This window comes from Actinoplanes sandaracinus (assembly GCF_030009775.1).
GTDB classification, from domain to species: domain Bacteria; phylum Actinomycetota; class Actinomycetes; order Mycobacteriales; family Micromonosporaceae; genus Actinoplanes; species Actinoplanes sandaracinus.
The window spans coordinates 1-115,343 of the sequence record NZ_JASCTH010000030.1 but is presented as its reverse complement, the minus strand read 5'-3'; the positions used below and the strand labels follow the sequence as shown (position 1 = coordinate 115,343).

General features: G+C 70.1%; 89 protein-coding genes and 1 pseudogene (1 of these 90 running past the window's edge). 31 read left to right on the top strand and 59 right to left on the bottom strand.

Features of this window, described 5'->3' with window-relative positions; all coding sequences use genetic code 11:
• On the top strand, positions 1-4,231 hold the 3' portion of the coding sequence (locus QLQ12_RS36740) for an SbcC/MukB-like Walker B domain-containing protein (RefSeq protein WP_282765468.1). The gene continues 152 nt to the left of window position 1, outside the view; only the last 4,231 of its 4,383 coding nucleotides appear in the window; the start codon falls outside the window, past its left edge; its stop codon occupies positions 4,229-4,231.
• On the top strand, positions 4,228-5,397 hold the full coding sequence (locus tag QLQ12_RS36735) for a TIGR02679 domain-containing protein (RefSeq protein WP_282765467.1): 1,170 nt from the start codon (positions 4,228-4,230) through the stop codon (positions 5,395-5,397). Before QLQ12_RS36740 ends, QLQ12_RS36735 begins: the two co-directional genes overlap by 4 nt.
• Before the next feature lie 13 nt (positions 5,398-5,410).
• On the opposite strand, the gene QLQ12_RS36730 is transcribed toward QLQ12_RS36735, so the two are convergent.
• Entirely contained in the window at positions 5,411-5,947 is a 537-nt protein-coding gene (locus QLQ12_RS36730; protein ID WP_282765466.1) for a hypothetical protein, read from the bottom strand.
• A 475-nt stretch (positions 5,948-6,422) separates the two neighbouring features.
• Between QLQ12_RS36730 and QLQ12_RS36725 the strand changes: the two genes are divergently transcribed.
• A complete protein-coding gene (locus QLQ12_RS36725; protein ID WP_282765465.1) occupies positions 6,423-8,081 on the top strand; it encodes a sensor histidine kinase in 1,659 nt (552 codons plus the stop codon).
• A gap of 448 nt (positions 8,082-8,529) precedes the next feature.
• Here QLQ12_RS36725 and QLQ12_RS36720 read toward each other — a convergent pair whose 3' ends face one another.
• Together QLQ12_RS36720 and QLQ12_RS36715 are read right to left on the bottom strand one after the other, a co-directional pair.
• Positions 8,530-8,979: a GNAT family N-acetyltransferase gene (locus tag QLQ12_RS36720; RefSeq protein ID WP_282765463.1), complete on the bottom strand. Its 450-nt coding sequence runs from the start codon at positions 8,977-8,979 to the stop codon at positions 8,530-8,532.
• Positions 8,980-9,153: 174 nt separating this feature from the next.
• A complete protein-coding gene (locus QLQ12_RS36715; protein ID WP_282765461.1) occupies positions 9,154-11,265 on the bottom strand; it encodes an MMPL family transporter in 2,112 nt (703 codons plus the stop codon).
• A 532-nt stretch (positions 11,266-11,797) separates the two neighbouring features.
• Between QLQ12_RS36715 and QLQ12_RS36710 the strand changes: the two genes are divergently transcribed.
• Positions 11,798-12,694 carry a LysR family transcriptional regulator gene (locus tag QLQ12_RS36710; RefSeq protein WP_282765460.1) on the top strand — a complete coding sequence of 299 codons (897 nt, stop codon included), beginning with the start codon at positions 11,798-11,800 and terminating at the stop codon, positions 12,692-12,694.
• 41 nt (positions 12,695-12,735) lie between these two features.
• Here the strand turns inward: QLQ12_RS36710 and QLQ12_RS36705 are convergent.
• Positions 12,736-13,026: pseudogene (locus QLQ12_RS36705) on the bottom strand (sigma factor-like helix-turn-helix DNA-binding protein); the annotation flags it as partial.
• Positions 13,027-13,103: 77 nt separating this feature from the next.
• Between QLQ12_RS36705 and QLQ12_RS36700 the strand changes: the two are divergent.
• Positions 13,104-15,032, top strand: coding sequence for a methyl-accepting chemotaxis protein (locus tag QLQ12_RS36700; protein ID WP_282765458.1), 1,929 nt, complete (start codon positions 13,104-13,106; stop codon positions 15,030-15,032).
• A gap of 49 nt (positions 15,033-15,081) precedes the next feature.
• Here QLQ12_RS36700 and QLQ12_RS36695 read toward each other — a convergent pair whose 3' ends face one another.
• Genes QLQ12_RS36695 through QLQ12_RS36685 form a run of 3 tightly spaced genes read right to left on the bottom strand, consistent with a single transcriptional unit; the run spans position 15,082 to position 16,843 of the window.
• Positions 15,082-16,014 (bottom strand): alpha/beta hydrolase, encoded by a 933-nt coding sequence (locus QLQ12_RS36695; RefSeq protein ID WP_282765455.1) that lies wholly within the window; start codon positions 16,012-16,014, stop codon positions 15,082-15,084.
• Positions 15,936-16,544 (bottom strand): hypothetical protein, encoded by a 609-nt coding sequence (locus tag QLQ12_RS36690; protein WP_282765453.1) that lies wholly within the window; start codon positions 16,542-16,544, stop codon positions 15,936-15,938. The genes QLQ12_RS36695 and QLQ12_RS36690 overlap by 79 nt, the downstream gene beginning before the upstream one ends.
• Entirely contained in the window at positions 16,544-16,843 is a 300-nt protein-coding gene (locus tag QLQ12_RS36685) for a hypothetical protein (RefSeq protein ID WP_282765452.1), read from the bottom strand. Before QLQ12_RS36685 ends, QLQ12_RS36690 begins: the two co-directional genes overlap by 1 nt.
• Positions 16,844-17,162: 319 nt before the next feature.
• Between QLQ12_RS36685 and QLQ12_RS36680 the strand changes: the two genes are divergently transcribed.
• Positions 17,163-17,564: a hypothetical protein gene (locus tag QLQ12_RS36680; RefSeq protein WP_282765450.1), complete on the top strand. Its 402-nt coding sequence runs from the start codon at positions 17,163-17,165 to the stop codon at positions 17,562-17,564.
• A gap of 378 nt (positions 17,565-17,942) precedes the next feature.
• The gene (locus QLQ12_RS36675) at positions 17,943-18,962 is read left to right on the top strand and encodes an Acg family FMN-binding oxidoreductase (protein ID WP_282765448.1); all 1,020 of its coding nucleotides are present in this window, start codon (positions 17,943-17,945) and stop codon (positions 18,960-18,962) included.
• 21 nt (positions 18,963-18,983) lie between these two features.
• Here the strand turns inward: QLQ12_RS36675 and QLQ12_RS36670 are convergent, their stop codons facing one another.
• Complete coding sequence (locus QLQ12_RS36670; protein WP_282765447.1) at positions 18,984-19,262, bottom strand: ATP-binding protein; 279 nt, start codon at positions 19,260-19,262, stop codon at positions 18,984-18,986.
• A 2-nt stretch (positions 19,263-19,264) separates the two neighbouring features.
• Positions 19,265-19,438 (bottom strand): hypothetical protein, encoded by a 174-nt coding sequence (locus tag QLQ12_RS36665; protein ID WP_282765445.1) that lies wholly within the window; start codon positions 19,436-19,438, stop codon positions 19,265-19,267.
• Between the two features lie 657 nt (positions 19,439-20,095).
• Here QLQ12_RS36665 and QLQ12_RS36660 point away from each other — a divergent pair.
• Positions 20,096-20,875: a GAF and ANTAR domain-containing protein gene (locus QLQ12_RS36660; protein WP_282765443.1), complete on the top strand. Its 780-nt coding sequence runs from the start codon at positions 20,096-20,098 to the stop codon at positions 20,873-20,875.
• Entirely contained in the window at positions 20,802-21,644 is an 843-nt protein-coding gene (locus QLQ12_RS36655; protein WP_282765441.1) for a GAF and ANTAR domain-containing protein, read from the top strand. Before QLQ12_RS36660 ends, QLQ12_RS36655 begins: the two co-directional genes overlap by 74 nt.
• 36 nt (positions 21,645-21,680) lie before the next feature.
• Here QLQ12_RS36655 and QLQ12_RS36650 read toward each other — a convergent pair whose 3' ends face one another.
• The 3 genes from QLQ12_RS36650 to QLQ12_RS36640 all read right to left on the bottom strand — a co-directional run bounded on the left by QLQ12_RS36650 (position 21,681) and on the right by QLQ12_RS36640 (position 25,500).
• Complete coding sequence (locus QLQ12_RS36650) at positions 21,681-22,172, bottom strand: ATP-binding protein (protein WP_282765439.1); 492 nt, start codon at positions 22,170-22,172, stop codon at positions 21,681-21,683.
• A gap of 71 nt (positions 22,173-22,243) precedes the next feature.
• Positions 22,244-24,346, bottom strand: a complete 2,103-nt coding sequence (locus QLQ12_RS36645; protein WP_282765437.1) for a sensor histidine kinase — start codon at positions 24,344-24,346, stop codon at positions 22,244-22,246.
• Positions 24,347-24,513: 167 nt separating this feature from the next.
• Positions 24,514-25,500: an Acg family FMN-binding oxidoreductase gene (locus tag QLQ12_RS36640; RefSeq protein WP_282765435.1), complete on the bottom strand. Its 987-nt coding sequence runs from the start codon at positions 25,498-25,500 to the stop codon at positions 24,514-24,516.
• A 332-nt stretch (positions 25,501-25,832) separates the two neighbouring features.
• Between QLQ12_RS36640 and QLQ12_RS36635 the strand changes: the two genes are divergently transcribed.
• Both QLQ12_RS36635 and QLQ12_RS36630 read left to right on the top strand, forming a co-directional pair.
• Complete coding sequence (locus tag QLQ12_RS36635; protein ID WP_282765433.1) at positions 25,833-26,393, top strand: RNA polymerase sigma factor; 561 nt, start codon at positions 25,833-25,835, stop codon at positions 26,391-26,393.
• Positions 26,394-26,481: 88 nt separating this feature from the next.
• On the top strand, positions 26,482-27,036 hold the full coding sequence (locus QLQ12_RS36630) for a hypothetical protein (protein ID WP_282765431.1): 555 nt from the start codon (positions 26,482-26,484) through the stop codon (positions 27,034-27,036).
• Here QLQ12_RS36630 and QLQ12_RS36625 read toward each other — a convergent pair.
• From QLQ12_RS36625 to QLQ12_RS36520, 22 genes are all read right to left on the bottom strand, one after another.
• Positions 27,033-28,412, bottom strand: a complete 1,380-nt coding sequence (locus tag QLQ12_RS36625; RefSeq protein WP_282765429.1) for a serine/threonine-protein kinase — start codon at positions 28,410-28,412, stop codon at positions 27,033-27,035. The genes QLQ12_RS36630 and QLQ12_RS36625 overlap by 4 nt on opposite strands.
• Positions 28,413-28,509: 97 nt before the next feature.
• On the bottom strand, positions 28,510-30,723 hold the full coding sequence (locus QLQ12_RS36620; RefSeq protein ID WP_282765427.1) for a hypothetical protein: 2,214 nt from the start codon (positions 30,721-30,723) through the stop codon (positions 28,510-28,512).
• Positions 30,720-31,097, bottom strand: a complete 378-nt coding sequence (locus QLQ12_RS36615; RefSeq protein ID WP_282765425.1) for a hypothetical protein — start codon at positions 31,095-31,097, stop codon at positions 30,720-30,722. The genes QLQ12_RS36620 and QLQ12_RS36615 overlap by 4 nt, the downstream gene beginning before the upstream one ends.
• A 435-nt stretch (positions 31,098-31,532) precedes the next feature.
• Positions 31,533-34,391 (bottom strand): DUF6519 domain-containing protein, encoded by a 2,859-nt coding sequence (locus tag QLQ12_RS36610; RefSeq protein ID WP_282765423.1) that lies wholly within the window; start codon positions 34,389-34,391, stop codon positions 31,533-31,535.
• Between the two features lie 3 nt (positions 34,392-34,394).
• Positions 34,395-36,653, bottom strand: a complete 2,259-nt coding sequence (locus tag QLQ12_RS36605) for a hypothetical protein (RefSeq protein WP_282765421.1) — start codon at positions 36,651-36,653, stop codon at positions 34,395-34,397.
• Entirely contained in the window at positions 36,646-38,979 is a 2,334-nt protein-coding gene (locus QLQ12_RS36600) for a baseplate J/gp47 family protein (RefSeq protein WP_282765420.1), read from the bottom strand. Before QLQ12_RS36600 ends, QLQ12_RS36605 begins: the two co-directional genes overlap by 8 nt.
• Positions 38,976-41,483, bottom strand: a complete 2,508-nt coding sequence (locus QLQ12_RS36595; protein WP_282765418.1) for a baseplate J/gp47 family protein — start codon at positions 41,481-41,483, stop codon at positions 38,976-38,978. Before QLQ12_RS36595 ends, QLQ12_RS36600 begins: the two co-directional genes overlap by 4 nt.
• Positions 41,480-41,860 (bottom strand): GPW/gp25 family protein, encoded by a 381-nt coding sequence (locus QLQ12_RS36590; protein WP_282765416.1) that lies wholly within the window; start codon positions 41,858-41,860, stop codon positions 41,480-41,482. The genes QLQ12_RS36595 and QLQ12_RS36590 overlap by 4 nt, the downstream gene beginning before the upstream one ends.
• Positions 41,857-42,186 carry a hypothetical protein gene (locus QLQ12_RS36585; protein WP_282765414.1) on the bottom strand — a complete coding sequence of 110 codons (330 nt, stop codon included), beginning with the start codon at positions 42,184-42,186 and terminating at the stop codon, positions 41,857-41,859. Before QLQ12_RS36585 ends, QLQ12_RS36590 begins: the two co-directional genes overlap by 4 nt.
• Positions 42,186-42,743 carry a phage baseplate assembly protein V gene (locus QLQ12_RS36580; RefSeq protein WP_282765412.1) on the bottom strand — a complete coding sequence of 186 codons (558 nt, stop codon included), beginning with the start codon at positions 42,741-42,743 and terminating at the stop codon, positions 42,186-42,188. Before QLQ12_RS36580 ends, QLQ12_RS36585 begins: the two co-directional genes overlap by 1 nt.
• A gap of 1 nt (position 42,744) precedes the next feature.
• Positions 42,745-43,803: a phage late control D family protein gene (locus QLQ12_RS36575; protein ID WP_282765410.1), complete on the bottom strand. Its 1,059-nt coding sequence runs from the start codon at positions 43,801-43,803 to the stop codon at positions 42,745-42,747.
• Complete coding sequence (locus tag QLQ12_RS36570; RefSeq protein ID WP_282765408.1) at positions 43,803-44,084, bottom strand: hypothetical protein; 282 nt, start codon at positions 44,082-44,084, stop codon at positions 43,803-43,805. The genes QLQ12_RS36575 and QLQ12_RS36570 overlap by 1 nt, the downstream gene beginning before the upstream one ends.
• Before the next feature lie 18 nt (positions 44,085-44,102).
• Positions 44,103-44,834, bottom strand: a complete 732-nt coding sequence (locus QLQ12_RS36565) for a hypothetical protein (protein ID WP_282765406.1) — start codon at positions 44,832-44,834, stop codon at positions 44,103-44,105.
• Positions 44,831-46,141 carry a leucine-rich repeat domain-containing protein gene (locus tag QLQ12_RS36560; RefSeq protein ID WP_282765404.1) on the bottom strand — a complete coding sequence of 437 codons (1,311 nt, stop codon included), beginning with the start codon at positions 46,139-46,141 and terminating at the stop codon, positions 44,831-44,833. Before QLQ12_RS36560 ends, QLQ12_RS36565 begins: the two co-directional genes overlap by 4 nt.
• Entirely contained in the window at positions 46,138-51,000 is a 4,863-nt protein-coding gene (locus QLQ12_RS36555; protein WP_282765403.1) for an eCIS core domain-containing protein, read from the bottom strand. Before QLQ12_RS36555 ends, QLQ12_RS36560 begins: the two co-directional genes overlap by 4 nt.
• Positions 50,997-51,236 carry a hypothetical protein gene (locus QLQ12_RS36550; protein WP_282765401.1) on the bottom strand — a complete coding sequence of 80 codons (240 nt, stop codon included), beginning with the start codon at positions 51,234-51,236 and terminating at the stop codon, positions 50,997-50,999. The genes QLQ12_RS36555 and QLQ12_RS36550 overlap by 4 nt, the downstream gene beginning before the upstream one ends.
• Entirely contained in the window at positions 51,226-53,277 is a 2,052-nt protein-coding gene (locus QLQ12_RS36545; protein ID WP_282765399.1) for an AAA family ATPase, read from the bottom strand. Before QLQ12_RS36545 ends, QLQ12_RS36550 begins: the two co-directional genes overlap by 11 nt.
• On the bottom strand, positions 53,274-54,575 hold the full coding sequence (locus QLQ12_RS36540; protein WP_282765397.1) for a DUF4255 domain-containing protein: 1,302 nt from the start codon (positions 54,573-54,575) through the stop codon (positions 53,274-53,276). Before QLQ12_RS36540 ends, QLQ12_RS36545 begins: the two co-directional genes overlap by 4 nt.
• A complete protein-coding gene (locus QLQ12_RS36535) occupies positions 54,575-55,405 on the bottom strand; it encodes a hypothetical protein (protein WP_282765395.1) in 831 nt (276 codons plus the stop codon). The genes QLQ12_RS36540 and QLQ12_RS36535 overlap by 1 nt, the downstream gene beginning before the upstream one ends.
• Positions 55,402-56,217, bottom strand: a complete 816-nt coding sequence (locus tag QLQ12_RS36530; RefSeq protein WP_282765394.1) for a hypothetical protein — start codon at positions 56,215-56,217, stop codon at positions 55,402-55,404. Before QLQ12_RS36530 ends, QLQ12_RS36535 begins: the two co-directional genes overlap by 4 nt.
• Complete coding sequence (locus QLQ12_RS36525; protein WP_282765392.1) at positions 56,217-56,717, bottom strand: phage tail protein; 501 nt, start codon at positions 56,715-56,717, stop codon at positions 56,217-56,219. Before QLQ12_RS36525 ends, QLQ12_RS36530 begins: the two co-directional genes overlap by 1 nt.
• Before the next feature lie 19 nt (positions 56,718-56,736).
• Entirely contained in the window at positions 56,737-59,100 is a 2,364-nt protein-coding gene (locus QLQ12_RS36520; RefSeq protein ID WP_282765390.1) for a phage tail sheath family protein, read from the bottom strand.
• 257 nt (positions 59,101-59,357) lie between these two features.
• Here QLQ12_RS36520 and QLQ12_RS36515 point away from each other — a divergent pair, with 257 nt between their 5' ends.
• On the top strand, positions 59,358-60,101 hold the full coding sequence (locus QLQ12_RS36515; protein WP_282765388.1) for a response regulator transcription factor: 744 nt from the start codon (positions 59,358-59,360) through the stop codon (positions 60,099-60,101).
• Here QLQ12_RS36515 and QLQ12_RS36510 read toward each other — a convergent pair.
• The gene (locus QLQ12_RS36510) at positions 60,035-60,331 is read right to left on the bottom strand and encodes a hypothetical protein (RefSeq protein WP_282765386.1); all 297 of its coding nucleotides are present in this window, start codon (positions 60,329-60,331) and stop codon (positions 60,035-60,037) included. The genes QLQ12_RS36515 and QLQ12_RS36510 overlap by 67 nt on opposite strands.
• 261 nt (positions 60,332-60,592) lie before the next feature.
• The gene (locus QLQ12_RS36505; RefSeq protein WP_282765384.1) at positions 60,593-61,993 is read right to left on the bottom strand and encodes a hypothetical protein; all 1,401 of its coding nucleotides are present in this window, start codon (positions 61,991-61,993) and stop codon (positions 60,593-60,595) included.
• A gap of 52 nt (positions 61,994-62,045) precedes the next feature.
• Between QLQ12_RS36505 and QLQ12_RS36500 the strand changes: the two genes are divergently transcribed.
• Positions 62,046-64,904: an ATP-binding protein gene (locus tag QLQ12_RS36500; RefSeq protein ID WP_282765382.1), complete on the top strand. Its 2,859-nt coding sequence runs from the start codon at positions 62,046-62,048 to the stop codon at positions 64,902-64,904.
• A gap of 78 nt (positions 64,905-64,982) precedes the next feature.
• On the opposite strand, the gene QLQ12_RS36495 is transcribed toward QLQ12_RS36500, so the two are convergent.
• Entirely contained in the window at positions 64,983-65,969 is a 987-nt protein-coding gene (locus QLQ12_RS36495) for a phosphatidylinositol mannoside acyltransferase (RefSeq protein WP_282765381.1), read from the bottom strand.
• Positions 65,970-66,726: 757 nt separating this feature from the next.
• Entirely contained in the window at positions 66,727-67,389 is a 663-nt protein-coding gene (locus tag QLQ12_RS36490; protein ID WP_282765379.1) for a TetR/AcrR family transcriptional regulator, read from the bottom strand.
• A 103-nt stretch (positions 67,390-67,492) separates the two neighbouring features.
• On the opposite strand from QLQ12_RS36490, the gene QLQ12_RS36485 reads away from it, so the two are divergent.
• Complete coding sequence (locus QLQ12_RS36485; protein ID WP_282765377.1) at positions 67,493-68,440, top strand: SDR family NAD(P)-dependent oxidoreductase; 948 nt, start codon at positions 67,493-67,495, stop codon at positions 68,438-68,440.
• Between the two features lie 106 nt (positions 68,441-68,546).
• Here the strand turns inward: QLQ12_RS36485 and QLQ12_RS36480 are convergent, their stop codons facing one another.
• The 3 genes from QLQ12_RS36480 to QLQ12_RS36470 form a co-directional block, all read right to left on the bottom strand.
• The gene (locus QLQ12_RS36480) at positions 68,547-69,071 is read right to left on the bottom strand and encodes a MauE/DoxX family redox-associated membrane protein (protein WP_282765375.1); all 525 of its coding nucleotides are present in this window, start codon (positions 69,069-69,071) and stop codon (positions 68,547-68,549) included.
• An 842-nt stretch (positions 69,072-69,913) separates the two neighbouring features.
• Positions 69,914-70,300, bottom strand: a complete 387-nt coding sequence (locus QLQ12_RS36475; protein ID WP_282765374.1) for a hypothetical protein — start codon at positions 70,298-70,300, stop codon at positions 69,914-69,916.
• A gap of 315 nt (positions 70,301-70,615) precedes the next feature.
• The gene (locus QLQ12_RS36470; protein WP_407651673.1) at positions 70,616-71,263 is read right to left on the bottom strand and encodes a DUF4360 domain-containing protein; all 648 of its coding nucleotides are present in this window, start codon (positions 71,261-71,263) and stop codon (positions 70,616-70,618) included.
• A gap of 470 nt (positions 71,264-71,733) precedes the next feature.
• Here QLQ12_RS36470 and QLQ12_RS36465 point away from each other — a divergent pair, with 470 nt between their 5' ends.
• On the top strand, positions 71,734-72,372 hold the full coding sequence (locus tag QLQ12_RS36465; protein WP_282765370.1) for a DUF4360 domain-containing protein: 639 nt from the start codon (positions 71,734-71,736) through the stop codon (positions 72,370-72,372).
• Between the two features lie 101 nt (positions 72,373-72,473).
• Complete coding sequence (locus tag QLQ12_RS36460) at positions 72,474-73,172, top strand: hypothetical protein (protein WP_282765368.1); 699 nt, start codon at positions 72,474-72,476, stop codon at positions 73,170-73,172.
• 220 nt (positions 73,173-73,392) lie between these two features.
• Here the strand turns inward: QLQ12_RS36460 and QLQ12_RS36455 are convergent, their stop codons facing one another.
• Positions 73,393-73,860, bottom strand: a complete 468-nt coding sequence (locus tag QLQ12_RS36455; protein WP_282765366.1) for a hypothetical protein — start codon at positions 73,858-73,860, stop codon at positions 73,393-73,395.
• 188 nt (positions 73,861-74,048) lie between these two features.
• The gene (locus QLQ12_RS36450; RefSeq protein ID WP_282765365.1) at positions 74,049-74,969 is read right to left on the bottom strand and encodes an alpha/beta fold hydrolase; all 921 of its coding nucleotides are present in this window, start codon (positions 74,967-74,969) and stop codon (positions 74,049-74,051) included.
• Between the two features lie 6 nt (positions 74,970-74,975).
• Between QLQ12_RS36450 and QLQ12_RS36445 the strand changes: the two genes are divergently transcribed.
• Positions 74,976-75,644, top strand: a complete 669-nt coding sequence (locus tag QLQ12_RS36445; protein WP_282765363.1) for a TetR/AcrR family transcriptional regulator — start codon at positions 74,976-74,978, stop codon at positions 75,642-75,644.
• Positions 75,645-75,840: 196 nt separating this feature from the next.
• On the opposite strand, the gene QLQ12_RS36440 is transcribed toward QLQ12_RS36445, so the two are convergent.
• The 3 genes from QLQ12_RS36440 to QLQ12_RS36430 form a co-directional block, all read right to left on the bottom strand.
• Positions 75,841-76,665, bottom strand: a complete 825-nt coding sequence (locus QLQ12_RS36440; RefSeq protein WP_282765361.1) for a MerR family transcriptional regulator — start codon at positions 76,663-76,665, stop codon at positions 75,841-75,843.
• Between the two features lie 13 nt (positions 76,666-76,678).
• The gene (locus tag QLQ12_RS36435) at positions 76,679-78,001 is read right to left on the bottom strand and encodes a serine hydrolase domain-containing protein (protein ID WP_282765359.1); all 1,323 of its coding nucleotides are present in this window, start codon (positions 77,999-78,001) and stop codon (positions 76,679-76,681) included.
• Positions 78,002-78,064: 63 nt separating this feature from the next.
• Positions 78,065-79,732, bottom strand: a complete 1,668-nt coding sequence (locus QLQ12_RS36430) for a hypothetical protein (RefSeq protein WP_282765357.1) — start codon at positions 79,730-79,732, stop codon at positions 78,065-78,067.
• Between the two features lie 1,354 nt (positions 79,733-81,086).
• Between QLQ12_RS36430 and QLQ12_RS36425 the strand changes: the two genes are divergently transcribed.
• Genes QLQ12_RS36425 through QLQ12_RS36415 form a run of 3 tightly spaced genes read left to right on the top strand, consistent with a single transcriptional unit; the run spans position 81,087 to position 83,280 of the window.
• Complete coding sequence (locus QLQ12_RS36425) at positions 81,087-81,509, top strand: hypothetical protein (protein WP_282765355.1); 423 nt, start codon at positions 81,087-81,089, stop codon at positions 81,507-81,509.
• Positions 81,509-81,736, top strand: coding sequence for a helix-turn-helix transcriptional regulator (locus QLQ12_RS36420; protein ID WP_282765353.1), 228 nt, complete (start codon positions 81,509-81,511; stop codon positions 81,734-81,736). Before QLQ12_RS36425 ends, QLQ12_RS36420 begins: the two co-directional genes overlap by 1 nt.
• A gap of 38 nt (positions 81,737-81,774) precedes the next feature.
• On the top strand, positions 81,775-83,280 hold the full coding sequence (locus QLQ12_RS36415) for an alpha/beta fold hydrolase (RefSeq protein WP_282765352.1): 1,506 nt from the start codon (positions 81,775-81,777) through the stop codon (positions 83,278-83,280).
• Positions 83,281-83,364: 84 nt separating this feature from the next.
• Here QLQ12_RS36415 and secD read toward each other — a convergent pair whose 3' ends face one another.
• The 4 genes from secD to QLQ12_RS36395 form a co-directional block, all read right to left on the bottom strand.
• On the bottom strand, positions 83,365-85,671 hold the full coding sequence (gene secD / locus QLQ12_RS36410) for a protein translocase subunit SecD (protein ID WP_282765350.1): 2,307 nt from the start codon (positions 85,669-85,671) through the stop codon (positions 83,365-83,367).
• A gap of 76 nt (positions 85,672-85,747) precedes the next feature.
• Positions 85,748-86,119 carry a hypothetical protein gene (locus QLQ12_RS36405; RefSeq protein WP_282765349.1) on the bottom strand — a complete coding sequence of 124 codons (372 nt, stop codon included), beginning with the start codon at positions 86,117-86,119 and terminating at the stop codon, positions 85,748-85,750.
• Between the two features lie 90 nt (positions 86,120-86,209).
• Complete coding sequence (locus QLQ12_RS36400) at positions 86,210-87,337, bottom strand: tetratricopeptide repeat protein (RefSeq protein WP_282765348.1); 1,128 nt, start codon at positions 87,335-87,337, stop codon at positions 86,210-86,212.
• A gap of 53 nt (positions 87,338-87,390) precedes the next feature.
• Entirely contained in the window at positions 87,391-90,255 is a 2,865-nt protein-coding gene (locus QLQ12_RS36395; RefSeq protein ID WP_282765347.1) for a CHAT domain-containing tetratricopeptide repeat protein, read from the bottom strand.
• 41 nt (positions 90,256-90,296) lie between these two features.
• Here QLQ12_RS36395 and QLQ12_RS36390 point away from each other — a divergent pair, with 41 nt between their 5' ends.
• The gene (locus QLQ12_RS36390; RefSeq protein ID WP_282765346.1) at positions 90,297-90,653 is read left to right on the top strand and encodes a hypothetical protein; all 357 of its coding nucleotides are present in this window, start codon (positions 90,297-90,299) and stop codon (positions 90,651-90,653) included.
• Positions 90,650-91,627, top strand: coding sequence for a hypothetical protein (locus QLQ12_RS36385; RefSeq protein WP_282765345.1), 978 nt, complete (start codon positions 90,650-90,652; stop codon positions 91,625-91,627). The genes QLQ12_RS36390 and QLQ12_RS36385 overlap by 4 nt, the downstream gene beginning before the upstream one ends.
• On the opposite strand, the gene QLQ12_RS36380 is transcribed toward QLQ12_RS36385, so the two are convergent.
• A complete protein-coding gene (locus tag QLQ12_RS36380; RefSeq protein WP_282765344.1) occupies positions 91,574-94,762 on the bottom strand; it encodes an RNA 2'-phosphotransferase in 3,189 nt (1,062 codons plus the stop codon). The genes QLQ12_RS36385 and QLQ12_RS36380 overlap by 54 nt on opposite strands.
• 157 nt (positions 94,763-94,919) lie before the next feature.
• Positions 94,920-95,456 (bottom strand): DUF3592 domain-containing protein, encoded by a 537-nt coding sequence (locus tag QLQ12_RS36375; protein WP_282765343.1) that lies wholly within the window; start codon positions 95,454-95,456, stop codon positions 94,920-94,922.
• A gap of 1,008 nt (positions 95,457-96,464) precedes the next feature.
• On the opposite strand from QLQ12_RS36375, the gene QLQ12_RS36370 reads away from it, so the two are divergent.
• Positions 96,465-97,265, top strand: coding sequence for an alpha/beta fold hydrolase (locus QLQ12_RS36370; protein WP_282765342.1), 801 nt, complete (start codon positions 96,465-96,467; stop codon positions 97,263-97,265).
• A gap of 86 nt (positions 97,266-97,351) precedes the next feature.
• Here QLQ12_RS36370 and QLQ12_RS36365 read toward each other — a convergent pair whose 3' ends face one another.
• From QLQ12_RS36365 to QLQ12_RS36335, 7 genes are all read right to left on the bottom strand, one after another.
• Entirely contained in the window at positions 97,352-99,370 is a 2,019-nt protein-coding gene (locus QLQ12_RS36365; protein WP_282765341.1) for an APC family permease, read from the bottom strand.
• An 88-nt stretch (positions 99,371-99,458) separates the two neighbouring features.
• Positions 99,459-100,127 (bottom strand): potassium channel family protein, encoded by a 669-nt coding sequence (locus tag QLQ12_RS36360; RefSeq protein ID WP_282765340.1) that lies wholly within the window; start codon positions 100,125-100,127, stop codon positions 99,459-99,461.
• Complete coding sequence (locus tag QLQ12_RS36355) at positions 100,120-101,688, bottom strand: TrkH family potassium uptake protein (protein WP_282765339.1); 1,569 nt, start codon at positions 101,686-101,688, stop codon at positions 100,120-100,122. Before QLQ12_RS36355 ends, QLQ12_RS36360 begins: the two co-directional genes overlap by 8 nt.
• Before the next feature lie 255 nt (positions 101,689-101,943).
• Positions 101,944-102,813, bottom strand: coding sequence for a macro domain-containing protein (locus QLQ12_RS36350; protein WP_282765338.1), 870 nt, complete (start codon positions 102,811-102,813; stop codon positions 101,944-101,946).
• A complete protein-coding gene (locus tag QLQ12_RS36345; RefSeq protein WP_282765337.1) occupies positions 102,810-103,688 on the bottom strand; it encodes a hypothetical protein in 879 nt (292 codons plus the stop codon). Before QLQ12_RS36345 ends, QLQ12_RS36350 begins: the two co-directional genes overlap by 4 nt.
• Complete coding sequence (locus QLQ12_RS36340; protein ID WP_282765336.1) at positions 103,685-104,263, bottom strand: hypothetical protein; 579 nt, start codon at positions 104,261-104,263, stop codon at positions 103,685-103,687. Before QLQ12_RS36340 ends, QLQ12_RS36345 begins: the two co-directional genes overlap by 4 nt.
• 363 nt (positions 104,264-104,626) lie before the next feature.
• Positions 104,627-104,920: a hypothetical protein gene (locus tag QLQ12_RS36335; RefSeq protein WP_282765335.1), complete on the bottom strand. Its 294-nt coding sequence runs from the start codon at positions 104,918-104,920 to the stop codon at positions 104,627-104,629.
• An 863-nt stretch (positions 104,921-105,783) separates the two neighbouring features.
• Between QLQ12_RS36335 and QLQ12_RS36330 the strand changes: the two genes are divergently transcribed.
• From QLQ12_RS36330 to QLQ12_RS36295, 8 genes are all read left to right on the top strand, one after another.
• Positions 105,784-107,304, top strand: a complete 1,521-nt coding sequence (locus tag QLQ12_RS36330) for an amino acid adenylation domain-containing protein (RefSeq protein WP_282765334.1) — start codon at positions 105,784-105,786, stop codon at positions 107,302-107,304.
• A gap of 3 nt (positions 107,305-107,307) precedes the next feature.
• Complete coding sequence (locus tag QLQ12_RS36325; protein ID WP_282765333.1) at positions 107,308-108,393, top strand: class I SAM-dependent methyltransferase; 1,086 nt, start codon at positions 107,308-107,310, stop codon at positions 108,391-108,393.
• Positions 108,390-109,736, top strand: a complete 1,347-nt coding sequence (locus QLQ12_RS36320; protein WP_282765332.1) for a condensation domain-containing protein — start codon at positions 108,390-108,392, stop codon at positions 109,734-109,736. The genes QLQ12_RS36325 and QLQ12_RS36320 overlap by 4 nt, the downstream gene beginning before the upstream one ends.
• The gene (locus tag QLQ12_RS36315; RefSeq protein ID WP_282765331.1) at positions 109,726-111,129 is read left to right on the top strand and encodes an MFS transporter; all 1,404 of its coding nucleotides are present in this window, start codon (positions 109,726-109,728) and stop codon (positions 111,127-111,129) included. The genes QLQ12_RS36320 and QLQ12_RS36315 overlap by 11 nt, the downstream gene beginning before the upstream one ends.
• A complete protein-coding gene (locus QLQ12_RS36310) occupies positions 111,110-112,864 on the top strand; it encodes an amino acid adenylation domain-containing protein (RefSeq protein WP_282765330.1) in 1,755 nt (584 codons plus the stop codon). Before QLQ12_RS36315 ends, QLQ12_RS36310 begins: the two co-directional genes overlap by 20 nt.
• A 12-nt stretch (positions 112,865-112,876) precedes the next feature.
• Positions 112,877-114,127 carry a phenylacetate--CoA ligase family protein gene (locus tag QLQ12_RS36305; protein ID WP_282765328.1) on the top strand — a complete coding sequence of 417 codons (1,251 nt, stop codon included), beginning with the start codon at positions 112,877-112,879 and terminating at the stop codon, positions 114,125-114,127.
• On the top strand, positions 114,124-115,080 hold the full coding sequence (locus tag QLQ12_RS36300; RefSeq protein ID WP_282765327.1) for a TauD/TfdA family dioxygenase: 957 nt from the start codon (positions 114,124-114,126) through the stop codon (positions 115,078-115,080). The genes QLQ12_RS36305 and QLQ12_RS36300 overlap by 4 nt, the downstream gene beginning before the upstream one ends.
• A gap of 65 nt (positions 115,081-115,145) precedes the next feature.
• Positions 115,146-115,343: transposase (locus QLQ12_RS36295; protein ID WP_282765326.1), on the top strand; the 198-nt coding region annotated here is incomplete at its 3' end.

Sequence of the window (115,343 nt, the reverse complement as noted above, 5' to 3'; positions counted from 1 at the left end):
CGACGTCGCCGAGTACTGGTTCGCCGACGGCCGTGCCCAGTTCGTCGGCCAGAACCAGTCCGGCAAGTCGACCATGATGGCCTTGACCACGCTGCTCATGCTCGCCGGCAGCCTTGACCGCAAGTACGTCGACACGTTCGGCGACTCGGAGAAGGAGTACCGGTACTACGTCGAACCTGTCGCCGACGACCGGGACCGGCGTGACGCGTCAACCTCGACCAACCGTGGCTGGGCCTGGGTCGAATACGGCCGCATCGGCCCGCTCGGCGCCCCCGAGTTCTTCACCACGATGCTGTACACGCAGACCAAACGCGGTGTGAAGCAGATGACCCGCGTCTGGGTCGTCTGCCACGGCACGGCTCGCGTGCGCGACGGCCTGGACCTGGCCGCCGGGCAGGCCGTCACCGAGCCCAAGGATCTCGAGCCCGTCGACGGCGTCACCCTCTACCCCAAGGGTTCGGACTACACCGAGCGGCTCGCCACCGACCTGTTCGGCTTCGACGACACCGAACGCTACGCGACCGTGATCGAGATGCTGAAGGTGCTGCGCACCCCGCACCTCGGGCAGAAGCTCGACCCGGCCTGGTTCACCTCCCAGATCCGCTCCGCGCTGCCGCCGATCGCGAAAAGCGAGGTGACCGAACTCGCCAACGGCTGGCAGGAGTTGGAGCAGCTGGCGCGCGACCGCGACCACGCCGACGAGGCACGCAAAGCGATCACCGTCTACCTCAACCGGGCCTGGCGCCCCTGGGCCGATGCCGTTCTGCGGCTGCACGCCGACACGCTGATCGCCGCCGACACCGCCGTCGTCAAGGCCGCCGAGAACGCCACCGCGGCGGAAACGAGACTCGGCCAGGCCCGCGGCCGCCTCGACGACGAAACCCAGAACACCACCAGCCTCGAGAAAGCGCTCGAACGGACCCGCGCCGAACTGATGCAGCTGCTGCGCTCCTCGGCGTACACGACCGCAGTCGAGCGCGCCAACGACGCCAAACGGCTGCGCGCCGACGCCAACGCCGCCCGAGAACGTGCCCGCAAAGCCGCCGCTCAGCTGGTCGGCACCCGCGATGACCTCGACACGGCCACCGCCCGCCGCGACAAGACCGCCGAAGAACTCGGCACGGCCCACCACGAGGTCGAGGCCGCCGCCGGTCACGCCGTCGACACGGCCACCGCCGCTGGTCTCGGCGAGCACGCGCCCGCGTGGGCGGCAGCCGGCGACGTCGACCGGTTCGACGTGGCGGTCACCAACCGCCGCGGACAAGTCACCGCACTACGCAAACTCATCCGTACCGCCGCCCGGGCAGCCGCGACCTGGAACACCCTCGACGACCTGGCGCAGAAGGCACAAACCGAACTCAACGACCGTACGGCTGCCGCCACCGCCACCGAAAGCTCACTGCACCAGGCCGTGCAGACCCTGTCCGACCACCTGGAACGCTGGGCCGTCGCTCTCGGCGAATGGTCCCCACCGACCGGCACCCGCACCCAGTGGATCACCGCGGTCACCGACCAAACCCATGCCGAGCGGCCACGAGAACTACTCACCGCCCTGCTGACCCGCCAGTGGCTGGAGCCCGTCACCGCCCCGCTGATCACCCGTGCCGCCGACCTGCGCGCCGCCGCAAGAACCGCCACCAAACAGGCAGCCGACACCGACGCCGAAGCCGACAGGCTCGCCGCCGCCGACGACCCCATCCCCGAGCCGCCGGCACGCTGGACCCGCCGGGACCGCCCCGCCTTCCCCACCACGGCAGGCGCACCGCTGTGGCGACTTCTCGACCCGGTCGACGGTCTCGACCCCGCCATCCTCGACCACGTCGAGGCTGCCCTGGCCGCCGCCGGGCTCCTCGACACGTGGGTCACCCCCCACGGCGCCTGGAACCCCGAGCATGACGGCGACGACGCCGTCATCATCACCGGCGCCCTCCCGGCCGCGACAACCCCACTCGCGCGCATACTGCAGCCCGCCGAAGACGCCGCAACCCTCACCGACGTCACCACGAAGATCCTCAACGGCATCGGATACACCACCGGCGGCCCCCTCACCGCGCCGGTCTGCCTCGCCGCAGACGGGCGATGGCGAACCCCTGCCGCAACCGGCCGGGCAGCCCCTGCCGAACATGGCGCCGAACTGATCGGCACCGCCGCTCGCACCGCCACCCGACGCCGCAAGATCGCTGACCTGCGCGCGCAAGCCACCGCGTTCCGTGACGAGGCTGAGCGCCTCACCAGCGAAGCCGACCGCACCACCACCCAGGTCACGAACCTGCGCGATGCCGCCGGGCGAGCACCCACCGACGCCGACGTCGTGGCCGCCGCCGCCGCGTACACCTCCGCGATCCGCGAAGCCGACAAAGCCGACTCTGCCTACCGCGAGGCCCGCAGTCGCGAACGAGACGCCCGCACCCTGTCCGAAACGGCGGCAGCAGACGTCACCCGCTATGCCACCGACTACCAGCTGCCGATCGGCGACGAGAATCTCGACATCCTCGCCGCGGCGCTCGACACCACCGCCGCGGCCGCCGGCTCCCTGCGGCTCGCTCTGCGCGGGCTCGGAGCCGCCACATCCGCGGCCACCGACGCCGCCGAGCGGTTCACCGCCGAAGAGCGCCGGGTCAACGACGCCACCACACTGGCCAACGACGAGGCGGCAGCCGCTGAGCGGGCCGACACGAACGCGACACTGGCCGAACAGTCCGTCGATGCCGACGCGCAACAACTGTTCGCCCAGGCCGAACACCTCGAACGCAAAGTCGAGGAGTACGGCCCGTCGATCTCGGCAAGCCGGCGCGAAGGACTCGCCCGCTCGAAAGAAGCAGGCGAAGCCGAAAACGCCTGGAAGCAACGCTGCAACGACCTCACCGCGGCTCGCGAGCACCGCGACATCGCAGCGGCCGCCTGGTGGACGCCCGTCGACGCCGGCCTCACGGCCGCCCGCCACCTGCCCACCCCGGAAAGCCGCGACCTGCCCGCCGCACTCGCCCACGCCCGCACCGCGGCCGAGCAACTACGACCACCGATGTGGCCCGACCGGCTCGACGACAAAGCCAAACGCGCCGAAGCCGCACTCTCACGCATGCTCGGCAGCTCACTGATCGACCTGCGCACCGTCCTCGAGACCCACGGCGGCCGCTCCGTGATCACCACCGAGGCCGACGAGCAACATCCCCTGCCGTCGGTCACTCTGATCGTCGACGCCTCCGGCACCTCACTCGATCCGGCAGAAGCCATCCTGCATCTGCAGAAGCTGGTCGACGACCTGTCCCGCACACATGACGAGAAGCTCCACCAGATGTACACCGAACTGCTCTCGTCCACGTTCATCGATCACCTCGCCGACCGGATGAAAAAGGTCATCACCCTGCTCAAGGTCGTCAACGACGTCCTTGAGAAGCACCCGACCGGCGCCAACAAGACCACCCTGCGACTGCGCCGCGTCGCCGCCGAAGGACAGGCCCCCGGCTTCAGAATCCTCACGGCACTGCTCGACGGCACTATCGAGTCCGAGGCCGCACAGCAACAGATTCAACTGTTCCTCGGCGCCCGCCTGCGCGAGGCCCAGGACGCCGGCCTCGTCGGCACCGAAGACTGGACGGACCGCCTCGCCGAACTTCTGGACTACCGCGCCTGGTTCGACGTCGTCGCCCAATACCGAGTCGGCGACGGCGACGAGAACCGGTGGAAGGATCTCACCAGAAAAGTCCACGGCGTCGACTCCGGCGGCGGCAAAGTCGTCACCCTTCTGCAACCACTGCTGGCAACCTTGGTCGCCCTGTACTCCGAATCCCCGGACGCACCACGGCCGCTATGGCTCGACGAGGCGTTCGAAGGCGTCGACCCCGGCAACCGCGCCACGATGATGCGGATGCTCACCGACTTCGACCTCGACTTCCTGCTCGCCGGCCCGGCGCCACTGGTCGCCGTCGCGCAAGTACCCGCCGCCGCCGTATGGGTCATCACCCGCGCACCCGCACCGGTCCCCGGCGTCGACCTGTCCTTGATGCTGTGGGCGGGCCGAACCCTCGAACAGATCCCCGTCGGTGACTACGCGACTCGGCTGCTCACCCCACGCCGAACCGCCGACGACCCCGGACCCGACCTGTTCGCCACCATGCTCGCCGACCCCGTGTCGGCCGAGCCGCGGCACACCAACGGATCACACCACGCCGACAGCGTCACCGAGGAGGCATCGGATACGGCCGTGATCGCCGCGAGCGAGCCCGCATGAGCGCGGCAACCGACCGGTGGGCCGCACAGCCCGGCCCTCACAAGGTCCTCACCGTGGTCCGGGAACTGCTGCAGGAACGCCGCACCGGCAACGGTGTCACCGTCCGCGTCGATCTGACCGCGGCCGAGCGAACCCAACTGGCCCGTTATCTCGGCCTGACCTGGGACACCTCGGGCCAACCCGTGACCCTCGGCAGACTGCGGGCCGCGCTCACCCGCGCCGGCGACGACCTGCTCGACCTGCTGACGCGCACCGGCGGCCCCATCGAGGACGTCCGCGGCCGCCGCGAACAAGCCGTCGCCCACACCGCGGCCACCATCGACGCCGCCTACACCGACCTCGGCACCGCCGGCCTGCCCGACCACGCGGTACAACTGGCCCGGACACGCCGCTGGCTCGGCACCGACCCCGGCACCGCCACCCGCCGATCCGACGACCTGCAACGCCTGTGGCACGTCCTTCCCGGCACCGGCCGCCCACTCGCCGAGATCGCCAACACCCTCTACGCCGACCCGCACCGCCTCGACCGCGACACCGACCTCGGCCGTATCGCCGCCCGCCTGCTCGCGGCCACGACCGCCACCGCCGACAACGCCGTCTCCGCCGCGGACACCGCACTGATCGCCACCCGATGGCGACACGTGTGGGCGGCACACGGCATCAGCTGCGACGAGGTCTCCGCCACCGTCCTGGTCCTGAACCTTCCACTGACCGGGAAAGCACCGGCGGCACCGATCGCGGGCGCCGCCGCCGCGCACGGCGAACCGGTGTGGCTGACCAGCCGCAGCCTGCGCGGTGACTGGCGACCCGCGCCCGAACTGACCGTCGTCCGCGTCTGCGAGAACCCCGCCGTCGCGGAGGCCGCCGCCGAACAACTCGGCACAACCTGCCTTCCGCTGGTGTGCATCTACGGCCGGCCCTCCTCAGCAGCTTGGACACTGCTACGCGGCCTCGCTGCCGCCGGTGTCCACCTGCGGGTCACCGCCGACCGCGACGCCGCCGGACGCGGCTTCCTCGCCGAGATGCTCGCACTGCCCGGCGCCACCGAATGGCTTCCCGAGGCCGACGGCCTGTACGAGGAAGCCCGGCTCCAAGCCCTCATCACCGACCTCACTCCGGCCCGCCACGCGGGGTTCGGAGAACCCGCCAGTCCCCACCATCAGTAATCGAACATGTGGATCAGACGTCCGAGACCGTCATGCTGTAGTCGTAACCGCATTGCATGGAGAAGTTCCACAGCCCCTGCCACAGCTCCTTACCGGTGTCGGGATCTTGGACCAGGATGCCCACCACCCCTGGCTGGTAAGTGAGAATCGATGAGTCCGACGGGGCCTGGAAATAGCCTTCGGCATTCCGTTTGCTGGAGGTGAGGGCGCCGGAGTAGAAAGACGAACTCTCCCGGAGTGCGTAATAGTCGTCATAGTGTTTGGTCTGACCGCCGCCCAGCCGGACGAATATCTTGTTGTACCCGGAGTAGGAGACCTTGAAGTAGGATTCGTTCTTGCGGCATCGTGCCGAGGAATTGCCGTTCTCCTGCTCCCAGGCGTCCCAATCCACTTCGCCGGGTTCCGAAGCAATCACCACGGACGTCGGCCGGGCCGGCGCATCGGCGGCCGCAGCCACCGGCGCCATTCCGGGGGACAGGAGAGAAAAACCGGCAAAAATGCTTACCGCGGCCGCCCGGCCGGACCATCGCTTCGTTGTTGACGAAGACATCACCGCACCCCTTTGCTGCTGATCGCAGAGAACCGAACGCGCCGATTCAAGCACCGTTTTTCAGGCGTCTTTTTCGATTCTGCGGACGGTCGGCCTTCCGGCTCCTCGGCGATGACTGGTCAGCCACATCAGCATCCCCCGAACAGGCAGCTTCGAGCGGCGAGCCGCACGGTGGGTGTCGCGGGGACGAGGCCCCGATCCGCGCGTTCCGCGGACAGGAGCCTCCGACTCGGGTGGGCGCGATAGGTTTCGACCCTACGACACCTCGCTGGTAAGGCCCCGGCTCATTCGTCAGCCGGCGGATCGTCGTCCGGCGACGCCGTGCCGACCGCCCCGTCCCTGGCCTGGTCAGCCCCCGGATCGTGCAGCGAACCCCGGAATCCGGCAGGTACGCTGTCCCGGCATCCTCGGTCCCTCTTCCCGGGGGTGGCCCACACGAATGCGGCGGTGAAGAGAGACAGCCATGGATACGGACGTGACGCCGGTCGTTTGTGACCACCGTGTGCTGCACGACCCGCAGGCGGTACTCGAGGCCGCGCTGGAGGCGTACGTCGCGATCGACTCAGCGGATCGGGTGCTCGGCTGGAACACCGCCGCCGAGGCCTTGTTCGGCTACTCGCACGCTCAGGCGTGCGGGCGAGCCGTCGCTGATCTGATCATTCCGGAGCGGTACCGGGAGCAGCACCGCGCCGGCCTCGCCCGGACGGCCGCCGGCGAGCCGGGGCGGGTGCTCGGGAATCGCCTGCAACTGGCCGCGGTGCACCGCGACGGCCACGAATTCCCGATCGAGATGACGCTGACCATCACCACCACCCCGGACGGGCCGGTGTTCCACGCCTTCGCCTACGACGTGAGCGCCAGGGTGCGTGCCGCCCGGTTCACCGGGGTGGAGGCCGCGGTCTCGCGAGGGCTGGCCGAGGCGTCATCCAGCGACGCCGCATCGGCCCGGGTGACCGAGGCGCTCGGGAGGCACATGGGCTGGCCGGTGGTGGAGCTGTGGTTGACCGATCTGGACCGCCAACTGCTGGTCTGCACCGCACGCTACGCCGAGCCCGGCCGTCTTCTGGCCGGGTTCGCCGTCGACGAACTCGACTACGGCATCGGACTGCCCGGCCGCGTCTACCTGCAGCGGCGGTCGGCCTGGGTGCCGGATCTGGCCGCCGACGCCACGTTGGTGCGCAGCCGTGCCGCCGCCGCCATCGGCCTGCACGTCGCGGTCGGGGTGCCGGTCTGGGCCGGCGGGCGGATCCTCGGCGCCCTCTGCGTCTTCGGTGACCGCGCCGAGGAGCCTGAGGACACCCTTCTCGGGCTGTTGTCCGGTGTGGCCGCGCATGTCGGGCAGTACCTGGAACGCCGCCGCACCGAAGAACTCGCCATCGAACTCGCCCGCACCAAGGACGAGTTCCTCGCCATGGTCACCCACGAGCTGCGCAACCCGCTGACAGCGATCACCGCCACCGCCACGGTGCTCAGCGACGAAGCCGACGCGCTCACCCCGCCCGATCTGCGCCACTACCTGGGCATCATCAATCGCAACGCGCTACGGCTCACCGTGATGGCCGAAGACCTCCTCGACCTCTCCCGCCTCGAATCCGGTCATATGGCCATCCATCCCACCGACTGTGATCTGACCGAAGTCGTCAACGCCGCGATACAAGACCTCACCGAGGCGGCCGTGGACAAGAATCTGACCGTCACGGTGACGATCCCTCCCCGGCTGCCTCTGCATGCCGATCCGGACCGGTTGCGGCAAGTCGCCGACAACCTGCTGTCCAACGCGATCAAATACACTCCGGCCGGCGGTACGATCACCGTCACCGCCGACACCCGCAGCGAACCCGACAGCAACGGTAAACAGATCGTCTGGTCGATCGCCGATACCGGCATCGGCATCCCGGCCGCCGACCGGCCGAGACTGTTCCGTCGGTTCTACCGCGCCTCCTCCGCCCTCGACCGGCGCATCCCCGGCACCGGTCTCGGCCTGGTCATCGTCCGCACCATCCTCGAACGCCACCACGGCACCATCACCCTGGCCGACCACCAGGGCCCGGGCACCACGTTCGTCATCGAGCTACCCACCGAGCCCCTGGAACAGAGCACGCCCCCGAGACACCCCCAGGATCCGTACCCGTAAGAGCGGTGAACACCCAGGGGCGGGCTTTTCGGAAGGGCGCGGGGTCTGCCCGCCTGGAGACCAAAGACCGTCAAGAGCTTCTTCAGTACGGCCGGACGAGGCGCTGTCCAAGAGGGAGACAGCCGTGGCCCGAATCGTGCGCGATCGCGGTCACAGGCCTTTGGCCATGTTGCGGCCGGTCTCGCTGAAACCCAGCCGCTCGTAGAGGGCTCGGGCGCCGGTGTGGTGAGCGAAGACGTGGAGACCGATTCTGGTCAGCGCGTTGCGAGCCGCGTCTACAGCTACCGGCCCGACGCGGCGACGCTCTGCGCGTAGTGCGCCTCGGCCTCGGCCCGCCACGGCTTGTACTGATCCTCGGTCGTCGGCTCCAGCCGCACGCCCGTCATGATTACAACCTCCCGAGTCATAACCGCCCAGGGCGCGCTCTCCATGGGGAATCCGCAACTGATCAGAGGGCCTGGTCAAAGACCATCATGTCCTTGCCGGGCCCGTCATAGCCCACGACCGGCCCCGTCACCGTGAAGCCCATGCTCTGGTGAAAAGCGATCGACCCTGTGTTGACCGGCGCGGTGATCGCACCGACCCTGCTGCATCCGCCAGCCCGCGCGAGTGCGAAGAACGCCTCGTAGAGGCGGCGGCCGAGCCCGGAACCGCGAGCGGCGGGCGCGACGCCGACGAAGTGGATGTATGCCCGGCCGGGTTGAGAGGGCGAGAGGACACCGATGATGAATCCGGTGAGTACGCCGTCGTGATCGCGTGCGATCAGGCTGGTGCGGTGGAAATGGTCGAGAAAGAGGCGCGGCAGCGAACCGGCGATCTCGCGTCCCCACCAGTCGTCGACTACGGCGATGATGTCGTCGTAGTCCGCGGGCCGCGCGGGGCGCAGCTCCCACTCCATAATCTTGATCATGGTGCGGACGATGCCGATGACGCCGGGGTCCGCAACGCCGGCATACGGACAGATGTCTTCGAAAGTTCTCGCACGCCTACTCCTTGTCAGGCTGGTCGGTTCCCCGGACCTCGCCGATGCCGGGATCATGCCGGCGCCGCGAGGCCCGGGCATGGAGGTTTGTCAGGTGCCCGCGAGCGCGGGTTCCGCGTCGGGTTCACCCGCTGAGAGCGCGGCGTCGTCGTGGTGCTTGAACAGTTCGCTGGGCCACCACATCCATCGGCCCACGTCCAGGGTCAGGGCGGTGACCAGGACCGAGCGGACGATCATCGTGTCCAGCAGCACACCGAAGGCCACCGCGAATCCGAGTTGCGCCGCGAACACCAGTGGCAGCGCGCCCAATGCCGCGAAGGTCCCGGCCAGCACCAGACCCGCCGAGGTGATCACGCCGCCGGTGGCGGACAGACCGGTCAGCGCGCCGCGCCGGGTGCCGTGCAGCATTGCCTCCTCACGTACCCGGGTGACCAGGAAGATGTTGTAGTCGATGCCCAGGGCGACCAGGAACACGAACACCAGGAGCGGGAAGTTCGCGTCCGCCCCGGCGAAGTCGAACACGTGGTTGAACACCACCGCGCTCACGCCGAGGGCCGCTCCGAGCGACAGCACCACGGTGGCCATGAGCAGCAGTGGCGCGACGATCGCCCGTAGCAGCAGGGCGAGGATGCCGAAGACCACGACGAGCACGATGGGGATGATCACCTCGGCGTCGCGGGTGGCCGCCTGCTGGATGTCGAGTGCTACCGCCGTGTTGCCGCCGAGCAGGGCCTCCGCACCCTCGATCTGGTGGATCGCGGCTCTGGCCTCTTCGACGGTGCGCATCGCGGCGCTGCTGCCGGGAGGGTCGTCGAGAGTTCCGAGTACGAGGGCCTCACCATCCCTGATCATCGGCGCCGCGACGCCGGCGACCCCAGGCACCCCGGACAGTACGGTTCTGACCCGCTCCGCCGAGGCGGCCTCGGCCACCGCATGAATGGGGTCACCGGATCCGGCCGGGAAGTGCCTGGACTGGATCTGTTCGCCGGCGACCGCCTGCGTCTCGGTGGTGAACCGGCCATTGCTGGGGATCCCGTCGGCCTTGAGTCCCGTCATCCCGATCGTCATGACGCCGAGGACGAGCGCGGTACCGATCCACACGATCCGCGGCCGGCGGGAGACAACGGCGCCGATGCGGGTCCAGATGCTCGGCCTGGTTGCCCCGGCGAAGCCGTACGACGGCTTCGCCGGCCAGAAGATCCAGCGGCCGCAGATGACCAGCAGGGCCGGCGTCAGCGTGACCATGGCCAGCAGGCCGACGAGGATGCCGATGGCGCTGGCCGGCCCGAGCCCCTTCGTGGAGTTGAGTGTGGCGAGCATCAGTACCAGCAGGCTGACCGCGACGGTCGCGGCGCTGGCGATGATGGCGGGGCCGGAGCGGCGCAGGGCCTGCGCCATGGCTTCGTGCCGGTCCTGGTGCCGCCGCAGTTCCTCCCGGTAGCGGGAGATGAGCAACAGCGCGTAGTCGGTGGCGGCGCCGAACACCAGGACGGTCAGAATGAAACTTGTCTGCGTGTTGACGGTCAGGCCCGCGTGCTTCGCCAGCAGGTAGATCACCGCTTCGGCCGTGACCAGAGCGCCACCCGCGGCCAGCAGCGGCACCAGTGGCAGCAGTGGGCTGCGGTAGGTCAGTAGCAGGATGGCGACAACCACCAAGGCGGTGATCGTCTCCACGAGGCCTCCGCCGCCGAAGGATTTCACCGAGTCGGACGCGTAACCGGCCGGCCCGGTGACGTGGAACCCGAGACCGTCGGCGTTTTGCTCGCCGACCCTGGTCATCGCGTCGACGACCTTGCGGGCTCCGTCCCACCCTTCCCTACCGTCGTGAACGTGGACCACGGTCTGCATCGCCTTGCCGTCGGCGGACCTCGATGGGCCCTGTGGCCGCCCCACGACGTTCTCGATGCCCTGGAAAGCCTCGGCGTCGGCCAGGGCTTTGGTCATGTCGGCGGGGGTGATGCCCTCGGGCCGGCTGTAGATCACGATGGCGGGGAGGGTCTCGGCGGGCTGGAACCTCGCGGCCCGCTCGGCGACCTTGGTCGACTCCGCACCGCCGGGCAGCCAGGCCGCATTGTCGTTCTTCTCGACGTCACCCAGCTTGCCGGCCAGCGTCAGCGCCGGAACCAGCAGGGCGACCCAGAGGGCCACGATGACCCATTTCGCTACCCTCCCGGCGGGTAACGACGTCACTTTTCGCATCATCGGGGTTCCTTTACTGTCCAAACGGCATGGCAAAGATCGGCGTGGGAGAACTGGGGGAGTCGGCAATGGCGCAGGTGGACCGGAAGGCCGTGGACCAGCACGGCGCCTGCGCGGGCGATCGTGCCCAGCGCCACCGACGTGGTCAGCCCGGGTTATCGCATCGCCGGGCGGATGGGGAGCCGCCCTTGCGGGCGGTTCAGGTACTGCTCGGCCGGAGCCGGGCGAGGGGCCCGCGCCACCGTGCCGAAGGATCCGCGGCGCCAGATCGCCGTTCGAACCGGTAGCGTGGATCGAACAGTCGCACGAGCCCCGCACGCGGGACTCCTCGCACGCCGTAGATAATCGTGATGTGCGGACCGGGCCGGCCCGCAGCGTCGCGTAGTGCCCGCCTCGGGGACGCGCGCCGAGCGACGCACTCGACGGTCGCCCTGATCATCAGGCGGTCCAGTGTGGGCCGGTCGAAGTCATGTGAACGACGCTAAGGGCTCAGTGAGTTAACCTCAAATGCAACTTTCGCACCTGAAGGATGCATGTGGCGCAACCACCGATGGATCTGAACCTTCTTATCGCGCTCGACGCGCTGCTCGGCGAGCGCAGCGTGGGTGGCGCCGCGCGGCGGATGCACCTCTCCTCGCCGGCCATGAGCCGTACGCTCGCCCGTATCCGCAAGGCCACCGGTGACGCGATCCTGGTGCGTACCGGCCGCACCATGACGCCGACGCCACGGGCGCTGGAGATTCAGATCGCCACCCGCGAACTCCTCGAGCGCGCTGAGGCGATCTTCACGCCGCCGGGTATGCCGGACCTGCCCCGGCTGACCCGTACCTTCTCGATCGTGGCCGCCGACCTGGCCGCCGTGGTCGGCGCGCGGTTGCTGGACCGCATTCGCCGCGAGGCGCCCGGTGTGACGCTGCGGCTTCTCGGCGAGGGCGCCACCGATTCCGGCCGGCTGCGGGACCGCGACGTCGACCTGGAGATCGGCGTCATCCACGGCGCGCCGCCGGATGTCCAGGTAGAGCCACTGGCGCAGTACGAGATGGCGCTGGCGGTGCGGGAAGGGCATCCCCTCGCCCGCGGCCGCCTCACCGCGGCCCGGCTGGCCGCCGCCGGCCACGTCAGCGCCTCCCGCCTGGGCCTCGCCACCGGCCCGCTGGACACCGCCCTAGCCGCGCATGGCCTGCGCCGCGCGGTGGTCGCGGTCGTGCCGTCGCACACCGAGGCGCTGATGATGGTCGCGCGCAGCGACCTGGTCGGCCTGTTGCCGGTACGACGAGGCGAACACGCGTCCTGGGTACCCGGCGTACAGGTGCTCGCCTCGCCCGTCGCACTGCCCATCATGGAGGTCTCCCTGGCGTGGCACCGCCGGCACGACACCGACGGCGCCCACGAGTGGCTCCGCCGCTGCGTGACTGAGGTCATCACCTCCTGATCCGTGATGCGGAAGTCGTCGCCGAGGAGGGCGCGCAGCCGGGCCAGCGCCCGCGCGTCGCGCATCTTCACGACCGACATCGAGACGTTGAGGATCATGGCGACGGTGTCGATGCCGTGGTCCTCGGCGTGCCGGAGCACCAGCACCGCCTGGTCCTCGACGCTGAGCTGGGCCAGCGTCTCGATCAGCGCGAGGCGCAGCTCCGGCGTGCCGTTCGCCCGGCCGGACCGCTGTTCCGGAGATCGGCCTCGCGCTCGACGCGTGTGTGCCCGAGCCTGCGCCCCGGCCCTGGGACGGTGCTTGGAACGGCCGAGGCGGGAGTTCGCGCGCACATCTGACGGCTGCTCAGTTGCCGCCGGGTGCTGCCGATCGGGGAGTAGGTATCCGACATTCGAACCAGGCGGACAGAATGTTCACACCAGCGCGTGTACTGCTCGGGCGGTTACGGTACGCGTACAAGATTGTTGTCGTCACGGTGGTGCTGCTGTTGCCGCTGGGCTTCGTGACATGGGGTTACGTCGGAATTCAGACCGGTCAGGTCGCTTTCAGCGCCAGCGAACGTGTCGGTGTCGCCTACCTGCAACCGCTGCTGGGGCTGACCTCGGCCACGGTGCGGGCCCGGCATCTGGCGGTTTCGGGCGGTGATCCGGAGGAAGCCGGCACCAGAGCGGCGATGACCGAGATGGAAGCGGCCAACGAGGCGAACGGAGCGGAACTCGGCGTCGGCGACACGTGGGCGGCGGCCAAGGCGGAGGTGGAGTCCGCCACTGACTCAGATGCCGGCGCACCCGCCTTCGAGGCGTACAACAAGGCCTTGGACGCTCTGCTCGGCCTGGTGGTCGCCGTCTCCGACGCGTCGAATCTCACCCTCGATCCCGACCTCGACTCCTATTACGTCATGGACACGTTGGTCTTCCGGCTGCCGCAACTGCTGGACCAGGCTGGTCGGACCGTCGACGAGACGATACTGGCGACCGGCCAGTCCGCGGCCGTGGCCCGGACCACCCAGCTCCACCTGGCGCGTGCGGCCGGCGCGCTGGCGAGTACGCAGGCGGCGGTCGACGCGGGAATGGCCACCGCCCTGGCCAAGACGGCCCGCCCCCAGTTGGCTGACGCCGAAGGGTCGATCACCGCCGAGCGTGAATCCGTGGAAGCCCTGCTCGCACAGGTCGACGAAGCGGTGGCCTCGGGCCGGCTCTCGCTGGTCACCCCCGCTGCCGGGGACGAGGCGTGGACCGCTCTGGTGCGGCTCGTGGACGAACTCGCGCCACAACTCGACGCGCTGCTCGCGACGAGGATCAGTGGTTTCCAGGCGAAGGCGTACGTCGTCGAGGCCGCGGCGGCCGTGGCCCTCCTTCTGGTCGGCTATCTCCTGGTCGGCTTCTACCTGTCCGCCACAGTGCCGCTACGGCGGATCGTCACCGCGTTGCGCGCCTTGGCCGACGGTGACCTCACCCAGCAGGTGCCGGTGGACACGCGCGACGAGGTCGGCCAGATGGGCGCCGCCTTCAACGACGCGCTGACCAGAATCCGGAAGGCGGTGCACGGCCTGCGTGCTGACGCGGACGAGGTCGCCGCGAACTCCGCCAGGCTGTCCCAGGTCGGTGGGGACATGCGCGCGACCGCGGAGTCGACGGCCACCCAGGCACAGCATGTCGGCACGATCGCTGACAGCGTCTCCGGTCACGTGTCGGCGATCGCGGCCGGCGCCGAGGAGATGTCCGCGTCGATCAACGAGATCGCGTCCGGGGCGAGTCAGGCCGCCGCCGTGGCCACCTCGGCGGTCGACGCGGCCCGCGACGCCAAACAGACCGTCGGCCGTCTCGGCACCAGCTCCGCGCAGATCAACGACGTACTGAAAGTCATCACCGCGATCGCGACACAGACGAACCTGCTCGCCCTCAACGCGACGATCGAGGCGGCACGGGCGGGGTCGGCCGGCAAGGGATTCGCCGTGGTCGCCGGTGAGGTCAAGGAGTTGGCGCAGGAGACGAGCCGGGCCACCCAGGACATCGCGACCCGCATCGACGCGATTCAGGGTGACGCCCTCGCCGCGGTCGACGCGATCGAGCAGATCGGTGAGGTGATCGCCCGAGTGAACGAGATCCAGTCCACCATCGCCGCCGCAGTCGAGGAACAGTCGGCCACCACGGCGGAGATGGGACACGGCATCAGCGACCTGGCGGGCGGCGCCGCGCAGATCGCCGCGGGGGTCGGTTCCGTCATCGCCGAAGCGAACCGGACGACCGACGGTACGGACGCGACAGCCCGCGCGTCACAGGAACTCGCGCAGACCGCCGAGCGGCTGCGCGAGATCGTCACGCGATTCACCACGTGACTGCCGACGCCGCGGGGGATGCGGTCGGCGCGTGCTTGCCGGCCGTACGTCAGTCGTTGGCCGGGTCTTCTCCGGGCGCGGGCCGGTAGCAGGGGCTGGCCAGAACGACGGCGACGCGGGCGAGGTCCTTCGTGGTTGTCACGGTGATGGTGGCGCCGGTGCTGTGGTCGCGCGCCGACAGGGTCGTGCGGGTGCCGTCGCCGAACGTCTGTTCGCCGGTGATCTCGTAGCCTCCCTGCCGCCAGGTGCTCTTGAGCCGGTCGAACGCGGCGCGTTGGTCGCCGCCGGTGACGGGGACGTTCGCGGCGCCCTGGAGCTGCCAGAGTCTGTCAGCCGCGGCTGCTCCGGAGCGGCTGGTGCAGGGCACGGTCGTCGCGTCCCAGCCTTCCGGGCGGCCGCCGATCGCCTCGGCCACCGCGTTGACAGCGGCTTCGGCCTGGCTCGTGGCCTGCGCCACGGTCTGGGTCCGCACGGGAACTTGGCTCCTTGTCGGGTCGCCGGGTTGACGGTCGTCGTTCTGGCCGGTGCCGGTGCAGCCGGCGAGTGACGCTACGACGGCGAGAGCGAGTACGGCATGTGCGGCGCGGAGTTGAAGGTGGGACACGCTACGGGGCCTTTCCGAAGATGCGGGCGGCGTCGTAGTCGCCGGCGATAGAAGAAAGTCGCCGAAGGTGGAGTTCTCCGGGCGGGCGACGTAGTTGTCGGCGGCGGCGCCGGCCCACATGTGGTCCGTCGGGATGTTGAACTCGGCGGCGTTGTCCACCCGCATGCCGGGACTGCCGACGGCGACCATGTCGGTGACGGCGAGGCCGTCGCCGTTACTGGCGGCCTCACCGAGGACGGTGCTGCCGTAGCTGTGTCCCATTGCGGTGAGGTGGGAGCCGCCGGCGGTGTGGGCGGTGTTCAAGCCGTCGAGTTCGGTACCGACCCCGGGAACGAGCAGGGCGGTGTGGGCCGCGGTGTCCGGGTTGCCGATCGCCACGGCCGCTGTGCCGTCGCCGAGCGGTTGGAAGCCGAGCAGGTACAGCCGCTTCTGCTCCGGCTGCTCTTCACTGGCTTCAGCTTGTCGAGCAGGTTCACGGCGCGGTCGTGCTGGCTGTTGTCCTGGTCGTCACGGCGGTTGACGCTGTCGCCGATGTAGTTGCGCAGGGCCAGCTGGTTGGCCTGGTCACGGTCGGTGGCCGGCAGCCCGTCGAGGGCCCCGACCCGGTCTGGCCAGGCGGTCGCGTACAGGTGCCGCTCTTCCGGGCTGCGCCCCGCCCACCAGTCGTGTGCGGCGCGGTGGTCGCCGCCCGCGGCGGGAATGCCGGCCTCGGTCAGATTCAGGGCGGCCGCGGCGGTCCGGGCGGCGGCGGCGTCGCCGTCCCATCCGGAGCCGCGTAACGGCCGGGCCAGTTCGGTGACGGCGTCGCTGGCCAGGTCCTCGGCCAGCCGGGCCAAGGCGGTCCACGCGTCGGCGGCGGTGTCGAGGGCGTCCACGCGGGCGTCGCGGAGTTCGGTGAGGGTGAGCATCAACGTTCCTTGAGGTACCAGAACCGGTTGCCGCCGGTCGCGTCGCTGGTGCGGTAGTCGGTCGCGGTCGCGGACAAGGCATCACCGAATTCCTGCAGGTACCGTGCGTACATCGTCACCTCGGCGGTGTGCGCGGACAGCACGTTCTCCACCTCGGCCCGCAGCGAGAAGCCGGTGCCGAGCGCACCGATCGCGGACCGGGTCTCGGGCTCCACGTCGGCGGCCGCGGTCGTCCACCGGCGGCTGAGGTCATGCGCTTGTTGCGCCGCCGCGTCGAGCGCGGCCGGATCCGCCTTCATATGGTCTGTTGCCCCCGTTTTCGCATGAGCAGCGACGCCGCATCCCAGCGGCTGCCCGATGCAGATATATCAGATCAGGTCAATGCGGGCAGCGGTGGTCGAGGGCCTGCTCGGCTTCCGCCGGCCGGTTGGTCGACGATGCCCCGGCAGGTACCGGGCACCGCTGCGAAGTTCCTGGAGCGTTCCGCCATTCGGCGGCCAGAACGACCCGGACGGTACTAGCAATAGTTAACGATAAATGGTAAGATAGCCCACTTCTATGCCTAATGTTGTCCTGCCGCGTGACCCCTCGCGGGTCCCTCACAGAGGACGACACCCCATGGACAACATCGAAGCGCGCATTGACCAGTTCCTCGCCACGTTCTCCTCTGCGAGTGAGACGTCGCGCCCAGATCTGCTCGGCGACTGCTTTGCCGACTCATTCCTGTCGGCAAACAACAGCGGCGCCCGGCCAACGACTCGAGATGCGCTTCTACGCACCCTGTCCCACCGAACCGACATGTTCAAGAACGCGGGAATCGGCACCCCTGAACTCATCGAACGCTCGTGGCGCCAACTCGACGGGCATTACCTCTTGGTCAGTACCAACTGGCACGCCCCACGGACATCCGGCGGACAATCTATCGCCCTGGCCTCCTCGTTCCTCTTGTACGACGATGGGCGGCGTCTACGAATCGTTGTCTACCTCAACCACGAGGGCCTGCCACAGCCGATCGTCTGAACCGCGCGGCACGCTGATGCCCCCGCGGGAGACGCCCGGCTCGGTCCAGGAGAACCGGCTCGTGAACAAGTCCATCGCCGAGCCCGCCGACGGGCGCCCTGCCGGGTGCGGCGAACAGGCGTAGGGTCAAGGTGTCGCCCTGGACCCGGTGGACTGGTATTTGGCCGCTGTGAGCGTCTCGGCGTTTCTTCGCCCGCCGCAGCGATCAGGTGCGTTTCGCACGCAGACTGTTTCTCGGGCACGAATATCCGGCTGCGGCCGAAGTCAGGATCTCCTCATGTGGTCCTGTGGATCGCACGGCCTGCCGGACCCCGAGCTGGACCTGGCCGCGCATGCCCTGACCAACCCGACGTTCGGCACGCCAGGAAGGAACCCGGCATGAGCACCGACACTCCCATGGGAGCCGCCGACACCCGCGCCCAGGCCCGGGCACTGTCCGCGGCCGCTGCCATGGCAGGGCACGCCCCGTCGATTCACAACACCCAGCCATGGCGCTGGCGTCTCACCGGCAACGAACTGAACCTGCGCCTCGACCACAGCCGGGCACTCGACGTCACCGACCGCGACTCCCGGCTGGCCATCCTGAGCTGCGGCGCCGCCCTGCACCACGCCCTGGTCGGCCTCGCCGCCGATGGCTGGCACACCGACGTCGCGCGCATGCCGGACCCCGCGTACCCCGATCACCTCGCGCGGTTGAGTCTCGACCGGCGGATCCCGGTCAGTCTCGAGGCGCGGCGCCACCGGCAGACCATTGGGCTGCGCCACACCGACCGTCGGCCCACCGCGGCCGCTCCGGTGGACGCCGACAACCTGTACGCCGTCGTCGCGGCCGCCGAGTCCGCGGGCACAGGCCTGCACCTGCTGCACCCTGACCAGGTGTACGGTCTGGCCAGAGACGCTGACCAGGCCCAGCGCGCCGAGAACGAGGACATCGCCTGGCAGGCCGAACTCGCCTACTGGACCGGTGGCTCCCGGCCGCTGGGCAGCGGCATCCCGGACGCCGCCATCCCGGACCACACCACTCGGGCCACCGTGCCGGACCGCGACTTCGGCCATCACGGCGACCTACCCGTCACCGGCGCACCCGGGAACGCCGCCACGTTCGCGATCCTCTACGGCCCCGCCGACGACGAGGCCAACTGGCTCCGCACCGGCGAAGCACTGTCCGCGGCCTGGCTCACCGCCACCGAACTGGGCCTGTCGGTCCTGCCGCTGAGCGCCACCATCGAAGTGACTGTGACCCGGGAACGCATCCGGCTCCTGCTCGCCGGCCTCGGGCACCCGCACCTCGTGCTGCGCATCAGCGCCGGAGACCCGGCCGGCAGCGCCGCCGCGCGCGCTCCGCGACTCGCCGCCGCACAGGTCATCGAACGGGGATGGAACGGCCGCCACACGTGACCCCGGGCACGCCCGGCACCTTTACGCGCACGGTGAGGCGGGGGACACGGTCGCCCACACGACCTTGCCGCCGCGGGCCGGTATGGCGCCCCAGGCAGCGGCCACGGCATGGACCAGCCGGAGGCCTCGTCCCTGCTCGTCGAGCGGAATTCCGTCGCGGACGGAGACCGGCGCGGTGAGACGGGGATACCGGGTGTCGCCGTCACGAACGGCCAGGTGCAGCCGGGTGCCGTCCCCGGCAACGGTGGCCATGGCGTCGGTGCGAGCGTGTTCCACGGCGTTGGTGGCGAGTTCCGACATGATCAGTAGGGCGCCACGCGGCCCGCCCTTACCGCCGCCATCCAGAACGGCAAGCTCACCCCGTGCAGATCCCCCACGTCGTGCAGATCGATGATGATGGCAGTAGCCGGTCCGGCGAGACAGAGCCGCAGAGTGGTGGCCACCTGACCGCGGAGGGGGCTGTGACCAGCGGCCATGCACCGTCACTTCGACCACGGTGGCGCTCACGTCAGCCATGACGCCTACCGAGACACCACGACGATCGGTTCCGGCGGCGACCAGGTACGGAGGCTGGGCCGTACCTGTTCGAGGGTGGTCATCCTTTTGAAGACTTCACGGCAGCTCCAGGGCGCCCGGGGAGAACGGTGCGCTACCAAGGTCCGGAGCAGCGGACGGCGATGAAGTGACATCGCCGCTGGTTCAACGGTATATGAATGGGGCACACAGTGCCGGGCGCCGAGAATACAGGTGAGACCGCGCAGTTCGCGGATGCGATCCGGTGGCGGCGGACAGCTGCCTCGCCTCAGGGCATCGAAGCGTGGATCGTTGCTTGCCGCTACGAAGAACAGGAGGCCGAGGCATGGCGATGAGCCGGATCGTCCCCGGCCTCGGCAACTCGTCGCTACGGGCATCAACATCCGGGCGTACGGTGCTGACGGCTGCGATGGCGAACGCCCGTGCCCAGTCGACGTGCATGCCGGGTCCGGCGGGTCCGACCTGCTGTGCGCCGCCGATGGCGGGGTGCTGGAACCTCGGCCGGAGGGATGCGTAGGCTGTATAGATTCGTCCTTACTGCCCGGCCCGGCCAAGGGGCCCTGGCGTGGAGGTTACCGCCGTGTCGCATGGTGAGCCGCGTGGTCGGGCTGGCTTGGCGGGGTGTCGCCGGGTCGGTGGGCGCCGGGCGTCGGGTGGCCGCCGTGGGTGATCGCGTCGACATGATCCGCAACCTGATCGAGGATCAGCCGTTCCCGCCGGGCGGCGGGGTCGGGTTGCTGTTCCGGGTGTGTACCGCCGCCACGCACACGTTGGCGGCGTCGGGCGCCGGGATCAGCATGATGACCGAGACGGGAGCCCGGGGGGTCTACGCCGCGTCGGACCCGCTGACCGAGCGCATCGAGGAGCTGCAGTTCGTGCTCGGTGAGGGGCCGTGCTGGGATGCGTTCTCGTTGCGGCGCCCGGTGCTGGTGCCGGACCTCGGCGGTGTGTCGCCGGCGCGCTGGCCGATGTACATCCCGGCTGTCCAGGACAGCGGGATCCGGGCGGTCTTCTCGTTCCCGCTGCAGTTGGGTGCTGTGCGCCTCGGTGTGCTCGACGTCTTCCGCCGCCGGGCCGGGTCGCTGACCGGTGACGAACTCGCCGACGCGCTCGTCTTCGCGGAGGTGACCATGACGGCGTTGCTCGACCATCACGAGCAAGCAACGACGACGGGTTTCGGCGACGGTCTCGCCGACGCGGGGGAGCACCGTGCCGAGTTGTTCCAGGCCCAGGGGATGGTCATGGTGCAGCTGGGGGTTTCCATCGGTGAGGCCATGGCCCGGATGCGGGCGTACGCGTTCGCACATGGCCGCCACCTCGACGACGTGGCCCGCGACGTGGTCGCCCGCCGGCTGCATTTCGACCGGGACCGTCCATGACCGCATACGTGAACGCCGGCCAGGCCGGGAGGCAGGCATGATTACCGTATCCGTGCAGAAACTGGCGACGATCTTCGTCGAGATCGCCGACACGCTGGTCGACGAGTTCGACATGCTCGAGTACATGCACATGATCACCGAGCGGGTCGCCGACTTGACCGAAACGCCGGCCGTCGGCATGCTGCTCGCCGGCCACCGTGGGCGGCTGGAGTTCGTCGCCGGGTCGACCGAGAACGTCACTCTGGTGGAACTGTTCGTGGTGCAGAACGAGGAAGGCCCCTGTTTGGAGGCGTTCCACACCGGTGAGCCCGTCGTGAATGTGGATCTGGGCCACGCGGCCGGCCGGTGGCCCCGCTTCGCGCCGCTTGCCGTCGAGGCGGGGTTTCAGTCGGTGCACGCCTTTCCGATGCGGTTGCGCCGGGAGGTGATCGGGACGTTGAACGTCTTCGGTGACACCCCCGGCCGGGACTTCGGGGGCGATGACGTCACGGTCATGCAGGCCCTGGCCGACGCGGCCACCATCGGTCTGTTGCAGGAACGCGCCATCAGTCACGGTGAAACGCTCACCGAGCAACTGCAGGGGGCTTTGAACAGCCGGGTCATCATCGAACAGGCCAAGGGCGCGGTCGCACAGGCGCGTGGCATCAGCGTCGACGAGGCGTTCACCGTCATCCGCGGTTACGCCCGGAACCACAACCGCCGGCTGACCGAGGTCGCCAATGCCGTCGTCACGGACCCGCACAGCCTGCAACAACTCCTCGACACGTAACGGCCGGCATCGAGACGCCCGGCGAGGGCGCCGGTGTCAGCCGCCGGGGCGGGCGCGGACGGCGGCCCAGACGATCTTGCCGCCGCGGGTGGGTATGGCGCCCCAGGCGTCGGCGTCGGCGTGAACGACCCTGAGTCCCGTCCCGCGCCGGGTCACAAGGTCTGTCCTGGTCGAGGGCTGCGAGTGACGTGGCTGGGAAAGCCGGCTGACGCCGTCGTGTACCGCGAGGTGCATACCTCCACCGCGGTGGGACACGGTGACGCGGATGTCGGTGCCGGCGTGCTCGACGGCGTTGACGACGAGTTCGGATGCGGTGGGCAGGCATACCGCGAATGGCACCGGTGGTCGCAGGACGCTCGCGGCTCGGTGAGCGGCCAGCCACAGCGGCATGCTGGCAGCGTCGGGATCGCCGAGGTCGTACAGGTCGGCGATGACAGCCACCGGCGGCTCGGCCAGACATTTGGCGATCGCCGCGGACACGGTGGCGCCGAGGCGCCGCGACCAGCGGCCGTGCACGCCGATCTTCACCAGCGCGGTGTCGGGGTTCGAGCGTCACTATCGCCGGATACGGCCCGGCGAGCAGGGGACCGACCGGCGCCTCACCCGGCTGCGCCGGGCGCGGCGTCGGCTGTTGTCGCCCGAATCCCGTCGGGTGGGGGTGCGGGCCGGTCGGTGGGTAGCCGGACGGTGATGGTGGTGCCGGGTGGGTCGTCGTCGCTGGTGGCGGTGATCGTTCCGCCGTGCTGTTCGATGATGGTACGGGCCAGTGACAGCCCCAGCCCGGTGCCGGGGACGGCGTTCGTGAGGGCGCCCTGGGTGCGGAAGAATCGCTGGAAGAGCTGCTCGCGTTCGGCGGCGGGAATGACCTGGCCGGTGTTGGACACGGTGAGCTGGGTGGCGGGTCCGTCGGTGGTGACGGTGGCGATGATGCGGCTGCCGTCGTCGGCCCAGTCGACAGCGTTGGTGAGCAGTTCGTCGACGACTTGAGTGAGCCGGCGCGGGTCGCCCCACAGGATCGCCTCGTCGGGTCCGTCGATGTCGAAGGTGACGTCCTTGCCGGTGAAACGGGTGCGGAAAGCGGCGGCGGCGGCCCGCACGGTCGCGCTCAGGTCCATGCGCTGGGAGTCGATGGCGATGTCCCCGGACTGCATGCCGGCGATGTCGAGGAGCTTGTCGATGATCACCTGCAGGCGGCCGGTGTTGCGCCGTACCACCTGCAGCATCTCGACCCGATCGCCGGTGGGCAGGTCGGGATCGTCGACCATCATGGCGGCGTACGACAGAATGCTGGTCAGTGGCGTGCGAATCTCGTGCCCGACCAGGGCGATGTATTCGTCGCGACTGTGCTCGAGTTCGTCGCTCAGAGCGCTGCCACGGCGGCGTTCGAGGAACTGCCCGATGTGGGCGGCGATGCCGGCCATGACGGCGGTGCGGACATCGTCAGGGTGTTCGGTGTAGGTGCTGTAACAGGCCAGAACGCCCCGCGTGACCGATCCGATGGGCACCGGCACGGCCACCGCCGAGCGCAGCGGGCCCCAGCCGACGGCCTGTACGCGCGCGGCGGTGTCGGTGCTGAGGTCCGTGGCCCAGACCGTCTCGGAGGTCTGCCACGCGCGCCCGGGCATGCCCTGGCCATGGCCGAGCCGCTCGGGCAGGCCGGGCGGCAACAGTTTCCGTTCATCGGTCCACTGAAACCGCCGGAGCAGGACGGTGCCGACCTCGTCGATGGTCCAGAACTCGGTGGCCGCCCAGTCGAGCATGCGCCCGATCGTGCCGATGGTCTCCTGAAGGAGTTCGTCGGCAGGGCGGATCTCGGAGTCGGACAGCAGGCGCCGGATCGTCAGCTCGCAGTCCTTCAACACGGCGGCACTGTGCCGGTGGGTCACGTCCTGGAACGTGACCACGGCTCCCAGCGACCCGCCGTCGGCGTCGGTGACTGGCTCCGCGTCGGCGAGCAGCATCGAAGGCCGCTGCTGCGGCCGTTCCACCATGATCTCGGTGCCGTGCAGACGCTCGCCGGCCAAGGCCCGCATGAGGGGTCCCACCGCCGGGGGCAGCATGCCGGCGGGGGGCTGGACCAGTTTTTGCCGGGCCCACGCCCGCAGGTCGATGCCTTCGGGCAACTCGCCGTTGAGGTTCTGATTCGCCTGGTTGGAGAAGACCAACCGCCCCGCGGCGTCACAGGCGGCCACACCGATCTGCAAGCTGTGGAGCAGCGCTGCCAGCAGCCTCTGCGCCTCATCGGTCCGGGCGGCCGAGCATGGCCCGGCCACGAACGCCGTGCATGCCTGCGCCCCTTGATCCACCGCGGTGAGATGGTCGGGCCGCCACAGCCGTGGCCGATAGTCCAGCACCGCGCACACCCCGGCGACCGCGCCGTCGACGTCGCGGACCGGATAGCCCAGGTAAGCACGTTCACCCATCGCACGTGCCGACGCCTCCGTGGGCACCCGGGCATCAGCGGTGATGTCGCCGATCACCATGGGCCGCCCCTGCGCGATCACGAGCCCGGCCAGCGCCGACGACACGGGCACCGAGAGTGCGCTCGCCCACTGCGGCGGCAGGCCGTACGCGCCGACCAGCCGTAACTGCTCACCGTCCAGCAGGTGAACCATCGCGACGGGCGCCTGCGCGGACTGCGCCATCAACGTCATCAGATGATCGGCGGCGGCCTGCGGCGAACCCCCATGCCGCGAATCCATCCGGCCCGGCGCCGGGTGAACGTTGCCACCCGTACGACGTCGGCCCGGCTCATTCCTTCGTATCTCTGCAAAAGCCATGAGAGACCTCATCGATATCAGGGACAGCAAGCAGGGAGTCGCTGCCCGGGCGGCCAGACCGTGGTCGGTATCAGCCGGGCCGCACGTTGTCAGGCACGATCGATGATCTGTTCGACGGGCAGTCGGGGCGCGTGCGGTGCCAGGTCGGCAGCCGTGTCGGTGCGGCCGAGGCGCAGCAACAGATACGGGTGCCCGACGCTGGCGATCATCGCCCGCATCGCCTGACGGCTGGCGACAACCTCGATCGGTGCGCTGTACGGCAGAACGGTGGCACCGCGAGCAGTGGCGGTGAGCCAGCCGGCGGACAGCGCCTCACCGGCACGCAACCAGTCGATCGGGTCGTCGCCGCGGCCGTAGAGCATGACGAACACCGCCGCGGTGTCGTGTGCGGCGCCCACCGGCAGGTCACCGTGATGACCGAAATCGCGGCCCGGCACCGTGGTCTGTGTGACCCGGTCGGGGATCGCCGCGTCGGGAACCCCCGACCCGGACGGCCGGGTCCCGCCTGCCCACGCAGCGAGTTCCGCCCGCCAGGCGGGATCTTTGGCCTCGCTGCACTGCGCGTGGTCGACGGCGGCGGCCAGCTCGAGAATCTGATCGGGCCGCAGCGTGTGCGACTCCGTGTCCTGGGCTTGCACCGCTGCGACGACGGCGGTGATGTCCGCCGCGTCGAGCGGTGATCCGGCGACCGGACGCCGGTCGGTGTGCCGCAACGGAATGGTCCGGAGGTACTCCACCGACGCCGGGTCGGTAGGCGCCCGGCCGGTGACCCGGAGCCGGGCGAGCACGTCCGGGTCGCCGTCGCGCGGCATCCGGGTCACGATGGCGTCCCAGCCCTGCCCCCGCAACGCCACGTGCGCGTGGTGGAGGGCCGCGCCGCAGCTCAATGTCGCCAGGCGCGCTTCCGGGTCGGTGACCCGCATGATCCGCTCGGAGGCGAGGCGCAGTTCGAGCGTGTCGGCGGTGAGCCGCCACCGCCACGGCTGGGTGTTGCAGATCGACGGGGCGTACCCGCCGATGGCGGCCGCCTCCTCGAGGGCGTGAGCGCCGACCTGGGTGTCGGTCGGATGGGTCATGGCGTCACTGAACATCATGGAAGTCCTTCGTGAGCAGGTTCGACTCACCAGACGTCGCCCCGGCCGCGCCGCAGGACACTGACGGCCGTTCACGGCCGAAGTTCGTGGATCATCGCCTTCGCGTGGCACCACAGGTGAGTACGGGACGCCACCTCGGTTGAGGTGTCGGATGTCCGGTCGTACCCGCGGGGTCCAGGCGGCAGAGTCGCGTCAGCGGATGGCTCCGGCCGACGCTGTCACTCGTATGCGAATGTCACCGCAAGCTTACGCCGATTCGGAACGTGGCATACCGCGAAATCTCGGGCGGTGATAAATGAGCGCATGCTCAGTGAATGACGAATCCCATGGTTGTCGAACTCGGCCGAGCCGACATCGAGACGCTGGCGCGAGAGGCGTCGGCGGGTGACCAGGCAGCGCTGAACTCGCTTCTGATCGCGGTGGGGCCGGAGACGCTCCGGTTGTGCGGGCGATTCCTTCCGAACCGTGAGGACGCCGAGGAAGCGTGCCAGGACACGCTGTGGGCGGTGGCTTGTGGAATCGGGAAATTCCACGGCCGGTCCACCTTCCGCACCTGGTGGCACAGTCTCGCGGCCAATCGGGCCCGGTCGACCTACCAGGTGATCCGCCGTCGGCGCGGCGGCGAGGCGTCCGGCGCCCCGCTGCCGGACCAGGCCGACCCGCGGCGCACCAGCGTCGTGGCCGCCACTCGCGTCGACTTGCTCGAGGCCCTCGACGGACTGCCGCCGGACTATGCGGAGGCGGCCGCCCTGCGGGACGTGCTCGGTTTGAGCTACGGCGACATCGCCGAACTCCTCGACATCCCGGAGGGAACCGTGAAGTCCCGCATCCATGAGGCCCGCCGCCGGCTGCGCCTCAGCCTGAACCACCAATGAGGAAGACCTTGACAAAGCTGCGAACAAAAGGCGGTGCCGACGTGACTAACAGGGTGACAGTCCAAAAAATCGACGAAAGAGAGCCGACATGCGTCATCTCCAGTTCCGTCATATCGCGGCCGCCGGGGCGATCGCCGTGATGGCGACCGTGCCACTCGCCGCCTGCGGCGACCCGTCGGTGTCGCCACGGCCCCCGCAAGCCGCTGACAACGCGACGTCTGCCGCGCCGGGCCGGGTCCCGTCGGCCACGCCCAGCGCGCCGGCTCGGGCCCAGAACCCCGAGCCCGCTGCCGCGAGACAGCCGGCCGCGCCGGGGCCGGTGCGGACCAAGACCGTCAAACCGACCTCGACCAAGCCGACCTCGACCAAGCCGACCGGCACCTGCTACGGCGCCGTGCGGCACGACCTGGACCTGCGCAACACCGTGCTGGACCTGGTCAAGTCGATGTGCTTCCACACCGGTGGAGTCCTGCGGCTGCAGGGAATCGGGCCTGGTCTCGTCACCGCGACGCCCGGGTCCCTGGTCTCACAGAACTACGCGGGCGGCGTGGTCGACCTGCGGTTCGTCAGGCCGGGCACGGTCACCGTGACCATCCCGCAGGACGAGCGGACCTACACCATCACGGTCGTGGTCGTCCGCTAACCGGCGCGCACCCGTACTCCCGCGAGCAACGTGTCGACGAAGACCGACGCGTTGCCCGCAGGCGGTGCGACCTGGACGTACACCAATCCGGTTCCGCCCGGTGCGGTGCCCGCCGCCTCCACCAACCGGCCTCGCCGGTCGGCGCAGTCGAACCCGGCGATGACCCAGTCGATGCCGGCCTGCCGGCTGCGGCGCACCGGAGCCGGCGCGCAGCCGGCATGCGGAAGCTGAGCGATGACCGCGGCCGGCGTACGGTCGGCCGTGCCGTCGCGTGCCAGCCAGATGAACGCGCCCCGCACCGCCTCGTCGGTGCGCCACCGGGCCGGGTCAGGCGACACCAGCAGTGCCGGGTATCGCGGACCACCCGGTTGCCCGGGCCAGGCCCACCGGCCCGTCGTGGCCCGCCACCCGTCCGGGAGCCGGACGGCGATCCGGCCGGTCGCGTCCACCGCCACCCCCGGCTGCCGCGAGAAACGACCGCCCACCGCGTCGGACGTCAGCCCGGCAACCAGGGCAGCCGCCGCGAACCACATCGTCACCCGTGATGCGGCGCGGACCAGCGGCCTCGTCCGCGTCGCGGTCGTGGCCCGGTCCAGCGCCGCCGCCAGCGCCGCGGCGTCGGAGTATCGGTCGGCCGGTCGCGGTGCCGTCGCCGTCCGCAGCACGTCGGCAACCTTGCCCGGCACGCCTTCGCGAAGCCGCACCGGCTCACCCGGACGGCGGCGCACCGGTGCGCCCAAGAGCCGAACACCCAACTGCCCCAGACCGAAGACGTCGGTACGCCGATCGACGACCGCCAGCGGATCGTCCTGCTCCGGCGCCATGTAGCCGGGCGTCCCCGCCCGGGCGGTCAGGCCGGAGGCCGTCGCGAGCGCCTTGGCCAGCCCCAGATCGGCGATGACGACATGCTCGGCGTGTGGTCCCTGCCCGGTCCCGGCCGGCCGGGACCGGAACAGTACATTGCCGGGCGCCAGATCACGATGGACGATGCCGTGATCGTGCAGCACCGCGACACCCTCGCAGATCGCCCGCAGCAGCGGTCCGGCCTGCCGGACCGGAATCGGTCCCCGGGCCAGCCGATCGCGCAGACTACCGCCGTCGGCCCAGCCCATCACCGAGTACGGCCGGCCGTCGGGCAACTCCCCGAGCGCGTACACCGACACGATGCGATCGTCGTCCAGCCGCCAGAGCAACCGTGCCTCATCCAGGAACCGCTCCCGGATGCGCAGATCATGGCTCCAGTTCTCGGCCAGCACTTTGATGGCGACGTGGGCGTCGAGTGACGGGTCGTATCCCAGCCAGACGGTTGCGAAGGAACCGACACCGAGCAACCGTTCGATGCGGTACGACCCGATCCGGACCGGAGGGGTCACCACTGCCCGAGCATAGCCTCGCCGTCACGGCACCCGCGGTGAGCGTTCTCGATCCGCACCGCGCGGCTGTTCTCCGGACCGGACCACGACGCCACACAGATCAAGGTCCGGACCGGCGATGGCGTACCGCTGTCCCGGGTGTCTCACCCGGCGCCTGACGATGGTGCGGCCCACGCGGGGTTGGTGGAACGGTGATCCGCCGGGTCTGCTCGGCCGATGGCATGGACCGGCGGCGGGCGAGACGGCGATAGGTCCGGCCGAGTTCCAGCGCGATCCACTCCTTGCCCTCGCCGGCAACCGCCTCCAGGACTCGCAGTGCGCCGGAGACTCCGGAGCTCTCGCGGGCGAGGCCAGCCAGATCCTCCGGGGACTCCCGGAGCCGGTCGATCGTCTCCGCGCCGAAGTGGTCGACCAGCACACGAATCTTCGAGCCGTCGAACAGGGCCAGCTCAAGTGCCTCCCGCCGAACCACCTTGTCCCGCTGCACCGCTTCGGCGTCGTCGCTGAGCACCCGCGGCTGCCCGTCGTCGAAACGTACGCTGACCTCTTTCACCTTGGCGGTGACGATCGACCGGTACTGGAAGTTCTCGCGCTGCTCGCCGACGAACTTGCCGGAGGCGAACTCGAGCCGGGCCTGCACCTTGCGTACCCCGCCGCCGGTGAGCAGGAAGAGCAGCACCGTGTAGGCCGAGTGCCGGAACGGCCCACCGACGAAGCGGGCCCGGACGGTGCCCGGCGCCGCCTCGGTGAGTATGACGTGCGTGAAGACCTCCTGGCTGGTGAGCCGGCTCTCCACCATGGCGCCCCGTTTGAAGTACGCGAGATCGAGAGCGAGCCACTGTCCCATCTCGACGTCGGTGGGCCGGTCGGCGAGCCAGGCCACCCGGCGCTGGTGGGCGGTCTGCTCGGCTTCCCACCGGCGGTCGAACTCGGCGGTGTCGAGGGCGATCCGCCGGCGTTCGCCGTACAGCACCATGGCGCCGTGGCGGCCGACCCGGGCGGCGGCGTACAGCATGCCGGCGGTGAGCAGCAGCGCGAAGAACTGGCTGCCCAGCAGCGTCAGCACGGAGATCACGGCAGCTCCGACGAGCGCGGTGAGGCCGCCGAGGAAGGCCGGCGGAGCCATCGGGGCGGTCGCCCGGTCGTGGCGGAAATCGTCGAGGCCTCCTGCCTTCCAGCGCCGGGCGATGTCGTCGGCATGGTGGTTGACCAGCCAGGCGACGCTCGCGGCGGGCAGCCCGGAGAAGGCGTAGAGATCCACGAGGTCGCCGTGCAGCGCCGCCCGCAGACCCCACGTCTCGCGCCAGAACGCGTCCCGGCGATGGTCGGCGGGCTGCCGCTGGGAGAAGGCGGCGTCGATCATGGCGGTGACCGTCTCGGTGAAGCCCTCCTCCGGTGCGGAGTTCCCGGGACGTTCGATCGCGGAGCGTTCGCCACGAACCAGCTCGGCCTCCTTGGCGTCGCGGCGGCTGCGCAGGTAGGCGCGTTCCATCAGGTGCCGGCCCGCGTACCAGCCGCCGGTGCCGAGCAGCACCGGAACCAGGAGGACGGCAAGGACGCTCACCTCGGCCAGCGCGGCGAGCAACACCCAGAGGGCGAACAGCGCGATGCCCGCGGCTGCGGCGAGCGGTCGCCACGCGGTGCCGGGCGGAGTGGGCACGGGCACCTTGCGGACCGGTGGGGCCGGGTCCGGTTCGAAGAACTTCGGCACCCGGGTACGGCGATCGCCCGCCATCCGTGCGGCCCGGACGCGTTCGCTGTTGTGCTGCTCGGCGTCGTCCTCGAGGATGTGCGCCAGGAACTGATCGAGATGGCGTTCGATCTCCACTCGATCGTTCTCGGGAAGCTCCGCGTGACAGCGCATCGCCTCCGCACAGGACAGCGGGTTCGGTCGCCCGTCCGGCCCGATGTCGCTCAGCGCCCCGACGAAGCGCTGGATCACGGCAGTGCACCGCCAGAAGCGCCCGCTGGGTTGGTCCTCGGCCATCGCGAACGCGTGGTCCAGCGCCGCGAAGTCGTCGGCGTCGAGATCGGCCAGGCGCCGGCCGCTGAGCACGGCCAGCGTCCACCGGTACGCGACCTCGGCGGACCTCAGGCCACTCTCCATCACCGCTGTCCGGATCCGGCGGCGTGCCTCGTCCGGGAGGCCGCCGTGCAGATAGTTCACCGCTACCCGGAACTGTTCCTCCGGGGTGGCGTTCCCGGCCACCTGGTAGATGTGCGCGTCGCCGTGCAGCACGCCGATCTGGGTGTCGACGTACGCGTTCCCGTCGGTGATGAGGACCTGCCTCGCGTCGGCGTCCCACTCCGTCATGCGCCGATCCCTTCGAAGGTCGACAGGACCGTGGCCACTTGAGCGCCGAATCCGGCCACGCCGCTGAGTAGCCCGCTGAGCTTGCGCAGCGCTCGCCGGGCCTGTCCGCGCTGTTGTTCGTCGGTGGCCGGAAGGGCGGCCTCAGCGGCATCGAGTTCGTGCTGGGCGTCGGCCAGGGTCGCCGCGTCGATCTCGCCGCGGCGGTGTGCCTGGTTCAGCGTGTCTCTCAGCCGGTCGAGACCGCCCGCGAGGTCACCGGCAGCGGCGGCGTAAACGCCGGCGCCCTGGTGGAGACCACCACTCACCTGGCCGATCTGGTTGCCGACACTGGCGTTTCCGGTTGTGTTGAACTGCTGGTAAAAGGAGGTCATCATCTTCCTCGTCGCTGGCCGGTGCTCGGCGGGTCAGGCCTGTGACAGGGTTGCGGCCGGGACCGTGCCGGGGAAGCGCCGAGGGGAGGACAATCTCCGCGCACCCGTGCTCACCAGTGGTGATGTGCGTTGCAGATTTGCGACAGCATCCGTTCAGGTGTCAGCCGGAAGGGGCCGTCAGTGGCGCCGGCCCGAGCCGGGCGCCGAGGCGCGGGGACATCGACCCGGCCGGGTCGACGATCACCAAGAATTGATCAAAAGAAAGTGGGGGCCCGAATGGGCCCCCACTTCCCTAACCTATATCCAGCAACCGGGACTCGAACCCTATCCTCGAAGCACACGACGAACGCGGGCGACTCAGATCAGCACCAATGCTCTACTGGCTGTACGCCCATCCTACGCTTCCCGGGCCCATGCGTCATCGGCCGAAATGAGCGATCACGGCTTGTTTCCGGCCGGGTCCACGAAGGTCGCCTCGCCGTCCCTCAGTCTTCGGTCGACAGACATGGACGAACCCACCGCGATATTGTCGGAAACCCGCCACAAAGATGATTGTCCGGCGGTCGCGTTATTGATCGCCGCGGTCCGGATGCCGACCGAGAAACCGCTCAGGTGGTTGCGGGCGATCAGGGCGGACGGGCCGTAGAAGCCGTACACCCGGATTCCCTCGATGTGGAGCCGCCCGGCTGTGCCGATCTTCTCGCAGGTCACCAGGTTGCCGTCGATCAGCAGGCTGGTGCTGTTGCCGACGAAGACGCCGTGCCGTTCCGTCACCGATTCCGGCATCAGCGCGATGTGGACGACGTTGTGGCTGATCACGACCCGGCCGGCGGTGTCCGAGACGGGTGCGTCACGGCCGGGATTGCGCTTCCGCCGGGCGCTGACCCCGACGTGGATGCCCTGCACCACGTCTCGCACGGTGTTGCCGCTGATCCGTACGTCGTGCGCGACGGTACCGCCGACGACGATTCCGCGGGCCGCCACCATCCGCACGCCGGTGGCCGCGGTGGCGCCGGCGAACAGCTGGACGATGAACGTGCGGAAGGCGGGTGAGGTGTGCACGCCGACTACGCCGATGCCCCGCAGCAGGCTCTCCGCCATGTCGTTGAGGAAGTCGCCCATGGCCAGATAGTCGCGCCGCCGGCCGGGCAGCCTCCGCCAATTCGCCACGGTCTGCCATGGATCCCGCAGGTTCGGATGGGTGACGATCCAGACCTTGACACCGCCGACGCTGATCGGCGACCACCCGGGTTTGGGTTGCTGGCCGCCGGTGTCTTCGCCCAGGAGCCCGTAATTGTAGAGCAGGGTGCGCCGGAAACGGCGGAGGAACTGTTCGTCCTGCAGCCAATGGACCGCGAATTTCCCGTTCTCCGCGGCGTCCACCCGCACCGTGTTGTCAATGAGCGTGGTGCGTCCGTAATTGACTACCTGAAGGCCGACCTGATTCGCGCCGGCCACCAGATCGCACCCGTTCACCCGGGCCGTGGACCGCACCGCCTGCTCGCCGCCGAACGTGGTGTGCAGCGAGATCGCCGCCGCGGCGGTGACCGGCCCGGAGGCGCAGCGGGCGGTGACCCGGGTGACCGACACCCGCTCGCAGTTCCGGGTGGTGATCGCGCCGCCGAGGTTCGGCCTGGCTCCCGGCCCCTGCGACGGCGCCGGGGTGTCGGCCCGGACCGACAGATCGGAGACATCCACCGAGGTGCAGTCGACGAACCGGATCACCGTCTCCACCCCGCGGCCGGTGATCCGGCTGCCGCCGCCGTCGCCGTGCAGGCGGACGTGCTTGTTGCGGAACTCGATGGTGCGGTCGGTCTCGTAGTCGCCGGGTTGGAAGCAGACGCAGACGTCGTTCGCGCCGGCGATCGAGTCCAGCCGGTGTTGCCAGTTGATGGCCGGCGACACGGTGATGCAGCAGCCCCGGTCCTTGGTGAGCGGCACGAACGTGTCGCGGCAGTCGACCGTGGTGTGCCCGCCGCCCGGCCGCCAGTGGACGATGCCCAGCGGAGCGTAGAACCGCCGCGGCCCCTCGGCGGGCAGCCCCGCCTCGAGCCGCCACGGCACCACCCGGGCCGGGCTCTCCGGCCGTGCGGCGATGATCCAGAAGTCGCCCGGCCGCAGCGGCCCGCCGCTCAGCGTGACGGTCAACCCGGTGCCGGTCAGCGGCACCGGCGTGCCGGCGGTGAACGGGATCTCGCTGACCGAGGCGGTGTCCCCTCCGCGGTTCCACACCCGCAGGTAGAAGAAGCTGTCCTGAACCGTGCTGAGGGTGGTGGCGTCGCTCCGGCTCTGCCAGGTGGCGCCGAAAGCAGCCGGCACCGGGGGCGTCGTGGTGATCGTCCGGGCGTCCGGGTCGTACGACGCGGCGACCTTGGCCAGGAAGCCGCCGTGCGTCTCGGCCACCTTCTCGCCGTTCGGGAGCACCGCCGACCAGGGCAGCAACTCGACCGTCTGCTGGGCCAGCGGCCAGTGCGCCTCGTCCTTCGGTGGCTGCAGGAACCGGACGGTCTGCACACCGGCCTGGGTGCTCACCCGCACGCGGTAGAGCGGGGACGCGTTGTCGTAGCTCCACAGCAGCTTGTTCCCGCCGGCGCCCACCTCGACCCGGATCGCCTGGTTCTCCGCGCCGAGGTAGCCGTTCTGCGCCGACGGGCTGCACAGGTTGTCGCCCGAGCCGGCGTTCGGTACGAAGCCGACGCGCAGCGTCGCGCCGCTGGTCAGCTCGTTGTCCTCGGACAACGGCCCCAGTCTGGCCCGCACCGCGGCCCACGCGGCGCTGCAGCTCTCCGTGCCGACGTTCGGCAGCACCCGGACCCGGCGCATGGTGCGCAACCGCACCGAGGTGTCCGGGCCGCCGAGCGCCACCTCGGTCAGCTCGGTGTCCTCGACAGCGGTGACCGGCTGCTGCCAGACCTCGAGATAGACGGCGTCGATGCGCTCGGCGCCGCCCGTGTCCGGCCGTTCCGACGGCGGTTGCTGCAACCAGTCCCGCTGCAGCGTGAACGCCTCGGTCTGGTCCAGCGTGACCCGATGCCCGCCGACGTACATCGTGCCCGGCAGCAGATCGAAGTCGATCTTGTTGGCGGTGATCCGCGGCGCGGCCACCTTGAACCCGTTGTCCGGCGAACCGGCCGCGCCGATCACCTGCGCCCGGGTACGCCGTGTGTCGTCGGCGTCGATGGCCTGCGCTTCGTTCCAGTCGTCGTCGGAGAGCAGCCGCCCCTGCTGGGCCTGGACACCGCTCCAGTGCTTGGACACCCGTGCGTCGTACGCCGAACGGGACACATCGTGGGCCATGGCTTACGTCTCCGTGGTGAAGAGGGGAATGAGGCCGAACGGCAGGAACTCGGTGACCTTCGCCCGCAGGCTGTCGAGCTTGACCGGGTTGAGCAGCCGGTGGAACGCGCCGATCTCGGTGCCGTTCTCGCCGCCCCGGGCCAGTGCTGCCGGCGCGATGTCGGACAACTGGCCGTAGCCGGGATCGCCGAAGCGTTGCGACGTGAACAGCGCCCGCGGATCGGCGATCTCGACCGACTGGTACGCGCGCGGCACCTGGCTGTCCGGTGCGAAGGCGCTGAACCGTACGCATCCGGCCTGAATGTCCTCCACCCGGATCCGCCCGGTGCAGAGCAACTCGGACGCCTCGATCTGGCGCGCCGCCACGTCTCCGATCACGGTGCAGCCCCGGATGCGCAGCTCGCCGTCCGGCTGGCGCAACGCCTCCGGGACGGTGGCCGGGTCGATGGTGTGGATGATCGAGTCGGTCGCGGTGAGCGTGCGAACGAAGCCGGTCGCCGCCACGGTGACCGGCCCGGTGATGCAGGCGTCGAGCACCAGTGCGGAGACCGAGGACTCGATCGACAGCGTGACCGGCCCGAGCGCGGCGCCGTCCGCGTCCGGACCGCCGGGGTCCAGCGTGCAGTGCGCGATCCGGACCGACGACCAGTTCGCGCCGGCGGCGGCGGCCAACCGGATCACGTGAGGACCGCGCGAGCCCAGCCACCAGCCGTCGAGGGTCAGCTCGCTGTCCGGCCCGTCCGCGGTGATCACCAAATCGGCGTCCAGTTCCACGTACGGGCGCTGCTCACCGTCCGCCTGCAGCAGCAGCCGGGGCCCGGCGTTCAGGTCGGCCACCGGACCGTAACGGAGACTGTCCACGATCGATATCGCGGCGTCCGGGCCGGTGGCGGGTGCGGCGACGGCCCCGCCGCCGCCTAACCGGGCGGTCGCCGGCACGGTCGGCAAGCCGTCCCGGCGGTAGCTGCCCGCACCGATCGGGCCGGCGAAGCCGTACGCGTAACTGACCCGGATCGTGGCGGGCTGCGTGCCGGACGAGAACACACCCAGCCCGTTCTCCGCGTCGATCACCAGCACCGTGTCCGGCGGGTTCACGCTGCCGCCGGCCAGGTTGCCGGCCGTGGTGACCTCCTGAGCCACCGGCGCCGGCGTGCCCGCGCCGGGGTGGGCCTCCACCATGATCGACCAGCGGTCCGCACCGGCGTCGCCGGCGGTCGGCAGCAGAGTCGCCTTGCCGCAGTCGGCGATGATCGCATCGGCCAGGATCCGGCGCATCGCGACCACGCCGGGCGGCGACACCGCCGCGGCCGCGAACAGCGCCGCCAGCCTGGTGCGCAGGGCCGCCTCGCCGGCCAGCGGCACCCCGCGGACCAGCCGCAGGACGCCGGCCTGCGCCACGGTCGTCGTGCTGTCTGCGGTCCAGGCCAGGATGTCCGCCTCGGTGATCAGGTACTCGGCGTGCCCGAGCACCTCGCAACTGATCGGCGCGGGCAATTCCCACTCCAGCGCCCGCCGCCATCCATGCGTGAAGTCCGGCCGGCTGGACGTGGCGAAGAGTGCGACCGTGCGCCCGGACGGGTCGAAGGTGAACCGGCGGCGGCCGCCGGAGTCCGCGGCCAGGAGCCGGGGCGCGGCCCGCAGAACCGCGAACGCGCTCAGCCGGTAGAGGTGGAAGGCCAGCTTGGTGATGCCGTACCGGCCGTCGATGCCGCCTCGGTGGCGGCGGGTGTCAGGCAGATGTGCGTACTCGTCCCAGGCGCCGTAGGCCAGCCGGGCACCGCGCGGCCGGCGCAGATCGGGCAGGCCGTGGGCGGGGGCGGCGGTGAGCCGGCCGGTGGCGGCCGGCGCGGTGTCCAGACCGTGCGGCATCCGGACCAGTTGCCGGAACTCCTCGACCACCGTCCCCTCCCAGCCGGTGATGTCGGCGGTCAAGCCCTCCAGGACGGCCGGGGTGCCGGCCCGGCGGCGGTAGTAGATGGTGTTCGCGACGTCGGTCCGGCGCGAGCGGGTGTCCAGCGCCGAGACCATCCGGGTGCCGACCAGATCACCCAGGTACGGCACCGCCCAGCCGTCGCACAGGTCGATGAACACGTCGTCCCACAGGCGGTCGGTGCTGTGCCGCAGCACCGCGGCCTGGCCGGCGAGGACCTCGACGAGGGCGCGGAGCACCCCGGAGCGGTCCTCGTCGCGGTAGAACGGCGGGATCAGCTCCCACAGCTTCTCCGCGTAGTACTGGGGCAGCCGGTCGTTGACGTCAGGCATCCTGGTCCTCCGTCGCGGTCACGGTGAGGCTGACCTGGAACCACCGGCCGTTGCCCGGCTGGTAGCCGTAGTCGGCGAAGCCGGCGTCCTGCCAGGTCAGGCCGGCCACGCCGGTGACGCCCGGCACGGTGAGGATCTCGGCTAGCAGCACGCTGCGGAACAGCGGCACGCCGACGCCGATCCGCTCGGCGGACAGCAGCCCGGAGACCGGGGTGGTCAGCGTCCGCACCACCTCGTCGATCACCACCGCGCGCTGGTGGTCGCGGTGCACCCGCAGGTCGGCGGCGAGGGTGGCGGGTACCGCCTCGGCGCCGGCCACGGTGATCGGGGTGGCCGGCGCCGAGGCGGCCCGCAGCGAGGTGGTGATCGGGCCCGCCTGGCCGGCCGGACCGATGTACCAGACGTGCACGGCCGGCAGTTGCCGTTCGGGGTCCCAGGCCCACTGCGCCTGCACGGCGCGCACCCCTGGCTGCCCGGCGGCGAGAGCCTCCATGTCCTGGATGGACACCGCGCGGCCGAACAACAGCGCCGAGCGCGGGGCGTACGTGCGGACCCGCTCGGCCGGCTGCGCGTCGTCACCGCCGGACGCGGCCACCGGGTTGCGTACCGCGGTGATCCCCTTGACCGGCCGGGCGAGCTGAGTGATGCCGCCGGCCGGGGGTGTGGCCGCGCCCGCGCCGAAGCGGTAGCGGGCGACCACCGCGGCGCCGGACGGCAGCCGCGCCCCGCGGACGCTGTCGCCGAAGATCACGGTGGAGGCGCCGGCATCGTCCTGGCGGACCACGTAGACCGTCGCGTCCGGGGCCGCCCCGAAGAAGCTGGGCACCTCGGACCAGCGGATGTCGCGGACCCACACGGTCAACGTGCTGCGCACCCCGTTCGGGTCCACGCCGGTCGGCGCCGAGAGGTAGGTCAGCGGATTCTTGCGCAGGGTGAACGCCTGGTTGGCGACCGATCCGTCACCGGCGCCGAGCACCTCCGCCGGGACCGTCTCGCCGCGGCTGACTCCGGCCAGGTTGGCGTGCACGGTGGCCGGTGGGGCGAGCACGGTGGTCAGCCCGCCGCCCTGGCCCGGGAGCAGCGCGCCGGTCTCGAAGTCGACCTGGCCGGCCAGGCCGGCGCCGGTGCCGTCGGCGTCCTCGACCAGGAACGTGACCGGGCGGGTGCCGTCGGGCGGGGCCTCGATCGGGGGCCGCAGCCGCAGCGCCGCGCCCGGTTGGATCCGGGGATCCACCGGCATGGTGAGGGTGCCGGCCTCCTGCAGCCCGTACTCGATGATGATCTTGGCGGGGTCGGTGCCCAGCGTGCCGGCCGGCCAGCCGGGCGCGATGGTCACCACGGTGACCGGGGTGCGCAGCGGCGGGCCGGTCACGGTCGTGCTGCCGACGGTGAACGTGGTCTCGCCGGCCAGCTTCCGGGTTTCCTGCGACGTGGTGGTCACCGTGAGGGCGGCCGTGCCGAGCGGGCCGACCGCGATGATCCGCGAACCCGGCTGGATCTGGCTCACCGTGCCGGCGAGCGCCAGGGTGGTGGCGCCGTTCGCCAGCGTCTGTGGCTGCAGCGGCCCGGTCCACAGCGTGGTGGTCGCGCCCGGGCGCAGCAACCGGGCCGTGGCGAGTGGCACCGCGGCGGTCAGCGCTTTGTCGAGCGTCACGAGGTGCCCGCCGGCGCCACGGGTGACCGAGGTCGCCGTGAACACCCCGGCCGACGCGCCGGCCGACTCGACGAGCAGATGATCACCGGCGCCGACCCGCGCCGAGCGCTGTTCCACCAGCAGGGTCGTGGCCAGGGCCGGCACGCTCGCCGGCCGGGTCGGCTCCAGCGCCCAGCCGTTCAGCAGCGGGTGCACGGTGGTGTCCGCGTCCAGCTCGAACACCTGCGGCGGCTCGGCCCCGAACGCCGACGAGCGGAACGCGGTGCCGGCCGGCAGCACCAGCGGCTGGCGGCCGTCCGCGCGTACCGCCAGCCGGGCCCGGGCCGCGACGGCCGGGCGGGGACGGTAGCCGAGCAGCTCGACCAGTCTGCGCACCGAGGGAGCGAGCCGGGCGGTGCGCAGGTAGCTCTCGTGCGCGATGGTCTCGTCGTAGAACGACAGCACCTCGCAGGCGTACGCCCACATCTCCAGCACCATCACGCCGAGGTCCTGGTCGCCGCGGGCGCGCCAGCCGGCCAGCGCCGGACGGTGGGCCGGCAGCTCCGCCAGCATCGCCCGGCGGAACTGCTCGAAAGTGGCGATCTGCCGGGGGATGACCGTCAGGCCGGCGTCGATCGCGGCCGGCGCGGGATGGGTGAACGTGTCGCACGGGCAGTTCGGTCTGGTCGTCATGCGCCACCCTCCGGGATCAGTTCGTACGAACCGCGGTCGGGGTGCAGCGCGTCGTTCTCCACCCGGATCACCTCGTTACGCCCGGGCCGGTACGACGCGGGCAGCTCCAGCCAGCCGAACACGCCCCGCCGGCGGAACGCGATCGCCTCCACCGCACGTACCCCGCCGACGCGCTGGATCGTGGCCTCCAGCCCGGACCGGTCCAGTGGAGTGCCGAAAGTGAAGTTGTCCGGCGCGAAGAAGCCGTCCAGCACGGCCGCGATCCGCACCTTCACCTCGGCGGCGTAGGCGTCCGGCGCGACACAGAAGCCGATGCGCAGATCCAGATCGGCATACCGCGGGTCCAGGGTGCTGGTCTCGCGGCCCGCCTGCCGGAACCGGTCCAGCTGCTCACCCAGCTCGGCCCGCTCGGCCGCGGTCACCTCGACCCGGGACCGCGGATCCGGCGTGACGAACGCGGTCTGCCAGGAACCGGTCCACCGGAAGCTGCATCCGGCCCGCTGCACCCAGTCGAGGCGCTGGGCCGCCTCCGCGTAGTCCTCCGGGCGTACGGCCCGGAAGGTCACCGCCCGGAACGCCTCCGGAGCCAGTTGCCGGATCTCGGCCGGCGTTTCCGGGTCGACGCCGTTGTCCACTGCGAACGGGTTCTCCACGGCCGCGATCAGGGCGGCGGCCGAGTCGTGCACGTGCCGGATCGCGCCCGCCGGCAGGTTGGCGGCCCGGCCGTTGCCGACCAGGTAGTTCACCCGGAACCGGGTGCCCCGGGCTGGGATCAGCCCGAACGTGCCGTCCCCGAACCGGATCGTCACGCCCGCGTCGGCGGCGTGGTCGAGATGGACGAACTCGTGATCCGCCCGCTGGTAGCCGACCGTCCGCCGCCAGAAGCCGTCGTCCAGCAGATAGTCGCGGGCCAGCGCCGTCGACGCCGGGGCGTCCAGCAGCGAGGCCCTCGCCATCCACAGGCGTCCGTCGACGAAGCCGCCGGCGCCGTCCGGGATCCGCTCGCTCAGCCGCAACTCCGGCGTCGCCCGTCGCGGATCCCCGGGGTCGGCCACGGAGCGCCGGCGGACCAGGCCGTCGACGTCGGTGCGGTACAGGCTGAACAGGAGAGCGGTGCTGCCGTCCGGGCCGGTCCGCTCGATCGCCCAGGCCGGGTCGGCCGGCTCCGGCGGGTCGGCGGGGTGGTCGGCCGGCCCGGGCGGCGACTCGGCCGCGAGCAGGGCATCCGGCGACGGCGCGCCGCTGCCGGGCCCGATCACGAACGTCCGGGTCACCTGGTCGCCGGCCACCGCGGGCAGCACGTTGCCGTACACATGCAGGGTGGCCAGGTCGAGCTCGGCGGTCAGCGCCTGCGCGGCCGACCAGCGCAGCAGGACGGTGTCGCGGCCGCGCAGCGGATCCCGCACCACCTCGGCCGACGTCACCCGGACCAGGCGGGCGCACGACGGCAGCGCCGGATCGTCCGGCTCGGTGCGCAGCAGCACCCACCGGCCGGGTCCGTCCCCGCCGGGCGGGTCGTCGTCGAACGGCTTCAGCGCGTCGGCCACCGCCTGGCCGCCGCCCGGGCGGTCCTCGCCGGCCAGCGACAGCGAGGTGCTGCCCACCGGCAGGCAGACGTCGTGCACGTCCCACTGGTACGGGATCAGCCGGGTGTCGTTGCGGGCCGGATCGATCGCGTACCCGTGCTTCCGCAGCATCTCGTCCAGGTTCCGGCCGATCGAGAAGCCGACCCGTACGCCGTCGCGCAGGCCGTGCAGCGCGGTTCCGGCCGGCACCGAGCCCTTCGCCGCCGCCGTGACGGCGATCCAGGTGTCGGCGCCCAGGCCGTCGTGGATCCGGTAGTCGACCAGGCGGGCGTGCCGGCGCAACGAGCGCCGCTGGGTGGCCGTCTCCAGGTGCGCCTCCCGCGCCACCCGGTCCTGGTGGTAGGCGAACTCGTCGGCGAGCGCGGCCATCACCTCGACCAGCATCACCGCGGCGTCCGGGGCCAGCCGGTCGGCCCAGCGCGGGTACCGCTGTGCGGCGAAGTCCAGCAACGTGGTGCGCATGCTCCAGAAGTCGCGGGCTTGATAGTCGATCGCGAGGCCGGCCGACGGCGGGTCCCCGCACACGTGCTCCCCGCGCGCGCAGTCCACATCGCTGGGACAGCCCGCCTTGAACGAGAACTCGACGCTCGCGAGGTACGGGTCGAGCAGCGGCGAACCGATGGTCAGCGTGTAACGGCCGAACCCGCCCGGCACGACGGTCGACACCCGCATGACGACCTCGCCGCCGACCGTGGGAAAGGTGACCGGCGGCGCCACCGGCACCGGCGGCGCGTCCCGCTCGGTCGCCACGATCGAGATGAGCTCCGCGGTCAGCAGCGCCTGCTGCGTGGCCGAGGGCGCGGCGAGGAAGTGCACGTCCAGCGTGGTCTGAGTGGCCGGGTCGACGGTCAGGTGGTCGATGCCGAGCACATCGGTGCCGGTGTGCAGCGCGCTGCGCCGATCGATGCCCGGGATCATGGCGCGACCGCCAGGTTCAGGAACCGCCGCTCGCCGCGGGCGTTGATCACGTACGCCACGGTGACGTCCAGCAGCGCGTCGCTCGCCACCACCCGGACGTGGTCGACGGTGATCACCCCGGCCAGCCACCGCTCCAGCGCCTCCAGGACCATGACCCGCAGCAGCGACGCGGTGGCGGTGGAGTTCGGCGCGAACACCATGCGGCGCAGACCGCAGCCGAAGTCCGGCCGGTTGACGCGCTCGCCCGGGCCGGTCAGCAGCACCTGCCGGATCAACTGGTCGACGTGTGCGGCATAGTCCGGCTCCTGGGCCAGCCGCCCGGCCTCCGGATCGATCGCGAACGGGAAGCGGACGCTGTCGCTGACCGGCCGCCTCATCGGGTGCCCACCCGTCGCTGCGTGGTGACCACCGAGACCGGGCCCTGCGGCACGTTGGCGCCGCTGAGGCACATGCCCGCGGCCGACTCCGACAGCGTCGGCGATCCGGCCGTCACCCGCAGATCCGCCACGATCCACGTCACCGACAGGCACGGGCTGGGCGCGCCCGGCGGAAGCGTGAACGGGCAGCCCGCCACGGTGAAGGTGTCACCGCTGGTCAGCAGGTGCGCGTCACTCTTCGCCCGGGTGTTGGACGGGGTGGCCCGCACCTGGCCGCCGTGCGGGCACTGCATGGCCGTGTTCGCGGTCAGCGCGTTGCCGGACATCACTTCACCTCCAGGGCGCCGTCGTCGACCGAGACGCTGGACTGGGTCACCGCGACGCTCTGGCCGCCCATCTCGCTCCTCACACCGTCGGTGGAGACGGTGTGCACGGCCTTGTCCCGCTTGGTCACCACGTCATCGCCGATGGTCAACTCGCCGGCGTCGTCCACCGCGAGCCGCACCTCCGGCACGTCGTCGTCGAGCACCACCGTCGACGAACCCGTCCGCAGCACCTTGGCCGGCGCGCCGGTGGCGGCGTCCGGGACCTCATCGTCGGCCCAGAAGAAGCCCGACCACAACGGGTACGACGGATCGCCGCCCTCGAACTCCACCCACACCCCGGTGCCCGCCTCCGGCAACATAAACAGGCCGACCTTGGCCCCGGCGTACGGAACGCACGGCATCGCCCAGACCTCGAGGTCGCCCAGCACGGCCGGGACACGCACCTTGAGCCGCGCCCGGGTGGTCGGATCGGCGTTGTCGGTCACCGTGCCCCGGTACTTGCCGAACTGCCGGTACCGCACCCAGTCGATGAGCTGTTCGAGTGGATCGACGTCCATGTCAGGCTCCCCACGCGTTGCGCAGAAGTTCGATCTCCATCCGGTGGCTCCCCGCGTCGATCGTGTGCCGGACCCCGGCGACCAGGTAGGAGCCGCTGTGCCGGGAGCCCGCGCCCCGCAGGTCCAGCACCGTGTGCGCGCGGACCGCCCGGCCGACTCGCTCCCGGGTGGTCTCCCCGGTGGCCCGCACGAAGAAGTACGACTCGGTCAGCGCACCGGCCGAGCGGGCCCGCAGGTCACCGGCGTCGTCCACCGGTGCGGCCAGGAACATCGACCGGGTGTCGCCGGTGATCGCGGCCAGATCGTCCGAGCCGAGCGCGGCCAGCGGCGACTCGGCCATCGCCCCGTCCAGATCCGCCTTGGTGTTCAGGTCGACCTGCATTCCCTCGACGCTGGTCGGGCGCTCGGTGTCCCAGGTCAGGTCGAGCGACCGCAGGTGCGGGGGTTCCTTGTTGATGGTCAGCGTGACCGCGGCCGGCCCGCTCGTCGGCGGCCTGCGGAAGTGCGCGGTCCGCACGCCGGTGGGATCCGCGGTGACCCAGAACGCGTACCCGTTGCGGCGTGCCAGCCGGCGTACGAAGGCCAGGTCGCTCTCCCGCTGCACCAGCGTGTGTTTGTTCTCGTAGTGGCCGGCCGCGGTGGACTCGACGTCCGGCGCCAGCCCGTACGAGCTGATGATGCTGGTCACCGCGTCGCTGTCGGTCACTTCGGGCCAGAGCGCCGAGCGCGCCTGACGGTCCATCGTGATCGACGTGTCGCTGCCCCGGACCTCGACGTAGCTGCCCGCGCCGCCGTGCTCGAAGTGCACCCGCTGGGCGCCCACCGGTCCGGCGACCAGACACTCGTTGCCGCCGGCGCCGGGCACCAGAACGGACAGCTCGGCGCCGGCCGACAACCGGTCGTCGACCAGGAGGCCGAAGTCCCCGGCCGACGCCTCGAACTCGAACCGGAGCCGGAACACCGTCGGCCGGCCGAGGCGCTCGTGCACCTCGACCCAACTGGCGGACGCCAGTGAGGCGTCGACCGTGCCGTCGACGGCGATCGCGACCCCGAGCGGCATCAGGACCTCCGCACCGGAACGGTGATCTCACGGCGCTCGGTCAACCACTCCGCCTGCATGGCGTCGTTCGCCTCGGCCAGGCGCCAGAATCCCGCCGGGTCGTCCAGGTACTGCGCGGCCAGGTGATCCGGGCGCTCGCCCTGCCGCAGCAGGTGCACGCCGGCGACCGCCTGCTCCGGCGGCGGGGGCACGGCCACCACGCTGACCGTCCGGCCCCGGTGGTCCGGCACCTGGTAAACCGGTACGTCGCGGTAGCGGCTGCGCTCGTCGTAACTGGACATGATGCGTATCCCTCCTGGTCAGAACGGCAGCGTGGCGAGCAGGCTCGCCACGCCCGACGCGACGCTGGTGGCGGCGAGGACCTTCTTCTGCGTGGTGGCCGCCCGGTACGCGGCACAGGCGATCGACTCGGCCGGGGGCAGCGGGTCGGTCTCCTTCGCCAGCTTCGACCGGAAGTAGTCCTCGGTCAGCACCCGGATGCCGACGGTGACCTTGGCCCGGATCGGGTAGAGCGCGGAGTTGAACGCCTGTTCCTCCACCGTGAAGGAGGAGATCTTGACCGGCAGGATCCGGCCCGGCCCCCAGGCGAACAACACCACCGGCAGCTCGGCCTTGTCCGGCACCGTGTCGGTGGCGGCCCCGAGCGCGCCCGCGATCGCCCCGACCGCCGACGTGAGCAATCCGGGCGTGATGGTCGGATACATCAGCATCTCCAGCGCGGCGATCCGGTCGGCGACGCCGGTGAGCACGGTCTGCGGGTGCAGCGCCGGCTCCTCCAGATCGTCGATCGCGTCGAACGCGATGACGACGTCCATCTCCTCCTCGGGGTCGTACGGCGCGACCCGCGCGGCGGGATTCAGCGGGTCCGCTTCCTTGTCCGGCGGCTGCTCGTAGGGTTTGAGCTTGCGGGTGAGCGACTCGGGGTTGTACTGGAACCCGATCACCTGCGGCACCGGGCCGATGCCGGTGACGTCCAGCCGGATGAACGCCCCCTTGAGAACCTTCGGCGCCAGCGGAGACCGGTTCGTCATCGCCCCGTAGTCCCTTCGGTGTCGAGCACGGCGGGCATCTCGGTCCCGTCGGAAAGTCGGTAGACGGCGATCCGGGACAACAGGTCGGCGTGCGACGCGGCGACCCGATGTGTCGAGTCCGTCAGTGGCTGCCCGCGCCGCCGGGTGACCGTCATCTCGTGCTCGTCGAACTCGTAGACGGCGGGATCGTCGTCAGCCAGCCGGGCCGCCAGGATCGAGTGTCCGGTCTCGACCCACTCGGCCAGCGGGAAGAGCCCGGCCTGGTCCCGGATCAGCTCGCGTCGCTCGTCGGTGTCGTAGGCGCCGGGCACGGGCAGGTACCAGACATCGGCGGTCGGACGGGGCTCGATGATCCGGAACTGGACCCGGTCGTCGGGCAGAATCCCGGCGAGCACCGACCGCGACGCGGCCACGGCTTCGGGGACGGGCACACCGGCGAGGCCGGCCATGGCGGCGTGCACCACGTCGTCCTCCCGGTAGAACACGGTGTCCGGGAAGTGCGCGACGAATCGCTCGAGCGCCTCCGCGTCCGGCGTTCCGGACACCCACGACCGCGCGTCCTCCGCGTCGCCGAGTGTCCGGTGACTGCCGAAGTCCGCAGGCCGGTCCAGTCCCTGGCCGGCGGCCCAGTCCCGGTTGCGGCGGTAGATGTCGTCGGTCGACTCGCCCCGTCGCGCCGCGGCCACCACCGCGCCGCCGAAACCGTGGACGGCCTCGACCGTCACACCGGGCGAGTCCGGGATCCCGGGACGGACCAGGACCGGGCGCAGCCCGTCCAGCAGACCGCAGCAGATGCGCACGTCGTGCTCCCAGGCTTCGCGGGCGAACTCCCACGCCTCCGCCGGCCCGAACTCCAGCAGGCGGAGCCGGCCACCGGAGCGGCTGCGTTGCCAGGCCGGGCGGATCTCGTGCCAGCTCGCCGGTTCGATCGGATTGCCGAGGAAGCGGCCACGCCGCAGACCGCCGACGGTGGTCAGGGGCGCGAGATCGGTGAGGAAACAGAAGTCGAGGCTGATCTCCGCCAGGGCGGCATGACCCGCCAGCGGCCCGGCGTCCTCGACCGGGCAGGCGAGCACACGCAGCTTTTCCAGCCGATCCAACCCCGCGACATCGTCGAGAGTGCGGATGGCGCAGGCGGTCAGTTCCAGCGTGGTCAGGCCGGTGCAGTGGCGCAGCTCGCCGAGCTCTTCGGCGTGCAGCACACGCAGCTCCGCCACGGCGTCCAGCTCGTTGGCCGAGAACGGCGGCGGGTGACCGATCGCCTGCTCGGCGGCCGATCGGACCCCGTGGTCCACGATTTCGATCATGTCGCCGCGCTCCCGAATCTGTCGCGGATCGTGCGGAAGTCGCCCTTGACGTTCTCGAAGTTGCCGGCCTGCTCGGCCGCCAGCTTCGCCGGGTCAAGAACCCGGCCCCCCTTGGTGTGCAACCCGGGGTGCAGCGGCACGAGAACACCACTGCCGTCCCAGATCCAGTCCAGGAACACGCCGTACAGCAGCTCGATGCACGAATGGATGCCGGTGCTGCTGTCGAACGCCGCACGCAAGGCGTTGTGGAAGTCCTCCTGATACTCGGTGCGCGGCCGTCCTCCGATGTACACGGCACCGGAGTGGCCCTGCGGCACCCAGAGTTCCTCCGGGCCCAGCCTCTCCTTCGCCCAATACCGCGTATCGAAGATCAGCCATGAAGTCTCCGTGCGCAGGGCGTGGTGCAGCTCGATCCACTTGACGCCGTCGAGGAAATTCGCCGCACTCTGTGCGAGCGCGATCGTGCTCGGCACGTAGTCACTGGGAATCCACTCGTGCATGCCTCGGTGTGCACCCCGGAAGCGGCGGATCAGCCATTCGCGGCTGGCCGGGTCCTCCTTCCAGATCAGGGCGAAGCGGTCCCAGCCGAGCGAGCCGACCTCCCCGTCCGAGGCCATCCTGGTCATGAAGTTCAGGACCCCCGGCGCGTCCCGGACCGCCGCCTCGAGTAGCGGGTCCACGACGTCGGCCTCGGTGTCGGCGACCAGATCCTCGTAGACGCCGCCCTGCACGACGACATAGAGGTTCGCGCCCTCCGGGCTGACCTGGGCGATGCCGCCGGCGGCGCCCTGCGCGAACCAGTCGTCCAGGTCGAGATTGACGTCCTCGCGGTTGAGCTTCTCCGCCTCGGCGAAGTGCTTCTCATATTTCTCGGCATCGAAGGGCTCTTCGGAGGACAACGGGTACGCCGCCGCCGTGGTGTCCTTGATCGGCTTGAATCGACCCTTGGCCGAGGTGGGCGCGACCTTGGCTACCGCCTTGAACGCCTCGATCCGCTGCCGGGGACCACGTAGTGCCGGACCGGTGATCAGACCGGTGCTCATCACGTCGTAACCGGCGTCCAACGCGAATCCGGTCGGGTCGCTGCGAAGAACGACCCGGCGGACAAAGGCCGCCGCACCGGCACGCTGCGCGAGGTTGCGCAGGTTGCGGGCGGACTGGAGATCGCCGGGCGGAGGTGGCGGAAGCTGGAGTGTGCCGTCCTTGAAGTTCTCCGGGTACTTCGCCAGCAGGTGGCCGATCAGGGTGTCGTCCTGCCGGGAATCGCTGAAGATGCCGGTCGCGGCGCCCTCGGCGAGGTCGGTGACGAGCTGCCGCGGCAGGCGCGGCTCGAGCCGGACCGGCGACTGCGGGAGCACCGTTCGCACGACGACCGGCCCGGCAAGCCCGTACAGGTCGGCGATCCTCTTGAGTACCGCGGCCAGTTCCCGCTCCTCGCGGACAACCGTTTCCTGGTCCTTCGCGATCTTCTCGGGCGGGGGAGCGGCCGCCGGTTTGGTCGCTGCCGTGCCGACCTCGGCGACGACCTTGTCCGCCTGGGCGTCGGTCAGGCCGGCGATCTTGCGCGCCTCCGCGATCAGCGCGGGTGCCTCCGCCTTGATCTTCGGTGCGGTCTTCGCGTGCCCGAGTTGCGCGGCGCGGTCCTTCAGCCACTGCTCGACGGTGGTGACCTCGCTGCGCATCATGACCGTGGCGTTGGCGCCGGTCACCGCGATGAACAACTCGTGAGCCTCACCGCCGCCCTCGAACGGCACCCGCAGGCCTACCGCCGTGTCGCCCGCCGGCGTCTTGTCGTCCTTGCCCTTGATGCCCAGCTTCGCCAGGAGCTTGCGGCCCATGTCGACCAGCCACGTGACGACCCGGCGCAGAGCGCCCTCCACCCAGCCCTGCAGCCCCTTCACCGCGGTCGCCACCTTGGCCGGCAGGCCGCCCAGCCCGAGGTAGTCGGCCAGGAAGTCGATCACCGGTGCGACCAGCATGGCCAGCGCCTTCTCGACCGTCTTCGCGACGCCGGCGACGTTGCCGGAGATCACGTCGGCCAGGCCGTTCACGATCGCCTCGACCAGATGGAAGATCTTCGCGGCGTTGGTGAAGACCCACTTGAGTACGCGGTAGATGGCCTCCAGCGCGGCCAGGATGGCGCCCGCCGGGTTGAGCATCAGGATGATCCGCTGGGCGACCTTCACGATCAGGGTTTCGCTGATGAAGCGGATCGCGGCGTCGATGATCGCGTCGATGATGGTCTTCGGCTCGAGCGTCTTCTCGATGTCCTCGATGATGCCGCCGATGCCCTTGGTGGCCAGCGTGTAGATGGCCCCGGCGGTCTTCTCGATGATGGCCACCGGCTTCTCGCCCAGCTGCTCGACCAGCAGCTTGCGGATCCGCGCCCAGGAAATGCCGAGCAGTTGGAGGCAGAACACCACCACATTGCGCAGCGACAGTTCCTTGGGGATCTCGATCGACATGCCCTCCCGCTTGAGCCCGGAGAGCAGCCATTCGAGCAGGCCGGTGATCAGGTGCTTGCCGATGTTGTCGAAGAACAGCTGGAAGCCGGCCGCGATCCCGCCCATCAGGTTGTTCGCGAAGGCCAGCGGCGCGTCCACGATGTCGCGGGCGACCTGCTTGATCTTTTCCAGCACGGCCCAGAACGCCGGCGGCGAGATGCCGAGGATCTCCAGCAGGCCGTCGATGATGAACTTCACCGGGTCGTCGAGGAAGCGGCCGACCGCGTCCAGGAACCGGCCCCACAGGCCCCGGGCCGCCTTGCGCAGCTGCTGGATCTTTTCGCGCGCGGCCTGCACCGCGTTGCCCGCGTTCTCGATCAGCTCCTGGTTGAATGCCGTGCGGGTCGCCTCGGCCTGGTCGTGCAACGCGTCCAGCTTCTGGCCGAAACCCTTGAGCTGCTGGGCCGCCCACTCCTGTTCCTCGGCCGGCAGATCGGTGGTGAAGACGGCGGTGATGCCCGTACGCGCGGTCACGATGATCTCGTCGGCGATCTTGATGATGCCGTTGACGTAGCTCGAGATGTCCAGGATGAGCGTGCAGACACCGTCGCCGAAGTTCTTCTCCGCGTCGGCATACGCCCGGGTGACCCAGTCCGGCAGCCCGGCGACCGCGTCCCAGCCGGACACGAAGAATCCGCCGACCCCCTCGTGCCGTTCCGCGACCTGGCCGGTGACGATCTTCAGGTCGCTGTTGAACTTCTCGGTCAGCGGCGGCAGCCCGGCCGTCCACTTGCCCATCGCGGTTCCCGGCACCGCCGACAGCAACTCCTGCACCCTGGTCTGCGCGCCGGAGTAGATGTCCTCGGCCCGCTTCGACAGCCGCGTCCGCAGTGCTTCGCCGCTCTCCTTGAGCCGGTCCTGCTGGCCCTGCACGCCGCCGGCATGCTCCGTGCGCGCCGCGTGCAGCGACGCCACCGCCTTGGCCTGCAGGGCAGCCAGGTCCTCGTCGGACTTGGCCAGCGCCACCCGCTGGTGCTTGAGCGCCTCGGCCGGTCCGCCGGCGGCCAGCGTGCTCAACTCGCCCTGGGCCGCCCGGGCCTCGGCCACCGGCCCGCCGGTCACCAGCTTGGCGGCGTCCTTCTCCAGCCCGGCGTTCTGGGCCTGCGCGCTCATCGCCGAGGTGTCCTGGTCCAGGCTGACCTGATCGGCCGGCACCGGGTCGGGGGTCGCCGCGCCGGCGGCGAGCGGCGGGACCGGCGCGGCGCCGGGGATCGGCTCGACGCCCGGCGCGGCGGGCGGCGCCGGGCCTTGCGGGGCGGTGTCCAACGGACCGTACGAGGCCTTGGTGGCGTCGACGTTCCGCTGCACTCCGGACTGCACACCCCGCCCGGCCTGGTCGGCCACCTCGACCGGCCGGGAGTCGATGACGCCTTCCTCGTCGGCCGGCCGCTTCGAGGCGATCAGCCGGCGGATCCGGTCGCACAACTCGACGACGTCGACGCTCGGCTTCTCCTTGGCGGCGATGTCCTCGACGAGCTTGCGGGCCGCGCGGGCGTCGCTTTCCACCTGCGGCTCCTGCACGGCCGCCTGGCCGGCGGTGACGTTCTCGCCGGCGGCGGGCACCGCGGTGGTGGTCGTGCTCGCGGCGGCGGCGCGGCGCCGTACGCCGGTGAGCCGCGACTGTTCCCCGGCCGACAGGCCGGCCGCCGGCTCGGGCATCAACGGGACGTCCGGCCGGGCCGCGGGTCCGGCGTCCGCGGTGCCGGCCTCGACGACGGCGGGAGGAGCGGGCGCGGCGTCGCTCACGGCCTCCTCGCCCGGTGCGCGGACTTTCCCGCCGGGAGCCAGCTCGCCGGGCCGCTCCTCCGGTTCCGATTCCGGTTCCGGTCGGGGTTCGGTAACGACGTCTTCGTCGGCCACGCCGTCGACGGCCCGGTCCGCGGCCCGGTCCGCGGTCGTCTCCAGGATGGACGGGCCGGCCGGCGTCACCGCCAGGAACGCGGGCCGGTCGAGCATGCCGTGCTGGGCCTGGGCCACGTGCGCGACCTCGTGCGCGATGATCCAATCCCCGTCGCGGGTGCCCGGCCGGAACTGCCCGGCCGCGAAGTAGATTTCCGTGCCGACCGTGACCGCGTACGCCTCGTGGCCGGCGGCGAACGCCTCGGCCGCCTCGTCGGTGTGCACGCGCGCGGCGTCGGCGGCCCGTGCACCGACCACCGGGGCCACCTTGCGGCGGACCGCCTCGGGCAGCGGGCGTCCGGGCCCGTCGCCCGGCAGCGGGCCGGCGTGGCGGTGATTCCCGCCCGCCGCCACCGCCGGAGGCCCGGACGGCCTGCGGGCCGGCGCCGGCTTGACCTCGGCCGTCCGCCGGCCGGTCGCCGGGGTGGCGGCGTTGCGCGCGACGGCTGTACTCATCGGGTCAGCGCCTCGAGCACCGCGGCCGCGACCGTCTCGACCAGCTCGTCCCGACTCGCCCCTGGGCGCGCGGTCACCGTGATGTCCAGCGCGCCCAGCGATCTGGCCGGCAACGCCTTCCCCAGGCCGTGCCCGATGCGTTCGGCGACCTCCCGCGACACCCGGCGGGCGGCCGGTGCGCTCAGCCCCGGTAGGCGCAGGAACAGCTCCTCGATGATCACCCGGTCAGTCGTCATCGGCGACCAGCCGTTCCCGGATCCGCTCGGCCAGCGGGCGGTCCTCCTTGGCCAGCTCACCGCGCAACCCGGACACCAGGTGGGGGAGCGTCACCGCGGTGCGGTCGCGGCGGGCGGCGAACATCGCGGTGAGCACCGCGAACTTGATCTGGGCGCCGGTCACCTCGATGCCGGCCGCCAGCCGGGCGAGACCGCCGGCCAGCGCGTCCGCGCGCTTCGCGCCGGCCAGCGCGCCGACCAGGGTGCCCCACAGCCGCAGCCGCTCGGCGGCGTCCGGCAGCGGATAGTCCAGCACGTAGCGGATCCGGCGCAGGAAGGCCGGATCGATGTCGCCCCGCCGGTTGGTCGACAGCAGCGCGATGCCCTCGTAGCTCTCGATCGCCTGCAGCAGATAGCCGGTGTCGGTGTTGGCGAAGCGGTCGTTCGCCTCCTTGATCTCGGTGCGCCGGCCGAACAACGCGTCGGCCTCGTCGAAGAGCAGCACCACATCCTGCGAGGCGGCCCGGCGCAGCAACCGGTCCACGTTGCGGCTGGTCTCGCCCACCCACTTGCTGACCACGGTGGCCAGGTCGATGCGGAACAGGTCCTGCCCGAGCGCCGCCGCGATCACCTGCGCCGACATGGTCTTACCGGTTCCGGGCGGCCCGCAGAACAGCGCCAGCAGGCCACGGCCCTGCGGGAACAACCGCCGGGCGGCCGGCTGCTCCCACAGCGCGGCCCTGTTCCGCGCCTCGAACAACAGATCGTCCAGGGCCTGGTCCACCGCGTCGGTGACCACCAGATCGCCACGCTCGAACGGGCAGTCGAGCCGGCGGGCCAGGTCGCCGAGCGAGTCCCGGGCGGTGTCCCGCAGGATCGCACCGGCGCATGCCGGCGTGCTGGGACCCCGGCGGTGCAGCAGTTCCAGGTCGGCCGGCCGGGTGCGGTGCTGGGTGACCAGCTTCTCGAGGTCGTCGGCCGGCCAGTCGGCGCTCCACGGCGCGTACGACCGCCACAGCGCCCGGCGGGTCTCCAGCGACGGAGCCGGCAGCTCCACCAGGTGGTCCACGGCATGGCCGGCGGGCGGTGTCCAGGCCGGGTTCTCGTCGATCACGAACTGAAGCGGGAAGTGTGAGTCGAGGCGCTGGTTGCGCCGGATGCCCGGCGACGGATCGCCGACGAAGGCGGGCGCGCACCGGTCCAGGAAGGCACGCCGCTGAACCCGCAGGTAGACCGGCCCGAACCGGTCCTCGGCCAGGTCGGTGAGGTCCACGGTGAGCAGCGGCAACCGCATCCGGCCGGCGAGCGCGGCGGCGAACGACCGCCGGCCGCTGCCGGGGAGGCCGGCCACCCGGACGCGGACCGGGGTCGGCGGCCGGTTGCTCAGCCAGCGGTTCACGGCGGCCGCGGCATCGTCGAGCGGCCAGTCCGCCAGCGGCGGGAGCACCGGCTGGACCCCGGCGATGTCGGCCATCTCCGGGTCGAGCGCATCGCTGCCCAGCAGCCAGTCCCGGATCGCCGGATCGAGCGTGCGGGCGGGCGGCTCGCCCACGCCGGTATCGGTGCTCAGCACGATGTCCCAGGTGAACAGCGCCGAACCGGGGTCGACGACCAGCGGATCCCGGTGGCCGTAGAGCCGGCCGACGAGGTGATCGGTGACGTACTGCCGGGCGGCGTCGTCCTGCAGGTACCCGTACACCCGGGAGAGCGCCGGGTCGACCGCGGCACCCAGGCAGGCCTGCACCAGGTCGCGTTCCGCCGCCGCCAGCCGGAACACCCGGCACAGATGCGCGAGCCGGGAGGCGCGGTCGCCGTCCAGCGCGGACTCCGCCGCGGCCAGCCGTTTGCGCAGCCCCTCGTCGCCCTCCCGGGCGGCCCAGTCCGCCTCGGCCGCCGGGCCGTCACGGCCGGCCAGAAGGGTGTCGACCTCGGCGTGGCTGATCGACCAGCCGGGTGCGCGGCCCTGCTCGTCCGCCCACAGCGAGCGCAGCCAGCCGGCCCGCAACGCCGCCCGCAGCCGGACCCGGCTGAGAACGGTCTCCACGATCGGCTCGGCGGTCATGGTTCGATCCAGCGGGGTGGCGACTCGGCGCCGAGCACGACCAGCCGCAGCGACACCGCGGACCCGCCGCCCAGTCCGGCCGGCAGCCGGAAGGTCACGGTGCTGGCCGACTCCACCCGGAACTGGCCCGGATCCAGCGCGCCGGTGCTGGTGCGTTCGGTCAGCACGGTGTCGCCGACGCTGAGCTGGACGGCGTCCGGCGGGAACGGAGGCAGCGGCGGCCCGGGGGAGCGGAAGGTGTAGCCGGTCAGGGTGCCGATGTCGGCGGCGAATGTGAGGGCGTCGATCCGCGCCGCGATGCTGAACGGTGTGCCGTTGGACAGCACCGGGAAGTCGCGGGTCGTGCCGTCCGGCAGCGAGCGGCGGCGGATCACCCGGACCCGCGCGGTGTAGGTGCCGGGCACCACCGCCTGCGTGCCGGCCGCTTCCCGTACGGTCGCGGACAGCTCGTCGTCGGTCCCGGTGACCGTCCACGTGTCGTCCACCTCGACCGGCCCGGACCATCGGGCGTGCTGCAGCACCAGCCGGCTGTCCACGTCGCCGCGCAGGTTGTAGCCGGTCACGGTGACCCGGCCGTCGATCGGCACCTCGGCCGGCCGGGCGACGAGATCCTGCGGCGGCAGGCCGGGCACCTCGACGTGCACGGTGTTCTGCGCGCCGTCCAGCCGGGGAGCCGACCCGGCGAAGCTCTGCACGCCGTACCGGAGGACGCGGCCCGACATCGACTTCGGCCGTTCCGGCTCGAGCAGCACCGCCGACACCTGGTAATAGAGCGAGAGGCGGGTGGCCAGCGACCCGGAGTTCCAGTACCCGGACGCCTCCGGCGCGGTGACCGGCTGCAGGCTGATCCGCAACGTGTTGCCCTCGCCGTCGAGGCCGACCGCCTTGAGCACCTCCAGTGGCGGCTGCGGCGCCTTACGTGCCAGCACCGTGGCGTCGTCGACGACTGGGTGATCGTGCAGGGCCTTCGCCGCGCAGCCGACGAGCACCTGCTCCTGGAAGGTGGGCTGCTCGCCGGTGCCGGCGCCGACCGCGGTGACCTGGTAGTGGAGCGAGACGGCCATCGGGACCAACCGCACCGGGACCGGGTCGTGACCGAGCCCCGCGACGTTCTTCAGATAGCCGTCCTCGGTGACGTGGTACAGGTAGACCCCGAGCGTGCCCGGCTCCAGCTTGTCCGGCGGCTGGCCGGTGACCTTGGGCGCCTGCCCGAAGGTCCAGGCCGGCGACGTGCTGATGTGAGCCTGCACCAGCGAGGTCAGGGCCTTGGTCACCATGGACAGGTCGAGGAGTGCCATCACAGCTGTCCGAGACCGAATCGCTGCGGAAGGCCTCCGGCCGGGCCGGCCGGAGGTACGGGCGCCCGCCGGGCCGCGGGCGTGCGGCGCGGCTCCGGCGCGGCCGGCCGGACCGGCTCGACGACCACGGTGACCCGGCCGATCACGATCTCCGTACGGGCCGGGGCGGGCGGTGCCGGCGGCGGAGCCGGAGCGGCCACCCGGGCGCGTAAGGGCTGCGGGCGTGGGGTGGTGGCCTTCGCGGTCGCCGGCGAGCGCGGGGCGATCGACGGCAGTGGCGACGGTGACAGCAACACCGGGACGGGCGGCTCTCCCGCCGCCGGCTTCACCACGGCCGGCTTCGCGACCGCCGGCGCCGCGTCCGGCCGCACGGGCGCGGGCACGGCGGGCGCCGCGAGAATGGTCTCTGGTACGGACACGGCGGAGTCCGGGTGCGTGATCGCCTCGGGCAGCGGTGGCGCGCGAAGCGGGTCGGGCCGGATCCGGCCGGGCGGGGCCACGGTCGCGCCGCTGGGCCGGATCGGTGACCGCGGCCGGACGGGTTTCGCTGCGGACCTCGTCTCCGCCGGCCGGTTCGGCTCGGGAGGCGTGCCGGACGTCGGCGGGGCGATCGCCGGAGCGGCCTCCAGCACCGCGGGCAGGGCCACCGCCGGGTGGTCCGTGGCGGGCGGCGGCGGGCCTGCGACACCGGCCGGCGGGACGGCCGGCGCGTCGGGGACGGCCGCGAACGGGTCGGCCACCGTCGCCCAGCGCCGCGTCACGGCCGGCTGGACCGCGCTCAGCGGCCGCCCGGACGAGCGCTCGACGATCCGGCGCAGGTAACCGCTCATCGGCGTTCCGCCGCGCGCGGGACCGGCTCGCCGTCGAGCAGCGCGACGAACGCCCGGCGGTTGCTGCGCGGCAGGGACAGGATCTCGCGCAGACCCCAGCCGTACGCGATGGCGATGCGGTGCAGGTCACCGAGCAGGCCCGCCCAGTCCGAGCGGACGGCGCCGAGCAGGTAGTCCTGCATCTGGAAGCGCACCGCCGCGTGGTGTCCGCACTCCGGGCAGGTCGCCGCGAGGTCCATATCGATGCCGGCGCCGGTCTCCTCCATCGCCGCCTCGACCAGCGGCCCGTCCACGGCCGGGTCGCCGGAGATCAGGCAGCGGGCCAGCAGTGCCTGCTCGGCGTCGTCCGCGGCGAGCCCGAGGACGGCCGTCTCGTCCCGGGCGGTCGGCAGCCGGAACCGCACCCCGCCGGGCAGCGAGCAGACGCCGTCCGCCCCGGCCGGCGTGGCGGCGCGAACCTGGGCGGCCAGGTCGGCGAGCACGAAGTCGAGGTCGAACGGCGAGCCGCAGGCCGCGCAGGTGACCGCGCCGGAGATCCGCGGGCCCCAGCCGAGTTGGTACGCGGCCGCCAGCAGCAGGTCACGCTCCACCACGGTCAGCGCCGCGGCGTCACCGGGCCGGACCGCGGCCGCCGGATCGTCGACCAGCAGTCGGTCGAGCAGCCGGACGGCGTCCATCGTGGTGTGCCCGCCGACCGCCTGCTCGTCGGAGCCGGCCGGCTCGCGGATCAACGCCCAGCGGCGGCCGGTCCGCTCCAGCGGCACCCGGCACACCGGACCGGCCGCGATCGCCGGGTCCGCCGCGCCGGACATCACGGCTCCGGAAGTTCGGGCTCGGCCAGATCCCGCTCCCAGCCCTCGTTCTGCAGAACGATCTTCTCGATGGCGACCACGTGCGCGTTCGCGTCGAGTTCCGGCAGCGCGGTGTACTCCGAGACCCAGCAGCGGAACACGTTGTACGCCTTGGCCACCTGCCCCGCCTCGTTGAGCAGCTGGATGGTGATCTCCCGGCGGAACTGGGCGAGCGCCATCCCGGCATCCCCGGTCATGGTGTTGACCTGGTTGGCCCAGGCCTCGAACTCGACGTCCTGGGTCACCCCGCGCTCGATCGTGATCGGGTCGAACTTCCAGGTGCTCGGCGACAGGTACTGGATGCTGTTGTCGCCGCCGCTGCGGAAGGCGACCGGTTCGGTGGCCCGCTTCAGCGGACTGATCTTGGAGACTCCGGCGATGAACCGGCCGTCCCACCTCAGCCGGAACTTGTAGTTCTTGTACGGGTCGAAGCGGGTGGCGTTGACCGTGAACTGGGGCACGGAACCTCCTTTCGGATCCTCAGACGGCGATCTCGCCGGCCATCTGCTGCAGGTGGAGCACGACGAATTCGGCCGGCTTGAGCGGCGCGAAGCCGACCCAGACGTTGACGATGCCCTTGTTGCGGTCGTCCTGCGTGGTGGTCTCGGCGTCGCAGCGGACGAAGTACGCATCGGTCGACTTCTGGCCCTGGAACGCGCCTTGGGTGAACAACCCGTGCATGAACGCGCCGACGTTGAGCCGGATCTGTCCCCACAGCGGCGCGTCGTTGGGCTCGAACACCGCCCAGCGCAGACCCCGGTAAAGGGTCTCCTCCAGGAACAGCGCCAGCCGCCGGATCGACACGTACTTGTAGTCCGAGGGGCTGGCGTCGTCGCCGTCCATGGTGCGGGCTCCCCACGACACCACGCCGGTCGGGAATATCCGGATCGTGTTCACCGCCTTCGGGTTGAGCATCCCGTTCTCGCCGTCGGAGAACCGGCGTTCCAGCCCGCTGATGCCGCGGATGTCGGCCTCGGTGCCGGCCGGGGACTTCCACACCCCCCGCGCGGTGTCGGTACGCGCCATCAGCCCGGCGATCGACCCGGACGCGCCGATCTGCACCGGCAGCCCGGCAATGGTTACGGTCAGCCGTGGGTAGTAGACGGCCGCATGGTCCTTGACCAGGCCGACGCGTAACGCGTCGACACCGGCCGCGGCCGCGGCGGCGGATCCCCAGAGCGGCGCGTCCATCACCAGGAACGCCCGGCGTTGCAGGCAGAAGACACTGGCCTGGCCCCACAGCGGCTCACGGGTCACGCCGTCGGCGGCGGGCAGCACCAGCAGGTTGAACAGGTCGATCTCGCGGTCGGCGGCCAGGTAGGCGGCCGAGTAGTCGGCGTCGGCCGGGGCGGCCCCGTCGTCGCCGGCAACCCCGGGGCTCTGGTAGGCGCCGGTCCCGGTCGTGCCCAGGCTGTAGAACCGGGGTCCCAGGTCGAGCATCGCCCCGGTCGGGCTCCAGCCGGTGAAGTCCGGCGCCGAGCCGCTGTCGTTGTCCTGCCCGTCGCGCCGGATGAAGTTCAGCCGGTAGCCCCATGCGCGGGCGGTCCACGGGAACGCCGGATCGGCCGCCGCCGTGTCGTTGACCAGCGAGACGATCAGCGCCAGCTTTTCCTGCAGACCGCTGTTGTTGCCGTTCCGGCCGGCCGGGAACGCGTCCCTGTACATCGCGGCGTTCCCGGCGCCGGTCTGCAGACCGGTCCGCGCCGGCGTGCCGAACGCCACCGGGGTGGCGCCGTCCAGCTTCACGGCGGTCACCGCGGCCGGATCCAGGGAGGCCAGCGCCGAGTTGGCGCTGCCCATGATCGCGGCCGGCAGGACGGAGATCCCGGTCGGCGCCGGCCGTGCGTCGGCGTACGCGCCCTTCTCCAAACCGCCCTGAGCGGTACCCAGCATCAGCGGGACCGCCACGTCGTTGGTCATCGCCGGCCGGATGAACACATCCTGCGTGGGATGGTCGACCTGGATCCACTTCGCCTTCTCGGTCGCGCCGAAGACCGACGGCGGCGCGGCGACGGTGGTCACCGTGAGGTCGGTCTCCGACGTGCCGGGCAGCGGGGCGAGGGCGGTCTTGATCGCGGTGGCGAGCCCGCTCTTCATGGTGGCCTCGTCGGTGATGCCGGTGACCGGCACGGTGACCGTGACGTATCTGCCGCCGCCCACGCTGATGTCGAACTGGTTGCTGGTCGCGGTGACGATCGCGTTCCAGGCGGGCGGGAACTTGGCGTTGTCCGTTTCGATCGGCCGGCCCGCCCGCGAGAAGGCCGCGTTCGGGGTGGGGGCCGCGGGGACGGAGGCGGTCACCAGCTTCGAGTTCTGGGTCAGGTAGATGGGGGCGTACGCCGGCGACGCCGGGTTCATCGACAGGCTGCGCCAGGTCTCACCGAGAGCCTCGACCTGGGTCCCGGCCGGGGTGGTGTCCCGGCGGAACAGCTCCAGCGTGAACGTCGACTCCGGCTGGTCGGTGTCGTAGCGGACCAGCGCCCGGATCTGGCTTCCCTTGATGCCCGGGGCGGCCGCGGCCAGCAGGAGCGCGGCCGACTTGTCCTCCCGGTTGAGCGTCACCGTGGCGGCCACCGCCCCGCCGGCGATGCGCATCACGTACGCGGTCGTGCCGCCGTTCAGGAAGAACTGCCGGACCTGCAGCGGCAGCTCGGTGAGGGCGCCGTCCTCGCTGAACGCCGCGGCGAACTCGCTGTAGCTGAGGCAGCGCACCGGGGTGCTCAGCGGCCCATCCGCGCAGCGGCCGATGATCAGCGCCGTCGACGTGCTGACGCCCACGATGGTGCGGACGCCGCTGGGGACTTCCTGGATGTACACACCTGGATAGGTGGGAGCGATCGGCATCGCCGGTGGTCCTTTCCCTGGACGTCGCGGCCCGGTCCTGTGCCTCGAGTGTTCGCGCCCGGCCCGGGCCGGAGAATGGATCGCCGGATCCATGGTGGGTTCATCGCGGGCGCACCGCTGTGGATCCGTCATCCTCCGAACGTGTGGATGAGACCGGACGGTGGGTCCTGTGGCCGACAGAGCCGTACCCGCCGGGAGGAGGCCGCGCCTACGTTGAGAACGGCGCCGGGCACTCAGCGGTCGGGCGAGGGGGCGACATGGAGTCACCGGAACCGGCTGCGGACAGCGGGACCACCGTCTACCTCGTCGCGGCCGTCAGGCTCTATCGCGACGGGCTGGCCCTGGCGCTGCGGCAGGCGGGCGGCCCGCAGTTGGCGGGCGCGGCGGCCGAGCTGTACGAGCTCGAGACGGCGCTGGCCGCCGCACGACGCCCGGTGCTCCTGCTGGACGTGGCCGCCGTGGCCGGCCCGGAGGCGCTCGGCCCCCTACTGGAGGCCTTCCCCCGGGTGCGCGTGCTGATGCTCGGCCTCTCCGACGTCACCGCCGAGATCCTCGACTGGCTCGAGGCGGGCGCCTGCGGTTTCGTCACCCGCCAGCGCTCCGTCCTGGACCTGGTCGCGGCGATCGAGGACGTCGTCCGCGACGAGCTCTCCTGCCCGCCGCAGCTCGCCGGCGCACTGATGCACCGCGTGGCCGCGCTGGCCGCGCGGCGCCGGCATGAGTGGGTCGGTGACCTGCTCAGCCCGCGCGAGATCGAGGTGGTCACGCTGATCGGCCGTGGGATGTCCAACAAGCAGATCGCCGCGCAGTTGTTCATCACGCTGGCCACGGTCAAGAACCACGTGCACAACATCCTCGACAAGCTGAACGTCACCGCGCGTGGCGAGGCGGTCGCCTACCTGCGCACCCGGCACCGGCTCGAGCCGGTGCCGCCTCAACGGCCGTGGATGGCGTCGCGCAGCGCGACGGGCGACAACTCGCCGGTCGGCGTGCAGACGTAGGCGGACCGTCCGTCCACCGCGATGACCACCACGCGCACGGAGGATCCGCTGTTCAGCAGCGACTCCATCGTGTCCCCGGCAATCGGGCCCTCGGTGGTGCAGACGACCACGTCAACCTGCTGGGTGGTTCGGTCCACGATCCGCAGCGCCGGGTCCTGCTCGATCACCGCCCGGACGATGTCGCCGAGCATCGCGGGCAGTCCGAGCAGCGCAACGCGTACCGGATCCACGGCTCCCCCTCCCGGCCGAGTCTCCGCGCATGCCGGGCGAGTGCAAAGAGATCGCCGGATCCATTCCGGTCAATCCAGGGCCCATTCCACCCTGGCCGTCGGGCCGGTCCGGGACGTCCGGCGGGACCACTCGGGAACATGTCGCCGACCCGGACGTGGTCGTCCAGCACGTACCGGATCTCTGCGACGGCCGCGGCGTGGCGCGACGGTATGCCGGTGCGGGTACCGGCTTGAGCCGGCACCCGCACACGGTGGCCCTCGTCAGCCGATCGGGACCGGCGGATGCCAGGCGCCGGTGCCGACCACCCAGGCGACCCGCAGGCCGCCGCCCTGATCGCGAAGCACCGTGGTGAGCGTGCTGTCGTTCTGTTTGGCCAGGGCGACCGGGCCGCCGGGCAGGCCGCCCGGATCACCCACCGGCACCGGGCCGTTCCAGGCGCCGCGTTTGACGACCCAGGCCACGTTGAGCCGGCCACTGTTGTCGATCGCGGTGGCGGTGAGCAGGTCCTTGGTCTGCTTGGCCAGCGCGACGGTGGCGCCGCGCGGGAAAGACCCGCCGCTGATCGGAACCGGGGCGTGCCATTGGCCGACGTCGGCCACCCAGGCCACGTTGATCCGCCCGTCCCCGTCGACGAAGGCGGCCGTCACGATGTGCGGATCCTGCTGGGCGAGGGTGACCGCGGTGACGGACTGATGGTCGACGGGGCCGCTGACCACCGACGGTGGATTCCATTCGCCGGTGTTGAGGTTCTTCGTGGCGATCTCCAGGGCCGACTGGTTGTCGAAGAAGCCCAGCACCAGCCGGTTGATCAGCAGGCCATTGGACTGCAGGGTGGCGCCGACCGGCGAGCCGGGCACGCCGCCCCCTCCGCCGACTGCCAGTGGGTGCGACCAGTCGCCGAGCCCCCGGGCCTCGGTGACCTGCAATCGGCCGAACTTGTCGACGTACGTGGCGGTGAGCAGGTCCGGGCCGGTCTGGATCAGGGTCACCGCACCGCCCGGCGTGCCATCCTTCGGGCCGAAGGGGACCGGGGCGGTCCACCGGCCGCCGCCGTCGACGTGGGCGGCGTACATCTGGCGGTTCTTGCCGTTGAACACCGCCGTCAGCCGGTTGCCGGTCTGTTTGGCCAGTGCGACCGGGGTCCGCGGCAGCGCCAGGTCGCCGCTGATCCGGACCGGCCGACTCCACGGCCCGTTGCCGTCCACCCAGGAGACGTTGAGGGTGCCGGCCCCGTCGATGAAGGCCGCGGTCAGTCGGTTCGACGTCTGTTTGGCCAGGCCCACGCCGTCAACGGGGGCCATGGCCGGTGCGGCGGCCGCGGGCGCCGGCAGAGCCAGCAGCGCGGCGGGAAGCAGGAGGGCGAGGTTGCGGAGTCGCATGCTCAACTCCCGCTGCTCGACGAGCTGCTGCTGGAGCTGGAGCTGCCGCCCGAACTGCTGGAACCGCTGCTCGAATCCTGACTTCCCGAGCCCTGGCCGCCGGAACCGCCTTTGCTCGACGAGCCGCTGGCGCTGTTTCCTCGACTCCAGAATCCCATTGCTACCTCGCTTCGAGTGGTTGCACGTGCAATCAAGGTAGGAATCGCCGGTCGCCGAGACATCCGGGTACTCCCGGACCACCGACACGATCGGGGACGCCCGGACGGCCCATTCACCCCGCACGACCCCCGGCGGTACGAGATGGGGAATAACCACCGACCGGAAGGAGCCGGGCGTGCCGCTGCTCGACCGTGACGCCGAGCTGACCACCCTCCTCGGATTGATCGACCGGCTCGCCCAGGGAACCGGAGGTGCCGGCTTCGTCGAGGCGGAACCCGGCCTGGGCAAGACCGCCCTGCTCACTGCCGTGGCCGCCGAAGCCGCCGCCCGCGGTCACGACGTGTTCCGCGGCGCGGCCGGTGAACTCGACGCCGACCGTCCGCTCGGCCCGGTGGCCGAGGCCCTCGGAATCCACCGGGCCGGCGCCGACCCGCAGCGCGCCGAGATCGGCCGGTTGCTCGACGAGACCGCGCACACGCTGCTGCGCCACCGGCTGATCGACGCCGTCGTGTCCCTGGTGGAGCGTCTGAGCCTGACGAATCCGACGGTGCTGATCCTGGAAGACCTGCACTGGGCCGACGAGACGACGCTGCTCGCCGTTCACCACCTGCGCAGCCGCCTGTCCCACCTGCCCGTGGTGCTGCTGGCGAGCCTCCGTCCGATGCCCCGGTCCGCGTTGCTGCGCCGGATCGTCGACGGGGGGATGCACCTGATGCTCGGGCCGCTGGGCGACGACGCGGTGGCCGCGCTGGTGCAGGCCGTGGCGCAGGCTCCGCCGTCGGCCCGCCTGCTGACGGCTGCCCGTGCGGCCGGCGGCAACCCGCTCTACCTGACCGAACTGGTCCGGACGCTGCGTGCCGAGGGGCGCCTGGACCTGGCCGGCGGCGTCGCCGACACCGACGACCGGGCCGCGCCGCGGTCACTGCGGTGGCTGGTCCTGCAGCAGCTGGCCGCGCTCTCGGCCGGCACCGTGCCGGTGCTGCGGGTCGCCGCGGTGCTGGGCGCCTCGTTCAGCGTGACCGATCTGGGCACGGTCCTCGACCGGGCGCCCAGCGAGCTGATGCGCGACCTCGGCGAGGCGCTGGACGCGCGGATCGTCGACGACGCGGGTGACTGTCTCGTCTTCCGTCACCAGGTGGTGCGCGACGCCGTCTATCTGGACCTGCCCGAGGCCGTCCGGCGCGGCCTGCATCTGCAGGCGGGCCGGGCCCTCGCCGCGGCCGGCGCGGACCCGGTGACCGTGGCACCCCACCTGGTACGGGGCGCCACGCCCGGCGACGAGTCGGCCGTGGACTGGCTCTGCCGGGCGGCGTCCCAGGTCGCGCCGACCACGCCGGCGGCCGCGGTGGACCTCTTCGAACAGGCCCTGCGGCTGATCGAGAAAAACGACCCGCGGCGGTACGCGATCACGGCCGACCTGGTCGAGGTTCTGATCTGGGCCCGCCGCTACCCGGACCTGCTCGCGCTGGCCCACGAGATCGCCGACCACGATCCGGACGACCAGCGGCGCAACAGCGTCCGGCTGTCGGTGACCCGGGCCCTGCTGATGGTCGGCAAGTGCCCGGAGGCGCGCGCCGAGGTCGAGGCCGGCATGCGCGACTTTCGCGGCAGCGAACGGGACCGGCTGCGTCTGCGGGCCGGGCCGGACGCGCTCACCCTGGCTTTCGCCGGCGCCTCGGCCGATGCCCAGGCCCTGCTCGACGACGTGCTGCGGCAGGCCGAGCGGCTGGGCGACGACGAGGCCCGGCAGAGCGGGCACACGGTGCTGTGCATCGCGTCCCTGCTGCTCGGCGAGACCGGGCGGGCCGTGGCGGCGGGTGAGACGGCGCTCGCGCTGGGCGGGGCGTCCACCAGCGTGGCCCACCGGTGGGGTGCGCACATCTTCCACGGCACCGCGCTGATGGACGCCGACCGGCTCGATGACGGGCATCGGGTGCTGCGGCACGGCCGCCGAGTCGCCGACTGGGCCGGGATGCCGTGGCAGGCCATGCATTACCACGCGCAGATCGGGCTGTTTCACTTCGACGTCGGGCGCTGGGACGACGCGATCGCCGAGCTCGAGGCGGCCTCGCTGGTGGCCGGAGACTTCGCCGGGATGCCGTCGACCTTCGCCGAGGCGATCGCGGCGGTCGTCGAGGTCCGGCGCGGGTCGCTGAGCGCGGCGGCCGCGCACGTCGAGCGGGCGCGCCGGGCCATCGCCCACGGCCACGTCTTGGGAGCCGACGCCGCGCTCCGGGCCGAAGCCCTGGTCCACGAGGCGAAGGGAGACCGGGACACCGCCCTGATCCTGATCGAGCAGGCCTGGCGGCTGAACCTCGCCGCCGGGATGCCCGGTCAGAACGTACGCATCGGCCCCGACCTGGTGCGCCTGGCCCTGGCTGCCGGCCATGGTGAGCTGGCCGCTCTGGCCGCCGCCGAGGCCGGACGGCTGGCCGAGCTGAACCCGGTCGCGTCGCGCCGCGGCCTGGCGCTGCTGTGCCGCGGTCTCGTCGAGTCCGATCCGGAGACGCTGGCCGAGGCGGTCCGGGTGTGCCGGGAGACGCCGCGGCTCGGCGATCAGGCCACGGCGGGCCTGGCCGCCGGGGCGGCGTTCGCGGCCGCCGGGCGCCGGATCGAGGCCGTCGACCTGCTCGTGGACGCGATCACCGCGGCCGAGCGGTGCGGCGCGGCCCGGGACGTGGCCGAAGGCGAGGCGGCGCTGCGCGGGCTGAAGGTCCGGCGTGGCCCGCGCCGTCCGCACCGGCCGACGGCCACCGGGTGGGACGCCCTGACCAGCACGGAGCTGGCGATCGTCCGGCTCGCCGTGGAAGGGTTGACGAACGCGCAGATCGGTCAGCGCCTGTTTACGTCTCCCCGTACCGTCGAAACGCATTTCTCGCACGTCTTCGCGAAGCTGGGCCTCTCGTCGCGGGTCCAGGTCGCGGCCGAGGCCGCGCGACGGCAGAACAGCGCGTCGAGCGTGCGGGAGGATCCGACCCGGCCGGTCCCGGCGATCCCGGCGACGCACTCGTCATCGGAGCACCGGCCCTGGTAGCTGCCGGACGGAAGTCACCGCCCGGGTCGCCGTGGGTGGGCGACCGGCCCGGTCTGCTGGAGAACGCCCGACGACCCGTCAGGGACCGCGCACCGGTTGCTCGGGCTGGTCACCTCCTGGGTGGAGCGCCGCCGGTTCGGCGGTGGCCGGAAGGCCAAGGTCGGCCGTGGACGGTCCGACGGCGGGGGCGGCCGGGCGGTCGAGGTGGGCCGCCGGCGGCCAGACCGGTTGCAGGACGTGCCAGTCCTGTGGATGGCGGCGGATGGTTTCGGTGAACACGTCGGCCAGCGCCTGCGTCATGGCCGTCGCCTGCGCACGCCGGCCCGCGGCAGGCGACGCGACGATCTCCTCGTGCAGGTGGACGCGCAGGCCCCGACCGCTGTACCAGAGGCTGACCGGGATCAAGGCCGCGCCGGTGGACAGCGCCAGCCGGGCTGGTCCGGCCGGCATGGTGGTGGCCCGGCCGTGCAGCCGCACCGGCAACCCGGCCCCGGTGACGTCCCGGTCGGCGAGCAGGCAGACCACGCCGCCCTCGGCCAGCCGCCGGCCGAGGGCGGGCACCGTGCGCCGCGGCTCGTCCACCGGTAACACCTCGATGCCGACGGCGGCCCGAGCCACCACGAACCGCTGGTACAGCGCCTCCGGACGTAACCGCTGGCCGACCGTGGTGATCGGGTGCCCGAGCTCGGCGAGCGCGGCGCCGGCGAGGTCCCAGTTTCCGCTGTGCGGCAGCGCGAGGATCGCGCCGCGGCCGGAGCCGGCCAACGGCAGCCGGTCCAGCCCTTCGAAGGTCACCGGCGGCCGGGCGCCCGACAGCTGGAAGAACTCCCGCCAGTACCGCAGGTAGGAGTGCACGCCGAGGCGCGCCAGCCGGCGGACCTCGGCACTGTCCGGGGCGGCGCCGGTGACCTGCGCGAGGTTGGCGCGCAGCTGCCGTACGCCGGAGGTCTGCCGCCGCCAGACGACCTCCGCGATGAGGAAGAACAGGGCCCGCGCCGGCCAGGCCGGCAGACGACCGACCGCCGCCCAGCCGATCCGGTACGGCCCCGTGCCGTCCCCGATCATCTGCTCCCCCCGCCTGCATGGTGTGGAAATCCAGGGCCCTGCTGGTCAGACGCCTTTGTCACCCCTTCGGGCGACACATGGCACAGTGCAGTACATCAGAAAGCCTGGACGCCGCTACCTGGCAGTGTCACAAAGGTCTTAGGTGATCGGTGCAGCTCCTCAAGGGAGAGCTGTGCCGATTGAAAGGATCAACCGCGATTACCGCGCCGTCCTTGCCTCCCCCGTCTCTCCAGCTTCGCCGCATGGGGAGCACGGCGATCGGTGTTCCGCGGCCGTTGTAGAGCGTGACCGACACCGCCAGAAGGTGTCTCGCGCCGTGGAGACGGCGAAGCGCGCACCACCATGTTGGCCGGGCGATCGTCGAAGCGCCCCTGTGCCGCGGTGCGCAGCGCGGTGTCCATCGGACTGCCGCTGCGCGGATCTGCGAGCGGCGTTCTCAACGTGTACGCCCGCAGGCTTTCGACGCGGACGCGGTCGTCCTGGCCGAGACATTCGCGGGTTGCGCCGCGGTTGCCATGGCCAATGCGCACATGTACGACGGGCCCACCACCCTTGCCGGCTACATGCGGTCCGTGATGGACGGCCGCGCCGTTATCGGGCAGGCCACAGCTGCTCCCTCGCCCGACTTCTCGCCCGAACGGCCGGTCGAAGATCTTCGACCGGTGCCACACCTGAACCGCGAGTATTCCGGCGCCAGGCATCGTGGTTGCCCGAGCGCGAGAGATGCAGAGGTTTGGCCTGTCCAGCGCGACGCGGATCAGCGGGGGAGCACGCCCAGCAGGGTTGCGGTCAGGGCCGGCTTCAGGTAGTCCCGCAGCTTCAGATGGAAACGGGCCAGGTCGGGTTCGGCCTGGTAGGCGGCCTGCAGACTGGGTGGGGGTGTGCTGTACGCCGACAGTGCGCCGGCCATGACCATGGTTTGCAGACTGAACAGTGTTGCGTTCTCGCCCAGCTCCGGCAGGTGCTTCTGGATCAGGGCGGTCATGGCTGTCAGGCGGTCCAGGGAGGCGCGCTTGTAGCGCGTCACGACCTCGACGGAGACGTTGCGTTCCAGGACACTGCCCTGCGCGCCGAAGAGGTCGCACATCACCGCTCGGCCGGAGAGTGAGCGGCTGAGGATCTCGGCCACCGCTGTCGCCCGCTCGGCCATGGGGAGGCTTTCGTCGATGCCGGCGGCCAGCTCGCCCGCCAGTTCCGTCAGCCACTCCTGCAGGAAGTGGTCCAGTAGCTCCAGCAACACCGCCTCGCGAGACTCGAAGTAGCGCAGCACGTTCGGCTTCGCCAGGCCTACCCGGCGGCTGAGCTCGTTCAGGGTGACCGCGGCCACCGGCATCTCGTCGAGCATCGCCGACGCTACGTCGAGGATCGCCCGACGGCGGATCTCCCGCTGCTCGTCGGTTCGCGCGCGCTGGAAGCTCATGATCACCATCTTATCTTAGGTACCGGCGGTACGTTGACAACGTACCGGGGGTACTTTAGTGTCGTTCCCACAAGATACCTTCGGTACTTTAAGGGAGTCGGGCATGAGCGAGAAATGGACGACGGCGAACATCCCGGACCAGCGCGGCCGGGTGGCTGTGGTGACCGGGGCCAACACCGGTTTGGGGTACGAGACCGCCAAGGCGCTCGCCGAGCGTGGGGCGTCCGTGGTGCTCGCCGTGCGCAACGTCGCCAAGGGCGAGCAGGCCGCGGCCCGCATGACCGGCGACGTGACCGTGCAGGCCCTCGACCTGACCTCGCTCGGCTCCGTCCGGGCCGCGGCGGCGGCGCTGCGGTCCCGGCTCGACCGGATCGACCTGCTGATCAACAACGCCGGCGTGATGTACACCCCGAAGCAAACCACCCGGGACGGCTTCGAGATGCAGTTCGGCACCAACCACCTCGGCCACTTCGCGCTCACCGGGCTGCTGCTGGATCTGATGCTGCCGGTGCCCGGCTCGCGCGTGGTGACGGTCAGCAGCGTCGGCCACCGCATCCGGGCCGCGATCCACTTCGACGACCTGCAGGGGGAGCGGTCGTACAGCCGGGCCGCCGCCTACGGCCAGTCCAAGCTCGCCAACCTGATGTTCACCTACGAGTTGCAGCGCCGGCTCGCCGCGCACGGCACGACCGTCGCGATGGCCGCGCACCCCGGTATGTCCAGCACCGAGCTCATCCGCAACACCCCCGCGGCACTGCGGCTTCCGCTGACCTGGCTCGCGCCGCTGATCACCCAGACGCCGGCGATGGGCGCGCTGCCGACCCTGCGCGCCGCCGCCGACCCCGCCGCGCTCGGCGGCCAGTACTACGGTCCCGGCGGGCGTTACGAGATCATGGGCCACCCCCGGCTGGTCACCTCCAGCCCGCGGTCGTACGAGGTAGCCGTCCAGCAGCGGCTGTGGGCCGCCTCCGAAGACCTCACCGGCGTGAAGTTCCCCGTCATGCAGCCCCAGCGGAGCGCGTTTCCCTCCGGCTCGGTCACCACGATGTAGCCCGCGCTGATAGGAGGCACCGGGCTCGTCCCGACGCAAGCGAGTGGCGCTGAGACTCTCCACCGAACCCGGGGTTCGACAGGCGGCGCAGGGCCCGGACAGTCGACTATGGGGTGGGGGAGCCGAGCACGAAGGCGATGTCGTCCCATCGGGTCGTCGCCAGCCCGGCTACGGCTCCGGTAAGGATCGCGATGGCCCAGCCTGCCGGGTCGGTGGCCATCGCGGTGGTGGCCGCGGTGGCGAGGCCCAGCACGGCCACGGCGCCGAGTCCGAGATTGCGGGCCAGGTGGTGCGGCCGGACCGGTCCGGCGTCGTGACCGAAGCAGTGGCAACGCAGGGCGGTCCCCTGTCGGAGACCGGTGGCCAGGACGGCGGTGAAGACGGCCAGGGTCACCACGGCGAGCAGGTAGCCGGCCAGGGCCGTCCCGGGAGTCCAGAGAAGCAGTACGGTCGTCGCCTCGGCCGCCACCGTTGCGACCGCGACCGGGCGGCGGGACGCCACTGCGATCCACGGGATCGGGGCGAGAGACGCCACAAAGGCGGCGAAGCCGTCGTGCCGGGCGGATATCGCCGGGTGATCGCCGTGGACGGCAAGACCCTGCGGGGCGCCCGCCTGGGTGACGGCCGTCATGGGCCCAGATCCCGGTCGGGGACCGGACCCGCGAACGCGGTCACGGCCGCCGCGAGACCCGCACCGTCAAAGCCGTCACCGTCGCCACGCCCGGCGGCATCGGATTCCCGCACGCCAAGCAAGCCGTCCGGATCACCCGGACCCGCATCATCGCTGGTCAAACCAGCCGCGAGACGGCCTACCTGACCGTGTCACTGCCCGCCAGCCAGGCCCTGCCGGTCGACCTGCAGACCTGGATCGCCGGCACTGGAACATCGAAAACCGCATCCGTCACGTCCGCGACATGACGTTCCGTGAAGATCTACACCAAGCCCGAACCGGCACCGGACCCGCCGTCATCGCGACCCCGCGTAACACCGCGATCGGCTGGCACCGCACCAACGGCGCCACCAACATCGCCCGAGCTACCCGCCAAGCCAACCGCCGCTCACATGACCTGATCACCGCTGTGACCAGCAGTTACCCGACAACGCAATTGCCCTGGATGGACACCCCGGCGAGAAGAAACCCACGACGGTACGACCGGACAACTCGTCCCGCGACACCGGCCGGTCCCGGAGGTCGCGCGCAGCGAACTTCCCGGCCACAGCGCCTACCGGCAGCACATCGGGGTAATTGACCGGCCGGCCCATAGAGCGGCTGCGCAGCCGGCGAATGATTCCGAGAGTCAGCAACAAATTCAGGATGCTGACCGCGCTGAGCACCGCGACGAGCGCATAGAGATACCCCGCAAGCCTACCCCCGTAGTCGGCCGCGAGTCAGTGACCATGAACCTTGTCGATCTACACCGTACACAGGCGATCGATGGGTGTCATGGCTGCTTCAACGAGTGCCGCGCGGGATCAGGCCGCGGTCTCGTCGACCGCCGTCTCGGGCGGCGTGCCCTCGAACGCGGCCGCGAGCTCGATCCGCTTGGTATGGCTCGCTCCGATGACTTCGATGCCGCACGTTCCGATATAGCCAGCCAGGCTGAGCTCGACGACGTACGGGACGATCGCGGGCTGACCGGACGGGGGCATGCATCCGACGACCTCGATGCCCCAGTATTCCGGCTTCTGCGCATAACGCAGTGGGTTGAGCGAGACCTGCATGTTCGCGAACGGCTTTTGCCCGGCGACGACCAGCATCGGAGGCGGCGGGGGATAGATCATGAGGGAGACGACGTCGGCCCGCTCGAAGTCGATGACGCGGCACGACTGGGCGGGGGGCAGGTTCTCTGCTGTGGGCATGCTCTGCTCCTTCAATGACTCGTGCTGATCAGCCGGTGTGCTGGGAGCCGACGCGCATCCGCCGGCCAGAGCCGCATCCGCGGCCCTGGCCGGCGGATCACCGTCACCGGCCCACGCCACTACGCATCGGCTCAACCGCGTCTCTGCACCGTCCCGCTGGTCGGAAATCCGAAAGCAGGCTGAGGTCGCCGTTGAGGCGATGGCTTTTCCGGTACGGGAGGGCGACATGATTTGCGCTCGTCGCTGACGAGAGGATGTCAGGAGAAGCGGCCCGATCCGTGTCGTGTCCGGACGTGGCAATCCGCTGGGGCGACCCTAGCGGCACCGCTTCCACGCCAGATGATAGATCGTTTCGATACTGCCGTCGGTGGAGTCCATCGTGAGGTAGCTGACGTCGGTCGAGGTGCCCCGCGTCACCCGCAACTCCGTGTTGATGTTGAGATTGCGCCGTTCACCGCAGGGGCGGTAAACCAGGGCGGCGACCGGCACCTCGTCGGTGGCGATCCAGTTGTCGTCATACGGCGCCGGGATGCGGTGGTTGGCGAAGCTTCCCTGGCTCATGCCTTGGAAGTAGTAGTTGGCCCGCTGCTGAGCGACGGCGCCCCGCTTCAAGAATCCGTAGCCGCGGTAGTCAGCCTTGGCGATCGCGAAGGTGAAGCCTTGTGGTGCGTGGACCAGGACGTTCAGCTGGCAGTTCTTACGGTTTTCAGTGACCGGGATCCCCGGCCCCGCCTGAGCCAGATAGTTGCTGTAGATCGCGGTGAAGGCGGTGTTGTCCGGGGAGATGGCGACGTCGGCGGTGCCCGGCGCGCAGCCCGACCCCGCCATGGCGACCAGCTCGATGATGATCCGGTCGGGCGGCGGATCGGCGGTCATGCTGCTCGCGGAAGCGGGCGCGACGCTGATCAGCGACGAGATGAGAAACGCGAGTACGACACCACCTCGGGTCAAGGATCTTCGCATGGGATTTCCTTCCAGGTCAGATGCATTGAAGGCTCAGAATATGATCGGAAGTCGATACACGTCAATGGCACTAAAGGCCAATGGCGGGCAGGTGATCGGGCTATTTCGTTCATAATCGCGCAGTGTGCGGTCCACCAAATTCCCAATGTCTCGTTCGCGGACAAAAAGGCTCACGCCTTGTCCCGGTTGGATACGGCTCGACCCCTTTGGTGCTGCGTACAATATGAATGCATATCGTTGGATGTTGTTTCCGGCAATCTTGGGTGCGCGGTGGCGCCTGTCGATCTCTTGTTCTTCACAATGGGTCTCGCTACGATTCGTCGCGAATTCATTTCCGGCCTTGTGGCGATCAAGTGCGGACTCCGCAACATCAACGCCCAGGACGGCATCCTGACGCGCGGTCCAGCGACGGCTGAGGCGCGATCACGTCCGCCACTTCGGGCTATTGGAGGATATTCATGATGAAAGAAATGGCCGGTGCGAAGCGCTTCATCGCTGTCACGCTCAGCACCGTTCTCGCGTTTGCCCTTTCCGGGCCCGCCCATGCGTCATCCGGAAGCACCACCATCGTCTCGGACCGGAACATCACCGTCGAGGTGATCGCCAGCAACGGCTCCGGCTGCGCGCCCGGGACGGCACGGGTGACGGGCAACGCCGACGACACCGGGTTCCGGGTGAGGTACCAGAATTTCACCGCCGAGGCGGGAGGTAACGCTGACCCGACCAGCAGCCGGAAGAACTGCCAGTTGAGCGTGCTGGTAACCACCCCGCCTGGCTGGACCGTCGCCATCGCCGAGGCCGAGTACCGGGGCCGAGCCCACCTCCATTCCGGAGCTTCCGCCCTGCACCGCACGAACTACTACTGGCAAGGGTCGTCCCGGGACAACCGGGTCAACGAACGGTTTGCCGGGCCCTTCTTCGGAACCTGGTCCACCAGAGACGTGGAAGCAGTGCTCCACTACGCACCTTGCGCTGAGCAACGTGTGCTGAACCTCAACACCGAGCTACGCGTCGACGCCCGCGGCTCGTCCAGCAGAAGCAGCATGTCCATGAGCGCGACCGAGGGTAACGCCGAGACCCTGTTCAACATCAGTTGGGCACGGTGCTGACACCCGAACCAGCCATCGGCTTCCAGTAACTGCGCCGAGCTGATATTGCAGACCGGCTGCATCGAGCCCACCTCTATGCCGAACCAGCCAAGGAGACGCACATGACTTCTCCCCAGCATCGACTCAGTACGGTTGGACATCTCAGAACCGCAGTCCTGGCTGCCCTGCTGTTCACCGCGCCCCTCTTCGGCACCACGTCTGCCGCGCAGGCGACCGCGCCGCATGCGACCGCGACGGTCGCCGTCGCCCAGTGGAGCGGCTGGGCCGAGGTGCCGGGCGGCGGCGCAACGCCCGACAGTCCTGCCGCCGTCTCCTACAACGGCGCTCAGAACGTGTTCGTGCGGGGCACGGACAATGCCATCTACCGCAATGTGCTCAGTGGCGGCGCGTGGAGCGGCTGGGCACAGGTGCCCGGCAACGGCGCCACCCCTTCGGCCCCCGCCGCTGTGGTTCAGGGCGGCGCGCTCAACCTCTTCGTGCGTGGTACGGACAATGCCATCTACCGCAATGTGCTGAGTGCTGGCGCGTGGAGTGGGTGGGCGCAGGTGCCCGGTAACGGCGCCACGCCTTCAGCTCCGGCAGGTGTGGTGTTCGGCGGTGCGCTTCACCTGTTCGTGCGTGGTACGGACAACGCCATCTACCGCAATGTGCTCAGTGGCGGCGCGTGGAGCGGCTGGGCACAGGTGCCCGGCAACGGCGCCACCCCGTCCGGCCTTGGGGTCGACACCTTCACCGGCACCCTCCAACTGTTCGCCCGAGGCACCGACAACCGTATCTACCGCAACGTGCTCGTACCATGACGGACCGCCGGGTCGAGGAGGCGACAGCGGCCTTCTCGACCCGGCCGAGCATGTCCCGCAACCGGACCTCAGTCCTTGAGTCGCTGTGTGATGCGACTATCCAGCAGGTTCTGCCGTCCCAGGCGCAGCACGCGATGGTGACGAGGCGTGGGAAGCGCGGCGTGCGTTGTCTGCGGCTATCCGCGTGCTGCCCCGTGCTGGTCAGCGGCGTGACTCAGTGCTATGCCCTCAGATGCCCAGCAACATCTCCTGCCCTCCTGACCCTCGCCGCAGCCGTGACGACCACGAGCGTCAGGCACAGCAGCGCCAACGTCACCACCAGCGGGTTGACGAAGGCGGGCACCAGATCGGGCCCGCATGTGGTGTCGTGAAGCGGCCACAGGCTCGTTGCTCCGACAGACGACACGGGGTGCTCATAGCCGACGGCAGTCCGCGAGGCGATCACACATCGGTCCTCGGCATCGGTCATCAACAAGGAAGTCGTTCGGGCCAATCCGTATCCGTAGGAGGCGATCGCGGCCATCGCCATCCCGGCGCTCAGCGGCCATTCCCACCGACCTGACGCCGGCGATGCGCCCTGTCCGCCGGCGAGGCGTGCCAATGCCAGAATGACTAGCGCACAGGCGCCCACTGCGACCAACGGCCAGCCCAGCGCGACCAGTACGAGCACGAGGTAGAGCGCTGCCATGAGACAGCAACCTAGTCACAGCCGGCAAGAGATCCCAACCTCGCTGACCTAACAGAGCTCATGACTGCCCAAGGGGCGTCGGCGTCCAGCCCTTCCGCTCATCGCCAAGATCGAGTGCACTCAAAGGTTTGTGCCACTCAACTGTGTCCGTGGCCCGGCTTCAGAGGGCGACCTGTCGCCACACCATGTCAGGGGCGGGCCGGGGTCTCCGCTGCAAAGGTGACGATCCGTGCAGCGAGTTCGCCGGGATGCCAGAGAACCACGTCATGGCTGGCGTCGGGGATGATCTCGGCGACCGCGTTCGGCATCCTGGCGGTGACCGTGGCGGCGACCTCCTGGGCGTCGTAGAGCTGGCTGTGGCCGCCGAGCAGCACCAGCGTGGGCGCCGTGATCCGTTCGAACTCGTCGTCGGTGAGTGGGGTGGGCAGGATGTGCCCGCGCCGGAAACCGAACGTGGCTTTGACCAGTGGCATCGCGTCGTCGTCACGCAACGCGAGGTTGCGCAGCGGCCGGGCCAGCGCGTGCCGGACCAGCTTGGGCGCGAAGCTCGCCAGTCCGTTCACGATCATCCAGGTCAGGAACTTCCCGCTGACCTTCCCGAAGCCGCCCGGGTCGAGCAGCGTGAGACCCGCGACCGCGTGCGGTGAGCGCAATGCGTGGCGTAGGGCGATCCAACCACCGTACGAGGTGCCAACCAGGTGGGCGCGGCCGACGCCGAGCGCCGTCAGGACCTCGTCGAGCCATGCGGACCATTCGTCGCCGCTGTCGATGGCGCGGGTCTGGACGGACGGGCCGGGCTCGCCGACGGTGTCGATCGCGATGACCGGGCGGGACGCGGCAAGCCGGCCCGCGTAGGCATGCCACATCACTGCCGGCCCACCCGAGCCCGGCAGCAGCACGAACGGAGTGCCGTCGCCGGAACCGAGCCGGTGAATGCGGGTCGTGCCGAAGCTCGTGACCACATCGGAGTCAACGGACGTGGACGGCCAGAGCCGGGCGACGGCTTCGTAATAGACGGTGAGAAAGCGCTCGCGGGCTTGATCATTGCGGAACTCGCCGACCGGCATCGTGGCCTCCGTCCAACGCTTATGATGATACGAGCGTATCATCAACCTATGCCGAAACGGGTAGATCATGAGCAGCGACGGCGGCAGATCGGCGAGGCGCTGCTACGGATCGCGAGCACACGCGGCCTGCAGTCGGCCACCATGCGCGAGGTGGCCGCCGAGGCCGGTGTTTCGCTGCGGCTGGTGCAGTACTACTTCCACACCAAGGAACAGCTACTGCTGGCCGCGCTCGCCTACCTCGCCGAACAGCTCACCGAACGGGTGTCGGCAAGCATCCGAGCGCTCGGCCCGGTCACCGCACGCACCGTCGTCTACGGCACGCTCACTGCGGTCCTGCCTACCGACGAGGAGAGCGTCAGGCTGACGCGCGCCTACACCGGCTTCTACACCCTGCTCTTCAGTAGGGAGGCGGAGATGGCAACCCGGCACGGCGCCACCTACCCCGACAAATTGGAATCACTGCTGGCCACACAAATCACCGCAGCTCAAGAGGGGGGCGAGGTCGCGGCCGACGTGGACCCGGCGCTGACCGCGGCCGCGTTGCTCGCGCTGACCAACGGACTGGGCTCCAGCGTGCTGGGCGGCCAGCGCGACGGCGCCGCAGCCCGGCTGATCCTCGAGGACCAGCTTGGCCGGCTGTTTCACACCGTGGAGTCGTCCACTCCTACCCCCGTCCGAGCGCCTACTCATCGTCGCGACCGACACGAACACACATGAATGACAGAAACCATCGCCGGGACAAAGGTCGCTGGCATGAGGGACACACCTCGATGGCAAAGGACAGAGATGACGCCTGCCGTACATCGATCATCCCGGGCAAAACCGTTCGTTGGCCGCACGCCACGGCCCAGGCCTCGCCGGTCCGCGGCCGACCCAAGATACCGAGCCGACGACCGGAAATCCGCTTGGCGAATCACGTCGACGGCGATGTCTTCGACACGCGAACCTCGGGTGTGGAGGCCGCGCCGGCCGGTCGAGGGTTGACGGGTTGCGGGCGGGTGGTGGCAAGTTCGGCGATGCGGGCCCAGGCCGGGGAGGCGGCGGAGGCGGACGCGAGGGCGAGCAGGCTGGCGGCGCTACCCGGCGGGGTGGCCTCGGCACCCGGGCTCTGCCGGGCGAACCAGGCGCGGGTCCGGGCGGCGAGGGCCGGCAGGCGTGGATCGTCCGGTGGCCAGTCGTACGCCTGGTCGTAGTCGCGGTACAGCTCGCAGAATTCGGGGTCGGCGACGGCGTCGAGTTTGCCGGCGATCCAGGTGGCCGCCTCGCCCGGGGCGGCGGCCTGAAGCAGGATCCACAGTTCGCGTTCGAGCAGGACGCCTCGTTCGCTGACGCCGATGGCGCGGAGCCGGTCCAGGTATCCGGCGACGTCGGCGGTCACGAAGAGCCGGTCGCCGCCGGTCAGCTGGACGATGCGTTCCCGGGTGAGCCGGATCTGTTCGGCGCGTTCGTGCAGGTTGTGGTCGATCTCGTCGATGGCGGCGGCGAACTCGGCGGGGCCGGCGGTGAGGAGCTCGCGGATCCGGGCCAGGGGCACACCCGCCTCGGCCAGCGTACGGATCTTGACGAGCTGAATCGCGTGGCCGGCACCGTAGCGGCGGTAACCGGAGGCGTCCCGGGACGGTTCGGGCAGCAGGCCGCGCTCGTGGTAGACCCGTACCGCCTTGACGGTCACGCCCGCGTAGGCGGCGAGCCGGCCGATGGTCAGCAGATGCCGGTCATCGGCCGGGTAGTCGGTCATGGTCCGCATCGTGTCAGATCCCGGCACGGCGAGTCATCCTGCCGCCGGAGGACCGGTACCGGGCCCCGGTCCGGTCCGTGACCGCGTGGTAGGAGACCAGGTAGTGGGCGGGAAGTGCGTCGAGCGGGAAGCCGGCCGGAGCGAACAGGCCGGGGCCGACCGCCACGTACCGCATCGGGGGTGCGGTGAACGGGCCGCCGATGAAGCCGGTGAAGATGCGTTCCTGGTCGGCGTCGGTGGGCTCGTAGGTGACGTGTTCCTCCAGTTCACCGTCGACGATTCGCACGTCCACCCGGAGCTGGTTCGACCGGTAGGTGCCGGCGTACGGCCGCAGGTCGATGGTCTGCGGCGCCCAGGTGGGGATCGTGGACGCGCCGGCCAGACCGGACAGGAACTCGTCGTGCAGTTCCAGGGCGCGTGGGTCGTTGCCGTAGGCGGCGAACACCAGATCCTGTTCCGGGATGACGGCCAGGACCGCGACGCCCCCGGGTGAGGCGCCGGTCATGGTCAGGACGGTGGTGTCTCCGACGGTGCGGATCAGCCAGCCGAGGCCGGACGGCGACGCTGCGGGCGTACCGGGATCGCTGTTGATCTCGCGCATCGCCGCAAGGGACTCGGGGGAGAGCAGCCCAGCGTCGAGGTGGAGGCGGCCGAAGGCCAGCAGGTCGCTGATCGTGCCGATCGGGGTGCCGCCGGCCGCGGCCCACGTCGCCGGCAGCGTGAACATGCTGGTCGGCCGGGACGGGCCGGGGAAATGCCCGACGGCGGTGGATCGCAGGATGGCCTGTTCGGCGGAGGTGACCGAACCGGTCATCCCGGCGGGTGGGAAGAGGTCACGTTCGAGCAGGTCGTGGTAGGTGCGGCCGGTGATCGCCTCGAGCAGATGACCGGCGACGATCATGCCGCCGTTGGAGTAGCTGAGGTGCTCACCCGGCGCGAAGAGGCTGCCGCACTCGCGGGCCAGACGTTCCAGGTAGTGGCTGCGCGGGAAGAACAGGTCGGCGTCGATGCCGCTGGTGTGGTTGAGCAGGTGCCGGACCCGGATCTCGCCGGCCGCCCCGGAACCGGCCAGCCGGAAGCCGGGCAGATGGTCGACGACCCGCGACTCCAGGTCCAGGCGGCCCTGCTCGACCTGCCGCATGACCAGCGTCGTCGTCATGACTTTGGTGATGGATCCGAAGAGGAATCCGGTGTCGTCGCGCATCGGGGCACCCGTCGCCGTGTTGGCGATCCCGTGCACGACGACACTCCGCTGTCCGGCACGGTCGATGCCGGCGAGGTATCCAGGGATCTCGTTGTCGCGGCAGAAGCCGGCGGCGCGCTCGTCGATGTTCATGCCACCGATCCTGGAACCCTGCCCCTGGGGCAAGGTCAAGCCCCGGCGCGCCGACCACCGCATTCACCCGGGCAACCGGTGGACTCCCGCGGTGTTCCACCATGAGGCGACCGCTCGCAGGTGTGCAGGTGTCCGGGTATCTGCGGCGATCAAAGGGAGCAGGCCATGGCCGCCCTTAGTTGCCATGGCCTGGATGAGTCTGTGCGCGACGGCGTCGGTCGGTGCGTACGGCCGGTCGCTCGGAGGCCGTAGGTGTCGCTCGACGGCCGCCCGCCAGTAACTCTCGGGGCTGTTTCCGGGGATCTGGCCGAGCGCTCGGGCCGCCGCCTCGTGCACCGGGGTCGGGTGCTCGCGGGCGAGCAGGAGACGCTGGAACGGGGTGTGATCCACCGGCACCGCCATCGCTGCCAAGCCGTTCACCATGGCCGCCACGTGCGCCGAATCGGCTCGGGTGCGTCCACCGGCCAGTTCGCCGGCGAGGACGTCGGCCACCGGACGTGCGTAAGGCGATGCCCCGATCATCATGCCGGCATGCAGGCGCACGGTCAGGTCAGGACTGAACAGCAGGTCGGCGAGCACTGCGATCAGCGTTTCGTCGGCATCCGTGGGCGCCTCGTCGAGGCGGCTCATCGCGGCCAGCGCCAACTGGTTGGCCAGCGCATCGGCCCCGGCGGGCGCGTATGCCGTGCCCGGACTCGCTGTCTCCGCCCGGGCCCGGAGCCGATGCAACGCGGGGCTGGCCGACGAGGTGGTCGCCTGGCGCAGCACATTGGCGACGTACCCGCCGACGGCGACGGAGCAGGCCGTGGGCGTGACGATGGCGTTGAGCCGGTCGACCAGGAGCGGCAGGACCGCGCGCGGAACGGTGTGGCGAGCCATCTTGCCGACGGCGGCGGTGACAGCGCCACAGAGAGCACGTTCCCCTGTGGGGGCCGACAATTGACGGAGCAGGACCCGAACAGCCTCAGGATGCTCCGCATGCTCGAGAAGTGACAGCGGCTCCAGGCGAATCTGGTGCACCGAGCTCGCGGCGTCGCATGCCGCCACCGCATCGGCTCGGCCGCGCGGATGCCGCAGTAATCGGAAGCAAGCCTGGTTCCGTAGGGCCCACTCGGCGCCGGTTGTGGTGGTCAGCTCGGCAAGCAGCCGGGCGGACAGCTCTTCCCACGCCGTTCGCGGGTGCAGCAATGCCTGGGGATACGCCGACAGGCGCGCAGTCAGCTCGTCCCAGGCCACACCGCTCACGGGCATGGCGGAGAGGGCCTGTTCGAGCAGCGCGTGCAAACGCGCGACGCCACCGTCCGGCTCGAGTCCGCGACCGGGCTCGGCGGAGAGCCGGGGCGGGCTGCCAGCCGGACCGCGCCCGAGCAGGTAGGCGATCGCGACAAGGCGATGCGTCGGCAGACCTAGCAGCTTCTCGTAGTTGTGCAGCGTCGAGTAGTCCACTGTTGCTGTGGCGGTCTCCCACCGGGAGACCTGAGCGGCGCTGGCGGGGTGATGGGTGGCTTGGCTCCGCAGCGCGGCGGCGAAACGGGTCCCTGTGCGCATGGTTCGGTCCGGGCCCAAGATGCGATTGACCCGCAGCAGCCAGGCGAGGCGGTGCCGCGCCGTGGCGATACCGGCGTTGCGTACGGCCAGTGCCGAGGCCTGATCCGACTCCGAGCAGGGATCCATCGACCACGGAGCGGCGGAATGTGCCGCTTCGGCGCGCACCGAGACGGTGGGTCGCATCCGTCCATCCTAGAAGTCAGCCTCCTGTCGTGGACGGGCCGCCGGCGACTGACCCATGGCCAGCGACAGTCGGCCTGGATCGGTCGAAGGGTCGCGTGATGGTCTTTTGCGTGGATCAGGCTCGCCGTGGCGGCCCGCCCCCGTGACGCGCGCCGACCTACCGTGACTTCACGGGACGATCTCTGAACAGGCCCCGAGCCAGCCTCTCAGTACTGGACCAAAAGGTCGTACCACCCGGGCCAGCGGCTGTTCGGCACACATTTGGCGCTTTCTACTCGCGGGTACCATGACCACGCCGCACGCTGGCAGTCCTCAATCGATCGGTATGACCAGATGTAGATCCAGGGGGCTCGCGAGACGCTGGACGCTTCTGCCGCTACCGAGGAGCCCGACGCTGTTTGCGCTGAAACTGGCGTCGTGCCCGCCAGGGTTCCGGCCAAGACGCTCGCCGTCATCACGATCGCCGAAACGAAGCGCCGCCGTGTCAAATCTTTCGACATTGTTGCCTCCACATCTGATATGCGCGATGTCCCTCGACGGTAGCCAGGATGGCGTCGCCACTCCGGAGCCGTTGCAAAAGAAAATGCGACTGCAACATCGGGGTATGAATGCGCCGACCTCCATTACAATGTCTGCGCCCAGATGAGGAGATCAACCACTGGTGTGGCCGATGAAATCTGCGGGCACACCGGTATTCACGCCGCACTCGCCGATGCCGAGTTTGTGGCCGCGCCGTGATGATCCCTCCGGCCCGTATGGCAGAAGTTTCCGTACGTCATAAAAATGAAATAATTGTCGAGGTTCCGATTCTAGTGGATTTCTGTGATCGTGCTAACTTCCACCGGTCTGAATGTTCCTGACGGCATCGGCAGTTGCTGCCCATGCTTCAAGATGGACAACATGGGGATGCCCCGCCGGTGTAACTTCTCCAAGGTCATCCGATATCAGGCAAGCTGTCGCGCCATTCGGTGTCAGCTGTGGTTCACCAGGTCACTCCGCTCGTTCTCAGCGGCTCCCTGCGCGGGGCGCTGCGATCCCTGGCCTGGCTGGCCACATTCCCGGCAACAACCATCGTTCCTGGCCACGGGCCGCTGCTCCGCGCCGCCGATCGCGGCGAGGTCTTCGGTGCCATCGCCCGCTACTACCGACTGGTTTCGTGGCGGGCATCCAGGACGTCGCACGTCCGACGGGTGCCCGCCGGTCCCTCGGCGAGTGTCTGGGGCAGTTCTCCACTTGCGCGACCAGCCTCCCTGTGTAACCCTGAAGTTACTTCGAGAGTAGCCAAGGTTCCTTTAAGAGTTGTGTAAGTTACTTCCAGGGGCCACGCGGGCACGCAACCGGGAGGAGAAGAATCATGACCACCCCCAACTCCCGGCAGCGCCTCGGCCGGCTGCTCGACGTCGCGTTGCTCGCCTGGGGTGCGTCGTCGGCCGTCGCGTTGCTCGCCAACGGAATCAACGACGTCCGGCAGGCACCCGGTTGGCCGCGCTGGCTAGAGCTGACCTACCTCGTCGGTGTCCTGCTGGCAGTGCCGGCCCTCCTCGTTGCCTACTGGGCCAAGTCCCGGCTCAAGCAGCTCGGCGCCGTCCTCGACGACGAGCAGACCGCAGCGACCCACACCCGCTCGATGGCCGCCGCCCTGGTCGGTGTCCTCTGCGTCCAGTTGCCGTTCTTCTTCCACGTCGAGATCGCTTCGGTGGCGCAGGCCAAGTTCACTGTCGCGGCGGCGCTGGTGACCTACGGCGCGGCGCGGCTGTGGCTCAACCGGGACGCCTGATGAGCCCGACCGCCGCCGCCCACCCGCTCCGCAATCGAATCAAGGTGGAACGCGCCCGCCACAACCTCACCCAGGAACAACTCGCCGACCTGGTCGGCGTCACCCGCAAGACCATCAACACCGTTGAGACCGGACGCTTCGTCCCCTCCACGATTCTCGCGCTCAGACTCGCCAAAGCCCTGCACATCACGGTCGAGGAACTGTTCTATCTCGCCGACGAGCAGTGAGCACCACCCCGGCCCCGTCCGCACGAGGGAGCATCCCGGTGACCATCCGACTCCTGCGCCTGACTCTCTGCGCCACTATCGCCCTGATCACTCTGAGCACCGGCGCGCCCGCCGCCGCGGCCACCGTGCACCCCGACGGCTCCACGCTGCGCTGGGGCGACTGCCCCACCGACGTCACAGCACATCCCCGACAGCAATGCGCCGCCCTGCTGGTGCCACTGGACTACCGCCGGCCCCACGGCCGGCAGATCACCATCACGCTGTCCCGGATCCGCGCCGCGGACCCCGCACGACGCCTCGGCACCCTCGTGCTCAACCCCGGCGGCCCCGGCGTCGGCGGGCTCAGTGAGCCCTCGGACCGGTATGGCCCCTCCGAACCACCGGAACTCCGCGACCGCTACGACCTGGTCGGCTTCGACGCCCGCGGCATCCGGCACAGCACTCCCGTCACGTGCGGTCTACCCGCGCCGAACCCGCTGGTGCGCTACCCCGCACCCGACGGCTCCATCGAGCACACCATCTCCTACGCCAAGCAGACCGCCGACGCCTGCCGGCGCCACTCCGCGGATGTCCTGCCGCACATCACCACCGCCAACACCGCCCGTGACCTCGACCGCATCCGCGCCGCCCTCGGCGAACAGCGGATCTCCTACCTGGGGCTGTCCTACGGCACCTACCTCGGAGCGGTGTACGCCACCCTGTTCCCGCACCGCACGGACCGGGTCGTCCTGGACAGTGCCATCGACCCCGACCGCGTCGGTTACGACTTCGTCCGCCTCGGTGCGCTCGGCCTGGCGCAACGACTACCCGACGCCACCCGCTGGATCGCCGATCGCCACCAGACCTACCGCCTCGGGCGCACCCCCGAGCAGGTCCACCGCCGCTACCGGGCGCTGACCGCTGCCCTCGACAGCGCACCCGTCGCACACCCCCAGGGGCCTCTCACCGGCAACTGGTTACGCCACTACACCCTCAGCATGCTGCGCCTGCGCGAAACAGCGGGCTTCGCGGACCTCGCCGAGATCTGGCAGTACCTTGCCGAGCGGTCCACCGCGACCGCCCCGGTCACCACCAGGGCCGACCAGCCCATCGCACTCACGCCGACAGACAACCGGAAGGCCGTCGAACTCGCCGTCGGCTGCGGCGACGTAGCCTGGCCCCGCGACATCAACCACTACATCCGAGCCGTCCGAGCCGACCGCCACCGCTTCCCCGACGACGCCGGACGCTCCGCCAACATCACCCCGTGCGCCTTCTGGCCGGCCCCCGTCGAAGCACCGGTCCGGGTCGCCGATCGCGGCCCCCGCAACATCCTCATCCTGCAGAACCTGCGCGACCCCGCCACCCCGTGGACCTCGGGGTACGGCCTGCGCCGCGCCCTCGGCCACCGCTCCACCATGATCAGCGCGGACAGCGGCGGACACCTCGTCATCGGAACCAACCAATGCGCCACCAACCTCGCCCTGCGTTACCTCACCACCGATGCGAGAACCCTGCCCCGGGATCAGAACTGCCCACCCACCCCCGCCGGCCCGACACCATAAGGCCACCTACCCACACACCCGGCGGGCGGTCCGGGACACCGTCACCACCATGACGGTGTCCCGGGCCGGGGGACCGGTCGATGCCTACGGCGCCTCGGCGGCGGCCGTATGTGGTTCGAGCCGCCCGTGCTGGGCGACGAGACCGCCGGGCCGGGATTCGAACACGACCGCCAAGGGCGCCGCGACGAACACCGAGGAGTACGTGCCGACGGCGATGCCGATGAGCAACGCCAGAGCGAAGTCCACCAGGGAATCTCCACCCAGTACGGCGAGCGCGGCGAGGATGAAGACCGCGCCCAGACCGGTGTTGACGGTGCGCGGCACGGTCTGCAGACAGCCCGTGTTCGCCAGCCGTGCGAACGGGATCCGCCGGTTGTTCGTCGCCCGGGCCATCTCCCGGATGCGGTCGAAGGTCACGACCGAGTCGTTGACCGAGTAGCCGATCACGGTGAGCAGGGCGGCGAGGAAGACGCCGTCGATGGGCCGGCCCAGCCAGGCGAACACCCCGATCAGCAGCAGCACGTCGTGGAGCATGGCCAGCACCGTGGCGGCGCCCCACTGCCAGCGGAACCGCACCGCGAGGTAGGCCAGCTGGGCGATCAACGCCACGGCCAGGGCGATGACGGCGTTGCGGCGCAGTTCGGAGCCGAGCGTCGGGCCGATCTTCTCGTCGCGTAGCCGCTGGACATCTCCGCCGCTCGCCCCCGCCAGCGCGGAACGGACACCGGCCTCGGTGGCGTCGTCGAAGTCTCCGGCACGGACGCTGATGTTGCCGTCACCGGATGCGTTGACGACCGCGCGGTCGAGCCCTGCTGACTGGACCGCGGCCCGGGCCTCGTCGACGGGCACCGGCGCCGAGGCGGCGTACTCGACCAGCCGACCTCCGGTGAACTCCACCCCGAAGTTCAGCCCGCGCGCCCCCACACCCGCCAGCGCCAGCACCACGGCAGCGACGGAGAGGCCCAGCCACAGCCGCCGGCGTCCCATGACGTCCGGGTCGCGAGCCTCCAGCTTCTGCCGTACCCAGCCGATTCCGCCCAGCCCGCTCCACTGCGGCCGACGTGCCAGCCAGCGGGCGTTCACCAGCGGAGACGCCAGCACCCGGGTCAGCACCAGGGCGGTGAACATCGACGTCACCACACCGATGGACAGGGTGACGCCGAAACCGCGCACCGGACCGGAGGCGAAGAAGAACAACAACCCGGCCGCGAGCAGAGTCGTGACGTTGGAATCCGCGATCGCCGACCAGGCGTTGGCAAAACCCGACCGGAGCGCGGTACGCAAGCTGCGCCGCGTTCCACCGCCGGCGTACTCCTCCCGGGCACGTTCGAAGATCAGCACGTTGGCGTCGAGTGCCATGCCGATCGCCAGGACGAAGCCGGCCAGCCCCGGCAGAGTCAGGGTGGCGCCGATGGCCAGCAGCGACGCGTACGAGATGAGGCCGTAGAAGATCAGTGCGATGGCCGCGACACCACCGACGATCCGGTACACGGCGATGATGAACAGGATCGTGGCGATCATCCCGAGGACGGCGGCCGTCGCTGACGCGTCGATAGCGGCCTTGCCGAGGCTCGGACCGACCGTACGCTGCTCGATGACCTCGACCGGAACCGGCAGCCCACCGGCACGGACGAGCAACGCCAGGTCCTTCGCCTCCGCCTCGGTGAATGATCCGGTGATCTGCGTCCGGCCGCCGCTGATGCCGGCTTCGCAGACGACATCCGCGTTGACCTGGGGTGAGGAGATCACCTCTCGGTCCAGCACGATGGCCACCCGCCTGGCCGGGTCACCGGCCGGGGCGCAGGCGGCCGTGCCGGTCAGCTTCCGCCAGGCCTCACCGCCGGTGCCGCGGAAGTCGAGGTCGACCTGCCAGCCGCCGAACTGACCGAGCGACGCCGCGGCACCGTCGACCTGTTGCCCGGAGAGCACGGCCGGGCCCAACCGCAGCGGTTGCCCGTCCTCCGACGGCAGCACGATCTCTTCGGGCGTGGCCTGTGCCGGGGCTGACGGCCCCGCCGACGGCGCCGGCTGCTCAGGTGCGACACCGAGGACCGGCCGGAAGGTCAGTTGAGCGGTACGGCCGATGACCCGTACCGCCTCGGCGGGTTCGGTCACCCCCGGCAGTTCGACGATGATGCGCCGCTCGCCGGAGCGAGCCAGGGTCGGCTCGGCCACACCGAGCTCGTCGACGCGGCGGCGCAGCACCTCGAGCGCCTCGTCGGTGGTGACGGCGTCGGCCTTGGCGAACTCACCGTCACGGGTTTCGAGAACTATCTGGGTTCCGCCGCGCAGGTCCAGCCCGAGCCGAGGCGGCCGGGTGGCGAGCAGCCATCCCGATACCGCCAGAACGACCAGGGCAAGAACCGCGCGCACGGCAGTGGCGCGTGACATTTCGGATGCTCCTCAACGCAGGAAGACCCGCGTGGCCGCCGTCAGGCTCCACCGCGGGTGGAAGGAAAGGACGCTGTTACGCCGATCGGCGTGGTGGCGCCCGTCCTCGTACCGCGTGCAGGAGCATCGACGGCGTCTTGGCCGGGGCCGTCCTTACGGCAGCCGACCACCGGCCACGCGGCTGAGTGCCGAGCAGCAGCGCCACGAGCGCGGCCACGACCAGCAACAGCGGCCCCGGCGACGGCTTGCCGGTCAGCCGGGCTTCCGGCACCACCGGGGTGACCGAGTGCGGCACCACGGCGGCGATCGCCAGGCGAGGCACCTCGCCCATCGCCACGGACTCACCGCGGCCCAGGCCGACCAGAGCTGCCCAGGCGATGCTGAGAACCAGCACCAGGGGCAGCGCGGCGAAACGGCAGCCCCGCCGCACCCGCTGGTCACCCCACAACGCCCGGCCCCCTCATCCGAAGAGCCGAGCCTACCGCGTTGATTCACGCGCGCCGGTCCCGTCGCGGGCGCGCTCGGGTGGTTGTCCGGCTCAGCCCGCCCGCAGTTGCGCCCGCACCTGCTGCAACTCCTGAACCATGGGATGCCCCGCTCCGTAAGCCGCTCGCAGCCCTTCGATCGCGTCCTCCAGCAACGGCAGGGCCTCAGCGACCCGCCCCTGGTTGGCCCGGATCGCCGCCAGATTCACCTGACTGTCCAGTGTCTCCGGATGGCGCCGCCCCAGCACCCGCCGCCGCGCCTCGAGCACCGCGGCGGTCTCCCGCTCCGCCTGACCGGCCTTCCCCCGCGCGCTGAGCACCGCCGCCAGACTGTTGCGCGTGGTCAAGACATCCGGGTGCTGATCGCCGAGAACCCTGCTGCGTTCGGCCAGCACCTGGCGGAACATCTCCTCGGCCGGCCCCAGCTTGTTGAGGTGGAACAACACAGCCGCCAGGTTGTGGCGGCTGATGTGCGCCTGGTCGCCCGGGTCGCCGTTCCGGGCCAGGTCGGCCAGGATCGCCCGGTACATCCGCTCCGCCTCGGCGAGCCGGCCCGGGGTGCCGCGCAGCGTGCCCGCCAGGGCGTTGCGGCTGGTGACGGTGTCCACGTGGGTGGCACCAAGGGTACGGGTCCGGCGCGCGACGGTGTCCCGCAGCAGCCCCTCGGCCTCGTCGTGCCGGTCCAGGTGCACCAGCACGATCGCCAGGTTGTTCGCGGCGCTCAGGGTGTTCTCGTCGTTCTGGCCGCGCAGGCGTTCCCATCCCGACAGCGCTTGCCGGTAGGTCTCCTCGGCGTCGGACAGGTGTCCGGCGTCCTGGAGCACCCGGCTCAGGTCGTTGAGCACGGGCAGCCGTTTCGCCGGGTCGCCCAGCCGGACGTCGGAGAGCCACTCCAGCAGCTCGATGGCCTGCTTCCGGTCGGCCGGCTCGTCGGCGAGGATCAACGCGTACCGGTGGGCGAGCTCCAAGGTCTCCGGGTGTTCCTGGCCCCGCTCCCTGATCGACGAGTCGAGCAGTGCGCCGACCGCGAGCTTCGGCGGAATGGTGACGGTGGCCTGCGGGACTTCGCCGCTGCGATCCACGGTCACCGAGATCTCGCCGAACTCCCCGAACGGCGTGGTGACGGTCTCGACCTGCTCGGTGGTGGGCTCGACCTTCGGCTTACGGCGGAACCATTTCATCGCGTACCTCCAGGGTTCGACCATTCCAGACCGACGCCAAGATCGGGAGGCAGCTACCGTCCACTGTGCACATACCCGGCCCACAACGTCGGCGTGCCGGGATAGGCGTCTCGGCAACGCTCGACCGCGGCGTGCAGCCCAGCGGCCGCCCCCGATCCCGCGCACAGGCCTTCGTGCAGGTCCACCGCGACGGCCCGGGCGATCCGGTCGTTGACCGGCCACAGCGCACCCACCACCTCCGGATAGCCGGCCAGCTGGAACGCCGACGTGAGGTGCAACGCCTCGTCCGGCAGGCGCGCGGTGGTGCGCGACGTCTCGCACGCGGAGAGCACCGCGAGGCGGGCACCGCTCAAATCAAGATCAGCAATATTCCGTACGGTCAAAGCCCGCACCTGATGATCGTGCAGCAACAGGCGGCTCGCCGAAGGATCCGCGGGATCCGCCACGGCGTGGCAGGCGAAGTGCACGCCCGGATGGTCCGCCAGCGCCTCGCGGACAGCGGCGGCGGTCGCCTCGGGCCCGCTGAGCACGGTGGCCGCGGTCAGCTCGGCCACCGCCTTCGCCTCACGCCCGGCCTGGGGCAGCGGCGGCGCGCCCGGGGTCTGGGCCATCGCGACCACCAGCGTCGGCCCCGGCGCCGGCGTCTGGGCGCGGGCCCGGCGCAGGGCCCGCAGCGTCGGCGTATAGGACGAGATCACCCGCACACCCGCCGCAGCGTGCACCGGCAGCAGCGCAAGCGGCCCGACCGGTGACCACCACACGCGCGGCTGCGGCCCGTCCCCGGCCAGCCGGGCGAGCACGGGGTCGACGATCGTGTGCGCCAGCCAGCGCAGGATCTCGCTCACCGTCCGCTGAGCGGCGCGTTCACCCGGACCCGGCTCGCCCGCCTGCTCCACCGCGGCGGCCAGCTCCGCGGAACGCTCCTCGGCGGCCTGCGGCGTCAGACCAGGCAGCGGCACCACCTCGACGCCGGACGACCGGACTATCAGCGCGTCGCTGCGATAGACGCTGGCGTTGATCAGCACCACCGGCCCGTCCGCCGCGCAGCCATAGAGCTCGGCCGGCTCCGGTGCGCCCAGCAGATTCGCGAACCCGGGCAGCGCCCGGGCTTGAGCCAGCCGCGCACGTAACCGCAGGTCCAGTTCGTGGCGCTCGTCGGCAGCGGACCCGGTGAGCGGCCCGCCGGGGCGGAGCCGGTCGAGCAACACGGCGATGTCGGCGGCCAGTTCCGGGTGCTGTTCGGCGAGCAGGGCCACGTCGTCGCGGCCCTGCGTGGCCTGGCTCAGCAGCACACCGCGTGCCGACTCCAGCAACTGCAGTGCCGTCTCGGGGTGGCCGGCGTGCAGCGCGCACGCTGTGGCGTCCGCCGCCAGACCGTCCAGCCGGCCCAGGCCGTACTCGAGGTCACTGCGGCCCAACCGGCGCGACACCGCCAACGGCAACAGGCGTACGGCCAGAGCGTGCCCGTCATGTGCATGCGCCCATCGACCGGCGTCCGCTTCGGCACGTCCCCACGAGCGGGCGGCGAGCGCGCGGGCCATCGGGCGCAGCCCTGCCGTGGACGCGGCGTCCTGGTAGGCGGCTCCGGCAGCACGCAGCACGGCCGGGTCTCGCGACGCGGCGTACCGGAGTGTGAGCACGTCGGCGTACGCCAGCAGGCACTCGGCGCGCAGCGGCTCGTCCGGCGAGCTCGCCCGCACCGCGGCGCCGAGCGAGGCGACGGCGCGGCGCAGGTCATCCGGGTCGCCACCGGCCTCGTAGCGGGCGAGCCGGAGTTGACCCTGGTTGCCGAGCAGGGCGACGTGGTCGGCGTCGCCGTAGGGCACCCGCTCGGCGGTCTCGTCCAGGGCTGCCAGCGCCTCGCTGAGGTCGGCTGTCCGCCCGGTGAGCGCGAACCGCCGCCGCCGCAGGCCGGCCAGCAGCAGGTCCACGGTGATCTCCCAGCCGCCGTGCGACCGGGCCCGTTCGCCGGCCGCGATCGCCTCGTCCAGCAGGGCTGTCTCGCCGGTGCGCTCGACCAGGCTCAGCGTGGCGGCCATGAAGCTCTGCACCCGGTTGCCCCACGAGCCGTGCTCCGGCGGCGTGGCCTCCAGCGCCTCGCGCAGCAGTCCGGCGCCCTCGCGCAGCGCGCCCTGGTCGTCGGTGTGCCGGCCGCGATCGCTGAGCGCCGTGGCGAGATCGGTCAACCGGTACGGCCGGCCGGGCGTGCCCGCCGGGGTGAGTTCCAGCGCCCGGCGCAGGTGCCGGATGGCCGTCTCACGGATCTGTTCGTCGCCAGTGTGCAGCGCGGTCAGCTGGAGGTTGTTGCCTAGCGAGGCGAGCCGGTCGGCGTGCCGGGGATGGAGCGCTGGGGTGTCCCGGACACAGCGTCGCAGCAGATGGGCGCCGTCGCGCAACACGCCGAGCTCGCGCGTGAGGTGGTAGCGCAGCCGCAGCAGTTCGCCCAGACTCTCCCGGACGTCGGCGGCCAGTGGATCGCCGTCCGCGAGCCGTGCCAAGGCGGCTCGCTGCAGCGCCTCGGCCTCGGTCAGCGGCCCGAGATCACGGTCGCGTTCGGCCATCAGCCGCAGCGTCTCCGATCGGTTCATCGCGATCTGCGGCGGGTCCGTGGGGCGCGGCGGGGGAGTGCAGGACAGGGCGCCCCGCAGGAAGCCGCGGTCGCCGGTCAGCTGGAAGCGGTCGCGGAGGACCGGCGCCAGGTTGTTGAGCACCACGGCCCGCGCCGGGTGCGTACGGGGTATCCGGTCGGCCGTGTCGGCCAGCAGGCGGTGTGCTTCGACGAGATCGGCGGCATCCCCGACGTAGAGAAAACGCTCGCGCAGCGTGGCGGCCAGGCTGGTGATCGCTTCCAGGTCGCCGTGAGCGGCCATGCGGCGCAACGCCCCGATCTCACCGTCGTACGGTGTCCGTGCGGTCACGCACCGAGGCTATCCTGAGTGGCCGACACGGAAGGTGATCGATGACTGACGAACCTCGGCTCGCGATCCTGTGCGCCCGGCTGGGTGCCGACACGGACCCGGTCCGGGCCGTGCCCGCCGTCCGGTCCATGGCGGACCGTGTCGTGGCGCGGCTGCGCTCTGGCGATCCGGTCCTCGAGGACGATTTCGACGAGATCGAGGACGAGCTGATGCGAGCCGGGTACGCCGCGGGACTGAGCTCGACCCGCATCTACCGGCCGCTGCTCGGCGACGGCCGGCCGGTGCTGGAGTTCCTGGCCTGCCCGGGTGGCCGGTGCTCGCGGGTGGAGCTGCCCGACGCCCCGGCCGAGTGCGCTGTCTTCGCCGCGCCGATGACCCGGACCCGGCTCGCCTCGTGACCGTCTTCCTGGAGGCGCTCGGCGGGAAGCTGGCGGAGCGCTGGGTCGCGCTGCTTGTGCTGCCTGGCCTGCTCTTGCTGGCCACCATCGGGGTGGGGCACACCCTGGGGCAGGCTCACTGGAACGACATCGGCCGTCTCGCCGCCGAACTGAACCGTCTCGCCGCCGAGCCCGCGCTGCGCGGCACCGGCACGCTGGTGCTGGTGCTGGCCGGGTTGCTCCTCGCCGCGCTGGGGATCGGCTTCGCGGTGCAGGGCGCGGGCGCCGGAGTGGAACGGCTGTGGCTCGCCGCGCGCCCCCAGCGGCTCGTGACCTGGCGTGCCCGCCGCTGGGCGACCGCGCGGTCGGCGGCGTCGGCGGCCCTGCTCGAAGCCGCCCGCGCCCAGCAGAGCGACGACCCGGCGGTGTCCACGCTGGCCGCCGAGGCTCGCCACCTGCACCTCGTACGCGAAAGACTGGGTGTGACCGCTCCGGCCCACGCTTTCTGGGTCGGTGACCGCCTCGCCGTGCCCGCCGAGCGCGCGGCCACCGCGTACGCCCTCGATCTGGGCGCCGCATGGCCGCGCCTGTGGATGCTTCTGCCGCCCGAGGCGCGCACCGAGCTGGAAACCGCCCGCACCCGTCTCGCCACCGCTGCCCGACTGGCGGCCTGGGCGGCCGGCTACCTCGCTGTGGGCCTGCTGTGGTGGCCGGCCGCTGTGGCTGGCCTGATCACCGCAGTGGTCTCCTGGCGTCAATCCCGCACCGCCGCCGCCGTCCTCGCCGACCTGGTCGAGTCCGTTGTCGACGTGCACGGCCGCCAGCTGGCCGAGACGCTGGGCCTGAGCACGTCGGGAACGCTGACGCCGGAGCTAGGCGCGAAGATCACCGCCCTGCTGCGCAGAGACTTTAACTTTTCACAACACGAGAGCAGCGAAACGTCACTGATTCGTCAGCGTCCACTCGAACATTTCGTAGAGGGGAATGATCTTTAGTCTTTCGGCGGAAACGGGTCCGGCCAGCCACGTGGCCCCGCCGGCGTGGTGGAAAGTGGTTTCAAAATCTGGCGCCGGAGTCACACTCATGAGCACCGAGCTACCTTTGCGGCTGCCCGTTTCGAGTGCTTTTTTCCAGTCGGTCGATAGATGCACCCATTGCCGGGTCATGGGCCGGAGGCCGCCGTCCTGGTTTTTGAAGATCGCATTGATCGCGTTGATCGGCGTCGCATGAAACAGCCGTGGCTGCTCGGTCGGTTCCTTGTAGTCGATGTCGACATGCACCGAGTGACCGTACATGGCCCGGATGTGAGTGTTCGAGCTTTCGAACCGGGTCTCGTCGATGGCTGTGGCAACCGCCAGCACGTCGATGCTGGAAACTCGGAGCCCGTCCGCCCTCAGTTGCCCGGTGAGCACGTCGACGGGGGCCCAACCGGCTGAGTCCCGGGGAATCGCCGGGTTGTGCCGGAGGTGAAAGGCCAGTGCCTTGCTGATGTGCCGGCGCCGGGAGTCCGCAAGGTCGGGTATGGCCAGGCCGGCCGGCGCACCGGTCCGATGGGCCCAAAGGACGAGGAAGTCGCTGGCCAGATCGGCTCCGTGGGCTTTCGAGGCCTCATTCTCAATGAGCCGCAGCAACCGCTGCCCATGCAAACGCCGGACACGGCTGCCGCCGGGTTCGGTGAGCGCCCGCACGGCGCGCGCCATCAGCCCAGCGATGTACCCCTTGAGTAGGTCGTCGTCGCCGACCTCGCCACCGCCCAGGGCGAGCACTCGGCCATACGCGTTCAGGATGCCGAGACGCTGGGACCAGCCGTCCTCGGTGCAGGGCAGGATCGGGACGTCATCAGTCAGCTGAGCCAACTCGTACCCGACCGGCCGCCACCCCACGGCCTCGAGGTCCACGGCGAGGATTCGTTCTTCGTCGGTGACGATCCAGTTGAACGCGTGGGCGTCGCGACGCGGAAAGGAAGGCACCGCCCCTGCCAGCTCCCACCAGCGCTGGAAGTAGGACCGGTCGCCGGCCTGGTCGACGACAACCTTGAGCCAGCGCCCGATCTCCTTGGTCTTCAGCTCCTTGCGCATGCCGTGCGGCGGACCGGCGGTCTGCCGTTCGATCGAATGGATGTAGGCGAGGTACCGGGCCGTAGAGGTGAGCCGGGCCAGCGCGACCGCCGGAGTCTCGGAGCCGATATCGGCGAGCGAGGAGCCGCGGGCGAAACGGCGGACGGTCATCACCGGCCGCAGCTCCCCGGCGCCGTCGGGCAAGCGCTCCTCGATGGCGGTGATGTGGTCGACCAAACCGTATCGGTCGGCCAGGCCGGCCCTGGCGAGGGCCTGCTCGATCACCTCGGCTCGGCGTAGCTCGAGTTGGCTGCTGCGGAACGAGGTGCGCTTGAAGACGAATGTGTCGGTGGAAATGCCGAGGTGGTCCTCGACGGTCAGGGCGTTACTGCGACCGCCGAGATGCCGATGCCGAACGTCGGGGCTGCGGATCGCGCGCGCGGCCGCCGACCGGTACAGCTCGGTCTCGTCGCCGCGGACGATCGCCCGTAGCCACAGCCGATAGCCGGACTCGTGCTCCAGCCTGCGTTCGATGTCGACCATCTCCGACTCGGCGATCGCGCCGTTTTCCTCGATGTCGCGGCCGAGGATGACCAGGGGGTTGCACGAGTTCGGGTCGGACACCGCCTCGTTCAGCAGCCGGGCGATCCCGTCCTTGCGGATCCGCGGGTTGTTCGTCAACGCCGCGAGGTGGATGAAGTCGTCCCCCTGGCGAATCCGGCTGCCCTCGTCGGTGAGCGGCGAGGCGTTTCCCTGCCTGATCCGGGTCGCCTCGCGCAGCGCCGAGATCCTGCGGTCGGTGTGGACGATGGGTGAAACCGAGACCGCGCTCTGCAGGTCCGCGAGGACACGCCGCGATAGCGGCTCGCCCCGCGAACTGATCATCAGCTTGGTGAGCGCCGCGATCAGGTGGTCGACCACATCGAGCCCGCCCCGAGTGTCGTCGATATCGGTGAGCAGGGTATCGAGGGCGTGTTCGGCGAGCCCGAACGGGGTCCGCATGGAGCGGATGACGACCTTCGGATGCCACTTCGGCAGGGCTTTCTCCAACAGGTCGGTGAACGCACTGAGGATCGTGCAACGCACGCGGTCCGCCGGCTCCAGCCAATTCGCATCGAGCGCCTGCTCGATGCTGCTGCGAACGCGTTGCAGGCAGAGCGCCCGAGCTGCGTCCGAGACCGCTGCCTCGGCGAGCCGGAGCCACAATTCGGCTAGATTGAGGCACAGCGCAGGACGCGGCGGATCGGCGTCGGTCTGTTCGTACTTGCGGCGGGCGTCAAGCAAGATGGTGACATCGCCGACGAGGTCGTAAAGACGGGTCGCCGCCTCCAGGTAGTAAGGCATGGCGTCCAGTGCGGGATTGCCGAGGCTCATCGACTCGTCCAGCAGGCCGATGGCGTCCCGCAGCCGCTGTTCCTCGCAGTTTTCGAACCGGGAGATCAACACAGTCGCCACGGCGGCTTTGCCGAGGAACTGGCTGCGGGTGTGCTCGTTTGCCAGATGATCCTCCGCGACCACCCGCTGCAGATACTCCCGAGCGAGCGACAGTGTCCGGGTGAAAACGAACGGCCGCCGCCAATTCAGTTCCCGAGCGTGCTCGTAGAGCGCGATGCCAACGTGCTGACGGCAGACGTGCAGCGACTTGTCGAATTGCATGCCCCCAGGTAGCCCAGCGGCGACAGCGGCAGGGTGCGCTGAGAACCAACGCTCGAAAGCGAGCATCTCCAGGACCGTAAGGCCACGGTGCTCACGGTCCTGCAGATGTTGCCGCCACAGCGCGATCACTTCAGCCGCGCTCGTTCCGGCCCCCAGCAGGGTCGCGAGCGGACTGGGCTTGCCCTCCGTGAAATGAGCCTGCAGCGCGTTGGCGAGCGAGGTCATCCCCAGTTGATCGACGATCCACTCCAGGTCTTTCGCATCGTCGGCCAACTCGGCGGCTGTCTCCTGCGGGTTGATGACGATACGCGGCGGCGGCGAGGGAGCGGCGGCTACGTTTCGCGGCGCTTTGCTGGACGTCCGCTGGAGTCGCCGGGCAACGTCACCCGGCGTCGGAAGTGGGGCACCGCCATCCATGCCGTCACGATAGACGCTCGGTTGTGGCAACGCCGTCGATCCGACCACTCCAGCTCGGAGTTCCGGCCTTGAGGTCGATGCGGCGATCGGCCTACGAACGGGCGTTGCAGTATTGACAACCGTGCTTGTTGGCCTTCCCTGATGTCTTCGGGTTGATCTATGCATTAGGTCCGTTTGACAGTCGTCGGACCATGCTGGCTGATCCGGGGGTGGCACCAGCGGCGTGGCCATACTGGCCGACCTTGCGGTAGCGCCACCACAATCGCCAGGCCTGCACGCTGATCGCGGTGAGCCCGAGCGCCGCCAGCAACGCTCCCACTGACATGTAGTGATGCGCCGAGTCGCAGGCGTCCTGAGTCGTGTGAGGATCGGAGGGCAGGTACCGGACCTTGATCGTGTCGCCGGGCTGTTTGAGACCGCAGTTCTTCGGCGCCACCGACGTCTCGACCTGCCGGCCCTCGGACGTGGTGAACCTGACGATCATGTAGTCCGTGCGGGTGAACGTTTCGGTCCTGGTGACCTCACCGGAGACCACAACGCCCTCTTTCGTGAGGTGGTACGCCGGTTCCGCGGTACCTGCGAAGTACCACCACGCGACCAGCGCCATCAGAGGCAGGCAGAAGCGCATCCACCAGACTTTCCGGTAGGAGCGACGGGACTCGCTCTTTTCCTGCGGGTTCGCCGTGTCCTTCATCGCTCCCACCGCCCATTCACTGTCCTTGATGTCGACAGTGAGGTTTGCCGGGTCGCGGTAGGACGAAACGTCTACATGCCGGTGGGCGGGGAAAGGGGCCGGGGACTGCGGCAACGCTGGCCAGGCGAACCCGCCTCAACCCAGCCTTTCAAGACCAGTAGCGGCCCGTCGCGGTTGGTGTCGGGTGGGGGTTGCCCGTGAGGCGGTATCTCCCGGGCCTTCATGACGCTAAGTAGCCGGGCCTAACATCCGGATCTGTTTGATGTGGGGGCTTGAGGCGCCGCACCCTCACTAAGAAAGTACTTGATGTTCGGCTTTGTGCCGAACTGAAGAACGCCTCTTCATACGCGAAACTGCATGGCAGCCCGCCCCTGTGGATCCAAGTCATGGGCGACCGGCTTCTCGTCATGCGGTGTCCAGGAGATGGGGACCTCGAACACTGGGAGATCTGGGATGCCGACAGATCCACCTTCGTTGCGCTTGTTGACGTGACGGTCATCCCAGACATGCGAGTCGGGCACCTTCGTCTCATCTCGGGCCATCTCGACACAGCTCTCTGGCGGGTCTGGATGCGCCACACCGGCCTCACGAGCTCCTCCTTGATCCGTCCGCGAACTCCCCTGCACTATCGCAGCTACTGAGGCGCAGAGGGTGCATCTCCGCCAGCGTCGTCTGGCAGGCCTATTGCCCAACCGGTGTGAGCATCAGCAGCATGACCGGTCGGTGCTGAGGGTGAATGGCTGATCTGAGCAGGCGGTGCAGATGCCCTCTCGGCGTTTCCCGCCACGGCAGCAGTCGCCGGTCGTGGCGGCAAGCGTCGCCGTCGCCGTGGCCAGCGGAGGTTCGGTCCGCCGTTTCGTCAGCAAGTTCGGTCCTCACCGGAATCGTCGGTATCGGTGGCAGAACCGTGTCAGCGCCGTGGCGGTCGCGTGTCAGAACCGGCGGGAATCCTGGGGTTGCGGCGGAAACGAGCCGGCCGCGGGAAGAATCAAGCAGAGGAGAAGCGCGATGCCGACTGTCGATGGAAAGTGGACCGGCATGGTGCGGGTGGACGATACGGCGTTGGCCGTCACCGACACCGGCGGTTCCGGTATTCCGGTGGTCTACCTCAACGGTCAGTTCGCCACGCAGGGGTACTGGCGGCGGGTGATCGCCGAGTTGGGGCCGGAATGGCGGCACATCACCTACGACGAGCGCGCCCGCGGCAGATCGAAGCGTTCGGCGGACTATTCGTTCGAGGCCGCCGTCCGGGATGTCGATGCCGTTCTCGCGGCCCGGGGTGTGGACCGGGCAATGGTGGTGGGCTGGTCGTACGGAGCCGTCGTCGGGGCGCACTGGGCCGGCCGGAATCCGGAGCGTGCCCTGGGTGCGGTCCTGGTCGACGGCGCGTTCCCGCACGACTGGCTCGACGACGCCATGGAGCAGCGGATCCGGAAGCTGTTCCGGCGGTTGAACTGGTTCCTGCCGTTGCTGCGCCCGACCGGCCTGGCCCCGCGGATGACCGCCGAGCAGCAGGCCGACAGCAACATCGAGCTCGGCAAGCTCTCCCGCGAGCGCGAGTTGGGCCCTGTGCTGGACGGCATCACCGTCCCGGTGCGGTATGTCATTGCTTCGGGGACGTCCTTCGGAAGTCGCGGTGACGAGCAGGAGCGGATCCGGGCCGGCCTCGATCAGGTGACCGCCCGCAACCCGGATATCAAGATCAGTGCGAAGGTCGCCAGCAACCACGGTGCGATCCTCAAGAAGGACTTCCGCGCCATCGCCGAGGCGGTACGCGAGGTCGCCGCCCTCGACCGCAAACGTCGATGACAGAGTCGCAACTGATCCGGCACACCCACGGGACCTGCTGACCGAACCCGGTATGGGGCTACCGCGACCAAGCCTGACGCTTGCTGTCACGCCCCTACGTGGATACCCGGCCGGCGGGTGGGGTCCTGTTCGTGTTCGCGGATGATCTCGCGGGCGACGGGGGCGGTGTCGCCGCGTCCGAGCAGGAAGTAGCGGATCATGTGGACGACGGGGCTGCCTTCGGCCCAGGCGAAGTAGCAGTGTGGGCGTACCCCGGTGGTGTCGCGTAGTGCTAGCAGGATCGCGGCGATGGCGTTGGGTGCGGCGGGTGCTTCGGCGCGCAGGACCCGGTGACCGTCGACCTCGATACCGCGGACGGTCAGGGTGTCGCTGAAGGCGGACGGGTCGACGACGTCGATCTCGAGGAAGATGACGTCGGCGCTGCCGGGTACGGGGTTGTCGTCGCGCTGTTCGCGTTCTTTGCCGGCGTATTCGGCGGCGTCGCCGGCCTGGCGGCGGTTGGCGATGAGGTTGATGCGGCCGTCGTACTCGATGGTGTCGGTGATGAACCGGCGGGCGTTGTCGTCGAACTCGATGCGGTCGGTGCGCAGTTCGGTGGTGCGGGACACCCGGGAGATCAGGGAGACGGCGATGATGCCGGCGACGAACATCGCCGAGATGGTGATGCCGTCGGGCTTGTCGATGACATTCTCCACCAGCGCGTAGCAGAGGATCGCGGTGAGCAGCCCGAACCCGGCGCCGGCGAGATGCTGCTGCGCCCGGAACACGGCGACGGTGACGGCGAACGCGCCGGAGACCATCATCGCGAGGATGCCGGTGGCGTAGGCGCCGGCCTGGGCGTCGACGTCGGCGTCGAACGCGATCGTGAGGACGACGCTGATGATCGTGTAGACGAGCACGACCGGTCGGACGGCGCGGCCCCATTCCGGGGCCATGCCGTATCCGGGCAGGTAGCGGGGCACGATGTTGACCAGGCCGGCCATCGCGGAGGCGCCGGCGAACCACAGGATCAGTACGGTGCTGATGTCGTAGATCGTGCCGAAGACCTCACCGAGCTGCTGGTGGGCCAGCCAGGCCAGGGCGCGTCCGTTGGCGGCGCCGCCTTCGGCGAACTCGGCGGCGGGAATGAGTACCGTGGTGACGAAGCTGCTGGCCAACAGGTACACGCTCATGATCACCGCGGCGCCGGTGAGCAGCTTGCGGGTGTTGTGCACCCGGGACCGCAGCCGCTGACTCTCGTCGGCGCCGGTGGCGGCGACCAGCGGCATCATGCTCACCCCGGTCTCGAACCCGGACAGCCCGAGCACCAGCAGAGGGAACGCGAGCAGGGCGGGCACGATCAGGTCGCCGGCACCACCGCCGCCGGAGGTGAGCGCGGCGGTCCACGCCGACCAGGCGCCGGGCGTGCTGATGATCTCCGCGATGCCGGCGGCGATGATGACGGCGTTCAGGCCGAGGAACACCGCGACCAGCGGGATGGCGACGTTGACCGCCTCGCTGAAGCCGAGCAGGAACACCCCGCCGAGCAGGAGCAGCAGGACGACGGTCAGGGCGACGGCGTGGCCGTGCAGGAACTGCGGGGCGTGCGGGTTCTCCAGAACGTGCAGGCTGGCGTCGGCGGCCGACAGCGTGATGGTGATGATCCAACTGGTGGCGACGAACCCGAGGAGCACGAGGACGAAGATCTTGCCGCGCCAGAACGGCAGGAGCCGTTCGAGCATGGCCACCGACCCGGCGCCGTGCGGGCTCTCCTTGGCGACGCGCCGATACATCGGCAGCATCCCGAACAGCGTCAACGCCACGATCAGCAGGGTGGCCAGCGGGGACACGGCGCCGGCCGCGGCGGCGGCGATCGCCGGGACATAGGCGAGGCTGGAGAAGTAGTCGACGCCGGTCAGGCACATCACCTTCCACCAGGCGTGCTGCTCGGCGTGCGCCTCGCCGGCGGCCGGGCCGACCGGCTGGACCTGGTGCTTGAGCAGCCACGTCGACAGCGTCCCGCCCCGATGCTCGCGCTGGGCGGGCGTGTCCACGACCGGGGGGATCGCGTACGCGGAGTCCGCAGGCTCCTGATCGGTTGCCTTTGCCTTGTCGGTCGTCTCCATTGCTCACTTTCCGTACTCGCTACGAATGCCCCGTCCGCCGCCCTTCTGGCGGGGATCATGCTTCCCCGAGAAGGCTCGGCCGGCGCCGTCAGGTAAGACTCGAAAAGGCCTGGACGCTGCGGGCGTCGCCCGCGACGATGAGCACGTCACCGGCGTAGATCCTGGTGTCCGCTGTCGTGTAGGTGAACGGCTCGCCCGGCCGTTTGATCGACACCACGGTCACGCCATAGGTGCCGCGCAGCTCGGCGTCGGCCAGCGTCCGGTCGATCGTCACTTCGGGTGCGACGGTCTTGGCGAGCACGTAGTCGTCGTCGAACTGGATGAAGTTCAGGATCTGGCCGGTGACCAGATGTGCGATGCGTTCGCCCATCTCCTGCTCGGGAAGGACCACGTGATGGGCGCCGACGCGCCGCAGGATGGTGGCGTGTTGCCGGCTCAGCGCCTTGGCCAGGATGTGCGGCACGCCCAGGTCGGTCAGCAGGGAGGTGGTCATGATGCTGGCCTGGATGTCGGTGCCGATCCCGACCACGACGTTGGTCAGGTCGTGCACGCCGAGCTGGCGCAGGGCTTCCTCGTCGGTGGTGTCCGCGACCGCGGTGTGGGTGAGCAGGTCGGCGTAGGCCTGCACCTGGCGCCGGTCGGAGTCGATGCCGATGACCTCCCAGCCCTGGCGCACGAGCTCCAACGCGAGGGAGCCGCCGAAGCGGCCCAGGCCCAGTACGGCGATGCGGCCGTCGGCAGCGGGTTTCCTAGCCAACGATGGTTCGCTCCTCAGGTAGTTCGTACCGGCGGGTGCGTTCCCGCAGCGCGAGCGCCGCTCCGGCGGTGATCGGGCCCAGCCGGCCGATGAACATCAACGCGATGAGGATGACGTGCCCCGCAGTGCCCACCTGTGCGGTGATGCCGGTGGTCATACCGACGGTGGCGAACGCGGACGTCACCTCGAACAACACCTGGTTCAGGGTGAACGGCGTCAGCGCCAGCAGCGCCAGTGTGGACGCCATCACCAGGCCGACGCTGAGCAGCGCGATTGTCAACGCTTGCCGCTGGATCCCGGCGGGCAGTCGCCGGCCCAGCGCGTGCACGCTCGGCTCACCGCGGATCTCGGCGAGGATCACGAATCCCAGCAACGCGAAGGTGGTGACCTTGATCCCGCCGGCGGTGCCGCCGCTGCCCCCGCCGATGAACATCAACACGTCGTTGATCAACAGGGTGACGTCGTGCGTCTGTGCCAGGTCGACGCTGTTGAATCCGGCGGTGCGGGGCATCACCGCGGTGGTGAACCCGGCCAGCAGCCTGTCTGCGAAACCGAGCCGGCCCAGGGTGGCGGTGTTGGCCCATTCCGCCCAGGTGATCAGCAGCCAGCCCCCGCCGAGCAGGAGACCGGTCATCCCCATAGTGATCTTGGTGTGCAGCGACCACCGCTGCGGGGTACGCAAGGCCCGGCGCAGTTCGAACAGCACCGGGAAGCCGAGGCCGCCGATGACGATCGCCGCGCAGATCGGCAGGCAGATCAACGGATCGCCGACGAACCGCATCAGGCTGTCGGCGTACAGGCCGAAGCCGGCGTTGTTGAACGCCGACACCGCATGGAACAGCCCGAGATAGGCTGCCCGGCCCCACGATTCGCCGTATCCGTCGGCGAACCGCCAGGTCAGCACCACCGCCACGACGGCTTCCACCAGCAGGCTGATCCGCAGCACCCCGAGCACCACCTGGCGGACGTCGCCGACACCCATGGTTTTGGTCTCGGCCTGCGTACCCAACTGCAGCCGCATCCGCAGCCGGCCGGCCACCAACAGCCCCAACAGCGACGCCAGGGTCATGATGCCGAACCCGCCGATCTGGATCAGCCCGAGGATGATCACCTCGCCGAATCCCGACCAGTAGCCGCCGGTGTCCTCGATGACCAGCCCGGTCACGCACACCGCTGAGGTGGCGGTGAACAGGGCCGTGATCGCTCCGGCGCCTCGCCCGGTCTCGGTGGCCGCCGGGAGCAGCAACAGCCCCCAGCCCACCACGACGGCCGCCGCGAAACCGAGCACCACCAGCCGGGCCGGATGCCGCGCCACCTGCCCGGCCCACCGGGTCACCGGCGCCGGGAGCCGCACACCCCGCAGGTGTTCACCTGCCTGCACGGCCAGGCGCCACACCCCACGCCGCAGCGCGGCACCACCCTGCCGGGTCACCCATCGCGGAGCCTTCGGCGGACTCACCAACGGCGCCCAGATCAGCAGTGCCACACCGGCAGCCACCGCGGCGAAGAACCCCACGATCGTCGCCAGCCCCAGCAACAGCTGACCCCACGTCGAATCCACCCGACCCATGATCCTTCAGGTGGGCGCTCGCGTGCCCGCTGACGCCGTCAATAAAGCGTCAACAAAATGGATCAGGGCGGCCGGGACGGCACATGCTGTCAGGTGGGCACATCCTCGGCCTTGATCCGGGTCGAGCACTGGCCGCATGATCTCAGCCCGACCCGTCAACAACCTGAACGTCCTTCGCGCTGTGCTGTTGAGCTACCGCGATAACGCTGTCCCGAGACCGGGGCGAACCGTGGGAGGGCGGGCCTCCTACAGGGCTCGCAGGAACGCGTCGAGTTCGAGCAGGTCGATTCTCGCGAAGTCGTCCGGTTGCAGCACGATGACGAGTTCCCTGCAGACCAACTGCTGCCGGGAACGGGCGACGAACGACAGCAGGACCATCCGTAACAGGCTCTCGCGATCGAGCCAGTCGATCCGGGCCAGGTCCGCGCCGACCAGTGGAATCGCGACCCGTCCCTGCTGGGCGTGCCGGAACGCCGCATCCCAGATCCGGGCCAGGCTATGCCACAAGTCCTCGACCCCGGACCGGGCCACCAGATCGGTGCCCATCCGGCTGTAAGCGACGGCGAAGACGCGACGCTCCGGCGGGCCCACCGTCGCGACCGTACCGATCGGATAGCGCGACAGTTTGCCTATCGGTTTCGACGACCGGGTGACCTTGCCGACCACGGGTGTGGTGGCCAGGGCCGCGTCCAGTTCCGCGTCGAGCCGGCCCATGTCGCCACCGTAACGGCGGAGCAGGACCTGCCCCTGGACACTGCGCCGGTTGATGACGAGGTCGTCGGTGATGTCGGTGTCGAACGTGTCAGTGAAACCGACGACGATGTGTGCGTCCTCATCGAGCAGGTCACCTGCCTTGACGGTGACCGTCATGTCGGGCCGGCCGAATTCGCGGTGAACCCGCCGACCGGGCAGCGCGCGGACCAGACCCCACAGCAGACAGCCCGCGACGACGGCGAGCGTCAGGGCGAACGGCTGCTGGAACTTGGTCGCGAAGACCTGTGCGACGAGCTGTACGGCGGCCGCGACGAGCCCGAACGCGATGAGCGCGTGCGCGGCGAGTCCGATCATGCCGCGCCGCGAAGTGAAGATGCGCCGCAGCCGTCTCCCGAGGCTCATCTGGCATCCCATTCTTCGAGGAAGTCGACGATCCTGGGGCCCTGCGATTCGAGAAAGTCGATGTACCAGACGCCCAAGGTCGTTACCAGTTGTTCGAATTCTTGGGGGTTGTCCGCGATGACGAAGAGACCGACACACCACAGCAGCGCCTTGATGAGATTGGACTTGGCCGGGGGAGGGCGCTTCGCGGCCACGTACGCCGCTTGGCTCTGCTGGCCGGACCGGATCCGGCGGTCGGCCCGGACCCGGGCTTGTGGATAGGACGTTCCGGTGGCCGCTCGCTCCGTCCCGCCGGCGGAATTGCCGACGGCGTGGACGAACATGATCCGGCCCGGGCCGACCGCGGGGTTACGGCGCAGGAGCGGCAGTTCGTGACGGTAGAGGTACGACTTGGGGTGTGCCGTGGCGGCGAACACCAGCACACGTCCCCTCGCCTGCCCGGCGAACCGCCGGGACAACACCTGCCACAGCTCCGCGCGCTCGCGAGGGCTGACGAGCTTGCGCCGAACACCGGGATTGTCCAGCACTTTCGCGAACCACTCGCCACCCGGGGTCAGATGGATCGGCAGCGGCACGGGTGAGGAACGGCGTGGATCTCTGGCGAAGGCCGCTGCCAGGTCCTGGTTGCTGACCGGCGCGCCGCGGCGCACCTGATGCACATGCGACCACAGCAGCGTCCCGTTGACGGGTGTGCGCAGGTCGGCCGTGTCGGCCCGTTCACGCAGGTATTCGATGACCGGCTTGCCGGCGGCCGCCTCGACCACGCTGCGAGCGAGCGCGTCGGCCTCCCGTGTCTGCCGGGCCGCGGCCCGGCGTTCTGCGGCCAGCCGCCGGGCTTCCCTGATCAGCCGTTCGTCGTCACCGAGATCGGTCACCCCAGACTCCCGCTGGGAAGCAGCACCTCCGAGACGACCGCGACACCACCGGCACGGCGCATCGCGGCGGTGCCGGTGAAGACGTTGACCCACAGCAGCAGGTCGACGGCGGGCAGCCTCCAGCGGGCAAGCCGGAACGGATCCCGCTCGATGACTCGGATCTCCGGGTCGTCCCAGCGCTCCAGCACCGGGAAATCCGGGTCGTCCCAGGCGGTGACCGTCTCCGGCCGCCCGGCGGCGGCGACGACCGCGTCGGCGTACGTTTGCCAGGCCCGCCCGGCCACCGCGAACAGTTCCTCGTTCTCCGCCGGCGTCGCGGCATCGGCCTCCCACACCCAATGGCTGACCGAGTCCTCCACACGCTCGAACGTGTAGACCGACCCGGTCGGCAGGCACACGGCTGGCTCCGGGTCGAGGCCGACCAGTGTCCAACCGAGTCCGGCCAGCGTGGCCTCGAACCGGTTCGTCGAGTTCAGTGACGCCGCGGCCAGCCCCAGCCAGTCGGTCCGGAGCAGCTCCCGGACATCGGTGGTCAACCTCGCGGCATCGGCGTCGGTCCGCTCGATGATGGCCAACGATCCCCCTCGCAACAAATCGGCGCTGAGCCTACGGAAGCGGCATCGAGATCGGTCCCGGTTCTTCGGGCGACCCGGAACGGGCGACACCCGTCATCGGGTACACGGGAGGGTGAACTCTCCGCCGACCTGGACTCGTGTGTACTACGAGCCGGTGAACGCACGCACCTGCATGAGTGCCCGAGAGAGCTGAGGGGGCCGACGCCGTAGATGTCGTGTGGCCGAGTTGAGGACGTTCGGCAGCAGGTATTCAGCACTATGGGCGCGTGTCGTCAGAACGGATCTCGTACGTTCGCGACGAACTGTTAAGTCGTCTCATCGGCTGCAGCGGTGAGCCACACGCGGCGTCTCCCGGCCGGGGCGTCAGCGGCGGCACATGAAGATGAGCGGGCCGAGTACGCAGCAGGAAACGATGATGGACATGCTGACCGCGGCCGTAGCGCGGACGGTCGAGTCGGTCCGACTGCCGCGGGCGAACGGAAGAGCCTGTTCCACGATCGTGGCCATGATCCACACAAACGCGAGCACCGGCAGATACAGGTCCCAGGAGGAGTCACGGAAGGCGCTGGTGTCACCGTTACCGCGGCCGATGTAGTTGGGGCATTCCTCCAACCCGGTGGCCGGATCGAGTACCAGAATCAGGCCGGCCAGGAACAAGCCGCCGACACTGAACGACCACAGCCCACGCAAGGGCGACGGACGTAGATGATCATTCCTCACGGGCGTCACACTACGAAGCCTCCGCAAGGAACCTTGGTCGCCGCCGTGTGGACCCGGCGCAGTGTTGGTGACGGGGCGAAAGGGCCGCGGTTTCACGACTGGATCTGGCTGGCCGGCGTCGGCGCCGACGGTGATCCGGAGGACGACGGCCGGCGCGGCCTGTTGATCCGCGTAACAACACCACCCGCCACTTTCTCTCCACAGAGGCCACTCACCTCGCAAATCCCCAGTTCAGGCGCCTGCCTTCAGACAACGCAATCGCCTTGGGCCGGTCTGCCCCGCGCCACCTGAAACTTTGCCTCAATCATGAAGAATCTGGAGACGAAATATTGCTAGACACCTGAACGATCAATCGGAGGCCGCGCTCTTCCCCGCAACGCCAGATACCGGCGTGACTACAGCAAACCGATGATCCAGCCGTACCACTACTTTGCAGAGGTCGTGAGGTTGATCGCGCGTGATTCGCGCGCGAGCCGGAAAGATCTGGATGTTGGTATCGGCATCGAGTCGGAACGTACTCATTGTGATCTCCGGGCTACATGTGCCACCATCGGCACGACGTATACCATCATCGATCGATGACGAGGCCCACGGGGGTAGGTCAGTGCTGAGGCATATGCGTTCGTAAATTGTGTTCTTGAATTGTTGACGGTCTGGCACGTTCCAGGCCGTTGTCGGGGTCGTTTGGCGAGTCGTCCCTCCTGGTCTCCGTCTGCCCAACGGAATGCAAAGCCATTCCGTTGATGAATGGTGGGCGCAAAAGGAGTGCGCCACTCGCAAACGCGGCACGGGGGATCTTGATGCTGACTGGCGCCAACCTGAATATGTCCCATCGCCATCAGGAAGCGAATCTTTGCGCGCTGTTCGACGAAAGCCTCGCAGCGCACCGCGACCGCATCGCCGTGTGGGACGGCGACGGGCCGCACGACTACGCCCGGCTGGGCCGGCGAGTCGACGAGATAGCGCACGCCCTGCGCGGGATCGGGTGCCGGCCGGGCACACGCGTCTGCCTGGCCGTGAGCCACGGGATCGACCTGGTGGCCTCGGTGCTCGCCGTGCTGCGGCTCGGCGCCGCCTACGTGCCGGTCGACCATAGAAATCCCGTTGACCGGGTCAGATACATCGTCGACGACAGCGCGGCGACCATGGTCGTCTACTCCGCCGAGCATGCTGAACTGGCTGGCCGGCTCGGACTGGCCGGGCTGCGACTGGGCGTGCTGGCCGACCCTGGCGAGCCTGTCGAGACGGTGGCCGTCGGCCCGACAGACCTCGCCTACATCCTCTACACCTCAGGGTCGACGGGACCACCCAAGGGTGTCTGCATCACACACGAAAACCTCGCGAATTATGTGACCTGGGCGAGAGACAGATACATTCGGTCCGTAGACGACAGGATCGCTCTATACACTACTCTTGCATTCGACTTCACCGTGACGTGCATATTTCCGCCGCTGATCGCCGGTGCGTCCATCGGCGTCTACGACGGTGTCGCCGACCCCATGGTGATACAGCGGATTGTGGCGGACGAAGCGGTCACCGTCATCAAGATAACGCCGTCGTACCTGTACCTTCTCTCCCATCTTCTGGATGGTCGGCAGCACATTCGGCGCCTGATTGTCGGGGGCGAGGACCTGACGGCCGAACTCGCGGCTAAAGTGCACTCCCAGCTGAATGGTGACGTCGATATCGTCAACGAGTACGGGCCTACGGAAGCCACCGTCGGATGTGTGTTCCATACGTTCGACCCGAGAATAGATCGGGGCGGATCCGTTCCGATCGGCGTACCGATCCCGGGCATGCGGGCATATGTAGTGAATGACGACGGCACCCTGGTGCGCGACGGCGGCGAAGGTGAGCTCTGCCTTTCCGGAAAAAGCGTAGCGCCCGGGTATCTGCGGCCGGGGCCGAGCGGCTTCGGCGACAATCCGTTCGAGCCGGGGACGGTCATGTACCGCACCGGCGACATCGTCCGGCGAGACGAGGCAGGTGATCTCCTGTTCATCGGCAGGAGAGACGACCAGGTCAAGATTCGGGGAAACCGGGTCGAGCTCGCGGAGGTCTCCGCCGCGATCCTCGACCATCCCATGGTGACGTCGGCGTACGTCACGGCCGTCCGCGAGCACGGATCTCGCGCGCTGGTGGCGGTGGCCACCGGCGACGCCGGCCTCGCGGAGGCCCATCTGCTGGAGCACCTCACCCGGCGACTGCCGGGATACGCGGTGCCCACCAGCCTGAAGGTCATCGACGACATACCACTGACTCTCAACCAGAAAGTGGACCGGGCCGCGGTCCTGACGATTCTCGCCGAAGCGGGGGGCTGACCAATGACCACATCGACCACCGACGAGTTTCAGCGCGCCATCGACACCATCACGCCGATCTGGGCCGAACTGCTGAAGAGCGAGCCCGAACTGGTCTCCGAGTCCACCGACTTCTTCAAGGCCGGCGGACACTCTCTCACCGCGATGCTTCTCGTCACCCGGGTGGGGCGCGAACTCGGCAAGACGGTGCCCCTCTTCGCCCTCGTCGAGCACCCCACCCTCGCCGAGTTCGTCGCATACGTGCTGCGGTCCGAGGAGCCCGTGAAGATCGTGGAACCGCCGGCGCCGGACGGCTCGTCGTCGCAGACCGAGCGGTTGCTGCGATACAACGAGCCCGACCGCTCGGAAACCCGCAACAAGCGATTCGAGCGCTACTACGCCGCGGCCATGGGCAGCGCCGCCCATGGCGAATTCTGCCGGCAGGTCTACGGCGACAACTTCGGCCAGCACGGCATGGCGGACTCCGCGCAGATCGACCGCATGCTCGCGATGCTCACGCCGAAGGAGGGCGACACCATCCTGGACCTCGGCTGCGGGTACGGACTGATCTCCCGGTACATCGCGGAGAAGACCGGTGCGAACGTCGTCGGTGTCGACCTGTCGGCCAGCGCCATCGAGTACGCGAACCGGCTGGCCGAATCCGACAGCCGATTGCGGTTCCATGTCATGGACGCCCGCGACCTGAGGTTTCCGCCGGGCACGTTCACGCACATCGTCTCGTTCGACACGATCTACTACGCCCCTTCACTCGAAGGGCTTCTGCGCAGATTTCAGGAGATCGGCACCGAAGCACTGCGGCTCGGGATCGTACGCACGTTCCCGCTGCGGACCTTCACCAAGGAGACATGGAGTCCCGACCGTACCGAGCTGGCGACCCTGCTGACCAAGCTCTTCGGCGGTTACGAGGTCGTCGACCTGAGCCGTGAGGAGAACGAGCACTGGCGCAACAAGGTCACGGTACTCGAGTCGCTGCGGGAGCAGTTCGTGGCGGAGGGCAGCGAGGAACTGTTCGACTTCCGGTACACCGAGGCGACGTATGAGGCCGGCATCGAGCAGTTCCGGTACATGTTCGTGTCGAGGCACCCGTGACGGCCGTCCGCACCGAGGTTCGGAGACCCGAGCGGGTCTCCGACCAGCCGCCCGCGCGCGGCATCTCCTACAACCAGGAGCAGATCTGCCTCCTCAGCAGCTTCTACCCGGGCAACCAGGCGTACAACGCGCAGGCGGCGATCCATGTTCGGGGAGAGCTGGATCTGGCCGTCCTGGAACGGGCCGTGTCGTACGTCGTCGCCCGGCACGAGATGCTGCGCACGACGATCAGCCTGGATGACGACGGCTTCCGGGCTACCGTCCATGAGCCGTTCGACTTCGCGATCCCGCTGCACGACCTGTCCGGGCTGCCGTCACCGGATCGGCTGCCGGCATGTGACGCGGTGCGCCGCGGGCTGCAGGACCGGGTCTTCGACGTGGCGCGGCTTCCGCTGCTGACCATCGACGCCGTGCGGCTCGCCGCCGACGAGTGGACGCTGATCCAGGTCGAGCACCACGTCGTCCATGACGGGTGGTCGTTCGGCCGGCTGTGGGAGGAGATCCAGGTCGCCTACAACGCCCTGGCGACCGGCCGACAGCCCGACCTGCCCCCGCTTCAGGCGCAGTACCAGCAGTTCGTCAGCTGGCAGCGTGGCCGGATGGAGGGTGAGTACGGCCAGGAGGCGGTCGACTTCTGGGCCGACTACCTCGACGGCGCCGCGGACGTGTCGCTCGGCGGTACACCGGCGCGCGTCGACAGCCTGGACGGCCACCTGATCGAGGCCACGGTGCCGGCGGACACGTACGGCCGGATCCGTCAGACCGCGCGCCGCATGGCCGTGTCGCCGTTCGTGCTGATGTTCAGCGTCTACGCGCGCCTGTTGGCCGCGCGGAGCGGGAAGACCGACTTCTGTGTCGGCATCTCGGTGCACGGCCGCACCGAGGCGGAGCTGGAGCCGTTGATCGGCATGATGGTCAACGCCATGCCGGTGCGGGTCACCGTCCGCGCGGAAGATCCGCCCGACCGCGTCGCTCGCGGCATACAGACGTCGATGTTCCGGGCGCTGCGCTACAGCGACGTACCGCTGTCGCTGATCGTCCGGCGGATGAAGCTCACGCAGAAGCCCGGCCGTAACCCGGTCTTCCAGCACTGCTTCAGCTTCCACGACTCGCGGGTTCCGCGACTGGAGTTCGGCGGCGCGAGCGCCGAGATACACGAGGAGCAGAGCCAGACCGCGAAGTTCGAGATGAACATCGTCGTGATCCCGCCGAGCGACACGCGCGACGCCACACACGCGCGGATGTTCTGGCAGTTCTCGCAGCGTGCCTTCGCGCGGGCGGAGGCGGTCGCGTTCGTCCGCGACTACGAGCACGAGCTGGCGCGGGTGCTCCGTGAGTCGTAACGCGGCGGGCCCGAGAGCACCGGCGGCCCGCACCGTCAGGTGGGCGCCCGCCGTGATCATGGGCCTGGCCGGCTTCACCGCCACGTTCGACATCACCGCGGTGTCGCTCGTGCTCACCGACCTCAGCCGGCAGTTCTCGCTCGATGTCGCCGGCTCGGTCTGGATCATGAATGGCTACAACCTGACGCTGACGATCATGCTCCTCACCGCCGGCGTGCTCGCCGACCGCTACGGGCACCGGCAATCGGTGATCTTCGGCGCCGCGCTGTTCGGCGTCGCGTCCGTGGCGTGCGCGTTCGCACCCGGCTACGGCGTCCTGATCGGCGGGCGCGTCCTGCAGGGGATCGCCGGCGCGTTCATCGTCTGTGGAGGCCTCGCGCTGGTCGGCCGGTTCTACACCGAAAAGGCGGAGAGGGTACGCGCGTTCGCGCTGATCGGCACCCTTCAGGGCTTGGCGCTGGTGGCCGGCCCGGGGCTCGGCGGCATCATCGCGAGCACGCTCGGCTGGGAGTGGATCTTCCTGATCAACATCCCGATCTGCGTGATCATCGTCGCCGGCTGCCTGACCGTGCGCGAGCAGCCTGGGGAACGCCAGGACAAACCGCTCGACGTGCCCGGCCTGACCGTCTTCAGCGGGTTCCTGTTCCTAGCCACCTGGCTGTTGCTCTACGGACCGGGCTTCGGCGAACCGATGATCGGCACACTGGCCCTCATCGCCGGGCTGATCGTCATTTTCGCCGGGTTCCTATGGATCGAGCGGAGGGTCCGGCATCCGGCCATCGACCTCGGCCTCTTCCGGATCCGGGGGTTCGTCGGCCTCGCGCTGGTGCCTCTGGTCCTCGCGGTCAGCTACTGGTCGCTGATGGTCTACCTACCACTGTTTCTCGAAAGCTCGCTGCGCTACGACATCGGCACCATCTCCTACCTGATGCTCTTCTTCACGGTGCCGATGTTCGCCGTGCCGTACCTGGTCACGCGCGTGGCCGCAACGTCGAGACACAGCAGGTTCTTCAGCGGCGGGCTGATCGTGGTGGCCGTCGGATGCCTGGTCATGGCCGCCGGCGCCCACATGCCGTCGCTCGCGGTCGTAGCCGTGGGGATGACCGTCGCCGGGATCGGCGCGGCCACCGTGCAGAACCAGGTGACCGGCGCGATCATCGCGAGCGCTCCGTCGGGTCGGGCCGGCTCGGTCGCCGCGATCATGACCATCCTGCGGCAGGGCGGGTTCGCCGTCGGCAGCGCTCTGCTGAGCAACGCGACCGGCGGCTTCCCGGCTCTCTTCGGCATCTGTGCGTTGGTGGCCGGAGCCGGCGCGGTGTGCTCGTTCCTGCTGATCCGGTTCGACGAAACGAGACTTGACCAAGGAGTGACCGGTGGATCGGAATCCGGGTGACAGCCGTGCCGTCATCGCCGCAACGGTGCACGCGATCTGGCGCGACATACTCGACGGGCAGGCCGCAGAGCCGCACGACGACTTCTTCGACGTCGGCGGCACCTCGCTGGGCGCGGTGAAGTTTCTCGCCGAGATCGAAAGCAGCTTCGGGCTCGACGCGCTCACGCCCGAAGAGCTCTACACGAGGTCGACGTTCGAGGCGATAGTGGCCGCGATCGAGAGCAACGTCCGCCGCGCCGCGGGCTTCCCCGACCACACCATCGCGGAGTTGTTCGCGCGGCGTGCCGCCGAGACGCCGGACGGGATCGCGTTGAGGTTCCGCGACCGCGCCGTCACCTACCGGCAGCTCGACCGCGCCGCGAACGGCCTCGCCTGGCGGCTGCGGCGGCAGGGTGTCGGGCCCGGCACGGTGGTGGCCACCGCGATGGCGCGCACGCCCGGGTTCGTCACCGCGCTGCTGGGCATCCTCAAGGCCGGCGGCGCCTACCTGCCGATCGATCCGGCGTGGCCGGCCGCCCGGCTTGCCACGATGATGGAGCGAGCGTCGGTGCCCATCGTCGTCACGGAGGCGGAGACCGACGCGCTGCCCGACCACGTCACCCGGCTGCACATCGGTGATACGGACACCGCCTGCGCCGACGGCGCGCCGGAGACCGGCGTGGACCCGGGGGATCCGGCGATCGTCAACTTCACCTCCGGGTCGACCGGCGAGCCGAAGGGCGTCCTCACCCCGCACCGCGGCGTCACCAGCCTGCTCTTCCCGGGCGACTTCGCGAAGCTGTCGGCGGACACGGTTCTGCTGGCGCACATGTCACCGAGCTTCGACGGGATGACGGTCGAGCTGTGGGGACCGCTGCTGCACGGTGGCACCTGCGTGCTGTTCGACGGCACGTTCCCCAGCGTCAGCCGGCTCCGCACGGCCATCCGCGACAACGGCGTCAACACGCTCACGTTGACCACCGCGCTGTTCAACGTCGTGGTGGACAGCGCGCCAGACGTGCTGGACCCGTTGTCCGCCCTGGTCGTCGGCGGCGAGGCGCAGTCACCGCGGCACTTCCGTGCCGCGCACAAGCGGCTGCCGCACCTGCCGATCGTCAACGCGTACGGGCCCACCGAGACGACCGTGATCGCCACCTGCTTCCCGGTCGCCGATCTCATGCCGGACGCGCCGTCGGTGCCGATCGGCCGGCCCCTCCCCAACCGTGAGGTGTCTCTCCTCGGGCCCGACCTCATCCCGGTGGCGGCGGGCGAGGCCGGCGAGATCTGCGTGTCCGGCCCCGGCCTGGCGATCGGCTACGTCGGCCGCCCCGATCTGACGGCCGAGCGGTTCGTCACGATCCCCTCGCCAAACGGTGGGCAGCGACGGGTCTACCGCACCGGCGACCTCGCCCGCCTGGCACCCTCCGGCGAGCTCGAGTTCCTGGGACGCGCCGACCGCCAGGTGAAGCTCAACGGGCAGCGCATCGAGCTCGAGGAGATCGAGCGCGTCCTGGCCACGCACCCCCGCGTCCACCAGGCCGCGGCGCTGATACACGGCGAGGGCGTGACCCGCACCCTGAAGGCCGTGCTCGTCGCGCCGGAGGGTGTGCCGCCCGACCTGGGCGAGCTCCTGGCCCGTTCGCTGCCCGCCTACATGGTCCCCGCCGGCATGCGCGCGATCGACGCGCTGCCGCTCAACACCAACGGCAAGATCGACCGGGCCGCGCTGGCTCGGCTGTTCGACCACCGACCGTGAGGAGAGATTCAGGTGCCCGCCAAGTCGTTGCAGGTGCTGGTCGACTACGCACGCCGCAACTCGCCCTTCTACTCCGATCTCTACCGTGACGTCCCCGAGGTGGTCACCGATCTCACCCAGCTGCCCCTGGTGACCCAGGAGGCCTTCTGGGAGGCGAACACGTACCCGGACAACCGGGTGCTCACCAGGCCGCTGACAGACGGTGTCGTGTACAAGTCGGGCGGCACCACCGGCGCGCCCAAATTCTCGCCGTGGAGTGAGGAGGAGAACCGTGACGCCGCCATCGCGTTCGGCACCGGCCTGGTGCGAGCCGGGCTGCTGCGGCCGGGCCACCGCGTGGCCAACCTCTTCATGGCCGGCGAGCTGTACGGCGGCTTCCTGTTCACCAACGACGTGCTGGCGAACGCGTCGATCGAAACCCTGCGGCTGCCGATCGCCGGCGCGGCGCCGGTGGAGTTCGTCGCGGCCGTGTTCAAGGAATTCGGCGTCAACGTCACCTGCGGCATGTCGACGACGCTCGTCAAACTGGCCGACCTGCTGATCGAGCGCGGCGAGACCGCCGACTCGGTCGAGTCGCTCCTTTTCGCCGGCGAACCGCTCTTCGACGACGTCCGGTCGGTGCTCGCTCAGGCCTTCCCCAAGGCCACCATCGGCTCGCTGGGATACGCCGCGATCGACGGCGGCCCCCTCGGCTCGCCGGTCCCCGGTGGCGACGTGCGGGTGCACCAGTCACTCGCGCCGTACAGCGTCGTCGAGTTGATCGACGAGGCGACCGGCGAGCCGATCACCTCGCCCGGTGTGCCGGGCCGGCTCGTCGGCACCAACATGTCCCGGACGCTGATGCCGCTCATCCGGTACCCGGTCGGCGACCGCGCGGAGTGGACGGACACCAGCCGGATGCGGTTCCGCTTGCTGGGCAGATCCGGAGACAGCATCAAGGTCGGGCCGGATGTGCTCCGCCCCGGCGAGATCCGCGCGGTCGTCGCCCGGGTCGACGGCGACGGGCTGGTGAGTGGGATGCAACTCGTCGCCCGCCGCTGGGACGGCAAAGACGGGCTCGTGCTGCGCCTGGCCGCGCGTGCCGAGCCCGCCGAGGGTCTGAGCCAGGCGGTCGTCGACGCCGTGTACGCGGCCAGCCCGCCCTATCCCCGCGCCGTCGATCGGGGCGTCATCCACCCGATCACGGTGGAATGGGTGCGCCCGTCCGAGCTGGCGACCAACTCCCGCACAGGCAAGCTCATCGAGGTGGTGGACGAACGATGACCCAGCTATTGACCAACGGGGCGACGACGGTCGCCATGTTCAACGCCGAAGGGGCGGCCGGACCTGACCGGATCGGGGCCATCGCCGGCGAGGTACGGGCCGCGTTGGAGACCCATGGCGCCGCGCTGATGTCCGGCTTCGGCGTCTCCTCGGCCGAGCAGTTCGAGGCAGCGGCGCAGGCGGTCGGCGGCGAGCTCTACCCGAACAACCACGAGCACGAGCCGGTCAACGCCGACGGCACCGTGCAGACTCCGGTCTTCTACCCGGCCGACCGCAAGCTCCTGTGGCACAACGAGAACTCGTTCAACCTGGAGTGGCCGCTGCGGCTGCTGTTCTGCTGCGTGACGGCGCCGGCGGAGGGCGGCGAGACGCCCGTCGTCGACAGTCGGCTGGTGCTACGGCACCTCGACCGCTCGATCGTCGAGCGGTTCACCGAGCGCGGCGTACGCTACGAGCGCGGCTACCACAGGGGTCTGGGGCTCGACTGGCGTACGGTCTTCGACACCGACGACCCCGGCGAGGTCACTCGCAAGTGCGCGGCCGAAGGGGTGGAGTGCGACTGGCGGGCCGACGGCACGCTGCGTACGGCCGCGGTGCGCCCCGCCGTGGTCAGACACCCGGACACCGGTGAGTTGTCCTGGTTCAATCAGGCACAGCACTGGCACCCGTCCTGCCTGGAGCCGGAGACCCGCGAGGCGCTGCTGGCCCTGTACGACCAGGACGACCTGCCACGCGACTGCCGCTACGGCGACGGCTCGCCGATCGAAGACTCGGTGATGGCGGAGATCCTGGGGGTGTACGAGGAACTGGAGTACGCGTTCACCTGGCGGGAGGGCGACGTGCTGGCCATCGACAACGTGCTCGTCGCTCACGCCCGCAACCCCTACTCCGGCCCGCGCCGCCTCCTGGTCGCGCTCACGGAGATGCGCCGCTTCGACGGCAACGGCGACTAGTAGTGCTTTGTCACTTTCGAGTGGCTGATGGTGACTTGTTCATGGACGGTCGCTGTCATTGAGGTATGGACGTTGTTGAGGCTGACCGGTTGCGTGATGACCTGGCCGAGTTCGCGTCGGATGTGTTCGCGTCGCTGACCAGGGCGGGCTGGCAGGATCGGGCGGCCACGTATCTGCAGGGATTGATGATCGACGGGCGGCGGAAGTCGATCCAGCCGATGGCCGCCCGGCTGCAGGGCGTGCATGAGCAGGCGTTGAACCAC

What these genes read in the sequence shown, in the direction of transcription:
- QLQ12_RS36655 (WP_282765441.1), top strand. Translation starts at nt 20,802, where the DNA reads ATGGCCGCCACCTCGACGACGTGGCCCGCGACGTGGTCGCCCGCCGGC.
- QLQ12_RS36370 (WP_282765342.1), top strand. Translation starts at nt 96,465, where the DNA reads ATGCCGACTGTCGATGGAAAGTGGACCGGCATGGTGCGGGTGGACGAT.
- QLQ12_RS36485 (WP_282765377.1), top strand. Translation starts at nt 67,493, where the DNA reads ATGAGCGAGAAATGGACGACGGCGAACATCCCGGACCAGCGCGGCCGG.
- QLQ12_RS36365 (WP_282765341.1), bottom strand. Translation starts at nt 99,370, where the DNA reads ATGGAGACGACCGACAAGGCAAAGGCAACCGATCAGGAGCCTGCGGAC.
- QLQ12_RS36555 (WP_282765403.1), bottom strand. Translation starts at nt 51,000, where the DNA reads ATGAGTACAGCCGTCGCGCGCAACGCCGCCACCCCGGCGACCGGCCGG.
- QLQ12_RS36665 (WP_282765445.1), bottom strand. Translation starts at nt 19,438, where the DNA reads ATGGCCGCTGGTCACAGCCCCCTCCGCGGTCAGGTGGCCACCACTCTG.
- QLQ12_RS36735 (WP_282765467.1), top strand. Translation starts at nt 4,228, where the DNA reads ATGAGCGCGGCAACCGACCGGTGGGCCGCACAGCCCGGCCCTCACAAG.
- QLQ12_RS36670 (WP_282765447.1), bottom strand. Translation starts at nt 19,262, where the DNA reads ATGTCGGAACTCGCCACCAACGCCGTGGAACACGCTCGCACCGACGCC.
- QLQ12_RS36605 (WP_282765421.1), bottom strand. Translation starts at nt 36,653, where the DNA reads ATGCCTGACGTCAACGACCGGCTGCCCCAGTACTACGCGGAGAAGCTG.
- QLQ12_RS36570 (WP_282765408.1), bottom strand. Translation starts at nt 44,084, where the DNA reads ATGTCCAGTTACGACGAGCGCAGCCGCTACCGCGACGTACCGGTTTAC.
- QLQ12_RS36615 (WP_282765425.1), bottom strand. Translation starts at nt 31,097, where the DNA reads ATGATGACCTCCTTTTACCAGCAGTTCAACACAACCGGAAACGCCAGT.
- secD (WP_282765350.1), bottom strand. Translation starts at nt 85,671, where the DNA reads ATGTCACGCGCCACTGCCGTGCGCGCGGTTCTTGCCCTGGTCGTTCTG.
- QLQ12_RS36330 (WP_282765334.1), top strand. Translation starts at nt 105,784, where the DNA reads ATGCTGACTGGCGCCAACCTGAATATGTCCCATCGCCATCAGGAAGCG.
- QLQ12_RS36545 (WP_282765399.1), bottom strand. Translation starts at nt 53,277, where the DNA reads ATGACCGCCGAGCCGATCGTGGAGACCGTTCTCAGCCGGGTCCGGCTG.
- QLQ12_RS36550 (WP_282765401.1), bottom strand. Translation starts at nt 51,236, where the DNA reads ATGACGACTGACCGGGTGATCATCGAGGAGCTGTTCCTGCGCCTACCG.
- QLQ12_RS36325 (WP_282765333.1), top strand. Translation starts at nt 107,308, where the DNA reads ATGACCACATCGACCACCGACGAGTTTCAGCGCGCCATCGACACCATC.
- QLQ12_RS36515 (WP_282765388.1), top strand. Translation starts at nt 59,358, where the DNA reads ATGGAGTCACCGGAACCGGCTGCGGACAGCGGGACCACCGTCTACCTC.
- QLQ12_RS36635 (WP_282765433.1), top strand. Translation starts at nt 25,833, where the DNA reads ATGACGAATCCCATGGTTGTCGAACTCGGCCGAGCCGACATCGAGACG.
- QLQ12_RS36675 (WP_282765448.1), top strand. Translation starts at nt 17,943, where the DNA reads ATGAGCACCGACACTCCCATGGGAGCCGCCGACACCCGCGCCCAGGCC.
- QLQ12_RS36680 (WP_282765450.1), top strand. Translation starts at nt 17,163, where the DNA reads ATGGACAACATCGAAGCGCGCATTGACCAGTTCCTCGCCACGTTCTCC.
- QLQ12_RS36600 (WP_282765420.1), bottom strand. Translation starts at nt 38,979, where the DNA reads ATGACGACCAGACCGAACTGCCCGTGCGACACGTTCACCCATCCCGCG.
- QLQ12_RS36350 (WP_282765338.1), bottom strand. Translation starts at nt 102,813, where the DNA reads ATGAGCCTCGGGAGACGGCTGCGGCGCATCTTCACTTCGCGGCGCGGC.
- QLQ12_RS36460 (WP_282765368.1), top strand. Translation starts at nt 72,474, where the DNA reads ATGACTTCTCCCCAGCATCGACTCAGTACGGTTGGACATCTCAGAACC.
- QLQ12_RS36390 (WP_282765346.1), top strand. Translation starts at nt 90,297, where the DNA reads ATGACTGACGAACCTCGGCTCGCGATCCTGTGCGCCCGGCTGGGTGCC.
- QLQ12_RS36590 (WP_282765416.1), bottom strand. Translation starts at nt 41,860, where the DNA reads ATGAGGCGGCCGGTCAGCGACAGCGTCCGCTTCCCGTTCGCGATCGAT.
- QLQ12_RS36435 (WP_282765359.1), bottom strand. Translation starts at nt 78,001, where the DNA reads ATGAACATCGACGAGCGCGCCGCCGGCTTCTGCCGCGACAACGAGATC.
- QLQ12_RS36720 (WP_282765463.1), bottom strand. Translation starts at nt 8,979, where the DNA reads ATGGAGTGGGAGCTGCGCCCCGCGCGGCCCGCGGACTACGACGACATC.
- QLQ12_RS36530 (WP_282765394.1), bottom strand. Translation starts at nt 56,217, where the DNA reads ATGTCCGGCGCGGCGGACCCGGCGATCGCGGCCGGTCCGGTGTGCCGG.
- QLQ12_RS36630 (WP_282765431.1), top strand. Translation starts at nt 26,482, where the DNA reads ATGCGTCATCTCCAGTTCCGTCATATCGCGGCCGCCGGGGCGATCGCC.
- QLQ12_RS36730 (WP_282765466.1), bottom strand. Translation starts at nt 5,947, where the DNA reads ATGTCTTCGTCAACAACGAAGCGATGGTCCGGCCGGGCGGCCGCGGTA.
- QLQ12_RS36560 (WP_282765404.1), bottom strand. Translation starts at nt 46,141, where the DNA reads ATGATCGAAATCGTGGACCACGGGGTCCGATCGGCCGCCGAGCAGGCG.
- QLQ12_RS36300 (WP_282765327.1), top strand. Translation starts at nt 114,124, where the DNA reads ATGACCCAGCTATTGACCAACGGGGCGACGACGGTCGCCATGTTCAAC.
- QLQ12_RS36495 (WP_282765381.1), bottom strand. Translation starts at nt 65,969, where the DNA reads ATGATCGGGGACGGCACGGGGCCGTACCGGATCGGCTGGGCGGCGGTC.
- QLQ12_RS36490 (WP_282765379.1), bottom strand. Translation starts at nt 67,389, where the DNA reads ATGAGCTTCCAGCGCGCGCGAACCGACGAGCAGCGGGAGATCCGCCGT.
- QLQ12_RS36620 (WP_282765427.1), bottom strand. Translation starts at nt 30,723, where the DNA reads ATGACGGAGTGGGACGCCGACGCGAGGCAGGTCCTCATCACCGACGGG.
- QLQ12_RS36450 (WP_282765365.1), bottom strand. Translation starts at nt 74,969, where the DNA reads ATGATACGCTCGTATCATCATAAGCGTTGGACGGAGGCCACGATGCCG.
- QLQ12_RS36465 (WP_282765370.1), top strand. Translation starts at nt 71,734, where the DNA reads ATGGCCGGTGCGAAGCGCTTCATCGCTGTCACGCTCAGCACCGTTCTC.
- QLQ12_RS36540 (WP_282765397.1), bottom strand. Translation starts at nt 54,575, where the DNA reads ATGGCACTCCTCGACCTGTCCATGGTGACCAAGGCCCTGACCTCGCTG.
- QLQ12_RS36585 (WP_282765414.1), bottom strand. Translation starts at nt 42,186, where the DNA reads ATGTCCGGCAACGCGCTGACCGCGAACACGGCCATGCAGTGCCCGCAC.
- QLQ12_RS36685 (WP_282765452.1), bottom strand. Translation starts at nt 16,843, where the DNA reads ATGAAGGCGGATCCGGCCGCGCTCGACGCGGCGGCGCAACAAGCGCAT.
- QLQ12_RS36420 (WP_282765353.1), top strand. Translation starts at nt 81,509, where the DNA reads ATGAGCCCGACCGCCGCCGCCCACCCGCTCCGCAATCGAATCAAGGTG.
- QLQ12_RS36425 (WP_282765355.1), top strand. Translation starts at nt 81,087, where the DNA reads ATGACCACCCCCAACTCCCGGCAGCGCCTCGGCCGGCTGCTCGACGTC.
- QLQ12_RS36700 (WP_282765458.1), top strand. Translation starts at nt 13,104, where the DNA reads ATGTTCACACCAGCGCGTGTACTGCTCGGGCGGTTACGGTACGCGTAC.
- QLQ12_RS36715 (WP_282765461.1), bottom strand. Translation starts at nt 11,265, where the DNA reads ATGATGCGAAAAGTGACGTCGTTACCCGCCGGGAGGGTAGCGAAATGG.
- QLQ12_RS36375 (WP_282765343.1), bottom strand. Translation starts at nt 95,456, where the DNA reads ATGAAGGACACGGCGAACCCGCAGGAAAAGAGCGAGTCCCGTCGCTCC.
- QLQ12_RS36440 (WP_282765361.1), bottom strand. Translation starts at nt 76,665, where the DNA reads ATGACCGACTACCCGGCCGATGACCGGCATCTGCTGACCATCGGCCGG.
- QLQ12_RS36535 (WP_282765395.1), bottom strand. Translation starts at nt 55,405, where the DNA reads ATGAGCGGTTACCTGCGCCGGATCGTCGAGCGCTCGTCCGGGCGGCCG.
- QLQ12_RS36575 (WP_282765410.1), bottom strand. Translation starts at nt 43,803, where the DNA reads ATGCCGCTCGGGGTCGCGATCGCCGTCGACGGCACGGTCGACGCCTCA.
- QLQ12_RS36580 (WP_282765412.1), bottom strand. Translation starts at nt 42,743, where the DNA reads ATGGACGTCGATCCACTCGAACAGCTCATCGACTGGGTGCGGTACCGG.
- QLQ12_RS36475 (WP_282765374.1), bottom strand. Translation starts at nt 70,300, where the DNA reads ATGCCCACAGCAGAGAACCTGCCCCCCGCCCAGTCGTGCCGCGTCATC.
- QLQ12_RS36690 (WP_282765453.1), bottom strand. Translation starts at nt 16,544, where the DNA reads ATGCTCACCCTCACCGAACTCCGCGACGCCCGCGTGGACGCCCTCGAC.
- QLQ12_RS36645 (WP_282765437.1), bottom strand. Translation starts at nt 24,346, where the DNA reads ATGGATTCGCGGCATGGGGGTTCGCCGCAGGCCGCCGCCGATCATCTG.
- QLQ12_RS36610 (WP_282765423.1), bottom strand. Translation starts at nt 34,391, where the DNA reads ATGGCCCACGATGTGTCCCGTTCGGCGTACGACGCACGGGTGTCCAAG.
- QLQ12_RS36400 (WP_282765348.1), bottom strand. Translation starts at nt 87,337, where the DNA reads ATGAAATGGTTCCGCCGTAAGCCGAAGGTCGAGCCCACCACCGAGCAG.
- QLQ12_RS36430 (WP_282765357.1), bottom strand. Translation starts at nt 79,732, where the DNA reads ATGCGACCCACCGTCTCGGTGCGCGCCGAAGCGGCACATTCCGCCGCT.
- QLQ12_RS36445 (WP_282765363.1), top strand. Translation starts at nt 74,976, where the DNA reads ATGCCGAAACGGGTAGATCATGAGCAGCGACGGCGGCAGATCGGCGAG.
- QLQ12_RS36480 (WP_282765375.1), bottom strand. Translation starts at nt 69,071, where the DNA reads ATGACGGCCGTCACCCAGGCGGGCGCCCCGCAGGGTCTTGCCGTCCAC.
- QLQ12_RS36595 (WP_282765418.1), bottom strand. Translation starts at nt 41,483, where the DNA reads ATGATCCCGGGCATCGATCGGCGCAGCGCGCTGCACACCGGCACCGAT.
- QLQ12_RS36640 (WP_282765435.1), bottom strand. Translation starts at nt 25,500, where the DNA reads ATGACCCATCCGACCGACACCCAGGTCGGCGCTCACGCCCTCGAGGAG.
- QLQ12_RS36470 (WP_407651673.1), bottom strand. Translation starts at nt 71,263, where the DNA reads ATGCGAAGATCCTTGACCCGAGGTGGTGTCGTACTCGCGTTTCTCATC.
- QLQ12_RS36520 (WP_282765390.1), bottom strand. Translation starts at nt 59,100, where the DNA reads ATGCCGATCGCTCCCACCTATCCAGGTGTGTACATCCAGGAAGTCCCC.
- QLQ12_RS36565 (WP_282765406.1), bottom strand. Translation starts at nt 44,834, where the DNA reads ATGACGAACCGGTCTCCGCTGGCGCCGAAGGTTCTCAAGGGGGCGTTC.
- QLQ12_RS36380 (WP_282765344.1), bottom strand. Translation starts at nt 94,762, where the DNA reads ATGGATGGCGGTGCCCCACTTCCGACGCCGGGTGACGTTGCCCGGCGA.
- QLQ12_RS36455 (WP_282765366.1), bottom strand. Translation starts at nt 73,860, where the DNA reads ATGGCAGCGCTCTACCTCGTGCTCGTACTGGTCGCGCTGGGCTGGCCG.